The organism is uncultured Abiotrophia sp. (assembly GCF_938010525.1).
Classification (GTDB): Bacteria; Bacillota; Bacilli; order Lactobacillales; family Aerococcaceae; genus Abiotrophia.
Genome location: NZ_CALLVK010000021.1, coordinates 1 through 115,343, shown reverse-complemented (window position 1 = coordinate 115,343; position 115,343 = coordinate 1). Strand labels below are relative to the sequence as shown.

The window sequence follows — 115,343 nt, the reverse complement described above, 5'->3', positions numbered from 1 at the left end:
ATCGAGACCCTCTTCGTGGTCGATGCTAAGACCCTGCTCAAAGGGACAGTCGATATCCGCGATATTTTCACCAAATCCGATCAACAAAAACTCAGTGAAATTCTCAATCCTAACGTTATTTCGGTGACGCCGACGACGGACCAGGAAGAAGTTTCCCTGATTGTTACCAAGTATAACCTGTCAGTTGTACCGGTCGTTAATAACAAGAACCGGATTCTGGGGATTATCACCAACGACGATATCATCCACGTCATCAATGAAGAGTACACCGAAGATATGTACTTGATGGGTGGGGTGGACTCGGAAGAAACGCTAGATAGCCCAGTCTTCGAGTCCGTAAAACGCCGTCTGCCTTGGTTGGTTATCAACCTCTTCACAGCCTTTCTGGCCTCATCCGTTATCAACCTTTTCTCCGATACCATCAGCCAAATGGTGGCCCTAGCGGCTGCCATGCCGATTGTAGCCGGAATGGGGGGGAATGCCGGCACCCAGACTGTGACCATTGTGGTCCGTGCCCTAGCCTTGGGCGAGGTGGACTGGGGTGACTGGCGCGGAATGCTTAAGGAAATCGGGGCTGGTTTCGCCAACGGTCTCATTACTGGGGTCGTGGCCGCTATCGCCCTTATGCTTATGTATGGGAATGTCTACCTAGGGGTGGTTATCATCCTAGCCATGATTGTAGATATGGTCATTGCCGGGATTTTTGGCTACTTCATCCCCTTGGCGGTTAAGAAATTCCGTGGGGACCCTGCCTTGGTATCTACCGTTTTCCTGACCACGGCTACTGACGTGTGTGGTTTCTTCAGCTTCTTAGGCTTGGCCACTCTCTTCATGCCTTTACTTGTATAAGGATTAGATTGCCTACTCCCTTGGGGGTAGGCTTTTTGCTTGCTTAAGTGCCCTAAAAAGCCAATCCCGTAAGCTAATGATAAGGTCAGCTGAGTGTCACTTTTGGCTTTTTAGGCCTTCGGACAAAATGGCATTACAGCGCCCTTAAATTATGGTAGAATAAGAAGGAAAAGTCTGTGACCCTAGGGTCCGAAAGGTGTGGTATTCATGCAACGTTTAGATGGGAAAATTCTCTCACAATCAATTTTCGCCCGGCTATCCCAGGCTACAGCGGCCTTCCGTTCCCAAACCGGGACCCAGCCCAAATTGACCGTTATCTCAGTAGGGGAAGATCCTGCTAGCAAGGTCTATGTTGGCCAGAAGCAAAAACGTGCCTTGGAAATTGGCTATGCCTTCGAATGGGTACTCTTGCCAGCAGATATTAGCCAAGAAGAATTGGAGCGGACCATTAAGGTTCACAACCAGGATCTTCAAACCCATGGGCTCTTATTACAATTGCCTCTGCCAGAGCATTTAGATCCATTGTCAGCTATGCACTTAATTGACCCAGAGAAAGATGTGGATGGTTTCCACCCCTTGACCATGGGACGGGTCGTTGAAGACAATACAGACCTCTATCCTTGTACGCCAAAAGGCATCGTGCGGCTCTTAGAAAATGCTCAGATTCCTTTGCAAGGTCAGAATGTGGTCGTCGTAGGCCGTAGCCAAATTGTGGGCTTGCCTATTTCTATCATGTTGATTAACCGCGGGGCCACTGTGACAGTCTGCAATTCCAAGACCCAGGACCTAGGACACTATACGCGTTATGCGGATATCTTGATTGTCGCGACTGGCCAAGCGCATTTAATTGGACCAGACCATCTTAAGGAAGGCGCAGTAGTAGTCGACGTTGGGATTAACCGGCTCATGTCTGGTAAGCTAGTAGGGGATGTGGATTTTGAAGCTGTAGCTCATAAGGTTAGCTACATCACACCAGTTCCTGGTGGAGTTGGCCCTATGACGGTAGCTATGTTGATGGAACAGACCTTTACTTGTGCCTGCCAACAACAAAACTTAGATCCCTTGACCTTCTTGAGCCAGGAGGAGGCCTAGTCAGTGACCGATACACAAAAGGACTATCTCAGTGTCAAGGCCCTGACCCGCTATCTCAAGCGCAAATTCGACGTGGACCCTTACCTGCAGAAAGTCTATGTAGTAGGAGAGGTTTCTAACTTCCGCTTGCGGCCAGGCCACCAGTACTTCAGCCTCAAGGAAGACAATGTTAAAATCAACGTTACCATGTTCAAACAGGCCTTTAGTAAGCTACCTTTCAAGTTAGAAGAAGGTATGAAGGTCTTAGCGGTGGGGCGGGTTTCTATCTATGAACCCAGTGGTTCCTACCAATTAACGCTTGAGTCGCTTCAACCGGACGGCCTAGGGTCGCTCTATCTGGCCCTAGAACAACTTAAGGCCAAACTTAAGCAAGCAGGTCTCTTGGATTTGCCTAAGAAGCAACCGCGCCGTTTTCCACGCCGGATTGCAGTCATTACCAGTCCAAGTGGGGCCGTCATCCGGGATATTGTGACCACCCTCAAGCGACGCTATCCCATTGCCCAGGTGGTGGTTTTCCCCACCCGAGTTCAGGGTAAGGAAGCCAGTGGCGAAATTGTGGCCGCTTTTGAACGGCTCAAGGCCAAGCAAGCAGCCTTTGACACGGTGATTCTAGCACGTGGGGGCGGGGCCATTGAAGACCTCTGGCCTTTTAACGAGGAAATCGTGGCTCAGGCAATTCTAGCCTGTCCCTTGCCAGTGATTACGGCCATCGGCCACGAGACTGACACTACCCTTGCTGATCTAGTAGGGGACCTACGCGCTCCGACACCAACCGCAGCAGCTGAAATGGCAGCTGAGGAATTAAGTCAAGTCTATCTCAAGTTGGAAGAAAGTCGAACCCGTTTGGCTCAAGCCATGCTAAGCCGGATTCAACATAAGCAAACCCAACTCCGTCGTTATCAGGAAGTCTATATTTTCCGGGAACCCGAGCGGCTTTACCAAGCCTATATGCAGCAAGTGGACCTCATCAAGGAGCGTTTGTTACGTGCTCAGTCCTCCTATCTGCAGGGGCAGGCTCAAGGCCTGGCTCTTCTATCCACTCGTCTTAAAGCCCAGGGGCCAAGCGGTCGTTTGCGTCTGGAAGGAGAGCGGCTAGTCCGTCTCCGTCATCAGTTGAAACGGGCTATGGCTCAGATCAGTCAACATTATCAAGGAGAGTTGGCTCGTTATAGCCAGCTCCTAGAGGCCTATAGCCCGCTCAAGATTCTGGCGCGGGGTTATGCCATTATCGAAGATAAGCAAGAAGCGGTGAAGTCAGTCCAGCAACTTCAAGTGGGTCAGGTCATCGATTTAACCTTACAAGATGGCCAAGCCACCGCTCAAGTTCAAACTATTAGCGCTCAGAAAGGAAAAAACCATGGCAACAAAAAAGAAAAAGCCTGAGAGTTTCGAAGCAGCTCTAGCTGAATTAGATACCATTGTACAACAACTTGAACGAGGCGAATTGCCTCTAACCCAAGCTCTGGATGCCTTTAAGCAGGGGGTAGAATTAACCCAATACTGCCAAAAGACCCTCCATGATGCCCAAGAAACAGTCGCCAACATGATGGCAGAAGAGGGCGATTTTGTCCTAGATGAGGATGTCCAATGAACTTCTTAGAACTCGATACCCTGCGACAGCTCTTCGAGCGGAGCTTGGACCAACAGACACGTTATCACTTAACTCCTCCTCGTCTGATTGAAGCCATGCGCTACTCCCTCAAAAATGGGGGCAAGCGCCTGCGTCCAGTCATGCTCTTGGCGGTTTTGGCTATTCAATCAGAAGACCTAGTCAAATGTGGCCTTAAGACAGCCATCGCCTTAGAGTATATTCACACCTATTCCCTGATTCACGACGATTTACCGGCCATGGATAACGATGACCTACGTCGAGGGCAAGCCACCAACCATAAGCGCTTTGGCGAGGGCCTGGCTATTTTGGCTGGGGATGCCCTCTTAACAGATGCCTTCCAAGTTCTGGTTTCAGATGACCTCTTGGATGATCGGATTAAGGTAGCCTTGATTGACCAACTCAGTCAAGCAGCTGGTTCTTGGGGCATGGTAGCGGGCCAAGTCGGGGATATTGAAGCCGAACAGACGCCGGTTGACTACCAGGGCTTGAAGCAGATTCATGACCAGAAGACAGGTGCCTTATTCCACTTTGCCTTAGAGGCAGGGGCTATTATCGGTGGAGCGGATGCGAGAACTTGCCAAGCCCTGCGTCAGTTTGGTCGTCATTTTGGTTTAGCCTATCAGATTCACAATGACCTAATGGATGTATTAGGCAGTCAAGAAGTGACAGGTAAAGTCACTCAGGCGGATCAAGCCCTAACCAAATCTACCTATCCAAGTCTTTTGGGTCTCCAAGGAGCCAAGGATGCCTTGGCAGTAGAGGTTAGCGCAGCTAGCCAAATTTTAGAGGATTTAGCTAAAGAGAGCGGCCGCCCTTATCAGATTCTGGGAGGAATCTTGGATTATTTAACCCTACCCTCTGCTAAGTAAAAGGAGCAGCTATGAAAAAGGAACGCATTGATAAACTGGTTGTTCAGAGTGGCCTGACCGAATCGCGCGAACAAGCACGTCGCTTGATTATGGCCGGGCAAATCTATGACAGCCAGAACCAACGTTATGACAAGCCCGGTGAAAAAGTGGATGCCTCCAAAGTATTCCACATTAAGGGCAAGACGCTACCTTATGTCAGTCGTGGTGGTCTTAAGTTAGAAAAAGCCATTAAGGTCTTTGACATTGATATGACTGACCAAATCCTCCTAGATATTGGAGCTTCGACAGGTGGCTTCACGGACGCGGCCCTCCAATTCGGCGCAGCCAAGTCCTATGCCTTGGACGTTGGCTACAACCAGCTAGCCTATTCCCTACGCCAAGATCCTCGGGTCATTGTCATGGAGCGGGAGAACTTCCGCTATGCCCAGCCTGACCAATTTCAAGAAGGTCAACCAAGCGTGGCTTCTATCGACGTCTCCTTTATCTCCCTACGTTTAATTTTGCCACCTTTGGTGCCCATTCTAGCGCCAGGAGGCACCGTCCTCATGTTAATTAAGCCACAATTTGAGGCTGGTAAGGAACGCGTGGGTAAGAAGGGAATCGTGAAGGATCCAGCGGTACACTTAGATGTCCTCAAGGAAATCCTGTCTTATGCCTGTGGCTTAGGCTATCGTCTACGTGATTTGACCTTCTCGCCTATTACCGGTGGCGAAGGCAATATCGAATTTTTGGCCTATCTGACTAACGACCAAGACCTAGCTAATGACTCTTGGCAGCAGGTGGATTTAGCCGGTGTGGTGGAAGCCGCACATACAACCTTTGAATAAAAGAGTTTAGACAAGAAAGGAGGCCCGATTATGTTGCGGAGTCTCAACATTGAAAATTTTGCCATTATCGACCATGTGACCCTGGATTTAGAGATGGGAATGACCGTTCTAGCAGGGGAGACTGGGGCTGGGAAATCAATTATAATTGATGCCCTTAGCTTGCTTATGGGCAGTCGTGGGACCAACGATTTAATCCGGCAAGGTGCCGATAAACTGGTAGTGGAGGGTCTCTTTTCTATGTCACCTGCTCCCGCACCACTGTTAGCACAATTAGCAGATTTTGGTTTGGAGCTTGAGGACCAGGAAGACCTGATTATACGTCGAGAGCTTAACCGCCAAGGCAAGAATACCGTTCGGGTTAATGGTCAGTTGGCAAACGTATCCTTGCTTAAGCAAATTGGCTATTACCTAGTCGATATTCATGGCCAAAATGAGCATCAGGCCTTGCTTAATAAGCAATTTCACCTCAGCCAGTTGGACCAATTTGCGGGCGAGCGCCTAAATCAGCTAAAACAAACTTATCAAGCTGCCTTCGAGCGCTATGACCAGCTACGTAAGGACTGGCTGGCCAGTCAGCAGGAAGGAAGTGACAAACGCCAACGCTTAAGCTTCTTAGAATTTCAGTTGCAAGAATTAGAAGCCGCTAACTTAGTCGCTGGGGAAATGGCCCAGTTAGAACAGGAAAGTCGGCGTCTACAAAACAGTCAGAAGATTGGCCAAGCATTGGCGACGGTTAACCATTTGCTATCGGAAGCTGACACCAGCGCCTTGACGCAACTGACCCAAGCCCAAGCAGCCTTAGAGGAAGTAGCCAGCTACGACTCTAGCTATCCGGCCTTGGCGGCCCAACTGCAAGATCTCTACTACCAACTAGAAGAAGTGGCCCACCAACTAGCAGTCAGCAACCAGGAGGTAGACAATGATCAAGCCATTGATGAATTGGAAGCGCGTCTCAGCCAATTAGGCCAACTGACCCGTAAATATGGCATGGATGAAGCTCAGCTATTGGCCTATTATGATACCATTAGCGAAGAAATTTACCAGCTCACACACCAGGAACAGTATACAGAGCGTCTAGTTAAGGACTTGACGGTCGCTTATCATGACTGTCTGGCGGCTGGTCAGGCCCTAGATCAAGGCCGACGCCAGGAAGCTCAGGACTTAGTGGCAGCTATTGAAGCAGAACTAGCCGATTTGTATATGGCCAATGCGCGATTCCAAGTTGACTTTACGAGCTTGGGTAGTGACTCTAGCCTGGCTAGCCTGTTCCCGGATGCGCAGCGCTTAAGTGCCGAAGGTTTAAGCCAGGTAGAATTTTATGCAACCACCAACCTTGGTGAAGCCATGAAGCCCCTGGTTAAGATTGCTTCAGGCGGTGAGTTATCGCGCTTTATGTTGGCCCTCAAACGGGTCTTCAGCCAAGGTATGACGGATATGACCTTGGTTTTTGATGAGATTGATACAGGGGTATCAGGCCGGGTAGCCCAGGCCATTGCGGAGAAGATGCAAGGCATTGCCCAGCATCACCAACTGCTTTGTATTACCCATTTAGCTCAAGTAGCTGCAAGTGCCGACCAACATCTTTACATTGAGAAAGTTGTTGAGAATGAACGTACGCGCACCCGCGTGCAGGCATTGAATGAAGAAGGCCGTATTGAAGCTATCGCTAGCATGATGTCTGGTAAGGTCTTAACGCCAGCTTCCTTGCAAATGGCCCAAGATTTACGCCGTCAGTTGCAGACCCATCGTGACAAACTAGGCGAGGAGGACTAAGGAATGTTGAAGATTTATGCCCATCGTGGCAATCAAGCTCAGGCTGTTGAAAACAGCTTAACCGCCTTCCAAGACGCCGTGATTGCGGGTGCAGATGGTATTGAATGCGACCTGCACTTGACGGCAGATGGGGCCCTCGTCGTTATCCATGATGAGCAATTAGACCGAACCACGGATAGCCAAGGTGAGGTCAGTGATTTAAGTCTGGCCCAGATTCAAGCTGCACGTCTGCGCTTTCCAGATGGTCGTGTGACCCCAGATCGAGTGCCCAGTCTACCGGAATTATTGAACTTATTGCGAGATTTAGATTTTAAGGGAAGGCTGAATCTAGAACTTAAAACTGACCAAAAGGACTATCCAGGTATTGAAGCAGCTGTTTTAGCAACCGTGGAGGAATTAGCTCCAGATTTTGACATTATCTACTCTAGTTTTAATTGGTACACGCTCCAACGCCTTAAAGCGTTAGCCCCTGGGGCAAAGATTGCTGCCTTGGTGGAAGAAGCTCTCTTGCCTTATTTATCGCATTTGCCAGCCCTAGATCCGACGGCTATTCATTTGGATCGACAACTCTACCAAGATGAGGCTTTACGAGAGCAGTTCAAGCAGTGGCCTATCCGTCTCTGGACAGTGAATGATCCGACGGATTGGGCCCACTATACTAGCTTAGCCCAGGACGGCCAGCTAGAAGCCATTATGACCGATACGCCAGCTGCTGCGCTTGAGGTGCGAGGACAGGGGGAGGCTCGTCATGACTAAACTAGCAGGTCCTTTGCTAGTAATTGGAGGTCCTACCGCTGTGGGCAAAACTCAACTCAGTATTGACTTAGCCAAGCGTTTTGGGGGTGAAGTTATTAATGGCGACCGTCTGCAATTTTATCGAGGCTTGGATATTGGAACGGGGAAGGTGACGCTAGAAGAGATGCAGGGTGTGCCCCATCATGCCTTGGACTTTCTGGATGTTGACCAGGATTATGATGCCAGCCAGTTTCAAGCTTTAGCCCAGAGCCTGATTAGTGATTGTCATGCACGTGGTATCCTGCCGATTTTAGTTGGTGGCTCTGGTCTTTATCTAGAAGGTCTACTTTATGATTTAGAGTTCGGTGGCAAGGCTAGCCATGACCCGCTCATCCGTCAAGCCCTCGAGCAACGGCTAGAGACGGAAGGAGCTCAAGTCCTCTATGCTGAGTTGTTGGCACAAGACCCACTCGCAGCGTCTAAGATCCCAATTCAAAATCATCGTCGCCTCTTGCGAGCTTTAGAGGTCATGCAGGTGACGGGGCAAAAATTCTCTGACCAGAGCCAGCATGAGACCGCCCAAGCACGCTATGAGACATGTATTCTGGCCTTAGACCGGCCCCGTGACCAGCTCTATGAGCGAATTAATGCGCGAGTCCAAGCCATGGTGACGCAGGGATTGGAAGCAGAAGTTCGTCAACTCTACCAAGTAGCGCAGGGCCAGTTGTTGCCAAGCGTACAAGGTATTGGTTACAAGGAATGGTGGCCATATTTGGCAGGGGAAATGACCGACCGTGAGGCAGTTATTGCCGCTATTCAGCAAAATTCTAGGCGCTATGCCAAGCGTCAACTGACCTGGTTCCGCAATCGTATCCAGGGCACCCACTGGCTAGATGCTAGTGAGTATGAGGTGGCTTTGGCCCAGGCGACTAGCCTCGTACAAGACTTATTAGATAGCCAAGCAAAGAAAGGAGGGACCCTATGATTGACTTACAAGTTGGCCCTGAACGTGTCCTAGTAATGGCTGTTCAGACAGAACAATATAGTCCGGAGCAATTCCAAGTTATTTTAGATGAAATGACCTCCTTAACAGAGACCGCAGGTGGCCAGGTCATTGAAGTGGTAACCCAGAAGTTGCCTAAGCTAGATGGACGTACGGCTGTCGGGAGCGGTAAATTAGAAGATATTGCCGCCCTAGTGGAAGCACGTGAGATTGACCTAGTCATTAGTCTTAATGCCCTGACACCTAGCATGAACCGCCAACTGGAAGCCACCCTCAAGGTTCAAGTCATCGACCGAGTTCAGCTAATCTTGGATATCTTTGCTATGAGGGCTCGAAGTCGTGAAGGCAAACTCCAGGTGGCGCTAGCCCAGTATAACTATCTCCTGCCACGGCTCTATGGACAAGGTAAGCATCTGTCTCGCCAAGGTGGGGGGATTGGGACCCGCGGGCCTGGTGAAACCAAGTTGGAAAGTGATCGTCGCCATATTCGCAGCGTCATTCACCACGTTAAGGAAGAGTTGGCTGATATTGCCGCCCATCGTGAGCGAACCCGTTCGCGGCGTGCTCAGGGCGGTCACTGGCAAGTCGGTTTGGTGGGTTATACCAACGCTGGCAAGTCTACCTTGCTAACCCAGTTGACACAGTCAGAGACCTACGTTCAAGACCAACTTTTTGCAACCTTGGACCCCTTAACTCGGCGTATGCCCCTTAAGGGTGAGGACCGCTTTACCTTGACGGATACGGTTGGTTTCATTGAAGAGTTGCCGACAGAACTCATTCATGCATTTAAGTCAACCCTGGAAGAAATCGGGGGCATGGACTTACTACTGCACGTAGTAGATGCCTCAGACCCTGCTCAGACGCTGCATGAGCAGACAGTTCTGCGAATCATTAAGGAGCTGGGATATGGGCACTTGCCGGTCCTAACAGTCTACAATAAGATTGATTGTTTGGCTCCAGGTCATTCAGTTCAACCGACGGCCTTTCCAAGTATCGCCATCTCTGCCTATGAACCTAGTCATATTGATCGTTTGAAGCAGGAAATCTGGAAGCTGTTGATGGCAGATGCTGACTGGGTTGACCAACGCATTCCTGCCCATGAAGCCTATAAGGTGGCGGGCATGCGACAAGAACTCCTGGTGACTAAATTCGACTATGATGAAAATACTGGCGACTATCACCTGCAGGGTTATCGTCGTCGTCAGCAAGACCGAGAGGAGGAGACGCATTGATTACAATGCAAGATATTATTGAAGAAGGACATCCTACCCTCCGCCAAGCTGCGGAAGCCGTAGAATTTCCTTTGACCGAAGAGCTCAAGGCGACGGCCTTAGCTATGCATGAATTTTTAGTTAATAGCCAAAATCCTGAGATTGCCGAGAAATACGGCCTTCGTGCTGGTGTGGGCTTAGCTGCTCCGCAGATTAACCTACCTAAGCAAATTTTTGCAGTTCATATTATGAGCTATGATGAAGAAGGCAATGAGGCGAAACCGCTCTTGAGTGAGATTCTCTTCAATCCTAAGATTATCAGCCATTCTGTTCAGGAAGTGGCCCTGCGTGATGGGGAAGGTTGCCTATCTGTTAATCGTGAAGTGCCAGGTCTAGTGCCACGACCTCGCCGTATACGACTGCGCTACCAAGATATGGAGGGCAAGGAACATGAGCTCCGTCTACGCGACTATGAAGCCATTGTGGTCCAACACGAACTAGACCATCTCAAAGGCATCATGTTCTATGACCATATTAACCAACAACAGCCGTGGTATGAAAAACCAGGTTTAGAACTATTGTAAGATCGAGTGACTGGGTAATAATCTCAGTCCTCTTTTTTTATGGGGTGGGGATCTATTTTTACCTATCTGATTTAGATTGCTTGGCTCTATCTTGTCATAGGAAAGAAATGCGGTTAAAATAAGAAAGAAAGAGTTTGCAAATGCTGGGTGAGTTCCGGCTAAAAGGAGATATTTATGTCAGCAACACACAAGCCAATTATTCCTCATGGCCCAGTCCCAAGTCCCGCTCAATGGGCCTATCATCAAGATGAATTAGCAGCCTTTATTCACTTCGGTCCCAATACTTTCAATGACCGAGAGTGGGGGACCGGGACAGAGTCACCAGAAGACTTTAATCCTAGTGACTTTGATGCTGACCAATGGGTTCGCGTGCTTAAGGAAACAGGCTTCAAACGTCTTATTCTAGTGCTCAAACATCACGATGGTTTTGTCCTCTATCCTTCAGCCTATACAGATCACAGTGTCAAAGCTAGTCCCTGGCGACTAGGGCAGGGGGATGTCTTGGCAGAGGTATCGGCTGCAGCCAATCGCTATGATTTTCCACTTGGCTTCTATCTATCGCCTTGGGATGCCCACCATCCTGACTATCATGTTGATCGCCAGGAGGCCTATAACGACTATTACTTTAAGCAATTGCAAGAGTTGTTTGAGAATCCAGCCTACGGCTATCAAGGACGATTCGTCGAAGTCTGGTTAGATGGCGCGCGTGGCGAAGGGGCCCAAGCCGTGACTTATGATTTTAAACGTTGGTTCGACTATATTGATTCGCAAGGTTATCCTATCGCAATCTTCTCAACAGAACCGACCGCTTTGCGCTGGGTAGGCAATGAACGTGGCTACGGAGGCGACCCACTCTGGCAGAAAGTTAAGGCTGACCGTCTACGGCAGGGGGATATTGATTATCTCAACCATGGGGACCCTGAAGGGGACCTCTACTCCTTAGCTGAGGTGGATGTTTCCATCCGCCCAGGCTGGTTCTATCATGATAATCAGCAACCAAAGTCAGTGGCTGAACTGATGGATATTTACCTTCATTCGGTTGGCAAAGGGAGCCCACTTCTGCTTAATATCCCGCCTGATCGGCGAGGCCAGTTTGCTGAGGCAGATATTGAGGTTCTACGAGACTTCCAGCTTGCGCGGCAAGCCCTCTATGAGACCAATTATTTAGCAGGTGGCCAAGTCCTAGATAGCAATGGGCAGTCGCAGAATCAATTACTAGATCAATCGGGCGTCTGGCAGGCTTCTGTTTGCCATGATAACGTGCTAGAGTTAGTCCTAGCTCAAGTTGCTAGCTTGGACCTAGTCCAAATTCAAGAAGCCATTCAGTATGGTCAACGGGTGTCAGCTTTTCATATCGATTACTTAGATCAAGCAGGCCAGTGGCAACCATTTGCCCAAGGTCAGACCCTGGGCTATCGCCGACTAGTCAAGGGGCCGCTAGTTCAGACTCAGCGCCTGCGACTGGTGCTCGATCAGGCGCAAGCTGCACCAATCCTGAGTGGCCTAGCAGTCTACCGTTGGCCAGATCAAGCCAAGGCTCAGCAAACATCAAATGAAGTGACTTTTGGGCAAGCTTGCTATAAGGGGACCAAAGGTCAACCTTTGGCCGTTACTTTGCTTCGACAAGGGGATTTGAGCCAGGTACTTAAGATTAAACTTGCGACTGAGCCTGGGACTGGCGTACATGGACGCGTTTATGAGGACGCCCAATACCAGGTAAGCTTTGAAGCAGGACAGGAAGTGGCTCAAATCCAAGTGCCTAGTCTCTATTATGCTCAAAATCAATCACATGATTTCTACCTAAAAATCCTGCCGGAGGGGCCTAAAACCAGACTGCTAGTCCAGTAACAAGGGATTAGGGTTTAATTCTAGTTCAAAATTCTTTATAATAAGAGTAGACATTAGCAAAGTAGGTGAAACATCGAATGAATATTGGCTTTTTTACGGATACCTATTTTCCGCAAGTGAGTGGGGTATCGACTTCAGTTAAGCTCCTAAGGGATGAGTTGGTTCGCCAAGGACATGAGGTCATTATCTTCACTACAACTGATCCCAATGCGAGGCCAGAACCAGGCGTTGTGCGTCTGCCTAGCGTGCCTTTTGTAAGTTTTGAGGATCGGCGGGTGGCCTATTCAGGTTTTGAGCGCTGCCTTAAGATTGCCCGTAATTATCAATTGGACTTGGTCCATACCCATACGGAATTCAGCCTGGGTTTAGCTGGCCGTTATGTGGCAAGCCGTCTCAAAATTCCGACTATCCATACCTACCATACCATGTATGAAAACTATACCCACTATATTCTCAACGGCAAGTTAATCCGCCCTGGCACAGTTAAGGTCTTATCCAAGGTCTTCTGTGACCAAGGAAATGGGGTGATTGCCCCTAGCCTCATGACCAAGGACACCCTGATGTCTTATGGCATTAAGGCGCCTATCCGAGTCATTCCAACAGGGGTTGAGATTCCAGATTACAATCCGGAAGGCCGTCAAAGCTTGCGCCAGAAATTAGGTTTGAGCCAAGATGATATCGTGCTTCTCTCTCTCTCTCGTTTGTCCAAGGAAAAAAATATCGCGGCAGTCTTGGAGGTCTATCCGAGAGTCCTGGATAAGTTACCGCAAGCCAAATTAGTCATTGTTGGTGAGGGACCAGAACGCCCAGTCTTGGAGCAACAGGCAAAGGATTTAGGTATTAAGCCTATCTTTGTCGGTGAGGTAGAACACAGTCAAGTCTCTGCTTATTACCAAATGGCGGACCTCTATATCAATGCCAGCATGTCAGAGTCACAAGGTTTGACCTATTTAGAGGCTTTTGCCAACCGTCTACCGATTATAGCCAAGCGCAATGATTACTTGGCTGGCATTATGACTAACGAGAATTTTGGTGCCTTGTTCGAAGATTTTGAAGATTTCGACCGTGCCATCTTAGATTATTTGGCTAAGATGGAGGCCGGTTTCCGGCCAAATATTGACCGCCAATTACTTTATCCGCTGTCACTCGAGCATTTTGAGCAGCAAGTGGCGGATTTCTATCAGGAAGTGATTAAGCAAAACAAACGTCGTAAGCGGAGTAGTGGCCTAAACAAAGTTGTGGCCGGCGTTAAGTATCGCTACAAGCAGCTGATGGGAGGTTAAGCAGATGGCAAGCGTTGGATTTATTGGCTTAGGTGTTATGGGGGCTGCGATGGCGCGTCACTTGATGGGCGCGGGTTATCAGCTAGTCCTATATACACGGACAAAAGCTAAGGCGGAGCCCTTGTTGCAGGCGGGTGCCCGATGGGCGGATACGCCCAAAGAGCTAGCCCAGGCTTGTGACCTAGTTTTTACGATTGTAGGCTATCCTCAGGATGTTGAGAGCACCTATTTTGGTCCAGAGGGCCTCTTTGCCGGTGCTCATCCGGGTAGTTGTTTCGTGGATATGACCACCTCTACCCCTCAATTAGCAGTTAAAATTGCTGAGAAAGCCCAAGAGCTGGGTGTTGAAACCTTAGATGCGCCAGTATCAGGTGGCGATTTGGGAGCTAGAGAGGCGCGCTTGACCATTATGGTAGGCGGAGCTAAGGCGAGCTATGAGCGTGTTTTACCTTACTTGGAAGTAATGGGTAAGACCATTAAGCGCCAGGGTGGTCCCGGTGCTGGTCAACACACTAAGATGGCCAATCAGATCATGATTGCTGGGACCATGACGGGGCTGACTGAGATGCTGGTCTATGCTAAGGCGGCGGGCTTAAGCCTTGATTCCGTCTTAGAGACTGTTGGGGCCGGCAGTGCATCCAACTGGTCCATGGCCAACTATGCACCTCGCATCTTGCGACAAGACTATTCGCCAGGCTTCTTCGCTAAGCATTTCAAGAAAGATTTAGGAATAGCCTTAGCTGAAGCAGAAGCTATGGGCTTGGATTTACCAGCTACCAGTCTGGCTTGGCAACTCTATGATAAACTCTGTGCAGCGGGTCATGAGGATGATGGTACCCAAGCACTCATCAAATTATGGTGGCAATCTGAGTGAGAAACTTGCGTCTAGCTTGAAAGTAAGATATGATAACATTGTAGTTTGAGGAATGTTGTCCAGACTTTGCCTCATGGCGAGAAATCGTAGCGCAATGGGCAGCAGAGTTAAGAATGGAGTGAAACTATGAAAAGTTCAGTATTAAATGGGATTATCCAACGTTTAGAAGCTATGACTCATACCGAAAGTGACGTAGAAGTACGCCGCTTCGAGATTGAAGGCGTGGAAAAATGCCAAGTGGCTTATGTAAAAGAAAGCGACACCTTTGAACTGACTGACCACCAATCTGGGTCTGTCTTCCAATACGATGACATCGACCTAGTAGCAATCGAAATTTTCGAGATGTTAGGTTAATAAATGAGACAAAGAGGTTAGGGCCATGGCTCCTAGCCTCTTTTAATTTGCTGCTAGGCTTAAGCAGAAGCTTAAGGTTTGATTAAAGCCGACGAAATCAAGGACGAGCGGGTTTTCTTATGCTATAATGGAAGTGATATACTTTAAAGGAGCAATGTGTGAATGAAACGCTACATAACGCCAAGTTGGACCATTAACTCGGTCTATGATATCCAGCCCCAAGACCTGCTCAAGCGGGGCTATGAGGCGGCCATTATTGACCTAGATAATACCGTCATTGCTTGGAATAATATGAACTATACAGAAGAAATGGCAGATTGGATTAGCCGTATGACGCAAGCCGGTGTTAAGATTTATATCTTATCTAACAATAAGGTGGAGCGAGTTGCCAAGGTGGCTGAGCCGCTAGGCATTCCCTACAAGGCCGGCGCACTCAAACCTCGCCGTAAGAATTTCCAGCTGGCTTTGGATGCCTTGGGAACTAGTCAGGCTAATACTATCATGATTGGCGACCAAATCATGACCGATATTATCGGGGCTAACCGAGCTAAAATGGCTAGCATCTTGGTCAAACCAATCGCTCGCAACGATAACTTCTATACTTGGGCAAACCGGGCTATTGAACGACTTGCGCTTAAGTTAGTAGGCATTAAACGAAAAGGGGACTGGGGGGATCAACTTGACTGAGGAACACTACCAATGTATTGGCTGCGGTGCAACCATTCAAAGTCAGGATCCTGGGCAAGCTGGTTATTTACCAGCGTCTGCCTTAGCTAAGGGCTTAGAAAAAGGGCAGTTTTACTGTCAACGTTGCTTTAAGTTGCGCCACTACAATGAATTACAAGACCTGCAAATTCCTGACCAAGTCTTCCTAGACAAGCTCAGCGAAATTGCCCATGATGATGCCTTGATTATCAATGTCTTAGATATCTTCGATGTCGAAGGCAGTCTAATCCATGGCTTGGCTCGTTTTATTGGCAACCAACCTTTCGTGGTTTTCGGGAATAAATTCGACTTACTACCTAAGGTGACCCGTCAGAATCGCGTTAAGCATTGGCTCAAAGGCATTCTGGCTGACAATGGGCTCTTTCCGCAAGATATCATTCTTGGGAGCGCCCATAAGGGCCATACCCTAACCGAACTGCTGGAATTGATTGAAGACAATATCCATGACCGTAATATTTATATCGTAGGGGTTACCAATGTGGGTAAGTCTACGCTGATTAATCAGCTTCTAGCCCATTATGGTGGGGAGGGGCAGATTATTACGACCTCCAATCATCCAGGTACGACTTTGGATATGATTCATATCCCACTGACCCCTGAACATGCTATTATTGATACGCCAGGGATTATCCACCGAACCCAACTAGCCCATTATCTGTCTCGGGAGGCCATGCGTAAGCTCTTGCCAAGTAAGCCTTTCAAGCCTATGACTTTCCAGCTTAATGCGGGTCAGACAATTTTCTTAGCGGGTGTTGGACGAGTTGATTTTGAAAAAGGGGAGCGGACCTCCTTTACCTATTATGTCTCTAAGGATTGCTACCTACACCGCACCAAGTTGGACAAGGCGGATGCCTTCTATGCCCAACACAAAGGTGGCTTACTAAGCCCACCTAGTGAGGATGAAGCTACTGATTTCCCTGACCTAGTGGCTAAGGAATTAACCCTCAGTCAAGACCAAGATGTGGCCATCTCAGGTCTAGGGTGGTTCAGTGTGAATCGGCCTGTCCGTGTGACGGTTTGGGTACCCAAAGGGGTAGCAGTGACCGTTCGAGACGCTATTATTTAAGAAAGACAAGAGGAACAAGCAAGTGACATCACTTAACAAGAAACAAGTTAACCATCTTAAAAAGATTGCTCATCACGAAAAACCAATTTTTCAGATGGGCAAGGAAGGTCTAGGCCAATCTTTCCTTGATCAGGTGGATCAGGCCTTGACAAAGCGGGAACTAATTAAGTTTAAGGTCCTGCAGAATAGCGAAGAAGAAATTCGGGAAGTAACGGCAGAGATTGCCTATGCCCTCGATGCCCATGTGGTTCAGGTTATCGGCCACACAGGCGTGCTCTACCGACCTTCTCATATTGCCAAATATCAGAAATTATCTGCTGATCTTAAGAAAATCAAGTAAGACCATGCCCATACTTGGGCTGACTTAAGCCAATCATTCAAAGAGGTGATCGCATGATGACACAAACGGAAACCCTAGGCAAGACCTTGACTAGCCTGGCTCAAGAAGTGCAGGTTCAGGGGCCTAAACGCATTGGCATACTGGGTGGGGCCTTTAACCCACCGCATTTAGGCCATTTGCTACTAGCCGAGCAGGTGGGGAAGGAATTGGAATTAGACGAAGTCTGGTTCATGCCGGTAGCCAAGCGTCACTACGAGCAAGAGGGGACAGATGTGCCCGTCATTCATCGGCTCAAGATGGTACAGCTGGCCATTCAAGATAATCCCTTCTTCAAAATTCAGCCTTATGAACTTTTGCACGGGGATAAGTTATTTACGGTCGATACCATGCGTTATTTCCGTCGCCTCTTCCCAGACGCTCAGTTCTATTACCTGATGGGAGCAGACCGAGCTCAGAAATTACATAAATGGCATCAGATTGAGCAATTGGCTGAGCTAGTCCAATTTGTGGCGCAAAAGCCAGTCGGGACGCCTATGCCCGAGACCGAGTGGCCGGTTGATTGGGTAGAAGCCCCAACCTTGCCAGTCAGTTCAACCGATATTCGTTTGCGGGTCTTCTGTGATCAAAGCATTCGCTATCAGGTGCCTGAGGCGGTGGCTGCTTACATTGATGCGCAAGGGCTCTACAAAACGGCCTTTGGTCGAGCATAGGGGGAGGCAGACATGACTTATTGGAATACCAATCGTCAGGCCTTCTTGGATGATTTGGCTCAACGTATCAAGCCTAAACGTTATCAGCACGTTCTGAGGGTGGAGCAGACGGCTATTGAATTGGCTGAAAGCTATGGAGCGGATGTCGAAGCGGTCAGCATTGCAGCTTTAGCTCATGACTATGCCAAAGACTTGGACGTGGAGCAGGCGCGTGTTCTGGCTCAGACTTTTTGGCCGCAAGTGGATTTAAGTCAAGAGGGCAGCAACATTCTACATGGCCCTGCCGCAGCTCAAATCCTTATGGACCGCTATGGTGTGACTGACCGTCGCATCCTAGAAGCGGTGGCTGGCCACACTGTGGGCTGGTATCAATTTGATTTAATCGGCAAGATTCTTTATCTAGCTGACTACATGGAACCAGGCCGCGATTTTCCAGGAGTTGAAGTAGCTCGGGAACTTGCTGCAACTGATTTGAACGCGGCATGCTGGTACAAAATCAAGCGCACTTTAACTTATTTAATTGACAAGGAAAAACCTCTCTTTGATGGGGCGGTAGAAATTTACAACCGCTGGTGCCAAGAGGGGATTTAGGAGGAACCTATGACAAAAACAGCTTTAGAAATTTTAGAATTAGCCGTTCGGGCAGCCGATGACCGTTTGGCTCAAGACATCGTAGCCTTAGATGTACGCAATGTGACCCCTATTGCTGACTACTTTGTAGTTACACATGCACGCAACGATAAACAATTGGATGCCATTGTGGACTCTATCGTAGAGGCGGCCCACAAGGAAGGCCTAGAAGTCAAGAATGTCGAAGGTAAAGATGGTGGTAAGTGGGTTCTAATTGACTTAGTGGAAGTCATTATCCATGTCTTCCATTACACTGAACGCGACCACTACAATTTAGAGAAATTATGGCGCGATGCACCCTTAGTGGATCTAAGCGCCTGGGTCAGTGCCCAATGACCACCGGCAACTTCAGTCAAATAGCCCATGTCTACGACCACTTCAATGATTTAGAAATCTATGAACGCTGGTTAGACTTTACCTTGACTAGCCGGGATCAAGCGCCAGGCAAGGTTTTAGATGCTGCCTGTGGGACGGGCTGGTTCACTCAGCTTTTGGCGCCTTTCTGTGGCCAAATCTTAGGCTTTGACTACGACCCGGCCATGATTAAGGTAGCCCAGGAAGAGCCAGGCAACAGTGAGAATTCAGCCTATCTGGTAGCAGATCTTTTGGACTTAAGTGCCTTAGACCAAGATTATGATCTCATCACCTGTTATGCGGACTCTCTTTGTTTCTTGGCCGGTCCTGACCAGGTGGTCAAAGCCTTGAATGAGTTATTTGGGCGATTGGCTCCAGGGGGGCAACTTTTGTTTGACGTTTGGACACCGCAACAAATTGAGGATTTTGATGGTTTTTCTTACTTTGATAGTGACGACCGCTATGCCTTGTTGTGGGATAGTGAGTCGGACTTGGATCAATTAAGTGTCCAACACTACCTGACGGTCTTTGAACAAGTCGGGCGCCATTATCAAAGGACAGACGTCAGCTTAGAAGAAAGAACCTATCCGCTAGCTTGGTACCAGTCAGCGCTGAAAGAAGCGGGGTTTAGACAAGTAGAAGTACTAGTGGACTTCGGCCAGGCCTATTATCAGGAAGGGCAGACGGCTGACCGTTGGTTCTTCCGCGCTAGTAAGTAAGGAGTCAGGAAAGGAGGCTAGGCCATGGCCCTAATAGGAATTTTGGCGGAGTATAATCCTCTACATCGGGGTCATGCCTACCAACTGGACTGGGTCAAGCGGCACTTTCCCCAGGACCAGATTCTGGTTTTGATGAGCGGCAATGTAGTCCAACGCGGCGAATTTGCCATCATAGACAAATGGCATCGGGCTCAGGCTGCAGTAGCCGCAGGGGCTGATTTAGTGATTGAATTACCAACCCTAGCTAGTTTACAGTCAGCGGATTACTTTGGTCGACATGGGATGGCTATCCTGGCCAAGTTAGGTGTGGAGCGGATTGTCTTTGGAACGGAAAGTGCCCAAATTGCCCAGCTTAAGGACTTCCTGGCTTGGGAAGCTCAGCATCAGGCTCATATCGACAAGGGCATCCAAGATGCCCTCAAGACCGGGTTAGCCTACCCGGCAGCCTATCAAGTGGCTATTCAGTCTCTGGCTGATTGGTCGAATCTAGCGCCTTGGCAGGCCAATCACCAGCTGGGACTTCAGTATCTTAAGACACTCGCTCAGCTAGCCCCTGATTGTCAGGTCTTAGGCCTACCTCGCTTGCAAGAAACTGAGGATGGCCAACCTATACTGAGTGGGTCAGCTATTCGCCAAGCCTTTCGCCAGGGCCAGGAAGTGACGGCAGATTTAGCACCTAGCCTCCAGGGCCAGCTTAGTCCTGAACTGGATGCGGCTTGGTCGGCCTACTGGCCTTACCTGCGCTATCAGTTACTGACCCAACCTCTGGCTTCTCTAGAGCAAATAGCCGGTATCAAAGAAGGCTTAGCCAATCGCCTTAAGGCTCAAGCTGAGATTAAGGAGAAATGGGAGGACTGGCGTCAAGCCATGATTTCCAAACGTTGGACTCAAGCTGCCATTCAGCGAGTTGCCATGGCCATTCTCTTGCAAATTCCTCAGACGGCGGTGACTGCCTTTAACCAGGAAACGACACCCCAAGCCTTCAGATTGTTAGATGCCTCTCAAGCGGGGCGGCCTTGGCTGGGGGCCTGGCGTAAGCGAGAGGATTTAAGCGTCTTTAGCCAATATAAACCTGCTTATGAAAAGGATTATGGTTGGAACTTAGTTGCGGACGCCATCTACCAGTTACGCCCGGGAGGACAGATTCAGTCACAAGTCCAACCTAAACAAGTTCTCAGCTTTCTTTGACCAAAAATTTCTTTGGCAAAAAAATTAGAAAGCTAGGCTGAAAAGGGGCCAGAAACGATTGACAGGACCCTAAAATTTAAGTATAATACAAGAGTCGTTTTAGAGGTGATATTAGATGAAATGGACCTTACGTAAAATTCGCGACCACAAGGAAGAGCTACTCCACTTCGACGTCGAATTGGATGTGGCGGCCAAGGTGCAAGCGATGGAACCGTCAATTCTCCATTTAACTCCCGTTCAAGTAACTGGTTATTTCGTTGCTCATGGACAGGAAATATTCTTGCATTGTACCGCAAGTACAGTGATGACATTGCCATCAACTCGCAGCTTAGAACCTGTACCGGTTCATTTACAAGTTCCGATTGACGAACGCTATGTGATGCCGGAATATGATGCGAATGCCGATGAGTACGAGGAGACGACAATTGTGCTCGAACACGATTATATCGACCTCGAGTTAGCAGTCATCGATGCCTTACTGTTGAATCTCCCAATGCGTGTCGTTGGTGAAGAGGAAGAGACGGCTGCATTACCAAGTGGCAAGGATTGGGCTGTGTTGACGGAGACGGATTATCTAGCAAGTCTAGAACGTCAGTCATCGGAAGCAGGGGACCCACGCTTTGCTAATCTAAGAGCTCTATTAAACGAAGCCAATGCGGATGAGTAATCTTATTCATTCCACAAATTTTTCAGGAGGTGTAAACCATGGCAGTACCAAAGAGAAGAACTTCAAAAGCACGTAAAAACAGACGTCGTACCCATTTCAAATTAGTTGTTCCAGGAATGAACCCTTGTCCTGAGTGTGGTGAATTACGTTTAAGTCACCGTGTATGCTCAAACTGTGGTTACTACGACGGCAAACAAGTCGTAGCCAAGGAAGCTTAATTATAGTAATGATGAGGAAGTCATCCAATCGGATGGCTTTTTTCTTTTGCCCTTGGCGCTTACCTAGCAGAGCTAATGCAGGAGCATCCTGCTTGACCTTTATTGACCAAAAGGGTATACTGAGACAGTAGTAATCGGCTCAGAGCCGAATCCGAAGGAGGAAAGGGAATGAACTTAATTCCTACAGTCATTGAACAATCGTCACGTGGCGAACGCGCCTACGATATTTATTCACGACTCTTAAAAGACCGTATTGTCATGTTATCCGGTCCTATTGATGATGCGGTGGCTAACAGTGTAATTGCCCAACTCTTATTCTTGGATGCCCAAGATCCTGACAAGGACATTTATCTCTATATTAATTCACCAGGTGGGAGTGTCTCTGCCGGTTTAGCTATCTTCGATACTATGAACTTCATCAATGCCGATGTACAAACTATCGTAATTGGGATGGCGGCTTCTATGGGGGCTTTCCTTCTAGCGGCAGGGGAAAAGGGCAAACGCTATGCCTTACCTAACGCAGAAGTGATGATTCACCAACCTTTGGGTGGAGCCCAAGGTCAAGCGACCGAAATTGAAATTGCCGCAAAGCATATTTTGAAGACTCGCGATACGCTTAACAAGATTTTGGCCGAACGTACTGGTCAAACCCTTAAGGTTATTGCCCGCGATACAGATCGCGACAACTACATGTCAGCTGAAGAGGCGGTTAAATATGGCCTGGTTGATGCCATCATGACCAATTCTAAGAATCTCAAAAAATAATTTTAAGTAGCGCGCTTGCCCATTAGGGCAGGCGCTATTTTGTATCTAGGTAGCTGCGTATAGGTTAGGGAAAAGCTAGAGAATTTTTTCGTATTTTCTTGACTTTAGGACTTGAAATTTGCTGAAAACAGGTGTAAGATAATGAAGTAAGCTATTTAAGCTTTACGGGGGTATAGCTCAGTTGGTAGAGCAAATGACTCTTAATCATTGGGTCTAGGGTTCGAGTCCCTATACCCCCATTGCACTCGCCTTTTGATAGGCGAGTTTTTTCTTTTTTCGGGCTGAGTTTAGTCTCAGTTTTTTACATTGTAATTCCCTACCATAACTGCTATAATCAAACTCAGTGAGGGGTCCCCTCATGGCAAAAAAACTACCCAAAAGGAGTCAATAATTGTCGAAAAAATAACCCCTATGGGGGCAACAGGAGCAATGTAATGAATAAAACGCAACACAGCGTGGTTCTCAAAGGCGTTACTAAGTCTTATGATGACCAGCAAGTCTTAAAGTCGATTGATATGGAGCTTGAAAAAGGCAAGTTCTATACCTTATTAGGTCCCTCTGGCTGCGGTAAGACAACTATCTTACGAATTATCGCAGGCTTTTCTTCGGCCACTAGTGGTCAGGTTTATTTGGATGGTGAGCCGGTCACAGACGTGCCTGCCAATCAACGGAAGGTCAATACAGTCTTTCAAGACTATGCCCTCTTCCCTCATATGAATGTTTACGACAATATTGCCTTCGGTCTATCTGTTAAAAAGGTAGATAAGGCAACAATTAAGGAAAAGGTAACGGAAGCCCTCAAGATGGTCCGACTCTCAGGTTATGAGAATCGTGCAATCTCTGAAATGTCTGGGGGTCAGCGCCAACGTGTGGCTATCGCCCGTGCCTTGGTAAATGAGCCAGAAGTGCTCTTGCTAGATGAGCCTCTATCAGCTCTGGACTTGAAGTTACGTACCGATATGCAGTACGAATTGCGTGAACTGCAACGTCGACTAGGCATTACCTTCGTCTTCGTCACTCATGACCAGGAAGAAGCGCTTGCCATGTCCGACTGGATTTTTGTCATGAATAACGGGGAAATTATCCAATCAGGGACCCCAGTAGACATTTACGATGAACCAATTAACCACTATGTTGCCGACTTTATCGGTGAATCTAACATTGTGGATGCCCGCATGATTGAAGATTACCGCGTAGAATTTGTTGGTAAGGTCTTTGACTGTGAGGATGCTGGTATTCCAGCTGGTGAAATGGTTGAGATTGTTATCCGTCCCGAAGATATCGACGTAACCACGCCTGAAAAGGGCAAGCTGATTGCGACCGTCGATACCATGCTTTTCCGTGGCGTCTTCAACGAAGTCATCGCCTATGACGAAGATGGCAACGAGTGGATGATTCATACCACTAAGAAGGTGACCGCTGGGGCCAAAGTAGGTCTCTTCTTTGAACCAGATGCCATCCACGTAATGCGCTTCAATGAGTCGGAAGAAGATTTCGATGCCCGTCTAGAACAGTACGAAGACTAGGAGGGGGCCTATGAACCGCAAGTATAACCATCTCTATGCTATTCCTTATTATCTCTGGCTAGGTCTCTTCGTTATTTTACCCTTGGTCTTAGTTTTGGGTTCTTCCTTCTTTGATATTCATGGGAACTTTACCTTGGCCAACTATGCTGAGTATTTTTCTTCTATTAACTATATCAAGATGACTATGAACTCCTTTATCTATGCTGGGCTCTTGACCATCATTACGCTAGCTCTTAGCTATCCTATGGCCTATCTGCTTAGCAAAACAAAGCACCGTCAGCTCTGGATGCTTTTGGTCTTGCTGCCAACCTGGATTAACCTCTTGCTTAAGGCTTATGCCTTCATCGGCCTCTTGAGTCAGACTGGCTCAGTCAACCAATTCCTGACCTTTATGGGGATTGGACCTAAGCAGTTACTCTTTACCGATGCGGCCTTTCTCTTGGTAGCTGGTTATATCGAATTGCCATTTATGATTATGCCAATTTATAACTCTATTACGGAGATTCCGCATTCCTTGATGGAAGCATCTTCAGACTTAGGCGCTTCAAAATGGGCGACCCTTCGTCGCGTTGTCTTCCCACTGTCTATGCCCGGCGTGCGTTCAGGGATCCAGGCGGTCTTTATTCCGTCCTTGTCCCTCTTCATGTTGACTCGTCTCATCGGTGGGAACCGGGTCATTACCTTGGGGACAGCCGTTGAACAACACTTCATGGTCACTCAGAACCGAGGCATGGGTTCCACCATTGGGGTCGTTCTCATGGTGCTCATGGTGCTAGTCATGTACTTAACCCGCGACCGTAAGGATAAGGGGGCCATGACTCATGAATAAGATTTTTAAGTTTTCTAACCTATATCTCTGGTTTATGTTCGCTGTTCTCTACTTACCAATTTTCTATTTGATTTTCTACTCCTTTAATGCAGGAGGGGATATGAATAGTTTTACTGGCTTTACTTTAGACCACTATACCAAGGTCTTTGGTGATACCCGTCTTATGATTTTCATTCTCAACACCTTCATTTTAGCCCTCTTATCAGCTCTGTTGGCAACAGCCATTGGGACCTTAGGGGCCATTATGATTTATTATTTGAGACAAAAATCTAAGCGCCAGTTAGTACTGAACCTTAACAATATTCTGATGGTAACGCCTGACGTTATGATTGGGGCAAGTTTCCTCATTCTCTTCAGTCTCTTGGCCATTCAATTAGGTTTCTTCAGTGTTCTTTTGGCTCACATTGCCTTCAACGTCCCAATTGTAGTCCTAATGGTACTACCGCGTCTCTATGAAATGAATGATACCATGGTGACGGCTGCTCAGGACTTAGGGGCTAACTACTTCCAAGTCTTGACTCGAGTAGTCTTGCCAAGCATCGCGTCAGGGATTATGGCCGGCTTCTTTATGGCCTTTACCTATTCTCTCGATGACTTTGCAGTCACCTTCTTCTTGGCAGGGAATGGTTTCTCAACCTTATCAGTTGAAATCTACTCGCGTGCACGTCGCGGTATTAGCCTTGAAATCAACGCTATCTCTACTTTGATGTTTATCATGAGTTTGATTTTGGTAATCGGTTATTACTTCATCCAAACAGGGGAACAACGCCGACTCAATCGTATGGCTAAGGCACAGAAGGGAGGCCGTCGCCGTGCGTAAGATTGTTCAAGGGATTCTAGCGATTCTGGCTATTAGTGCTGTCCTCTTCGGTGTTCGCTATCAGTTGGAACATGCAGAGGGCTATACCGGTGACAAGGTCATTAACTTCTATAACTGGGGCGATTATATCGACCCAGAACTACTCAAGGAATTTGAGGCCGAGACAGGCTACAAGGTCATCTATGAGACCTTCGATTCTAACGAGGCCATGATGGCTAAAATCCGTCAAGGTGGGACTCCTTATGATATCACGGTTCCTAGTGAGTACATGATTCAGGAAATGATGAAGGACGGCATGGTCTTGCCTTTGGATCACAGTAAGCTAAGCAACCTACAGCACTTGGATCAACGTTTCTTGAACCTAGACTTCGACCCGGATAACAAGTATTCTGTTCCTTACTTCTGGGGCACCCTTGGGATTGTGTATGACACCAGCAAATACAGCGAAGAAGACTTCCAGTCATGGAATGATCTCTGGCGACCAGAATTGCGTAATGACATTCTGATTTATGATGGCGCGCGTGAGGTAATGGGGATAGGCCTCCAATCCTTGGGCTACTCCCTCAATGAAACGGATGATTTAGCGCTTGAGTTGGCGACAGTTAAGCTCAAGCAATTAATGCCAAACATCCGGGCTATGGTGTCGGATGAGATTAAGATGTACCTATCTCAAGGTGAAGCGGGCGTCGGTATTACCTTTTCGGGAGAAGCCAAGACTGCCTTGGAACGTAATCCTAAGCTAGCCTATACAGTACCTAAAGAAGGTTCCAACATCTGGTTTGATAACATTGTCATTCCTAAAACAGCGCGCAATGTAGAAGGTGCCTATGCCTTGATTAACTTCCTCTTGCGTCCAGATGTGGCTGCGCGGAATGCCGAGTATATTGGTTATGCAACTCCAAACAAGACTGCGATGGAACAGTTACCTGAAGATGTAACGCAAGACACGGCTTTTTACCCTGACGATGAGCTCATTGCTCGCTTAGAAGTATACAAGGGCTTGGGACAAGCCAAGCTCGTTGAATACAATGACCATTTCTTAGAAGTCAAGATTGAGGCTAAATAGTGAAAAACAAATTATCGACTCAAATTTTGAGCTTTTTGGTGGTCGGTGGCCTCTCGACACTAATTGACTTTGCTATCGTCTATGGCCTCAATGGTATCCTAGGCTGGCATTATCAGCTGGCAGTCCTTATCGCCTTTGTCCTAGCTACCGTCTTCAATTACTGGGCAAGTATGCGTTTTACCTTCGAAAGCAAGTTTAGCCCGGAACAAAAACATCAAGAGTTTTTGCTTTTTCTAATCTTAAGCTTACTGGGTTTGGCTCTTACTGCTGGACTCATGTGGGTGGCAGTCGATGCCATGCATTGGCCGGTCATGCCAGCCAAGGTGGCGGTGACAGCTATTGTCATGGTCTTCAACTTCCTGACTCGCAAACTCTTGCTAGAAAAATAAAGTATCAAGCTGACATCCTAGGATGTCAGTTTTTTTGTGAGGGGAAGGCTAGGTATTAAGCCTACTAAGTTATAAATTACCTTAGCTAATAAGTAAAGTGATTTTACAGCTCTCTATATAATGAAATACTAATCTCAATTATCACATTAATTAGCTTCAAATCCCTATAATATAGGATATCTAGCGTATAAGTACGGTAAGGAATATGAGTTTTATATTGTTTTCATTATAGAGTTGATGGTATACTATAGGAATAATAAGTCAGACCCTCCTCTAATTTTGAAAGAAGATTGGCAAGCCAAGACTTAGTCAGCTCAGACTAGCTTGCTAGCTCTTTCAAGGGGGAAGAGGTCTAAGTAGCGAATGCGGAGGCTGGGGGGACCTAGCTTCTTTTTGTATATCGCTCCTTATCTTCTCCTCAAGGAGACGGACGACTAGCTGCTTTTCATGCGGCCAGTTTGGTTCTTATATTAGTTCAAAGGAATGACGCAGCATGTCCATGATTCTCTCTCTCTATCTGACCCTTATGCCAGTCATATTGGCAGGTATTGCCAATATGATATTTTGTAAATCTTCCCTATTAGACTCAGTTAACCAGCCTATTGATGCTGGACGCCTACTAGGGGACGGTCGTCGTCTTTTTGGGGCCAATAAGACTTGGAAGGGATTCTGGGGGATGGTAGTCTGGGGCTTACTTGCTCAATTAGTTTGGTCCTATGTTCTGGCGAGTCAGCCGGATTTAGAGAAACTTCATTTGATTTATGCTCATTATCCGAATAATCTAGTGACTAACTTTCCGCTAGGTATCCTCTTGGGCTTGGCCTATGTGATTTTTGAATTACCTAATTCTTATCTCAAGCGTCGCCTAGATATTTTACCAGGTAAGACCTCTAAGGATGCTTGGAAGTATCCTTTTATTTTGCTGGATCAGATTGATTCCTTAATCGGGATTCTCTTGGTCTTACACCTTTATATTTCCTTAAATTGGGCACAAGTCATTGGCCTATTGCTTGTAGGGACATTGACCCACTTAGGAGTTAATCGTCTACTATATCTAGCGAAATTAAGGCAAAATCGATTGTAGGAGTAATAAGATGGATACACTCTATCAAGCCAAACAGACCCCAAGCTATGGGGGGAAAATTAATCATCTTTTGGATCTGAGGCAGCTCAATCTCCCAGTACCAAATGGACTTATTCTATCAGCCGAGCAAGTTATGACCTGGCTAGCTGATTGCTGGCCGGAATTAGCTAGCCCAGGACTAGATTGGGAAAAGTGGCTCAAGTTAGATCGAAAAGTGGTACAAGAACGGTTAGAAAGTCAGAATCTTCCGGCTAAACTAGAGGTAGCTCTGGAGAATTTTATAGAGGACGGTAAGACCTATATTGTTCGCAGTAGTGCCCTCTTGGAGGACCAGGCGACGACTTCTTTTGCCGGTCAATATGACTCGATAGCAGATTGCCAGACTATGTCATCAATTGCATCCGGGATTAAAGCTTGCATCTTGTCATTACTTAAACCTCAAGCCCTTGCTTATTGGCATCGCCAAGAGCAATCCTGGCAGGACTTTGGCTTAGCCATTTTAATCCAGGAGCAATGTCAGCCTGATTATAGTGGGGTCTACTTCACCTTGAACCCTGAATCTAACCAAGACCAAGAGATGCTGATCGAATATGTAGCTGGAGCGGGAGAGCAGTTAGTCAGTGGACGCGTGAATCCAAAGCGATTAAGCTTATCTTGGTATGAACCGGATTTGAAGCTAGCTGTAGCCAGTGGTCTATCCCAAGCCCTACTGGCCAGACTTCATGAACAAGCCATGCTTATTAGCGCCCACTTTGGTCGCCCAATGGATGTCGAGTGGTGTGCCTGCGGTGACCAAGTCTATCTAGTTCAGGCTCGCCCTATGACGACTCTGCCTACTCGAGTCAGCCAAGGACGTTGGACGACAGCTAATTTTCGCGATGGCGGTGTGGCAGCCCAATCCTGCCCTAATCTCATGTGGAGTCTCTACTTTGATGCTTGGCAAGAGTCCTTGTCGAGCTTCTTGGATGCCATTGACTTAGCCCCTAGTGGCCCTATGCCGGACTTGATGCGTCGGCATCATGCTCGTCCCTACTGGAATTTAGGGGTAGTAAAAGCAGCCATGCAGCAAATTCCTGGTTACATTGAACGGGATTTCGATGATGAGCTAGGGGTTAATAAGGATTACGAGGGTAGAGGACACCTAAGTCAGTTAAGTTTGGGTCTTCTGACACGCTTCATCAAGGTGGCTTGGAAGACACAAGGGCTTACCAAAAAGTTTATGAAAGCAGCCCCTGAAAACTTAACTAACTTACAGGACAATTTTAAGCAGCTAGAGACTGAGATTGCAGGGTTAAGTTACGAGACGCCCTTGGAACAAGTTGAGGCCCTCTGGCGTCAAGTTATCTTAGACTGCTACAGAAAAACGGAGCAGACTTATTTCTGGCAAGCCTACATCAATACGGTTCAACTCTCCATGCAAAAGACGCGGTTACTCAAATGGTTAAGCCAAGACCAGTTCTTTCAATTGATTGCAGACCTAGGTAATATTTCCCATACCCAGCCCTTAGAAGAAATGCTAGCCTTAGCTAGTATGATTCGAAGTCGGCCTCTGATAAAAAACGATTGGATGCAGCAAACAGTGCCAGGTTTATTAGAGCTTGCCCAGCAAGAAGGGCAGCGGGATGATTTTAAGGCCTTAGCTGGTTTTATGGCTAAGTTTGGTCATCATTCAAGGCGAGAATTAGACTTGAGGGTACCAAGTTACATGGAAGAACCTGAACAAATTTTAGCGCTAATCCAACGCCTAGTGCTTGACGATGCTTATTATGATAAGGCGCAAAAGTCTCTGGTCAGACAGCACAAGAATCAAGAGCTACCTAGTGGCTTGACAGGACGTCAAAGCCGCAAGATTAAGAAGATTGCGAACTCCTTACGTCACTTATTGTGGTGGCGAGAGGAGTTTAAGGATTGCTCAACTCATGCCTACCACCTGATTCGGCAAGTCAGTCTGGCTTTGGGTCGAGCCTATCTTAAACAAGGATACTTAGAGCAAGTGGAAGATATCTTCTATCTAACCAAATGGGATCTCTTAGCCTTCATGAATGACAAAGATAGAAGTATTGACCTACAGCAACTAGTCAAACAGGATCGCCATTATTGCCAGTCCTATGATAAAAGTCAGGCTCTAGGAGACTTAACAGAAGGTAATTTCCAACCGCTCCCACAAGGCAGTCGGGAAGCTTACTTGAGTGGCATGCCTGCTAGCAGTGGTCAGGTCACGGGGCGAGTGCGCGTGATTTTAGACTTGGCAGATATAGCTAGCATTCAACCGGGTGAGATTTTAGTGACAGCTTATACCGATACGGGTTGGAGCTATGTCTTTGGCATCTTAGGAGGCCTGATTACGGAGACGGGTGGGGTACTCTGTCATGCCTCGATTGTAGCCCGTGAATGTGGTATTCCGGCACTGGTTTGTGTCCAAGAAGCAAGCAAGAGGCTCAAAACGGGCATGCTAGTCACGCTAGACGCAGAGAAAGGAAAGATTCATCTACATGAAGATTAAAAACTATTTGATTGGAGAGTATGATAAGTCGGTCATACTTACTTACTTGGGAGCGGCCTTTGCCTTAGTAGCTATCTATTGGACCTTACAAGGGCAGGTCCGGCTAGCCATGATGGCCTTTATCCTTAGTGGAATTTGTGATCTCTTCGACGGTGTAGTGGCTAGACGCTTACCACGGACACCAGAACAGGAACGTTTTGGCATTGAAATTGATTCACTCTGCGATATGATTAGCTTTGCTGCCTTGCCAGCTTTTCTACTCATGTCACAGCTAGCTCTTGGACCTGCCAATCTCTTGCCTGCTATTATCTATGTGCTAGCAGCTGTGACGCGCTTGGGGCACTTTAATCGCTTGGCCAAGCATGATGAGGGGAGCGGGCAATATTTTGTCGGGGTTCCCGTCACTTATGGCGCCTTGTGCTTTCCCTTAAGCTATCTGTTAGGTCAATGGTTGGCTCCTGGATTCTATACTTGGCTTTGGTTGGGATTAGCCATACTCTTAAGCGGCCTATTCGTCTGGAACCAGCCCGTTCCTAAGCCGAACAAGAAGGCTTATCTGGCTTTTGCCTTATTAGCGATTCTTAGCTTAATCGGGCTTTGGGTCTTGCCTTATGGTTAAGGTTTACCAGCGTCAAAGTGGTCAGGTCATAGAGCCTGCTGTCTATCAAGAAGGCTTGGTTAATCGCCTCTATCAGACTAGATGGGGGCGATGGCTTCTCCCTCTCTTGACACGGCCTAGCATCTCCTATTTGCTGACCCTAAGTGATTACTTGCCCTGGTCAAAAGCTAAGGTAAGAAAGTTCCTAGAGACCTATGACCTGTCTCTGGCTGACTACCAAGAGGGGACCTATCCCCACTTTGCAGCCTTTTTCCAGCGAAAAATTCAGCCAGACTTACGCCCTGTCTGTCCAGAAGGGCAAGTATTGGCCGTAGCCGACGCCAAATTACAAGTTTTTGATATTCATGAAGACTTAAGTTTGGTCTTAAAGGGCCAAAGCTATGATTTGGCAGAGTTATTGGAAGATGACCAACTAGCGCAGGCCTTTCAAGGTGGGCTAGCCTTAGTATTTCGTCTAGGGGTCGAAGACGTGCATCGCTATTTAGCCATTGAATCTGGGGTGATTACCCATCAAAAAAGCATCAAGGGCAAGTTGCATAGTGTGCGGGAAGTAGCCCAAGCCCAGCGATTGATTTATCGTGAGAATAGCCGGCATTACTGTCTGATTGAGACAGAAGAGGGGCCAGTTCTCCAGATGGAAATTGGTGCACTGCTAGTCGGTCGAATTTATAACCATCATCAATCTTACCTAGTCAGAGGCCAGGAGAAGGGCTATTTTGGCTTAGGTGGATCCACTATCGTCGTACTATATCCAGCCAATCGTATTGAGCTGGACCAAGATATTAGATATTACTCAGACTTAGGTATCGAAAGCCAGGTCAGAATGGGTGAAAGGATAGGTGTTAAACATGTTTAAGCGTTTAGCGATTTATTATAAGGAAATGTTTCCGCTGGGGTCGCGTTTTATCGTGGCAGCCATTATGTTTTTCGAGATTTACTTTGTCCTCTTGTTAAATGACGGGGTGACCAACTTTAATTTCAACCATCAAGAATTGATTGGGATTTTCACCATTTTTGTATTCTTAATGATTTTACGTATTGCAGATGACTTCAAGGACTATGAGACCGATCAACGACTCTTCCCCCATCGGGCTTTGCCGTCAGGACGGGTCAAGAAAAAGGACTTGGCTATCGCTTTAGCCTTTATCGTCACGGTCTCTGTTATTTTGAATATCTTCTTCATGAATAATATCTTTTGGTTCCTCTTCCTCTATATCTACGGAACCTTGATGTCTTTCTGGTTCTTTAAGCGAGATAAAATTCAAAACTCATTGCCTTTAGCCTTGGTGACCCATAATCCGGTCATGATGATTCTGAATCTCTATACTATTTCCTTCGTATGCTATAAGTATAATCTGCCCCTAATATCAGTCCCGACCGTTCTCTTGGCCTTCACTATGTACTTCCCAAGCTTGATTTGGGAAGTCTGTCGTAAGATTCGAGCACCAAAAGATGAGACAGAATATGTAACTTATTCCAAGCTCTTCGGTTATAAGAAGGCTACCCGTTTCATCGAAGTAGTCACCATTCTAGATATTATGACCAACTTCCTTCTGCTCTGGAATATTTCCCATGTAGGGGTCGTGGTCTTGGTGCTTAATGTTATCTGGATGACGGTGCAGTTTGAGCAGTTCATTAAGGACCCAACCCTCTTCAATATCCGGGAAAGAGTTGAGCGTTATACCTATATTACTGAGACCACCATGGTCGTCTCAGTAGCTGTCTACCTCTTGATGGGAGTCTTCTAATGAAACAAGTCTATGATCTCCAGAAAGTGGGAGGGAAAGCCTACCACCTCATGGAAATGACCAAAGCGGGGCTACCAGTACCTAGTTTTGCGGTCTTTGCCTTTGACTGTTTTGATCGAGCGGACAGCATGGATTTTCTGGCTAGTCAAGAAGCAGCCTATCAGGCGGGTAATCTGAGTTTGGATCAGCTGAGTCAAGAACTATTGGCTTGGGCCACAGAGATTTTTGCTAAGGAAGATTTAAGTCCTGTGCTGAGCTGGGTCAAGCAAACTTTTCCATCTGGTCAGGTGCGTTTGGCAGTTCGTTCATCTGCTAGCATTGAAGATGGTGCCGTCTCATCTTTTGCCGGACAATTTGAAAGCCAACTAGATGTCCCAATCGACCACTTACCCCAGTCTCTAGAGCGTACTTTCTTGTCCCTCTATCAGGTATCCGCTCTGGCCTATCTCTTCAAGCAAGGGATTAGCCTGCCAGAAGCTCAGATGAACTGTCTGGTTCAAGTCATGATTAAGGGGGATTTATCAGGTGTTTATTTTACAGCCAACCCTAAGGGAATTCTTAATGAACACATTGTGGTTGTGGGCCAGGGATTAGGTGATCAAATTGTAGAAGATAAGGTGCCTACTAGTATGGTGACCTATCATCCGGCAGATCAGCTATCCTATACGGAACAAGAGCCAGGGGCCCCAAGTTTAACAACTAGTCAATTAGGGGACCTAGAATCCTTAGCCCAGCAAGCCATGGCGCTTTTTGGCCCCTATTTGGATTTGGAGTTTACCTTCCAAGGAGACCGGCTCTACATCTTACAAGCACGTCCTATTACTACTTTGCCACAAGGCAAGCAAATCATTCTGGATAATAGTAATATTGTGGAGAGCTATCCAGGTCTCTCTACACCCTTAACTATCAGTTTTATTCAAGAAGCCTATGCCAGTATATTCCGTGGTTTGGCTCAAAGGTTGGTGGGCAAGGGGGCAGCTGAACTGGCTGCCTATGAGCCGACCTTCCAGAATATGCTCTGTCCAGTCAATAGTCGAGTCTACTATCAAATTCAAAGTTGGTACCAGCTTCTGCAATTGTTGCCTTTCTCTAAAAAGATTATTCCTATCTGGCAAGATATGCTGGGCGTGAGGGAGACGGAAGTGCCGGCCATGCCGGTCCATCTCTCGCCTTGGAAGCGACTTAAGATTATGGGCCGAATTATGCGCGAGTTTTTCACCTCGCCTAAGCAAATGGCCCAGCTAGAACAGGGATTCATCCGGATTCAAGCAGTCTTTCAAGAGCGCTTCTCGCCAGATGCTGATTTGGAGCAGCTGACAGCTCTAGTTGTACAGCTTAAGGATGAGATTCTAGCACATTGGGATATTACCTTGATTAATGATCTTTATGCCTTCGTCTATACGGGTTTATTGAAAAAGTCGCGTCAAGGGCAAGATATTCAGGCAGAAATCGCCGGTATTGAACAGATTGAAAGTATGCGGCCGGCTCTAGCCCTTCAGGACTTAGTTGGGGAGCTCAAGGATCCCAAGAACCAAGCTCTTCGCCAGGCACTAGAAAAAGAAGATGCAGCAGACTTTTTAAGTCGACAAGATCCCTTAGTAACCAAGATTCGGGATTTTATCCAAGAATTTGGTGACCGGGCACCCGAAGAACTGAAGCTAGAAACACCGACCTTCCGTACCCATCCACAAGGCCTCTTATCCTTGCTGGTTCAAATGTGCCAGCAAGAAGCTCCTGACCTAAAAGCCTCAAATGCCGCAAGCAATCAACCAAGAAGTTGGTGGACGGGCTTTTTACGCCGTCGCGCTATGACTGGCGTAAAGTACCGAGAAAGCTCAAGGCTAAATCGGACACGGATTTATGGGATGATGCGGATGATTTTCCGAGCCATTGGGGCGCAACTTGCCAAGCAAGGCTATTTAGAGACAGAAGAAGACATCTTCTATCTGACCAAGGAAGAAATCTTTGAATTGGCCAGCCAGCCACACTCAGTATCGGACCTGATTGCAGAAAGACGCGCTAAGTTAGCGGGTGACAGGACCTTACCAAACTTCAGCCGCTATGTCTTCTTGGGTCAAGTATTTGAGAAGTTTGTGCGATTTTCAGGGCAGGCACGTAGCCAATTGAGTCGGGCAGAACACCTTCAAGGAATTGGTTGCTCGCCTGGTCGCGTTAAGGGCCAAGTGCTAGTAGTGGACGATGTTCAAGCCATTGAATCTGCTCAGGGTAAGATTATGGTGACCAGAATGACAGATCCAGGGTGGGTCTATCTCTTAACTCAAGCCCAAGGGGTCATCGCTGAGCAGGGATCCCTCCTGTCTCATACAGCCATTATTTCGCGTGAGCTAGGCATTCCATCAGTTGTGAATGTGCGGGGTGCTACGCAATTGATGAAAAGTGGGGATTGGATTGAGATGGATGGCTTAAGCGGCCAAGTGACCATTTTAGAGGAGGCGGGCCATGCTGACCATTAAAGCTGTGCAGCCTCATTCGCCGGAACTAGTCGACTTTCTAGCCTTGCCGCAGAAACTTTACGGCAAGGGGCACTTAATGCAGTCACCTGAAGAGGAAGCAAGTCTGATTAGTGGGACCCATCCACTTAGCCCGGAAATAGAAGTGAGAGCCTTTGTCGGTTACCAAGACCAGCAAGTTCAGATTCGAGGCTTGCTGACTTATTATCCAGTCGATGGCACTTGCTTCTTAGGCTATTTTGAGTCCTTAGATGATGTGGGCATGGCCAAGCAGTTTATAGCTTACATAGCTGAACAGGCCCGCAACTTAGGGGCTGAAAAACTCATTGGCCCCGTTCAGGCTAGTTTTTGGTTGGGCTATCGCATGCAGCTATCTGGCCATGAGGACTTACCTTTTACTGGCGAGCCCCATCAGCCGGCTTATTACCCCAAGCTCTGGGAGGCAGCGGGATTCAAACTAACCGAAAGCTACCTGTCTAATTTCTATCCTAAGGTAAGTCCCACTACCCAGGAAGCCAAACTAGCTAAGCGTTATGAGGCTGCCTTAGCAGCAGGGATTAAGATTCGATCCCCCCACAAGTCGGATTGGACTAAGGTGTCCTTACAAGTCTTTGAACTCTTGAATCGACTTTACCGAGATTTTCCTATTTACCGTTCCTTGCAAGGGGCACAATTTAGTGCTATTTTCGAGAAGTATCGTTATATTTTGGATTTTTCTATGGTTAAGTTGGCCTATCAGGAGGATAAGCTAGTGGGTTTTTTGATTACCATGCCAGACTATGGAGCCTTGGTTTATCAAAAGTTAGATTTATTTACTTTAGCCAAATTATTTTGGATTAAGCATCGAGCCAAACGCTACATCATACTCTACCTAGGAGTGGATCCGCAGTATTTGGGTTTGGGGTCAGCGCTGAGCTACCCAATTTTTAAGGAGGCTCAAGCCAGAGGAGCTTCTGCTGTTGGAGCCTTAATACATCAGCATACACTGACACGTCACTATGCTGCTGACTTACAGGGAACTAGCCATACTTATGGACTCTATCAACTCTTACTATAAAAAAGCTCGCACTTGCGATAAGTGCGAGCTTTTTATATGGTCTTAAATAGGGGACTAGGCTTTCTGAGATTTAATGGTTTTCGTCACTAACCGCATCAATTTATGGGCAAAAGCCAGATTGACTACCATCAGAATCACACATAGCAAAGTCGAGATAAGTAGACTAGTCAGGCTGTATGAAGTCATGGCAATGGCTCGTTTGATAATCAGGATACTTGGGGGGAGCAGCACTAGGCTGCTAGCCAGGGCAGGGATGTATTTCCTAATGAGGATACTTTGGATAAGGTGGATAATCAAGTGGAGGCAGAAGGCTATGAGGGCCCCTAGCCAGACTAGATAGTTAGCAAAATACAGGCTAGCGCCGGTGATGATAATGACTAGTAGATACTCCTCTAATACTGCCAGAGCAAAGCCTGAGGGGGAAAAGTGTTCGTAGCTAGCTGCAATTCTCGGGTACTTATTTATAATCGCTTGATTTTTGTCCAACCATGGACCAAAGCCGATGATTTCTTCCATCTCGTGTAGCATAAAAATGACAGGAAATAACCATAAGAGATTTTCCATAATTTGCTTCCTCTCCTTGTTTTTTACTTTTGTATTGTAGCGCTTTAAGACCTGCATTTCAATCATACTGCATGTATAAAATAGACAGCTAGATGAGACTTTGGGTCATAAGATGAGAATCCTATAAGATTAGTTGTTTTCTCACTGTATTTAAGCTAAAATGTAAGGCTAAAGACTTGTTTCTGAGCACCGTTTACGGTACACTATGCGTGAGAATACGTATACATAGAAAGAGAGAGAAATACTGTGACAGATTTAAATCCAAATCAGGCGGTGGGATTGGCTACCAAAGCAGTCAGAACGGTTGATTTTGATCAAGAATTTGCCTATGACGGACCTTTAGGTGCCTTTTATACACCTCAATCAACTCGTTTTATCGTTTGGGCACCAACGGCTAAGAGCGTGACCGTTGAACTTTATGAATCCAACCAACCGGATAGTGACTTGGCTAGCGTCCATGTTATGCAACGTGGTGAACGCGGTACTTGGGTCACTGAAATTTTAGGGGACTTGCATCTAACAGCCTATACTTATCTATTAGACCATGGTTCATTAGGCCTTAAGCGTAGCCAGGATCCTTATGCCATTGCGGCGGTAGTCAATGGTGACCGCAGTGTGGTAGTTAACCCAGCTGCTACTCAATTAGAAGGCTTTGATCGTATGCCTGCTTTTGGCAAGGCGACCGACGCCATTATCTATGAGCTCAACGTCCGCGACTTCTCAGTAGCGGAAGATTCTGGGATTTCGGCCAAAGGTAAGTTTTTAGGACTTGTCGAAGAAGGCACTCATACCTCTAAAGGCCAAGTAACTGGTTTAGACTACCTTAAGTCGCTGGGCTTTACCCATTTGCAATTATTACCAATTTATGATTATGCGACAGTAGATGAGACAGAAGCCAAGCCATCAGCCTACAACTGGGGCTATGATCCTAAGAACTACAATGTGCCAGAAGGCTCTTATGCGACGGATCCTTATGATCCACTTAGCCGGATTTTAGAACTCAAGCAAACCATTAAGACCCTTCACGACAATGGTCTGCGCGTCATTATGGACGTGGTCTATAACCACGTTTATCAGTTTGACTTGCAGGCTTTCCAGAAGATTGTGCCAGGTTATTTCTTCCGTTATGATCAGGCAGGTAACTTGTCTAATGGGACTGGGGTCGGCAACGATACTGCTTCTGAACGCTATATGATGCGCCGCTATATCTTGGATTCCATCCTTTACTGGACACGAGAATTCAAATTAGATGGCTTCCGCTTCGACTTAATGGGGATTCATGACGTTGAAACCATGTTGGCTGTACGTCAAGCCCTGAATGAAATTGATCCTTCCATTATCGTTTTAGGCGAGGGTTGGAACCTGGGTACTATGTTGCCTTATGAAGATAAGGCTGCCCAACACAATGCCTACCGTATGCCAGGAGTGGCTCATTTCAACGATTCTATTCGTAATGCCCTCAAAGGTGGTAACTTCAACAAGCAAGAAGGCGGCTATGTCAATGGACGTCCTGACTTAGAAAAGTTAGTGGCTCAGAACCTCTTAGTAGGGATTCCTAACTCGGCTTATGCTAGTCCGGACCAAGTCGTCCACTATGTTGAGGCCCACGATGACTTAACTCTCTATGACAAGTTGTGTTATACTCATCCGCATGATTCTGAAGAAGTTCGTGTTCGCCGGGCCTTAATGGCGACCAGTCTGGTCCTCTTGGCGCAAGGGATTCCCTTTATTCATGCTGGTCAAGAGTTCTTAAGAACCAAAAGACTGATAGAGAATACCTATAATGCACCGGATGAAATCAACCAATTTGACTGGAACCGAGTAGCGGAGCATCAAGATACGGTGGATTATGTCCGTGGCTTAATCAAGTTACGTAAGAGCTCGCCCCTCTTCCGCCAAAACTCTTATGATGAAATCCTCAACTCTCTGGCTGTCTATCAGTTACATGATGGCGTCATTGCCTACCAATTGGAAGATGAGAATTCTGCTTATTTCGTTATGATTAATGCTAATGATTGGCGCATGCCGATCACCTATCTGCCACATGGTCTCTACCGCAAGGTAATCGTTGATTATACGGCACCATTGGAAGAAGGCCAAGTCTTCGACCTTAATGGCCACTACGAAATGCCTGGTCTGTCTGTAACCGTCTTGGAACGTGTAGAAAAAGCATAATAAGCAAGCAAATCAATCCGACCACATGAGTGGTCGGATTTTTGTCTTTCAGCATGCAAAAAAGAGCCGCCAGAGCGACTCCTTGACTTCTCGATTCTCCTTAGCCTTCTACAGGGAAGAGGTCTAGAATTTGACCAGTGTAAATATCGCAGACGAATTGGTAGTGAACCAGTTGTTCCCCTTCATAGCGACTAATGCCCCCAATATAAACTTGAGGTTGGCTCTCCAATTCAGGGTACTCAACCGGAACATAGTGGATCCAAGAGCCTTCAATTGGTCCTTGTTTAGCAAATTCAGCCTTGACTTCGGCTAGGACCCGACTAGGGCGTTTAGGTTGGGATTCCAAGTAGAAGAGAGTCCCGGCAGCGCCGACGATGGCGCCGGTTAAGAGCAAGAGGCCACCGACAAGGCCTTTACGTGGAGTAGATGACATAGTATTTTTCCTTCTTTCATAGGCATGGTGCGCGCTCCATCAGAGAGCGGTAGGTGGGGGCGCACAGGCTTGTGCTCCGTACTCTTAGTGTAACACAAATTCGAGTACAATTCATTGATTTTACTAAGCGCACGTGAGATAATAAAAAGAGTAAAATCTACCTATTTATAATGGTGAAGGAGGTAGCGGTGCGACCGCGACAGGCATGACATTACAAGGCTTTGACTTAATCAAACATCTGACCGAATTACAAGGGATTTCGGGCAATGAAGGGCAGGTTCGTCGCTTCTTGCAGGAAGAGTTGACCCCCCTAGTTGATAAAATCGAAGTGTTTGGGATTGGCAACCTCTATGGGATTAAGTATGCTAAGAATCCAGAAGCACCACGTCTCATGCTAGCAGCTCATATGGACGAAGTCGGCTTTATGGTTCGTCAGATTACCTCGAATGGTCTCTTCACTGTGACACCTATTGGGGGCTGGAATCCTTATAGTATCTCAGCTCAACGCTATACCCTTCAAACCCGTAAGGGGGACTATGTCTGCATTTCGTCATCTGTGGCCCCTCACTTATTACGGGGCAAGGATGGGGCGGCTAAGTCAGTGGCGCCTGAAGATATCCTCTTTGATGCTGGCTTTACTTCCCGTGACGAAGCCTTGGAATATGGCGTGCGTCCTGGCGATTCCATTGTGCCTGAGACAGAAACCGTCTGGACGGCTAACAAGCAAGCTCTAATCGGCAAGGCTTGGGATAACCGCTATGGCTGTGCCGTGATGTTAGAAGCCATGCGGGCTGTTAAAGACAAGGAGCTAGCGGCAACCATTATTGCGGGGGCCAATGCTCAAGAAGAAGTCGGTTTGCGTGGGGCCAAGGGGGCAGTCCATCGCTACCAACCAGATGCCTTTATTGCCGTAGACTGTTCGCCAGCCGATGACACGGATGACAGCAAGGATAAGTTTGGACAACTTGGCGGTGGTTTTCTCTTGCGGGTGCAGGATCCAGGCCATATTACCCATCGCGGTATGCGTGAGTTCTTGTTAGATACAGCAGAAACTCACAAGATTCCATACCAATACTTCTTTTCCAAAGGTGGAACCGACGCGGGTGCCGCCCATGTCAGCAATGATGGGGTGCCTTCGGCAGTCATTGGGGTCTGCGCCCGTTACATTCACGGTCACCAAACCCTTTTCCGCATGGATGATTATGAGGCAGCCAAGGAAATGGTCATCAAAGTCCTAGAGACTTTCGACAAGACAACCTTAGCGACCATTCGCGCAAATGTCTAAGGACAGCTTACATAAAATTGATATTTCAGATAAGTAGACGAAAGGAAGAAAAGATATAATATGTGGTTAGCATTCTATAATCCTGGAGGCGTCGGTGACGTGCTCCTTCTCACTAGTGGTCCAGTTTCTTCACACGAGATTGACCCAGATAGCAAAGGTCAGGTAACCGCCCTGCGCCATCATCAATCTCAAGCCATTGTGGGCTATAACCTCTTCGGAGTGGCGGACTTGAACTTAACTGGAGAGGGTCATGTGACCTTGACTGCCGAGCAAGTGGCTCAAGTCAATGCCCGTATTCAAGCTGCAGGCTTCGACCAAGCGGTTAGTTTTGATGCTTCACCTCGCTTAGTAGTTGGTTATGTGGAAGAGTGTGTTGACCATCCAGATAGTGACCACTTGCATATTACGCAAACACGTGTAGCGGCTGACACCGTTCTACAAATCGTCTGTGGGGCAGCCAATATTGAAGCCGGCCAAAAGGTCCTAGTGGCCCAACCAGGTGCCGTTATGCCAGATGGCTTAATTATTTGGCCAGGCCAATTACGTGGCGTTGACAGCAATGGTATGATTTGTTCTACACGCGAACTAGGTTTAGATGCCATTGAAAATAAACCAGGTATCTGGGTATTGAAAGATGACTTAGCAGTCGGCACACCACTTGAGCAAGTCGTCGCCCACTACCAAGGCTAGTTTCGTCATTTAAGTGATAAAGACTAGCAGCTAGTGTGTTAAGCAAGACCAGGAAATGAAAGGACGGGGGCTTATGAAGGACTACCAAGGACCCGCTTACCAGAAGCGGAATGTAAATTACGACAACCGACGTTTTAACCGGGAATCCCAATCGCCTTCAAGTAAGGGCACCCCTTACAAGTTCAAGTCTGCGCTAGAAGAAAAGCAAGAGACCAGCCGGGGCCATCGACCTGTCTATCATCACGAGCAACCTTGGCGGGATCAACCGCAAAAGATGATTGACGCCAGTCAGACACCACCGCCAGCTACGACACAGGAGCCATTGGAAGAGGCTGACTATCGGGTAGCCTACCGTGAGCGCCGCAATAGTAGCCCAAATCAGCGCTTTAATTCGGATTTGGTGCGGGAACGCATGATGTCAGAGCCAATCGAAGAGGAAAGTCCCGCGCCTAGCTATCGACCGGGTGAGGAGCTAAGACTGCCACAAACCCATTCTGACCGTTTGGATCGAGCCTATGTGGCACCAGCCGAGCGGCGACCTCAAAATGACTGGCCCAAGCCTGGTCAAGCCGACAGTCGACGTCAAGACCGCCAGTCCCTAGATGATTTTCTTGAAGCTCCGACTTCTCAGCGCCCACGCCAGGCTTGGCAGGCTAGCGCCCAAAGAGAGCGGGAGCATCATGAGGCCAGCAGCCAACGGCAGGTTTCAGATGCCCAGGCTAAGTTTCAGTCTATTTTAGAGAATGGGCGAGATAGCCAGGAAGTGGCAAAACAGGCGCGGGCAGAACGTTTCCAACCTAAGGAACTACCTAAGCCTTATCAGCCACCGCAATCTCAAGCTGTGACGGAAGTCGGGGTCTCGCGTGAGATTTTGTCCCGTATGCGTAAGGACAAGGACAGCTATTTATTATTTGAAGACTAGAAATTAATTGAGTGAAAGGACGTGTGTAGGTTGATTATGGACAAAGCAACAACCTATCATTTTGTGGGAATCAAAGGCTCAGGCATGAGTGCTCTCGCGCTTATCCTGGTAGGAGAAGGCTATAAGGTACAGGGGAGTGACGTAGGGAAGTACTTTTTCACCCAGCAAGGCTTAGAAGCTGCGGGTGTGCTTATGATGGAATTCTCGGCTGACAATATTCAACCTGGCCTGACCATTATTGCAGGCAATGCCTTCGGGGATGACCATGAAGAATTGGTGCGGGCGCGCGAATTGGGCTTACCAATCTACCGCTACCATCATTTCTTAGGTAAATTGATTAAGGGCTATACCAGTATTGCCGTTTCAGGCTGCCACGGTAAGACCTCTACCACAGGTCTCTTGGCGCATACCCTCAAGCACTTAGCCCCACTGTCTTACTTGATTGGGGATGGAACCGGTTATGGGCAGGAGTCTGCCAAGTACTTTGGTCTAGAAGCCTGCGAGTATCGTCGCCACTTCCTGTCCTATGAACCAGATTATGCCATTATTACTAACGTGGATTTTGACCATCCAGATTATTTCACTTCTATTGACGATGTCTTCTCAGCCTTCACTAGTTTTGCCGGTCAAACCACGAAAGCCGTGATTGCCTGTGGGGAGGATGCTTATTTACGCCAATTAAAAGCGCCAGTCCCTGTCTACTACTATGGCTTTGACAGCAATTCAACCGTCTATGCAACCAATGTTGAACGGGCTCAAGATGGGTCTTCCTTCGATGTGACCTTTGAAGGCAAGTTCTTAGGACGTTTCCATGTGCCGACCTATGGTAAGCACAATATCTTGAACGCTTTGGCGGTCATTACGGTCTTAACCTTGGAAGGTTTTCCGGCAGATGCCATTGCCCAAAACCTAGCGACCTTCACTGGTGTCAAACGTCGTTTCAGCGTTAAGACAGTGGGTGATTTAACCATCATTGACGACTATGCCCACCATCCAAGCGAAATCAAGGCGACCATTGATGCGACCAAGCAACGCTATCCAGACAAACGCTGTATCGCAGTCTTCCAACCCCATACCTTTAGCCGGACAGTGGCCCTGCTTAACGAGTTTGCTGAGTCACTTAACCTAGCAGACCAAGTCTATCTCTGCGACATCTTCAACTCTGCCCGTGAGCAAAGTGGGGAAGTTACTATTCAAGACTTGGCGGCCTTAATTGACCAAGAGGTGGAGATTATTTCGAGCGAGCACTTGTCTCCACTTATGCAGTATAAGGACGATGTCATTGTCTTTATGGGCGCGGGTGATGTGGATAAGATTGCCCAACGCTTTGAAAAAGAATATGCCCGCCTACATCCAAATGTCCTCTAAGACTCACTTGGCGGCTAAGACCTAACACTCAACACAAGTCATCACGATCAGCCATTCTTAGCGGCTTGTCCTAAGGGATGCTGCTGGATTGGCTGATTTACTTTGCTTCAGGCTATTAGAGTCTAGGAGCTTATCATTAACACTTAAGGAGGCGCCCCATGACCCAGCGCAAAATTTTACTGATTGATGGAAGCAGTTTGGCCTATCGGGCCTTCTTCTCCATTTTGGATATTGAACGATTCAAGAATAAGGCAGGTTTACATACCAATGCCTTGTTTAGCTTTAACCGCATGCTGGACGGGGTTTTAGACCAATTTAAGCCTAGCCATGTCTTGGTGGCTTTCGATAAATCTGGTCATACCTTCCGGACGGAACAGTACCCAGAATATAAGGCAGGACGCCAAAAAACACCGGGCGAGTTCCGCGAGCAACTGCCTTATTTTCGTGTGCTCTTGGATGCCTATGGCATCAAGTACTACGAATTACTCCACTATGAAGCGGACGATATCCTAGGCACCCTGGCTAAGGCGGCAGATCCAGATGACCAGGTCATGATTGTGTCGGGGGATAAGGACTTGACCCAATTAGCCAGCGACCAAGTGACAGTCTATATTACCAAAAAAGGCGTAAGTGAGCTAGAGCCTTACACGCCTGCCAGCATTTGGGACAAGTACCAGCTGACGCCCCAACAGATTATCGACCTCAAGGGACTGATGGGCGATAGCTCGGACAACTATCCGGGTATTGAACGGGTAGGGGAGAAGACCGCCCTTAAGTTGCTCCATCAATTTGGGACGGTCGAAGGCCTCTATCAAGGCCTGGATCAACTCAAGCCTTCCAAGATGAAGGAAAACATTATCCGGGACGAAGCCAATGCCCGTCTCAGCAAGTCCCTAGCCCGCATTGTCCAAGATGCACCACTAGAAATCACTCTCGATGATTGCCAACTGGGACAGCGTGACCTAGCTCAGTTAAGTGAGTTCTATGTCCAAATGGATTTCCGTAGCTTTCTCGCCCAACTCCACCAGGGGACGGAAGTCGTCGCTAGTCAAGAGACCAGTAGCTATCCTGTTACCTGGTTGGAGGCCATTGAAGAAGACCATGTCAAGGTAGCCGGCGCCTTCTATCTGGAGACGCTTAGCGAGAATTATCACTTTGCACCAGTCCTGGCGGTAGCATGGACCCAAGGTGACCAGGCTTATGCCGCAAGTGGCCAAGTCGCCTTTGCTAGCTCAGCCTTCAAAAAATGGCTAGAAGATGAATCTCTTCCTAAAATCAGCGCAGACCTTAAGCGAGACAGTATCTTGCTGGACCATCAAGGCCTGACGCTGGCGGGTGTGACCTTCGACGTGGGCTTGGCGGCTTATCTGGTTGATGTCGAGAAGATTAAGGATTTAGCTAGCTTGGCAACCTATCTAGACTTGGGAATCCAAGTTCAGCTGGATGAAGTAGTCTATGGCAAGGGCGCCAAGCAGGCCCTGCCAGAAAATGAGCGCTTAGCCCAACACTTGGCGGACAAGGTTTCACTTTTGGAGCAAGCCGTAGCCCCCTTGACCCAACAACTGGATGACCTGGGCATGACGCAGCTCTACCAAGATATGGAATTCCCGCTGGCACAAGTCTTGACTGATATGGAGAAAAGAGGGGTAGCGGTCGATGTGGCCACTCTGGATCAGATGAATGACTTGCTCTTAGCACGTTTAGAAGAATTAGAGGCGGAAATCCAAGCACTAGCAGGACAAGCCTTCAATCCTAATTCGCCTAAACAATTGGGTGAAATCCTCTTCGAACGCCTAGGCTTGCCGGTCATTAAGAAGACCAAGACTGGCTACTCGACGGCAGCCGATGTCCTAGAAAAACTCAAGGATGCCCATCCCATTGTAGCATCCCTCTTGACCTATCGTCAGCTGGCTAAGCTTCAGGGAACCTATTTGGCCGGTTTACCTAAGTTTATTCAAGCTGATGGCAAGATTCACACCCGCTTCGTCCAAACCCTGACCCAGACCGGTCGCTTATCCAGTGCGGATCCTAACTTGCAGAATATTCCCATTCGGATGGAGGAAGGCCGCAAGATTCGTCAGGCCTTTGTGCCGTCTGAACCAGGCTGGCAACTCTTTGGTGCTGACTATTCGCAAATCGAGTTGCGGGTGCTGGCCCATATTTCAGGTGATCCGCACATGAAGCAGGCCTTCTTGGAGGGGCAGGACATCCATGCAGCCACGGCACGACGGGTCTTTGGCCTTTCGGATGATGCGGTGGTGGACAGTGATATGCGGCGCCAGGCTAAGGCGGTTAACTTTGGGATTGTCTATGGCATTAGTGACTACGGCCTGTCCCAAAATTTGGACATGCCGCGTAAGGAAGCCAAGGCATTTATCGACCGTTACTTGGCCGAATATCCAGGTATCTCGACCTTTATGCAGGAGATTGTGGCTCAAGCTAAGAAAGACGGCTATGTCAGCACCTTGTGGGGCCGGCGACGCGCCTTGCCGGATATCTATTCCAGCAACTTTAACCTGCGTTCCTTTGCAGAGCGGACGGCTATGAATACGCCAATTCAAGGGACGGCCGCCGATATTATTAAGGTAGCCATGGTGGCCTTAGATCAAGCCATTCGTCAACGCGGTCTCCAGGCTCGTCTGCTCTTACAGGTGCACGATGAGTTGATTTTAGAAGCGCCTCAAGAGGAAATCGCCATTTTAGAAGACTTGGTACCGGAAGTCATGGAGGGCGCTGTTAGCCTATCGGTACCGCTCAAGGTAGAAGCAGCCAGTGGTAGCAACTGGTATCAACTAAAATAAGGCCTCGGCTCCTTGACGAGCCTGGTCTAGAAAGGAAGTGACTTATGCCGGAATTACCCGAAGTTGAAACTGTACGGCGTGGCCTGACCAGTCTGATTGAGGGCAAGACTATTGCGGAGGTCCAAGTTTTCTGGCCCAAGCTAATTGACTTAAGGCCTCAAGAGACACTGGCCCAGTGGCAAGACTACTTGCGAGGCCAGACCATCCAAGCAGTGGGGCGGCGGGGCAAGTACTTATGGCTGGATTTTGGCCCTCAGGTCCTAGTCTTTCATTTGCGAATGGAAGGTAAATGTCATGTCTACCCATCAGGTCAGGAGCCTAAGACTAAGCCCAAACATGTGCATCTGATCATGACTTTTAAGGACGGCAGCCACTTCCATTATGAGGATGTCCGCAAGTTTGGACGTTTCTCTTATATGGCCAAGGACCAATTAGAAACCTATTTTGCCAGCAAGAAGTTAGGACCTGAGCCAACCCAAGAAGCCTTTGACTTGGCTCATTTTCGAGCTCAGTTAGCGGCTTCTAAACGGGCGCTTAAGCCCCTTTTGCTGGACCAGACCCTGGTGGCTGGTTTAGGCAATATTTATGTGGACGAAGTCTGTTTTAAGGCGCGGATTCATCCGCAAAGACCGGCCTGCGACCTTACCGTCCATGAGGTTAAACGTCTGCATGCCGCCATTATAGAGATTTTGGCTGCGGCTGTGCAGGCAGGGGGTTCTACCATTCGGACCTATCGCAATTCCTTGGGGGCAGCGGGAACCTACCAGGAAGCCTTGGCTGTCTATGGCCGAGTAGATGAGCCCTGTGTACGTTGTGGTCGCCCGATCCATAAGGTTCAATTAGGTGGGCGAGGGACCCATTTCTGTCCGCATTGTCAATCCTCTCGCCTCAAGCATCCGCTAGGAGGGAAAGGCCATGCTTAGAATTGGTTTAACAGGGGGGATTGCCACAGGTAAATCCACCGTATCTAATTACTTGAAGGAACTTGACTATCCATTGATTGATGCGGATGTCATTGCCCGTCAGCTAGTGGAACCAGGTCAGGAGGGCCTCAAACGCTTGGTAGCAAAATTTGGAGCAGAGATTCTGAATGAATCGGGTGCACTTGATCGCCAGGCGCTAGGTCAGCGTCTCTTCGGGGACGCCCAACTGCGCCAGGAGGTGGATCAACTCTTACATCCACTCATTTATGAGGCCTTGGAGGCGGAGAGTCAGCGTGTGGCCCAGGCGGGAGCAAAGCTGGCCTTTTTCGATATTCCCTTACTCTATGAGACAGGCTATGACCGAAAAATGGATCAGGTCTGGGTGGTCTATCTGCCCCATGACTTGCAAGTTGAACGGCTAATTGCCCGTAACAGCTGGAGCCAGGCTCAAGCGGAGGCAGCCATTGCTAGTCAGGCATCTATTGAAGCCAAGCGCCAGCGGGCAGATTTAGTCATTGATAACCAGGGATCTTTAGCGGTGACCTTTGCCCAGGTGGATCAGGCTTTAAGCCGTCTCTAGCTTGTTCCTCTGACAAGAATTCGTTATAATAGAAGGGAAAAGCGCCATCTGGCGCCAGAAGATAAGGAGGGAACCCTATGGAATGTCCAAAATGTCATCATCAAAACTCCAAAGTTAATGACTCCCGGCCAGCTGATGGTGGGGCGGCAATCCGGCGGCGGCGGGAATGCCTCAACTGCAAACATCGTTTCTCTACCTATGAACGTATTGAACAGATTCCTTTGCTAGTCATTAAGCGTGACGGTACCCGAGAAGAATTTAGCCAAGAGAAGCTACTGCGCGGGATTGTGCGTTCAGCTGAAAAGCGTCCTATTACCATGGAACAAATGCAGGCTTTGGCCCAACAAGTAGAAAATAAGATTCGTGAAATCACTGACCAGGAAATTGAATCAGAACAAATTGGGGAATTTGTGATTCCGCTCTTGATGGAATTAGATGAAGTGGCCTATATTCGCTTTGCCAGTGTCTATCGCCAGTTTCACTCGCGTGAGAGTTTCTTAAAAGAACTCCAAGCCCTACAAGATCGTTTAAGTGAGAAAAACGATAAAAAATAAAGCGATTAAGTCAAGTCAAATTTAGAAAGGAGGTCCCACTATGTTAAGTCCCTTACAGCCCTTTCGGGTTCGGCAGCAAGCGCCCTTGTCCCAGCTACAGCAGGTGACCCTGCGCCAATGCTATCAGCCTGTCATCGGCACGGTGGGGCTAGCTTTCTATCTGTCTTTAACGGATTACGTGGGCGCGGATGGAACCTGGAGCCCAGCGGTCATGCATGCTAGCCTGATTGATCAACTTCAAGTTTCGCCGGCTGACTTAAATCAAGCCCGCGGTTACTTGGAGGCCTTGGGCTTACTCAAGTCCTATCAACCTAAAAAGGTCCAGGGCAATGTTCAGACCCAGTTAGTGTCTTATGAAGTCATGGCGCCACTTGAGGTAGGGAGTTTCTTGCAGCACCCCCTTTATGCGGCTTTGCTGATGAATAAGATTGGGGATCAAGCCTTCTATCGCTTGATGCGCCGCTTTGAATGGGAAGAACTGGATGCCAGCGAATATGTGGAAGTAACCCAGTCCTTCAGTCAGGTCTTCGACTATCCATCAGATCAAGCTATCAAGGACGCTCAGAACCAGGATGCTTTATCTGGTTCCTACCGTCAGCAGACGGCCACTAACCTAGCAGAAGCCAACCTGGACCAAGCCAGTCATGATAACTTTGGCTATGGTCAAGTCTTAGATATACTAGAAGCGGCTCAAGTCAATAGCCGACTCTTCACGCGGGAACTGCGCCAGCAAATGGCCAGTCTCCATCAAGTCTATGGCTTTAACGAGGAGCAAGTGGCGACAGTCATTAAATTGGCCTACCAAGACCAGACGGAACAAATTGCCATGGATCAATTACCGAGTTTGGCTAAACGTTATAAGGCTAGCCTAAGCAGCAAGGAATCGGTTTCTAGCCAGGCGGGTCAGCTCAAAGACCAGATTCAAGCCCGCGCCCAAACCTTGCGGGAACAAGGCCAATATAGCAAGAACCAGGCACAGATTATTGCCACGGCGGAGATTTTGCCACCGCTGGCCTTTCTTAAGCAAGTCAAACAGGCCAAGGGTGGCATCCGGAGTGACCAAGAGGGCTACAACCTAGAAGTTGCCTTGGAAAAGATCAAACTATCGCCTGCCATTGTTAACCTAGCAGTCTATTACCTCTTAGTCATGGAAGGGCGCGACCACCTTTACAAGTCTAATTTTGAAAAATTACTGGATGAGTGGCAGCAAAAGGGGATTAAAGAAGTCCACCAAGTCTTCCGCTATATCGAAGACAAGCGCCAGGCCCAAGCCAAGAAGGCTAGCCAGGAGTCGGGACGTCCGTATGCTCGATCCCACAAGGGGACTGGCGCCCATCAGCGCCAAGAAGTGGTGCCTTCATGGTTAGCCAAGCAACGCCAAGAAGGTCAGGATTCAGGTCAGGCATCAAGCCAATCCAAGCCTGAGGCTAGCCCAGCTGCTAGTCAAGCCACCCAGACCTTCGTCAATCCATTTAAGAAAGGGTCAGCCCAGGAGCTAGACCACTAGAGGAGGAATCTTATGGAGACAATCCAAGACGTCATGCGTCAGATTATGAACCAGCCCCATCTGCAAGAAATTTATGAGCAGGCAGTGGCCTTGGTCCGCCAGGATGAAGCCATTCAAGCCTTCCTCCGAGAACATCAAGCAGAATTAAGCGGGGAGATGATTCAAAATTCCCTGTCCAAACTCAATGAGTTTCGTCTAGAACGTCGGGCTATTGAATCAGGCCAGCCAGGCACTAATCCAGGCTATCAGCCGGAATTATTCATTAACCATAATTTTATTGATGTCCGCTACAAGCCAACCACTGATTACTTGGCTAGCCTCAAGGCTCGTCGCCAAGCGGCCAATCTGGATAACCGCATGATGGCGGATGATGTCCGCCAGGCTCATTTGGCTGATTACATTATTGATTCGCCAGAACGTCAGGCCTTAATTAATGCGGTGACGCAATTTATGCAGACCTATCACCAAGATCCTAAATCAGCGCAAGGTCTCTATATTACGGGCCCTTACGGGGTAGGCAAGACCTATTTATTGGGGGCTTTGGCCAATTATTTGGTCGAAGAAGAGGGAGCGACGGTAACCTTCTTACACTTCCCAACCTTTGCTTCTGATATGCGGGCTTCTATTCGGGACAATAGTACCCAAGCCAACTTGGATAAGGTCAAGCAGGTGGATGTCTTAATGCTAGATGACATGGGCGCCGAGTCCGATCCATCGGGCTGGGTTCGAGACGAAGTCTTGGCCATTATTCTAGAATATCGTATGCGGGAATCGTTACCGACTTTCTTCACTTCCAATTTTTCTCTGAAAGAATATGAAGACGTCCTGACTTACAACCAAAAAGGTATTAGCCTAGCCAAAGCAGGCCGAATCATGGAGCGGGTTCGTTACCTGGCTCGTGAGATCACCCTCGATGGGCCAAACCGCCGCCAACTCAAACGGCAAGGATAAGGAGTAATAGAATGAATCAACCAGAACCTAATGAACTGATCAAGCGTTATCGGATGACTCGTTTTCTCATGGTCATCGTCTTGGCTGTCCAACTATTCGTCTTAGCAGCTTACTACTTCAAGGAAAAGCAAACGGTCTTAGCCTTTCCTATGATTGTCAACAGCCTTTTCTTGGCTTTGGCCCTGACCCATTTGCGACATATTAAACCTCGCGAATAAACCAATCAATCCTATTAGCCTCGTTCTATTGGAACTAGGCTTTTTCTTATGATTAGGGGCTTGTCGGATGGGCGCTTGTTACATACAATAGAAGTAAGAAAAAAGCAAGGAGTGGATGTCAGATGAAGGTCTTGGTGACAGGACATGGGGGATTCGCCTTAGGCATGGCGGAAGCCAGTAGGATGATTGTAGGTGATCAGGAGCTAATCGATTGGTTACCTTTTGAGGAAGGGGCCAATCTCAGTGACTACCAAGCTCAAATCGTCGCTAGAGTCGAGACGCATGGGGAAGAAGGCTTGATGATTTTAACGGATTTTAAAGGCGGCACCCCCTTTAATGTCAGCATGCTGCTGTCTCAGGGGCATCCACAAGTCGCTGTTCTGGCAGGAACGAATTTGGCCATGATTTTAGAAGTCATTGATCAGGCCCCCACAGCGAGTTCAGTGACTGACCTGGCGGATCACTTAGTGGTCATAGGCCGTCAAGGTCTGCTTAAGGGAGTTATGCAGGCGCGGAACTAGGCTTTCTTATCATGCTCGGCCTCTAGCTTCTAAATCTATTTCCTAGTAAATTCAAAGTAATTTCCTAAAAAAATACCTGCTTTTAGTCGCAAGAGCAGGTTATTTTAGTGTATAATAGGGAGGAATATACTGGCAAATCGATGGAGAGGAGTGGACATTATCGCAACGCTGAAAGACGTGGCAAAGAAGGCCAATGTCTCTAAAATGACGGTCTCTCGAGTAATCAATCACCCCCAACTGGTGACGGATGAACTCAAGCAATTGGTCTATCAGGCCATGGAAGAACTCAATTATCGACCTAATATGGCGGCCAAGGCTCTAGCTCAGAACCGGACCCTGATTGTTAAGGTCTTGATTCTGGAAGAAATGGACGCGACAGAGCCTTATTATATGAACCTCTTATCTGGGATTGCCAAAGGTTTAGATAAGTACCAATACTCCCTCCAACTCATGACGGAGAACACCATTGATACGGGGAATAGTGATGGTTATATTATCACCGGCATGCGAGAGTCCGATTATGAATGGATTCGCAAAATCGACAAGCCACTTATTCTCTACGGGGAGAATACCTACGGGGTGCCTTTTGTTGATTCTGATAACCGGCAGGCTGAATTTAAGGCCACCGAGTATGCCTTTAAAAAAGGTTATGACCACATTATCTTTGTCGGGATTGACGTGCCGGAATACTTCGAGCGCCAGCGGGAGCAAGGCTATCAAGACGCTCTGGCGCAACATCCAGATCACACGGCACAAATTCACCGCATTCGGAATTCCTCGACGGCGGCAGCAGAATTGGTTGAGCGTCTGGACGCACATTTGGAACCTAACACATGCTTCGTCTGTGCCTCAGATCGCATTGCCTTAGGCATTCAGCGGGGGCTCAAGTCATTGGGCAGAACCATGCCGGACGATGTTGGGGTTATTGGTTTTGATGGGGTCTTTTTAGACCAGATTGCTAGCCCGCAGCTGACGACTGTGAAGCAGAAAGTCTTGGACATGGGGATTGCCTGTGTGGAACAGCTCATGCGCTTAATTGAGGGAGAAAGCCTCAAGGAAAGGGCCTGCTACTTTGAAGCAGATTTGGTGGAAAGAGGGTCTACTAGATTGTAGGATACTTTACTTCCTATTTAGCTAGTGACATGATAAACTTAGAACCATAAGTAGATAGAGGGGGATATATAGACTATGACTGAGAAAAGAATGACGCGAACTGAGCGTATGCGTCAAGGAAATAAAAGTGCTAAGAAGCCTGATAAGGCGACAAAGGCAAGTAAGAAAAAACAAGGGAAGAAAAGAAAAGGGGGCTTCTCTTGGCGGATTTTTCTGGCAATCTTGCTTTTCTTAGCGGCGGCAGTGCTATTCTTGCTAGATCCAATCAAGAACTACTTAGTCCGTCAAGGTCAGGAGGCGAATGCAGTCACTGAGTTAGACCGTAATAAGCGGGCTGAGATTGAAGCGAATGAGAAGAAGGATGTGAACTATGACTTTGGTGTCATCAAACCACTTAATCCTTATGATGTCATCGCAAATGGTATTAATGCCAAGGATCTTCCGACTGTAGGTGGCGTGGCCATGCCAGATGTTGGCATGAACTTGCCAATTTATAAAGGAGTAACCAATGAAGGGATGTTCTTAGGAGCAGGGACTTTGACTCCTAACCAGAAGATGGGGGAATCTAACTATTCCATTGCTAGCCATCACTCCATTCATAAGGGCTTGCTTTTTGAACCTTTGATGCACGCCAAGGTAGGCCAAGCTGTCTATCTGACAGATTTAGACAAGGTCTATAAATATGAAGTGAATTACATTGATCAAGTGGATCCAAGTCGTGTGGATTTGATTGAACCTACAACAAATCCAATCCTAACCATGATTACCTGTGACTCAACTCTTACCATGCGTGTCGTTGTTCAAGCTAAGCTAGTGGAAACTAAACCTATTGAAGAAGCATCCAAAGATATGGTCAATGCTTTCAAAGCCAAACAGACAGTTCCTACCAATAACTAAAGAAATTAAAAACCCCAGACACAGAGTCTGGGGTTTTGTTTATATAGTTTAGTTGAGAATCAAGCTAGGCTTTGCCATGGCGTGTAGAATGATGACATTGGCAAGCTCCAGGAGGACACTGACAGGGGATGGTCTCTGGGGCAGTCTTGGCTTGTTCTTCTAGTTGCGTTATGATAGCTTGGCAATCAGCTTGGCTTAATGGGGTGCTGGCTAATAGCCGGGCCAGAAAATGGGCGCGGTCTTTTCGACAAACAGGATCAAGGGCTGCTTGTAGGCGAAGAAGAGTGGCCTCTTCCTGGCTAATCGTTGCATAAAAATGATAGGGGCTAATCCCTTCGGATTTGTCTAAATAACCCTTTTGAATTAGTCGCGAGAGCAGGGATTTAATGGTCCCAACCTTCCAATCACTTGAGGCGGATAGCGTGTCAATGAGTTGACGACTGGTGATACCGGGCATAGTCCAAACCAGTCTCATAAGCCGCCACTCAGCCTCGCTAATATGAAGCACACTGGGTTTATTTTGGCTTAGGGGGGCAGTCATGGGCGGGCTCCTTTCTGTAAAAATTACATTTGTCATCTCTTAGTCTAGTAGGCTCAGAAGTCCTTGTCAAGTCAGGAGCACAAGATATAGGGGGAGCCCTAGTTAAAAGGCTCGATTGGACCGGGTTTGAAGCGAGTGATTTCTTTTCGAACCACTACATCTTGTGTTGTCTAGATGAATTATGCACTAAATATTGGGGCTTAAGGCTTGTTTTTCGCCCCAAATATGGTAAGATAGTACATGTTGAAAAATCTATTCAGGGAGGTGTTGAAATTGCTAGTGGTCTACTTATCCATCACAGGACAAACCCGCAAGTTTGTCCATAAATTAGACTATCCCTTGTTGGAGATTACTCCAGACTCTGTCTTCACTGAAGTCCAGGAACCCTATATTGTGGTCGTGCCGACTTATGAGAAGGAAGCAACTGAGATCGTCAATGAATTTATTGAAGTAGGCAATAACCGCCATTATTTTAAGGGCGTTGCCGGTGGCGGTAACCGCAATTTTAATACCTTATTTGGTTTTACAGCCAAGGATTTGGCCCGAGATTATCAAGTGCCCCTCTTGCACTTGTTCGAATTTCAGGGATCCGAAAATGATGTTAATAAATTGAAAGAGCAGGTGGAACAACTTGGATAAACCAGTCTTAAAGAGTCGTCCGACTGAAGTCACTTACTTCAAACTCAATAATGAATTAAACCGTCCCGTTGATGGTAAAATCCCTCTCAACAAGGACCGGGAAGCAGTGCGTGCTTATTTCCTAGAGCACGTTAACCCTAACACGGTCTTCTTCTATTCTTTGGAAGAGAAGATTAACTACTTGGTAGATAACGACTTTATTGAACGGGAATTCATTGAGAAATACCCAATGGAGTTCATTAAGGAGCTGATTTCCAGCACCTATAAGATGAAGTTCCGCTTCAAGTCCTTCATGTCTGCCTTCAAATTCTATACCCAATATGCCTTACGGACCAACGATGGAGCCCGCTACTTAGAGCGCTATGAAGACCGTATTGCTTTTTGTGCCCTCTTCTTAGCGGACGGGGATCAGGAATTAGCAATACGTTTGCGGGATGAAATGATTAGCCAACGCTATCAACCCGCAACCCCAACCTTCCTCAACTCAGGGCGTAAGCGCCGTGGGGAGTTGGTTTCTTGCTTCTTAATTCAAATTTCTGACGATATGAACTCCATCGGTCGGGCTATCAACTCTGCCCTACAACTGTCTCGAATTGGTGGTGGAGTAGGGGTTAACCTGTCCAACCTGCGAGCTGCTGGTGACCCGATTAAGAAGATTGAGAACGCCTCTAGTGGTGTGGTGCCAGTGATGAAGCTCTTGGAAGATAGTTTTAGCTATTCCAACCAATTAGGCCAACGTAACGGAGCCGGGGCAGTCTACCTCAATGTCTTCCATCCAGATATTGTCTCCTTCCTATCAACCAAGAAGGAAAATGCGGATGAGAAGGTGCGGGTTAAGACCCTGTCTTTAGGGGTCGTGGTACCAGATAAATTCTACGAATTAGCTGCCAAAGATGAGCCTATGTATCTCTTCAGTCCATACGATGTGGAACGCATATATGGTCGTCCATTTGCCTATGTAGATATTACAGAAGAATACGACAACTTGGTTAACAACCCTGAAATCCGCAAATCTAAGATTTCAGCACGTGACTTGGAAAATGAGATTTCTAAGCTCCAACAAGAATCAGGCTACCCATATATCGTCAACATCGACACGGCTAACCGGGCTAACCCAATTGATGGGACCATTACCATGTCCAACCTCTGTTCTGAAATCCTTCAAGTTCAACGGCCAAGCCACATTAACAACCGACAAGAGTTTGAAGTCTTAGGGACCGACATTAGCTGTAACTTGGGTTCAACCAACATTCCAAACATGATTGAATCGCCTGATTTTGCTTCATCTGTGGAGACTGCGGTCCGTGCCTTGACCTATGTCACTGACCACTCTAACATTGAAGCAGTGCCAACCGTTAAGCACGGCAATGATTTGGCCCATACCATTGGTTTGGGCGGCATGGGCTTGCATACCCTCTTCGCCATCAACCAAATGGAGTACGGCTCACCAGAATCTGTTGAGTTAACGGAAGCCTACTTCTATGCCCTCAACTACTATACCTTAGTAGCCAGCAACAAGATTGCGAAGGAACGTGGCAAGAGCTTCGATAACTTCGAGAATTCTAAGTACGCGACAGGTGAATACTTTGATGCTTATATCCAAGCACCTTTCCAAGTGACTTCTGAGAAGGTGGCAGCGATCATGAGCAAGGTGGCCCTGCCAACAGCAGATGACTGGCGTGACCTTAAGGAGCAAGTAGCGGCTCATGGCCTCTACCACCAAAACCGTCTGGCCATTGCGCCAACCGGCTCTATCTCCTATGTCAACGAGACCAGTGCCAGCTTGCACCCAATTACACGTCTGATTGAAGAACGTCAAGAGAAGAAGACAGGGAAAACCTATTACCCAGCGCCAATGCTGTCTAACGAGACCCTGCCTTACTATAAATCAGCCTATGATACCGATATGCGTAAGGTTATCGACGTCTATGCGGCGGCCCAAAAACATATCGACCAAGGTATGTCCTTAACCCTCTTCATGCGTTCAGAATTGCCAGAAGGCATGTATGAGTGGAAAGAAGGCCGGACCAACAAGATGACTACACGTGATCTCAACATCTTACGTCACTATGCTTGGAAGAAGGGCATCAAGTCCATCTACTATGTGCGGACCTTTACGGAAAATAACGACGAAGTCGGCAGCAACGAATGCGAAAGCTGCTCGATTTAGGAGGCGTCAGACATGACAGACAAACAATACTTTAACCAAATTCTTTCCCAGAAGAACAACATGCCAGTAGCCTACTATAAGGCAATCGACTGGAACAAGGTCGAAGACATGATTGATAAGTTAACCTGGGAAAAGCTGACCGAGCAATTCTGGTTGGATACCCGGATTCCGGTTTCTAATGACTTGGATGACTGGCGGACCTTATCCATGGCCGAGCGCGACGTAGTGGCCAAAGCCTTCGGCGGCTTGACCCTACTCGATACCCTTCAATCAGAAGAAGGGGCGGCGCTCATGAAGGACTTTGTCCGGACCCAACACGAAGAAGCGGTCTGGAACAATATCCAGTTCATGGAATCTGTTCACGCCAAGTCCTACTCTACTATCTTCTCCACTTTAAACACCAAGGCTGAAATCGAAGAAATCTTCGAATGGACCAACACTAACGAGCAACTCCAGTATAAGGCTAAGAAGATTAATGAGATCTACCAATCAGGCCATGGCCTCAAGATTAAGGCAGCCTCTACTATGTTAGAGACCTTCCTCTTCTACTCAGGTTTCTTCACGCCACTTTATTACTTAGGTAACAACAAGTTGGCCAACGTAGCAGAAATCATCAAGCTCATTATCCGTGACGAGTCAGTCCACGGGACCTATACAGGTTATAAATTCCAATTGGGCTACAATGAATTGCCAGAAGATCAGCAGGCTGAGCTCAAGATGTGGGTCTATGAACTCTGTATGGACCTCTACCAGAATGAAGCCAAATACACCCAGTCCCTCTATGATCAAGTAGGTTGGACTGAAAAAGTTAAAGTCTTCATTCGCTATAATGCCAATAAGGCGCTTCAAAACTTAGGCTTTGATCCACTCTTCCCGGATACAGCAGAAGATGTTGATCCAATCGTCATGAATGGGATTTCGACCGGAACATCCAACCATGACTTCTTCTCACAAGTAGGTAACGGCTACCTCTTGGGTGAAGTGGAAGCAATGGATGACGAAGACTATTCTAAATGGCTATAAAAAGAAAGCTAGGACTGCGGTCCTAGCTTTTTCTTTGGTTTATCTTGTTTAGAAATTCTCCCTTACGTAAGCGTCTAAGGCTAAGAGGGCATCTGCCACATCACTAGGCGTGAATTTTTGGGCCATTTGATGAATGGTTTCGCCATCTTGGGTGGCCAGGGCGCCGACTTTGACTAGGTCTTCATAGGCCACGCCAGCTAATCTCACTTCTTCCAAGGTAGTTGGGAGACCCAAGGCTTGATAGAAGCGGATGTAGCGATCTAATTCTTCTTTAGGACGATTTTCTAATACCAATTGGGTCAGGGTCCCATAGGCGACCTTTTCCCCGTGGGTTAGACTGTGAATATCGCCGTGTAAGGCAGTAAAGCCATTGTGGATGGCGTGAGCAGCAGCCAGCCCACAAGATTCAAAACCAATCCCACTCAGTAAGGTGTTAGCTTCTACCACTGCTTCTAGGGCTGGCGTCACGACCTTAGCATGGGCTGCAGCCAACGCTTGGAGGCCATTTTCAAAGAGGGTGGATTCGCAGGCACGGGCAATGGCTTCGGCTGCGATACTTGGACTACCACCGGCCATGGTAGCACCATGCGCTTCAATGACAGCGCGACCTTCAACCCAGGTAGCTAAGGCATCCGCGATACCAGAAGCTAAGAGACGCACAGGAGCTTGAGCAATGACTTGGGTGTCTACGAGGACTAGTTCAGGGTTTTTGCTGTAGAAGAGGTAACGTTCGAAGACGCCTTCTTCTGAGTAGATAACAGAGAGGGCAGAAGTAGGAGCATCAGTCGAGGCGACAGTCGGCAAGATAGCCACCGGTACCTGCAGTTTGTCAGCAATGGCTTTGGCGGTATCAATGGTCTTACCACCACCCAAACCAAGGATGACTTGAATGTCTAGGTCACGACCTACTTGGCTAACGCGGTCAATTTCCACGTCTGAAGCTTCCCCATGGAAGGCCTCGTAGTGAACAAAGGCACTGCGTGCTTTTAGGTCTTCTTCTAACTGACGTCCGGCAATTTCATAAACAGTCGAGTCGGCTAGTAGGAGTGCGCGCTTACCTAGAGCGAGAATATGGTCTAAGCCAGACTTGAGCACGCCTTTACCTTGGACATAACGAGAAGGACTTGCAAATACTTTTTCCATCAAACATCACCTTTTCTTTCTAGATTTGTGGCTAGGCCACTATAACCTCAGTCTAGCACTGGTAGACTTGTGAAGCAAGTGAAAGGCCTTCCAAAATTCTGTTGTGATTAGGATTCACAAATTTTCTAATTTTTGTCGGGGAAAGGTCCTTTTATGACTGAGGTATAGGCAATCTCTATCTAAGTATAAACTATATTCTTAAATTCAATAAAATACCATATTTTATATAATCGGCTTTCAATCTGATGACAGGAGTGCTATACTTAAAGCATAGAATTCTATGACAAACCTAGAAAGAAGGATCTGATAACATGGACTTTACAGGTAAAAGAGCCATTGTCACAGGTGGTGCCAATGGGATCGGGAAAGAAGTCGTTCGCGGTATTGTCGAAGGCGGTGGTTCCGTCATTATCGCCGATATCAATGAGGTAGCAGCTCGGGCAACCATTGCAGAATTTGGTCCAGCCGTTGATTTTGTCCACATGGATTTAGGTGACCATGAGGCCATTGAGACCGCTATGCAAGGTATTCTGTCTAGACCTGAACGAGTGGATATTCTAGTCAACTGTGCTGGGGTCATTTCTGCTAAACCATTTGATCAATTAAGCTATGAAGAATGGGAACGTACCATCCGGATTAACCTGACCGGTTGCTTCTCTACCATCAGCCAGATTTTCCCTTACTTCAAGGAAGCGGGCGGGGGTCGTATTGTCAACGTCTCCTCAGTAGCAGCGAAATTAGGGGGTGGCCTCTTAGGGACGGCTGCCTATGCCTCTTCTAAGGCGGGCTTGAATGGGCTGACCAAAGCCATTGCCAAGGAAGGTGGTAAATACGGTATCTACTGTAATGCGGTTTGCCCATCCTTCACCCGGACTGAAATGACGACCGTCCTATCTGAAGACGCTGAAAAGAGCCAACGTGTCATCAGCATGATTCCGCTAGGCAAGCGCGCCGAACCGGTTGAAATTGCCCAAATGATTCTCTTCTTCGCCAGCGATTTAGCTAGCTTCATCACGGGGGAAATTGGCGACTGCGACGGTGGCATCACCTTAGATGGTTGATGTCTAGAAGTCGATCTATCTGAAGGGAGCCTAGTAAGATGCAAAAAGCCAAAAAATTCAAAATCCCTGGGGACATTATTATTATCCCTATGTTTATCGGCTGTGCCATTAACAGCCTGCTACCACAGGTCCTAGAAATTGGGGGCTTCACCACCCCAATTGTTAAGGGGGCCGGGCCTCTAGTCGGGGCCTTCCTCTTCTTCATTGGGGGGACCATTTCCTTAAAAAATACGCCTAAAGCGGTAGGCCGCGGGGCAGCTATCATCCTATCCAAGATTGCTGTCTCCGTTGTCCTAGGGCTCTTAGTAGCCAAACTCCTAGGCGATAATTTCTTGGGTCTGTCAGCCCTCGCCATCATCGGGGCCATGTCTGTGGCCAATAATGCCATGTATGCTGGCATTGTCGATGTCTACGGTAATGAAATTGACGCCGGCGCAGTGGGCATTACTACCCTTAGTGTAGGGCCGATGGTGACCATGGCGGCCTTAGCTTCAGCGGGCTTGGCTAATATTTCCATTTGGAACTTGGTCGGGACGGTCTTGCCCCTAGTTTTAGGGATTGCCCTTGGGAATGCCTTTCCTTTTATGAAGAAAGCCCTCTCCAATGGGGTGCCTGCCATTATTATGATTGTGGGTTTCTGCTTGGGGGCCAACATGAGCTTCGGCCAAATTCTTGAAGGTGGCCTGCCTGGTATCCTCTTAGGGATTCTGACCACCGCGCTTGGCGGGGCAGTCGCTATCTGGGTGGACCGGTCTACAGGTGGCTCTGGGATTGCTGGTGCAGCCATTTCTAGTACGGCAGCCAGTGCCATTGCGACCCCAGCAGCCTTGGCAGCTGTGGATGCTAGCTTTAAGGGGCTGGAATCAATCGCTACAACTCAAATTACGGCCTCCGTTATCGTAACGGCTATTTTAACGCCACTCTTGACCGCTTGGGTAGCCAAGCGTAATCAGGAAAAAGGCATTGACAGCAAAGCAATCTAAAAAAAGAGCCGGCAGAAGATGCTGGCCTTTTTGTATGGAGAAAACCACCAGCAAAGCTGGTGGTTCCGAAAAGCTTACAGCGAGGTAAGCAAAAAGACCTCCCAAGTGGTAAACTTAGTGTAGGTTTCCCGACCACACAAAATGAACCAGGGAGGTATCCTTATGAAAAAGGACAATGATAGTTTAGCACACATCAGTTGGAATTGTAAGTACCATATCGTGTTCGCCCCCAAGTATTGACGTCAAATCATATATGGAAAGTACAAGGCAACGATTGGCAGAATTATTCGTGAATTATGCGAGCGCAAGGGCGTCATTATCCATGAAGCAAATGCCTGCAAAGACCACATTCATATGTTGGTCAGTATCCCACCCAAATTAAGTGTTTCAAGCTTTATGGGGTATCTGAAAGGGAAAAGTAAGCGAAGCTCTTTGAGAGCTAGCGAGGGAAAGTGGTGCAGGAGGGAAACCGATTCAGCAGGCCTTTAGGCCGTGGCCGGTAGCAGAGGCTTCTGGCCGCAGAGCAAACTGCCCGTGACAAGCGTCGGTTTTGATTGTGGTTAACCCGAAGTGCTATAAGAATATTGTGACTTTGAGTGGAGCTAAAACTAAATTAAGCATTGGCTTTAGTCTCTATATCTTGATGAACTGTCTCCCAGCTAGTAGAATGAAGGTAACAATTTTGTCTGTCAATCATCCTAGGGATTACAAAAGGCAGATTAACATAAGAAGGAGAATCAACATGACTCAGAATATTGAATTAGTCACTTTTGATGAAAACAAATTGCGAGCCGTTTGGGAGTTGGGATTTCGTGATGCGGAACCTGAGTGGGCGCGTTGGGATGCACCTTACTTTCAAGATTATCAAGCATATGAGAGTTTTGAAGATTTTGCCTCTAGTGGCGTGGCAGCTTTTCTCTTAAGCGAACAGGTGCATTGTATCCAAGTAGAAGGCCAACCAGTGGGAATGGTCTCCCGAACTTGGGAAGATCGACGAACTCGTTGGATGGAAGTAGGGATTGTCATTTATGATGCAAATTGCTGGAACACGGGTGTGGGGCGGAAGGCTTTGGAGAAGTGGACGACTGACACTTTCGCTCGCTTTCCTGAATTAGAACATCTGGGCCTAACAACTTGGAGCGGAAATGTCCGTATGATGAGTTGCGCCCACGGTCTCGGTTGGCAACAAGAAGCCTGTATTCGTCGAGTCCGCTACTGGCAAGGGGTATACTATGATAGCGTCAAGTATGGAGTCCTCAGAGAAGAATGGGGAAAATAATAGATGAGAACTCACTAAGCTCTTGGCTTGGTGGGTTTTCTTTTTTTAGGTATTGAAGGTCTATGAAGACATGTTCGTATTCCTTGTTCCCCAATTGCATGGGTAGTAAAATTAGATTATCCACTCTCGCATATGAAACTTATTTTAGTAGTGAATAAAGGATGGCTCTCTCCCAAAATAAAAAGAAAGCAGAAAGGTAGATAAAATATGAAAATTAAAGACATTGTACGTGACTACGACTTGGACAAAGAGGCCTTTGAGGCCTTCCTCCAAGACCAAGGAATCGCAGTGAAATTTTCTCTGACCGGTGCCTATCTAGAAGACAGTGTAGACCTAGTTCATTTGCTAGACCAATTTCAGAACTATTTAGCTGACCAAGATGAGGAATTTGCTGAACAACTTGCCCAACAAAAAGAACGGGAGCAAGGAATTGCTAATATTGTAGTGACTACGGGACAGGGATTTGATGGCTATAGTATCACGCATTATGGTGGGCCTGTGGCTAGTGATTTGGCACATTCTATCGCGCGTGGTGTGGATGGAGGTCGTGGAGACAATGCATTAGGTGACCCGGCCCAAAGTTTGGTAGATGTTATGGAAGAAGGGCGTATTCTGACCTTAGCCCATCTCAAGGAACAAGCCTATGATCTTGGCTGTAATGCCATTATCAACCTTAAATTTGATTATGTGACCTTAGAACCTGAAACAGTCAATACTCAAGGAGCTACAAGCTATCTTCCTTATGTATTCTGTGTTACCGCTCTAGGTACAGCAGTCTACGCGGATGAAGTCTAATTAGTTAAGACCATCATTTCTGAAGCTAAATCAACCCACTGAACCTTTTGGTTTGGTGGGTGTTTTACTTTGAGCTAGTAAATTTAGGTTAGCCTCAAAGAATAGGACCTAAGTCCTATTCGCTGAGCCCTGTCATATGGTATAATCATCTTGTCCTCGAAATAAGAACTTGATTCAGAGGACAGGAGGATTATAATATGAAAAAAACTTGGTTATTTGTGATAGCTGTTCTGGCAGTCATCGCCTTTGCCTTAGGTGGTACCTATAATGGCCTAGTATCATCGCAAAATGCAGTTACTCAAGCCCAGGCAGACGTGCAAGTTGATTTGCAACGTCGCTATGACTTAATTCCTAATGTAGTCAACAGTGTGAAGGGTTATATGAGTCATGAATCAGAAATCTTCGAGAAAATAGCGGAAGCCCGTGCTAAGATTGGTTCTGGTAATGCGTCAGAAGCCGAGCAAGGCCAGTCTGACTTATCATCAGCTGTGTCCCGTTTATTGGTTTTAACAGAGAATTATCCAGATTTGAAGGCTAATCAACAGGTAGAAAATCTTATTACTGAATTGGAAGGCACTGAGAACCGTATCAAGACCTCTCGTGGCGTTTTCAACGAAGTAGCGACCAAGTACAATACTAAGGTTCGATCCTTCCCAACTAACTTAGTAGCGGGCATCTTCGGTTTCCAACCAGTGAACTTGTATCAAGCAAGCAGTGATGCGCAAGTAGCACCAACAGTAGATTTGAATTCTTCTAGCCGTTAAGGCGACAGTAAGTCCTATGAGGAGGCATGACCATGAAAACTAAAAAATGGCGAGGATTCCTACTCTTACTAGGCTTTGTCTTCTTGTTTATGGTGGGTTGTGGCGCTAAGACTAACAACTTACCTGATAAACCAGAGCGGTCGGTTGTGGACGAGGCTAAGGTTTTGTCTCAGGATACTTTAGCCTATATTGATCAGGTCAATCGACAACTGGCTCAGACCTCGGAGCAATATCAAATTGGGGTTTATCTGCCAGCTGATCTCAAAGGTCTCAGTATTGAAGAGCTAGCTAACAAGGTAGCTAAAAAATGGCAAGTGGGCTTCTCTGGTACTAACAATGGCATATTGTTGGTGGTCGCGCCTAATGACCGCAAAATGCGGATTGAGACCTCAAATAAGGCAGCTGAAACCTTACCCGATGTGGCGGCCAAACGGATCTTGGATTCTGCCAAGAGTGAACTCAAAGCTAAAGATTATGACCGAGCAGTGCGTCTGCAGATACAGGGGATTATCCAGTATCTAGGCTTGTCAGATAGCCAACTGACCCAACTAGGGGTGACCAACTCAGCGCGTGCTGAGCACGAGACAGCCTTGCGCTGGTCTAAGAGCCCTTGGCGTTTTGTAGCCAGTGCTTGGCCAGTCTTCCTAATTTTACCTTTTGGCATACCACTTGGTATTCGTCTCTTACGGCGACGCCGTGGCGCCTTCCGCTGGTCTGATGACGATGATGATTTCTTCGACGGATTCTGGGGTAGTGGCGGTAGTGGCGGTATCCTAGGCGGTTGGTGGAGCTCTGGTAGTTCCGGCTCTGACTCCGGTTCAAGTGGTAGTTCAAGTGGCAGTTCCGGCGGTTGGGGCGGTGGCGGCTTCGGCGGCGGCGGTGCTTCCAGTGGCTGGTAAAGTAATCAAATAGCTAAGGCTAGGACTGAGTCCTGGCTTTTTTCGTTTGGCTAGATTGATCCTATCTTCTGTGATATAGTAGGAAAGAAGAGATAAGGAGGATAAGCATGAAATTTCTTATACCGAGTGCCAAGCAGATGTCAGACTTGTCTGATGGCAAGTTCGTTGAGTTAGCGCCAGCTAGCCAGGCTGTATTGGAGCAATTAGTTGATTTATCAACTGAAGAATTGGCTAAGTTTTATGATATTTCTGACGCTCAAGCAGTAAGCGAGACGGAACGATGGCAGGCTTTGGCGACAGGGGAAGCTGAGTCTTACCCTGCCATGGACCTCTATGATGGTCTCATGTATCGTCAATTCAAGCCGGTGCTTAAGTCAGATAAGGCTCGAGCCTTCGCTAGTCAGCATGTCTTGATTGCCACCGCGCTCTATGGCTTAATTGCGGCTAATGCCCCGATTGCGCCGCATAGATTAGATTTCATGAAATCTCTCAAGGTTAATGGCAAGCCTCTAAAATCCTATTGGAAGGTACAGTATGATACATCTATAAGAGCCAATCAAGATGAAGTCCTGGTTTCCCTTCTGTCATCTGAGTTTGAACAAGTATTCAGTCCAGCCCTGCGGCGACTTTTCTTACGAATTCAGTTTCTAGAAGAAGTGGATGGCCGACTCAAACGCCATTCAACCATTTCTAAGAAAGGGCGCGGGCAGCTACTAGCTTATTGTATAGAACATCAAGTCCAGACCCTAGAAGCACTCCGAGCTGCTAAGTTTGATGGCTACAGCTACCGGTCAGATTTATCTGGTGAACTAGACTGGGTCTACGTTAAAAAAATAGAGAAATAAAGGAATAAGCCAGCCCCTTAGGGACTGGCTTATTTAGTTAGCATATGCTATTTTTCATTGTCACTAGCTGGCTGGCTTTCAGGCTTCTTCCCTTCTAGCAAATCTAGCGCCCAGCGGTAGCCAATATAGTGGAAGTCGCCGCGTAAGTCCTCTTCCAAGATTTTGCGGTATTTGCCTTTGACGAAGTCAATGAGCTTCTGGTGTAAGTCGACTAGAATTTGATCTTGGTCCGTTACATAGAGGATGCGCTCAGCACCTTTGCTCGGATAGTAGTAGCGCGCCTTAACCGGTGTATCAGGCTTCTCGGTTGCAAAGAGCCCATCCGTCAGGATTTTGACTGCTTCAATGATGCGGTCATCATGGCCGGATTCCAGAATTTGGATCTTCTCTAGTAATTCAGGAACGCTTGTCACCAAGCGCAGTTGGTAGTGGTCTAAGGAGAAGTTGAGGCCTTCCAAGATTTGCTCCAAATCGTCTTCTAGACGATCTTTTTCTTCCAGATAATGGGGCAGGAGAAAAATCATATAGGCAGCTTGCGGATTATGATAGAGGAATTGATAAGTTAGTTGACGCTCAGCACCGCAAGTAGGGCACTCGAAGCGGAAGAGTTGACCTTCGAAGAGATCACGCGCTAAAGGCGCTTGGGTCTTGCTATTAAGGTGAGTAGGGTAGTCTTTATCTACTTGGGTCTGACAGACAGGGCAAGTCAGGTGGAGTTCAGGCATGGTGAAGCCTCCTTCATCAATCTTTCTTTTATTATATCAAAAAAAAATGCGAAATCTATCTCAAGCTACTTAGAATAAGAAAAATGTGGTACAATAGGAATGTAAGGGTGCCCGTAAGTCAGTCGCGAGTAACCCGTAATGTATGCAGAAAGGGATGGAAGTAATGAACTGTTTAGTGGTCTATATGTCACGTTATGGCTCGACCAAACGCTATGCTGAGCAAATCGCCAAAGTACTTAATTGCCGTGTCTGTGCTCATAATGAGGTCACCGATACACTCCTGGCAGAGAGTCAGATTATGATTCTTGGAACCTGTATTTTGGAAGGGCGTTTAGAAGGTGCTCCTGTTTATCAAGAATGGATAGAGGCCTGGCCTGACAAGTCTTGGATTCTCTACACGGTTGGTCTCTCCAATCCAGACTTAACCAACTTTGATCCTCTCATGGCGGCGGCCTTCAAGCCAGAAGTCTTAGAGCGTATCACTGAATTCCATTTTCGTGGGACAATCGTCTATAAGCGCCTCGACTTTATGCAACGCTTAGCTAAGCAACTAGAAGATACCAAAGAGCATTCCCTAGATACAGTTAGTTTGGGTGACGTAGAGCGCTCCATGCTAGAGACATATGGGACCACTTATGATGCAACCGAAGAATCTTCTCTGGAGCCTTTGGTGGCTCGGGTTCGTGCTATTCAGAAAGGAGCAAAATAAATGGTAGATACCAAGGAACTAGTCGGTCGTTACGCTGCTAACTATGTCAAAGATGGTATGGTGGTTGGTTTAGGAACCGGATCAACGGCTTATTGGTTTGTTGAAGAATTAGGTGCTCGTATTGCGGATGGCCGCCTCAAACAAATTGTAGGCGTAGCTACTTCTCGTCGGGCAGCGGAACAAGCCCTTAAGTTAGGCATTACCATCATGGATTTAGATCGGGTCAACCATATTGATTTGGTCGTTGACGGGGCGGATGAAGTGACCCGTGATTTCTATGGCATCAAAGGGGGCGGTGGTGCCCTCTTGCATGAAAAGATTGTGGCTAAGAATGCCAAGCGTTCTATATGGGTTGTAGGCGAAGACAAGGTTGTCGATACTTTAGGAGCTTTCCCCTTGCCTGTTGAGGTGGTGCAGTTTGGGTCCTGGAATCTTTTCCGTCAATTGATGGCGGCAGGCCTAGAACCAAGCTTCCGTAAAGTTGGGTCTGATTCGCTCTATATGACAGATTCTGGCAACTACATTATCGACTTAAAACTAGGCCAAATTCCTTATCCTCACCAACTAGCCCATGAATTGAAGAATACGGTAGGGGTAGTCGAACATGGCCTCTTCCTAGACGTATGTGATACTTTCTTGGTGGGACGTGCTGACGGTAGCATCCTCCTTTATCAGAAAGATCAAGCCGAGCCAATGACAATTGAGGTGAATTAAATGCGGGTAGTAGACCTAATCGAGAAAAAACAAGCAGGCCTGGCCTTGAGTCAGGAAGAAATCAATTTCCTGATTGCCGGTTATACAGATGGCACGATACCTGATTATCAGATGAGCGCTTTAGCAATGGCTATCTATTTCAAGGGAATGACGGAAGAAGAAGCCAGCTATTTAACCATGGCCATGGTCAAGTCAGGGGATGAGATTGATTTATCCGCTATTCATGGTGTCAAAGTCGATAAACACTCAACGGGTGGCGTGGGCGATACAACTACCCTGGTGCTAGCACCTCTAGTAGCTGCCTGTGGTGTGCCAGTTGCTAAAATGAGTGGTCGTGGCTTGGGCCATACGGGCGGGACAACTGATAAATTAGAAGCCATCCCTGGCTTCTCCGTAACCCTATCACCTCAAGACTTTATTGATCATGTCAATCGCTACAAGATTGCGGTCGTTGGGCAAAGTGGGAACCTGACCCCTGCTGATAAAAAACTTTATGCCTTGCGGGATGTGACGGGGACCGTCCAATCCATTCCCTTGATCGCTAGCTCGATTATGAGTAAGAAAATTGCGGCTGGGGCGGATGCCATTGTCCTAGACGTTAAGACTGGTGAAGGAGCCTTTATGAAGACCTTGGCAGATGCTGAAGCTCTGGCTCATACCATGGTGAAGATTGGGCGCCAAGTGGGCCGTAAGACCCTGGCTGTTATTTCTGATATGAGCCAGCCTTTAGGCTATATGATTGGGAATGCCTTAGAGGTCAAGGAAGCCATCCAGACCCTTCAAGGCCAAGGACCAGAAGATTTAACAGAGCTTTGCTTGGTTTTAGGCGGTCAAATGTTGCTAGCAGCAAATCGAGTAACTAGTCTAGAAGAAGGCAAAGCCCTCCTGCAAGAACAAATTGACTCAGGACGTGCCTTGGAAGTCTTCAAGACTTTCCTTGCTAACCAAGGCGGGGATACGAGAATTGTGGATAATCTAGACTTGTTGCCTCAAGCTCGCTATCACATTCCATTCCTAGCCCAATGTTCGGGTGTAGTCAGCCAATGGGTGGCTGATGAAGTTGGGGTAGCCGCTATGATTTTAGGCGCTGGACGTGAGACCAAGGAAGATATTATCGACCCAGCTGTAGGGATTGAACTCTGTGTTAAGGTTGGGGATTCGATCCAGGCAGGCCAGCCACTTGCGATTTTACACAGTAACCGAGAAGATGTGAGTGAGGTCTTGGCTCGCTTGTCTGCTGCCGTTTCGATTGCCGACTCCGCTCAGGTGCCAGAATTAATTCGCAAAGTTATTGTGGAATAAGCCCATAAGCTAATAAAACAGCCCCCATTACTTGGAAAATCATCCAACTAGTGGAGGGCTGTTGAATTATGCTTGGCTTTTCTAAGAAAGTCTTAACTAGGGTGATTTTAGTTTACTTTTGCCCCTTAGAGTGTTAAACTGACTGATGAATTTGTATGATTTTCGGAAACGGAATGAGGTGACAAAATGTCAATCAAACCAAGAGCAATTAAGCCTTTTTCTTATGGAGTTTTGGCCTTAGGCTTAGCGCTTATATTAGGGGGCGCAGAGGCAGTAGGTGCCCAATCAGATTCTGAGCAAGTAGACTCAACAAGCCAAGTAGAAAGCCTAGCCACCGCGTCTGAGAGTGCTAGTTCTGTAGCTGAATCCGAAATGGTCTCCACTTCTGCTGAGAGTTCGGCTGAACCGCAACTATCCAAACCAGAACTATTGCAGGCCGCTCTTGATGCTATGCATGAGTTAAAAATCTACCAGGTACGTTATGGTTTTACCTACGTCAAGGATCGAGCGTATACGGCCCAAGTACAAGCGGTGGGGGACCGTAGTCGTGGTATTGCTAAGATACAATTAACCTATTATGGCGATAAAGGCGAAGGTCTTAAGTATCAACTCGATTTGATGACTTATGATAATCTCTCTCATGTCTATATTAAGCATAGTCAATTATTAGCAAGCATGACTTTCTTCCCTGAATTGTCTTTGACAACGGAGCAGCTCAAGGCCTTAGAAGCCTATGATAACTATTATATCGAACTTAGCAAGGAACAGCTCAAGCAAGTTGGCTTAGATCAAGAAGCTTTCCAGTTGCTTTTCTTAGAGCCCAACCGCAAGAAGTTGAGCCAGTTGCCGGAAGCTAAGATTCATGAGTTCAAAGGGACCGTGATGACCAGTGCAGAGTTGACTGAAATTCCGGAGTTTCTCTTTGACCAGACACGTAACTTACATCTGGATTATCGTCTTAAGATGGAGTGGGAAGCAAGTGACAAAGGCCCTAGTCTAAAACTCAATCCCCATCTAGATTTGGTAGGTAAGGGGGTCGGTTTGGACCTCCAAGGGGAGGTGTCGGCTAAGATTCGCAAAGGCGAGTTTGGCCTCAACCGCATTGCCGACATCGCGACTGGTAAGGTAGATTTTCTAAAAGCTATGCAATTAAAGACCAGTCCTGTGCTCCAAAAGCTCAAGCGGTTTAGCTTGCGAGTGAATCCTAAGGAACAAAGCTATCGTATGACTCTTTTGGGGGTGGTGGAAGATACCAACCTTAACCTTTTCAATAATAATCCTGCCTATACACGCTCTTATGACTATGTAGTGGATTATGAGTTGAGCCCTAGCCAAGAGCACTTACCAGATATTACGGAGCTCAAACGCCTTTCTGCCCAGGAATACCAATCTCTACTAAATAAAATCTTAAGTCAGACACCACAAGAATAGTCTTTCGTTGACTACAGTAAGGTTGTTTAATAAGTGCACTTCACCCCATAAGTTAGATTTTCTAATCTAACTTATGGGGTGAAGTTTATTCCTGGCTTTTTCAGTTTCCAGAATGCAAAAACACAATTTACTTATTTTTTGAAGGGCTAGTTCTGTTATAAGGTGACTAGCCTTAGCCAGGGATCTTATGCTAGAATACAAGAAAGGAGTGTGACAGGGAATGGATTTAGGAATCATTGAAGCTTTTGCGCGTCAACGTATGGCACAAGATAAGACAGGACACGATGTTCAGCACCTTGAACGTGTGGTTGCCAATGCTCAGCGTTTGATGGTAGCTGAATCACAGCCCATTAAAACCTCCATTGTGCTAGCTGCAGCTTGGTTGCATGATGTCATTGATGATAAGGTGACATCGAATCCAGCTCAAGCGCGCAGAGAAGTAGCAGAGCTTCTAATACAAGCAGGAGCAACTTTACCAGAGAGAGATACTATTTTAGAAATTATGGACCGCCAGTCTTTTAGCAAAAATCTGCAAGAAAAACAATCTCTATCACTTGAAGGGCAAATTGTACAGGATGCAGACCGACTAGATGCCTTAGGGGCAATTGGCATAGCTCGTACCTTTTATTATGGAGGTTCACGAGGACATGATCTCTATAATGACTTGCCTCCTCGTGATTTGTCCCAATTAAGTCAAGAAGATTATCGTCAAAATCAGAGTAGCCTGGCCCATTTTGATGAGAAATTATTAAAGTTGGCTGACTTGATGAATACCGCATCTGGCCGTGCTCTAGCCCAAGAGAGAACTGCTTTTATGCGCCAATATCTGGCACAATTCTGGGCTGAAATCAAAGGAGAATGTTAGATGAATACACTAATCATGAAGAAGAAAGCCAGTCAAGGGCTGAAAAAGGGCAAGGCGCTGATTCAGTTAGCTGATGTCATGGAGCCAGAAGTAGCTGAGCGGCTAGCCGAAGGAAGCGTAGTAGGCTTAAAGTCGGTGACGGGGCAGTGGCTGGGACTCATGCTAGTCGGGCGCCAACAGAAGGGCTTAGGTTGGTTGCTAACTCAGAATAGTCAGTTAGACGCTAACTGGTTAGAGCAACGGGTTCAAGAGGCCTTGTCTCAGCGTCAGTCCTATTTTAAGCGTTCAGACTTAACTGCCTTTCGCCTTATCAATGGAGAAGGAGATGGCTTGGGCGGAGTAACAGTGGATTGGTATGCAGGATTTATCCAACTTAATTGGTATTCTCAAGGGATTTATCATTACCGCGATGAGCTAGTATCAGCTCTTAAAGCTAATATTGTCAATATCTTAGGAATCTATGAAACTCAGCGTTTTGACCAGCAGGTGGCTGAACAAGCTATTAGCCACCTTGAAGGTCAGCTAGCACCCTCACCAGTCACTATTCGCGAAAATGGTATTCACTATGCCATCCATCTAGGACAAGAATGGATGACTGGACTCTTCTTAGATCAACGTCAGGTGAGAGACTATATCATGCAAGGAGCTGCCGGCAAAAGTCTCTTAAACCTCTTCAGTTATACAGGTGGCTTCTCAGTAGCGGCTGCAATGGGGGGCGCAAGCCAAACCGTTAGCGTAGATGTGGCTAATCGTAGCCTAGCTAAGACGCAAGAAAACTTCGCGCTTAATGGGATAGAGTCACCTAGCCAAGCACATGAAATTCGCGTTATGGATGTCTTCGACTATATCCGTTATGCTAAGCGTAAAGGACTGACCTTTGATCGAGTTGTATGTGACCCACCTAGTTTTGCGCGAACGAAGAAATATACCTTCTCTGCCCTAAAAAATTATGGCCATCTTGCGGCAGATCTTTGGTGTTTGGTGGCCCCAGGTGGTCAATTAGTCTTGTCTACCAATCACTCGGCCTATTCGTTAGAACGCTTTAAAGCAGATTGCTTGGCAGCGTGTCCGGGTGCTGAACTGAAGGCTCATTTTGGCTTAGGAGAGGATTTCCCGCGGTCAGAAGATGAGCGCAGTGATTACTTGAAAGTATTAGTCTTGGTCAAGGGGAGCAAGGGCTAATTATTGTGATAAGGCGCTTTAATTTTTAGCTATTCTATGATAGAATTGTAGGGAATAGGTAGCAACCTAATTAGAGGAGGGATTTAAGATATGCAATGTCCAAACTGTGGCAAGCCAGTCAGAAGTAAGACACACTGTGCCCGTTGTGGTTATTCATTTGCGGATAAAAAAGTGGTGAGGGAACCACATTATGAGAATGATGAAGCATTCGATTCGAACACAGTTCTGCCTCATGATGATTTACACCAGACAACGGAGTATGAAGCGTGGCGTAATACCCAAGAAATTCAGAATTTTGATTTTTCATCCCAAGATGATGAGGAAGAATTAGTTCCTGAATTTAAACCAAAACGTCGTCGTGGTTTTATGCGAGTTATTTTTAGTATTCTACAGATGGTGCTTGTTTTAATTCTTTTATTCTTGGCTTTCCTATATGGTCCGGAGTTGCCTAAGTACTTACCACAAGCCTTGAATGCCGTAGGGATTAAATGGGGAAATCAAAATACTGAAACACCAACATCATCAAGCTCTAGCCAAGTAGCGCAGGAGTCCAGCAAGGAAGAATCAAGTAGTACACCAAGCCTTCAAGCCAAAAGTAAACAAGCAGATCTTTCTGCCTATCCTTTTGTGACGGTCACTCTGACTTTTGAGCAACCACTAGAGAATTTGACCCGTGATACATTCAAATTTTCCGTAGATGGTAGCGACTTAACAGACTACTCTTTAGTCAAGGAAGCTAACAATTTAGTCTTACGTTATGTGGACCCAAGCTATCAAATTACTAAAGCAGCTGGTAGTAAGGTGTCCTTGGCCATCAAGGCGGACAGCCTTAACTACGCCGAACAACTTGAATATCAAACACCGGATTTAGGTCTGAGTCAAGATCAAGTGAAAGCTTTAGAGGCAGTGTTCAAGTCCGATGGTAAACAAGTCGTGGCTCTTCAAGAAGTCGGTAGCAAAGCTCCTTACTTATCAAGTACTAAGTCTAGTGACGCATCTAACCTTTTTGCATGGTTTGTATTAGCGCGGACCTATCAATTGATTGATGAGAAAAAGTTCGAACTAACAACTGAAGTTGAAATTCAAGAAGCTCTCCGTGTAGGGACGGGAGAGACAGCTATGGCAACGCACGCTATTGGCTCGAAGATTACTATCCAAGAATTAATTGATGCAGTAGTGGTAGCCCAAGATGCAACAGCCATGAACTACTTAATTCAACAAGTAGGTGGCGCAAATGAATTGAATCTCTGGCTTAATAGCCAAGGCTACTATTCAACAAAGATTAGTGCTAATCTAGCCTTGAATGAGGCAGGTGATATTACAGGTGTGACCACAAGTGCCTATGACTTGGCTAATTTGTTGAATCAGCTTGCCCAAGATAAGTTAGTTAATGATAAGGTGAGTGCAGCGCTTAAAGAAGCCGTTCTTAAGACTCCGGTTTCCACCAAGTTCCCAACAGACCTGAAAGATGTGACACGTCGTTATGAAATGACGACACCTGATCAAGTGGGGAGTATGCACCATTATGCGGCAATTATTGAGATGAACGGGAAATCCGTGATTGTTGTAGTTCTCGGTGCACCTGGCGATGGAGAAACTGCGAATACTAATGTGGCTTCAATCGTGAAGACCTTAGTGGAGTTTGCCCAAGGCCAAACTAACGCAACTGAATCAAGTGCTTCAAGTAGTGAATCATCAGCAGCGAGCAACTCATCTACTCCTGAGTTGCCTTCTCAGTCTGAACTTAACAACCCTAACGTAGAACCTGCACCTGTTTTCGATTACTTCGATGATGATGGTGACGGTGTCCTCGATTCTACTCCACGTCAAGGACGATGGTATTGGGACACTAACCGTGGAACCTGGCTATATTATTAATATAAAAGAAAGAGCTGAGACGAATATTCCTGTCTCAGCTTTTTTTATATATTGACTCGACAAACTACTAACCCTGTTTCTTAGCTTGAGGATTTGGTAGTAAACGATTAACTAGAATGGCAATGGCAGAACCAATGATAGCATCCAAAATACGATTGGCACCATAATCTAGGAGGTGCTCTTTAGGTGTATTAAGGAAAACGACAAAGAATGTTGCACTAGAATTGATGACGCTAGCTGGGTGGTTGAAGGCATTGCAGAAGACGATGATTAAGAGAATTCCCAAACTTGCACCTAATACACGATAGATAGGTAAGGGGAGATTCATCCAAAGGGCAATCTGGGTCAATAAGATGGCGATGATGACGCCGAGGGTATTGCCAAAAAGTCTAATACGGCCAAATTTAACAGAGGTCTCGTGTTCAGTTCTCAGGGTAAAAACGGCAGCGATTGCCGCTAAGACAGCAGGTTGGCGGTGTAAAAGTTCGAAGAGGGTAATAGTTAAGCCGACCGCAATCATGGTCTTAAAGGTCCTCATTCCAACTTTAAAGGCTTTGAGGTCGAAATTTAGTTTCATACAGCTTATATTCCTTTGTAGGCGTTCTTAGGCTTAAGTGTACCAAAAAAAGAACTTGGGGACAAACCATTTGATAGTTCACCTAAAAGGTGTATAATGGAAGAAAGTAATCTATCAATGAGGTGATATAAATGAACCAAGCCCTTATCAGTATTGTACTTAATGCTGTCAAAGAAAAATATGTAACTGAAAAGGCCTTTTATACAGATAAACTCGGTATCAGTCCCCAGAGCTGGGACCGCTTCAAAAAAGGGGAGCAAGGTCTTAAATATGAGAATGTCAAAATCCTGTCGACTCTCTTCACTGATTACGAATGGATGCTCGTTCAAAAAGTCGTTCGTAATGCAGAACGTCTGAGTGATGTGATGGCCAATCCAGTTAAAGAATATCAGTACCTCAAGTATCAGATTGCCCGCCGTTGGATTCATCAAGGTATGGCCCGTATGGAGTGGCACCACAGCGAACCTAATGAGGAAAGCTCAAATCGCAAATCTAATATGATGATTTTACAAGTAATTACCGATTATCATATCTGGGGTTATAGTGATGTCTTAGAATTACGGTTACCAGGCATTATTCGCCAACAAATTGAAGGCGATGAGATTAAACTCTTGGAATGGTTTGATAACCAATTGAATGGTGAGCTCTAAGAGATATCAAAATAAGAAATAGAACAAGGAGGTGACCCATGGCCAAAAAAGGTAAAAGCTACTATGCCAGGAAGAAAAAAGCAAGTAGTGGCTGGAACTGGAAAAAACTCAAAACTCGCTGGCGGAAGTTTCGTTTAGCCCTTTATCAGAAATTGGGCAAGGGGACTCTACTAGCTATTGGACTTACTTTGATTTTATTTTTAACTTACCAAGTAATCCAAGACCGTGGTGGTCAGCCGGAGAATAATCATCAAGTGCAACACCTTAATCGGGAATCATTTGTTCAGAAATTAGTTCCTACTGCGCAACGTTTGCAGAAGCAGTATGGCGTTCTGGCTAGTGTTTCCTTGGCCCAAGCTATGGTTGAGTCGGATTTTGGTCAGAGCCAACTGGCCGCTAATTACTATAATCTATTCGGTGTTAAAGCTGAAGCTGGAGATCCAGATGGGGTGGATTTGGAGACCAAGGAATTTGTTAATAATGAGTGGGTGACCATCGTCGATCGTTTTAAGGTCTACAAATCTTGGGAAGACTCTCTAATTAAACACGCGGAACTAATTTTTTACGGTACAACTTGGAATTCTAAGCAGTATCAAGCGGTCTTAGAGGCCAAGGACTATCAATCTCAGGCTCGCGGTTTACAGTCGTCAGGTTATGCGACGGACCCAGATTATGCTGATAAATTAATTGCAATGATTGAAGAATGGCAACTAACTCAATATGATCAATAATTTTAAAATTGTGTAGGTTTCAGTAATAAAGTATGGTACACTAGTAAGGTGTGAATGAGATAAAGGAGGTGGCACTGTGCCAGAAAAACACTATCCAGGTGAAACAGTAGGGATAATTGGTTCTAGCATTCATGCTGCCCTTCTGGCTCAGGCGGCAGGGAAATTAGGCTACCGTGTAGCAAGCCTAGTTCTAAATCCAGATAATTTGGTGCGTCAATTTGCTAGTTGGCAGACAGTGGCCGAAGCCTATGATGAAGCAACTTTACGATTTTTCGCTGGGCGGATTGACACTGTCATTGTAGAGCCGGGGCTCTTGTCTAACTTAGCTTTCAAGGTTTTAGCGGACATTACAGATGTTACGCTATCGGAAGACTTGCGAGCTATTGCCACAGATCGTCTGATTGAGAAGGCCTATCTAGATGAGAAACGTTGCTTGGTGGCGCCTTTTGCTATGGTGACTTCGCTAGAAGATGTCAAGGAAGCAGTGGAGTTTATCGGCTTCCCTTGCTATCTCAAATATACCCAACGGCACATTGAAGCTGTGAGCAGCCATCTCATTCTTTACAGCGAGGCTGACTATGAAGCTGCTCAAGACAAAATTGCCTTGGGAACCTGTATACTAGAGGCTTGGATTCCTAGCGAAAAAGTAGTCTCCTTGTCGGTGGTTCGGAACGAACGAGGGGAACTCCTGGTATATCCACCATTTGAACAAGTTCAATCTAGTGCAGTGAGTGGTACACAGGTCCGTTACCCTGTCAAGCTCCATGAAGAAGTTGAGCGAGAAATCCGACGTTTGGGGCGCTATTTAGTCGAGACTTTAGCCTTAGTGGGCTGTATGACCATTGATTTTCTGGTGACTTCTGCTGGCGTGGTCTATATTAATAGTGTTGAGATAGGCGCTAAGGACGCTGCTATGTTTACCCTAGGTGCCATGTCCTTGTCATGTTATGAAGCCATGGTGCGCTCAGTAGTCGGATTACCTCTGCCTAGTCTAGTACCTTTAGCTGATGCGGCCATCGCCTTACCTCTTGAAGCCTTAAATGCTGACCAGGTCATGACCCAATACATGTTACGGACTGACTGGGGTTTTGCTCTCTTTAATCCAATGGGACGTAATCCTCTGGATTTAGAAGGGCAAGTCATTGTCACAGGGGAAAGTTTGGCTCATTGTCAACGTCAGATTGAGTTGACAGATATCTTGAAAAAATAAGAAATAGGTAGCTTTATGGCTACCTACTTTTTGTTTATAAGTGTCAAGAAGTCATTTCTAGCCTTAAGAAAATATCCGATAAACTTAGCCCCAGCCTTGCATTCTGAGACAATTAACGCTAGACTAGAGAACAGGGGTTTCAGGCCCAGGCCTGAAATGACAGATTGTATAAGGAGGGTTTCCATTTGGTGGAACATCAAGAAGAAAAACAACAACCTTTTCTCTATCGCTTTTTGGTAGGGATACTGATTGGCTCTGGCTTTATTGTGCCAGGGGTTAGTGGCGGGGCCTTAGCTGCTATTTTTGGGATTTATGAACGCATTATTGGGTTCTTGGCCAACCTAACTAAGAACTTCAAAGAAAATATCCTCTATTTTATTCCGGTAGGATTGGGGGCGCTTTTCGGGATTGTCCTCTTCTCCTTTGGGGTCAGCTACCTATTAGCTAACTATGCTACCATCGTTTCTTGGTTCTTTGTCGGCTGTATCCTAGGATCCGCACCTGCTTTATGGCGGGAAGCTGGTAAAGAAGGGCGTAGCCATAAGGACTTGTGGGTGCTAGCTGGATCTTTTATCTTTGGGATTGTGCTTTTACAGTTTGGTAGCCATCTCTTTAATGGCCAAGTCGAGGCTAACTTCATTTCTTGGTTTATCTCGGGGGCGCTGATTGCTTTAGGGATTCTAGTGCCTGGCCTTAGCCCATCTAACTTTATACTTTATATGGGACTCTATGAAAAAATGGCGACAGGATTTAAGCAGTTAGATTTAGCCGTTCTGATTCCAATTGGCTTGGGTGGCTTGGCGACCATTATCTTGCTTTCTAAGCTGATTGAGCGTATTTTCCGCAGTCATTACAGTGTCTTCTTTCATTTTATTTTTGGGATTGTCCTTGCTTCAACGATTGAGATTATTCCAAGAGACTACACTGGCTTTGGCTTGCTCCAATACCTGCTCTGTTTCCTCACCCTGCTTTTGGGGACAGGAATGGGTTGGTGGATGGCTCAGCTTGAAGAAAAATATAAGTAAAACAAAAGCCCGGGAAACCGGGCTTTTTTCTTTAGGCATAGAGCTTGCGCCAATCGTAGGGAGCCAAACTTTTGACTCGTTTAAAGGCAGCAGAAAAGTTGAATTGGTTGGCATAACCGACTTGTTGGGCAATAGATTGGATGGATAGTTCACGATTAGTCAGGAGTTGGCAGGCAATATTCATGCGGTAGTTAAGAATGAATTGAGAAGGAGTTAAACCCATTTCCTGTTTGAATAATTTGCTGAAGTAATTGCGATTCAGATTGCAATGCTGAGCGATGTCATCGATTGAAATGGACTCAGCAAAATGATCTTGAATAAAGCGAATGGCCTCGCGAATATAAAAGTTGTGAACATCATTTTGGGGTATGAGTTGGGTGTGGTTAGAATAACGAATCAGGGCATCCATGACTAGGTAGAGTTGGCCAATTAAGAAAGACTCATGTTGCTTAGGGTTATTAATCAGTTGCATGAGGGGTGCCATGATGTTATCTTGCACAGACTGCTGCTTAGGTTTAAAGAGATAATTAGAAGTATTAAAGCCCGCTTCCTGTAAGAAGTGCTTAGCTTTTAGCCCATTAAACTCAATCCAACAATAGGTCCAAGGGTCGGATTCATCCGCTTCATAGGCACAAATGCAGTCAGGTGTCATTAAAAAACCCTGCCCCGCAGAGAGCGTTTGTGCCTTCTGGCCTACCAGTGAAAAGCGCCCTTGGCCAGATAAAATGTAGTGGAAGAGATAGTTATGGGTTTGCGTGGGCCCCATGCGATGCAAGGGGGCGCAAGCCTCGCGACCAAATTGAATAGGATAAAGTTCAATAGACGTTTTGTTGTGGAAGACATAGAATTCTGCTTGGCTCATAGGGATCCTCCTTTTCTCAATTATAGTAAACGCTTTAATGATTAGTCAAACTTTATATTCGCCAAAGCGCTATTATATACTCAAAAATTATCGTATGTCTTAAAAACGAATAAAGAAAGTGACATATGACTATTCGATGGCTTGGAATGACATGTTATAGTTAGCTTAAACAAAGTTCATTATGACAAGGACTTACTTATCAATTATTCTTGGGATTAGGCAACTGTAGAAACTCATTTTTTGAAAGGAGCACATATACAATGGAAGTTATTTTCGATAGCAGTCAACAAGTCTTCCACTTACGCAACCAGAAGGTGTCATATCTAATTAAGTTGGAAGGTTTTGGTTATGTTACTCATCTCTATTTTGGGCCACGCTTGGAACAATACAGTGGCATAGCGACTTATCCACGGATTCATCGCGATTTTGAAGTGGAGTCGGTCGAATTTGGAGCAGATGTACGTGATTTCTCGGTTGGGAATTTGCTTTATGAGTATAGTCAATATAATCGTGGGGATTTCCGGCACCCGGCCTTAGTCTTACGTCATGCTGATGGCTCCACAGTCAGTGATTTTCGGTATGACCGTCATGAAATTGTGGCGGGCAGTCCAACCTTGGAAGGCCTCCCTCATGCGAAAGTAGATGAGGGGCAAGAGGCGGTTACTCTCAAACTCTATCTAAAAGATGCACTTAAATCGCTAGAACTGGTCTTGTTCTATACGATTTTTGAGGGGCAGGCAGTAGTGGTGAGGTCAGCTATTCTTCACAATAAGGGAAGTGAGACAAGTCGGATTGAGAAAATTTCCAGTTTTCAATTGGATTTGTCGCCACGGCAAGCAGAACTTATTCACTTAAACGGTACCTGGGCTCGGGAGCGATTCGTGGAGCGTGAAGCCATCCACCATGGTATTAAAGTTCTAGATAGTAAACGAGGAACGAGCAGCCACCACCAGAGTCCTTATATGGCTATCGTAGCGCCTGAGACGACTGAACACTTAGGTCAGGCTTTGGGTGCCCAACTCATTTACAGTGGTAGCTTTGAAATGTCTGTTCAGATGGACTCCTATGATCAAATTCGACTTCAGGCAGGCATACAATCGCTAGGATTGGATTGGGAGTTGGCTCCTGGGGAAAGCTTCCAAACTCCACAGGTTGTCTTGGCTTATAGTAATCGTGGCTTGAATGGCTTATCCCAAGCTTACCATGATTTTGTCAGTCAGCATTTGATTCCGAGCCGCTTCCGAGGTGTAGAAAGGCCGATTCTCATAAATAACTGGGAGGCAACCTATTTTGATTTTGATCAACCTAGATTGCATGCCTTGATTGACCAAGCAGCTAATCTTGGGATTGAGCTCTTCGTCCTAGATGATGGTTGGTTTGGGCAACGCAACCATGATAATAGTTCGCTGGGTGATTGGTTTGAACAGAAAAGTAAATTGCCACAGGGTTTGGTAGGTCTATCGGATTATGTCCATGGAAAAGGGATGAAGTTTGGACTCTGGTTTGAACCTGAGATGATTTCAGAAAATAGTAATCTCTTTCGAGAGCATCCTGAGTGGGCCATCCAGACACCCGGTCGAAGTTTGACACCTGGTCGTCAGCAGTTAGTCTTGAATATGGCCAATCCAGATGTCCGAGATAACCTCTTCCAACAGATTAGCAAAATCCTGGATCAAGTACCGATTGACTATATCAAGTGGGATATGAACCGTCATCTTACTGAAGTCTATGCTCTACATTTACCGGGTCAAGCTCAGGGACAGGTAGCTCATCGTTATACTTTGGGTGTCTATGATCTCATGGAACGGTTGACTAAGACCTATCCTCACATTCTATTCGAAAGTTGTTCAGGTGGGGGAGGTCGTTTTGACTTAGGTATTCTCGCCTATATGCCACAAACCTGGACTTCGGATAACACGGATGCTGTAGAGCGCCTGAAGATTCAGTATGGGACCTCCATGATGGTGCCGCAGCACACCATGGGAGCTCATGTATCCGCAGTGCCTAACCATCAAACACACCGTGTGACGCCTCTCGCGACTCGAGCTCAGGTCGCCTACTTTGGTGACTTTGGTTATGAGCTCGATTTAGCCAAACTGCCAAAAGAAGAACTTGAAAGCATTCGACAACAAGTGAACTTCTACAAGCGACATCGTGCTCTCTTTCAGTTTGGTCGCTTTAGTCGCCTGCTAAGTCCTTTCCAGGATAACCTGACAGCCTGGATGGTGGTTAGTCCAGAGCAAGATCAGGCAATGGTCTTGTTAGCTCAGACTCTAACTCAAGCTGCCATGCCTTTGCAGGTGCTTAAGTTACAGGACTTGCGCCCAGAAAGGCGCTATCAAGTGAAGTCAGAGGAGCAGGAATTTGTCGCTACTGGGGCAGAACTGATGCAAGTAGGATTCTATGTCTTTCCGCAATTGGAGGGTGACTATGCAAGTCGACTCTACCACATCAAGGCAATGGTAGATTAAGAATTAGATATTCAGCACCTGGTTTCAGGTGCTGTTTTTTTATTAGCCGTTTTCTAAGAAATACTTAAATTTTCACGCTTAGCAGTCAAAATTCATAAGAAATTCGTAATTTTCCAGTATAATAAGGGTCATGAATGAAGTAATGAGGTGATCATAATGGCCAGTCAAGCAAGTTTTAGAAGCCGTCTTTGGCATGGTTTCAAAGGCATCTGGCGGTATTACCGTGGCTGGAAATGGTTAATCCTTATCGGCATGTCAATCACGCTAGTTATGTCGACCTACCTGGTTTTTATCGCTAAGACGACCAATGTGGCTATGCTACAAGATGCACTCAAGACGGTTACAACCATTTATGATAAGAATGACCAAGAAGCTGGGACACTGAGTGCCCAGAAGGGAACCTATATAAATCTAGACCAGATGTCTACTACTATACGTGAAGCGGTGGTGGCAACGGAAGACAAGCGATTCTATCAGCATAGCGGTTTTGATGCCCAAGGGATAGGGCGGGCCCTAGTGCGATTTGTAATCAATCGCAATACTTCTGGCGGGGGCGGCTCAACCTTGACCCAGCAACTGGTTAAGAATGCCTTCTTGACCTTAGACCAGACGCTACAACGTAAGCTCAAGGAATTTTTCCTGGCCCTTGAAGTCGAAAAACAATTTAGTAAGGACCAGATTCTAGAGATGTATCTCAATCATGCCTACTTTGGTAATGGAGTCTGGGGTGTCGAAGATGCCTCGCAACGTTATTTTGGTCACTCGGCAGCTACCCTGTCTTGGAATGAGGCAGCGGTTCTGACAGGTATTCTCAAAGGGCCATCGCTTTTTAACCCTATTGATGACTACGAGGCGGCAATCGAACGTCGTAACGTAGTAATTGGTCTCTTGGAACAGGAGTCAGTGATTGATAGTCAAACGGCACAGTCAATTAAATCTTCAGGTATTGAACTTCATGATGCCTATGTGGCTAAGGAGCAGGACCAATATCCGGCCTATTTCGATGCGGTGTTAGATGAGGCGGTAGCTGAAACAGGAATTCCTGAAGCGGACTTGCTGGCTAAGGGCTATAAGATTTATACCTACCTGAATCCTGAATATCAAAATGCCTTGGATTCAGCCTATCAAGTGCAGGGGATTTTCCCAGATGATAATACGGGAACTCCATTAGTACAGAGTGCTTCAGTTGTGGTAGAGCCTTCCACAGGTGGTGTGATGGCCATCTACGGTGGTCGAGGTGATTACGTTCACCGTGGTTTTAACCGGGCAACTGACATGAGACGCTCGCCGGGTTCTACAATCAAGCCACTGGCGGTCTATGAACCTGCTCTGGAAGCGGGTTATAAAATTAATAGTCAGGTGCCTGACCAGGTAAGATCCTATGGTAACAACCATTACGCACCGGAGAACTATGATCGTCAGACTGATCCATCTGGTCAAGTCTCACTCTATTATGCCTTGGCCCAAAGTAAAAACACTTCAGCTGTCTACTTGATGGATCAGTTAGGAGTAGGCAAGTCAGTGCAAAAGTTAGATCAATTTGGTCTCAAGATTCAAGCTCAAGACCAACAACTCACCTTGGCCTTAGGCGCCCTCAGCCAAGGGGTATCGCCTTTGCAGATGGCTAGTGCCTATGCAGCCTTTGCCAACAAAGGGATTCGTAATGATAGCTACTTAATTCGTCAAATTAAAGACGCCAGTGGCCATATTATCTATCAAAATACTCGCCCAACTAAATATATGGTCATGACACCACGAGTAGCAGCCGACATGACCAGCATGATGTTGGAAACTTATGGCGGTAATGGGACCGGTTATGGTGCCGGACCTAGTTTTGGTCAAATCGCGGGTAAAACAGGGTCAACGGAAGTATCGGACGGCAACATGGCAACTCGTGATAAATGGATGATTGGCTATACACCAGATTTTGTTATTGCTTCTTGGGTAGGCTTAGATAAGTCTGGGGAGCAATCACTGGATGATTTAATGCCTAATGGTATGCGCCAGCTCTTCTCTATTCAGACTACTAATCTCATGTCGGCATCGCCACAGACCTCTTTTGGTTTGGAAATGGCTTCGCAAATGACGACCGACACCAATCCAGTTGCTGATGCGCTTCAGCACTATAACGTTGGAGAAACAATTGATCAGGGCGCTAAATGGGTTAACCAAAATGCGGGTAACCTATGGGACGACATTGTCTTCACCACCAAGGAAGCTGTGCGTGGTGTGGGTGATTGGTGGCGCTCGATTGACTGGCCATTTTAAGCTAGATAGTTAGATAAAGCAGGGGCCTCAGTCCTTGCTTTTTGCTGGCTAGGGGGATAAAATAGAAAATGAGTTTTGCGTCTCAAATTCTATGATGCGCTTGTCTTATTAGGTCCCTCTGCAGGCCTATTTATTATCTTAATGAAGCCAAAATTTTGAAGTTGAAGGAGTCTCTTTATGACCTTACGAAGTAAACTAGCGACTGGTATTGGTCGCTTAACCCGCTGGGCCTTAACGACCTTTACCAGTGGAGGTTCTAGCCTACCTGGTAAATTAGCTCTAGCCCTAGATCCAAATCTTCTAGCCGATTTAGCTAAGAACTATGATGTCGTCATTATTACTGGTACTAATGGTAAGACCTTAACGACAGCACTAACGGTGCACGCCTTAGCTCAGTCTTACGACCACATCCTGACTAATCCAACAGGTTCTAACATGAAGCAAGGAATTGTATCTACCTTCCTGTCTGCACCTGCCTTACCTAAAGGGCAACGAGGTGTAGCTGTTCTGGAAGTCGATGAGGGCTCTCTTAAACACGTGGTTAAGGCACTGGCTCCTAAGGCTTTTGTCCACACTAACGTTTTCCGGGACCAAATGGACCGTTATGGTGAAATCTATACTATCTATAAACTTATGGCAGACGCTGCTAAGCAGGTGCCAGAAGCAACTGTGATTGCCAATGGGGATTCACCACTCTTTAATTCAGTGGCTTTGCCTAATCCTCGAGTATACTTCGGTTTTGATCATGAAGAGGACCATGAGGTAACGCCTCACTATAATACGGATGGTATTCTCTGCCCAGAATGTCAGCATATCCTTCGCTATCACAGCAATACCTATGCTAATTTAGGGAAATATTATTGCCCGCATTGTGGCTTCAAACGTCCGGATTTAAGTTATCGCGTGACGGCTCTGGAAGAATTAGCGCTGACTCATTCGCGTTTTGCTATTGAAGGACATGAATACGCTATTCCAGTAGCAGGGCTCTATAATATCTATAATGCCTTAGCAGCCTATAGTGTGGCTCGTGAATTTGGTGTATCTCCTGAGGCCATTGAAGCTGGCTTTAAGCAAGCAGAGCGGGTATTCGGCCGGCAAGAGTTTTTCCAAGTAGGGGATAAGAAAGTCCTTCTTAACTTGGTTAAGAATCCAGTCGGCTTGGATCAGGTCTTAGCGCTTATTAAATTAGATCCTGAACCTTATAATTTAGTGGCCATTCTCAATAACCGCTATGCGGATGGGACAGACGTCAGCTGGATTTGGGATGGTCATTATGAACAGATGGTTGATTTTCCAATCCAAGAAGTCTATACGGCAGGGATGCGGGTTAAGGATATGACCAAGCGTCTTGAGGTAGCAGGACTTGATTCAGAACGCATCCATGAGTTAGATAGTCTTGAGGCGGTTGTTGCGGCTATTGAAGCGAGCTCGACACCACATATTCATATCTTGGCTACCTATACCGCCATGTTAGATTTACGAAAATTACTAGTAGCCAAAGGCTATTTGAAGCAGTAGGAAAGGGAGGGCTAGATTGAATGAAAACTTTACGAATCTGCCATCTCTATGGCAATCTCTTGAATACCTATGGAGATAATGGGAATCTCCTCATGCTGCAATACCATGCCAAACAAGCCGGTTACCAAGTAGAAACCGATTTGGTTAGTTTAGGTGATGACTTTAAGGCGGATGACTATGATATTGTCTTTATTGGTGGTGGGCAGGATTACGAGCAAGGCATTATTGCGCGCGATATTGGTCGTCTAAAGACTGAACTAGAACGTTACATTGAATCGGATGGCGTCTTACTCGCCATTTGTGGTGGCTTCCAATTTTTGGGTCAATACTATATGACAGCAGAAGGGCAGAAAATTGAATGCCTAGGTATTTTTCCACATAAGACAGAACGCCAAGAAGGCACTCGCTTCATCGGGGATATTGAAATCTATGATGAAGTCAATCAAGTGACTTATTATGGCTTTGAAAATCATAATGGGGTGACCACACTAGGTCCCAATCAAGCACCGCTTGGTCGCGTAGTGACCGGTCATGGGAACAATGGCCAAGACAAAACCGAGGGTATGCACTATCGCAATACTTATGGTAGCTATTTCCACGGCCCGCTTCTAGTACGGAATGAAGGTCTAGCAAAACATTTGGTGACATTGGCTATTGCTAATCATGAAGCTAAGAAGGCTTCAAAAGTCTAAGCCAGCTATAAAGGATTAAAGAGAGACTAGTTGCCTAGTCTCTTTTCTTGTGCCTTAAGTAAGAGGTGATGGCGGACCTCTGAAGAAATTTCACAAACATAATCTCAGGATGTAGGTAATTAAATGAGAAGTTCGTGATAACTATTTACTAGCTTTGACTTCTGTGTTTGTGCATCTAAGGATTATTTTCAGAAAAATGAAAAACTACCTTGCAATAAGATTAGAAATACGTTAAAATTATGGCATCCTAAAAAGAAAAGAGGTATCTCTATGACGAATGAAAAGACCAAATCGTCTGCCTATAATTTTATAAACAATGTATTGAATGGGACAGCCATTGCTATCGTAGTAGCTTTGATTCCTAATGCAGTCTTGAAGGCGGCGCTCACAGCCCTTCAGAGCAATTACCCTGCTATTAAGCCATATTTAGTGGACTACTTAAATATTATTACCATCTTCCAGTTCTTCATTCCTGTTATGGCCGGGTTCTTGATTGCACATCAATTCAATATGAAGCCAATGCAGATGATTGCGGTCGGTGGGGCTACCTTTATCGGGTCTGGCGCTTGGAAAGCGGTTGAAGCAACCATCGGTGACAAGACAGGCCAAATCTTCCAACTTGCCGGGACAGGAGATTTGATTAATGCTATGGTAACGGCAGCTCTTGCGGTAGCTGTCATCCAGTTAGTGGGCCACCATTTTGGTGCCTTAGAAATTATCCTCTTACCAATTGTGGTAGGTTCCGGAGTCGGTTTACTTGGTTACAAGCTCCTTCCATATGTTAAACAAGTGACAGATACGATTGGTCACGTAATTGAAACCTTCGTACAATATCAACCATTCGTAATGAGTATCTTAATTTGTATGTCTTTTGCTATCTTAATCTTAACCCCAATTTCAACCGTCGCAATCGGCTTAGCCATTTCATTATCCGGCCTATCAGCTGGGGCGGCCTCTATGGGGGTCGGGACTACGGCTCTATACTTAGTCTGGGCAACTCATAAGAAGAATAAGCCAGGTGTTCCAACAGCAATTGCTTTAGGTGCTATGAAAATGATGATGCCTAACTATCTGACTCACCCTATTATGTCAGCCGGGCTTCTCTTATCTTCAGCTATTACAGCTGTTTTGGTTCCGGTCTTTAACTTGACAGGGACGCCACAAACCTCTGGTTTTGGTTTAGTTGGTTTGGTTGGTCCGATCGCTTCCTTACCAAGTTTAGGAAATAACTTCTTGCTCATGCTCCTCATCTGGGTGGCTGTGCCAGCAGCGGTAACTTTCCTAGTTCACTTCCTCTTCACCAAAGTCTTGAAACTCTATGATGAAGAAATTTTCGTATTCAAAGGTTCTAACTAATCTCATTATTATATTGGAGGAATAGACAATGACAACACCAGAACAAATGGACTGGAATAATCTTGGTTTCGGCTATACCGATACCGGCAAACGTTACCGTGCATACTACCGTAATGGTGCTTGGGAAAAGGGCGGCATTACAGAAGATGCCACCATTACCATGAGTGAAGCGGCTAACGTTTTACACTATGGTCAAACATGTTTTGAAGGTTTGAAGGCTTATCGCACTAAATCTGGTGAAATTAACCTTTTCCGTGTTGATCAAAATGCGGCGCGTATGCGCCGTTCTGCTGAGCGTCTCTTGATGCCAGCCTACCCAGAGGATTGGTTTGTTGAAGCAGTTAAAGAAGTGGTAGCAGCTAATGCGGATTGGGTACCACCTTATGAATCAGGTGCGACACTTTATATCCGGCCTTTCCTCATCGGCTTGGGTGCATCAATTGGGGTTTCACCTGCAGATGAATACCTCTTCGGAATTTATGTATCTCCTGTAGGTGCCTACTTCAAGGGTGGCTTAACTCCAAGTAAATTCGTGGTCTCTGACTATGACCGGGCAGCACCTCAAGGGACTGGTGCTGCTAAGGTGGCAGGTAACTACGCGGCTAGTCTATATCCTGGCAAAAAGGCAAAATTAGAAGGTTATGCTGATGCTATTTATTTAGACCCAGCAACCAAGACTAAGATTGAGGAAGTCGGGGCAGCTAACTTCTTCGGGATTACCAAGGATAACAAATTTGTTACGCCATTATCTCCTTCTATTTTGCCATCTATTACCAAGTATTCACTCTTATACTTAGCCAAAGAACGCTTGGGCTTGGAAGTAGAAGAAGGCGATGTTTATGTTGATCAGTTAGATCAATACGTAGAAGCTGGTGCTTGTGGGACGGCTGCTGTTATCAGCCCAGTTGGCTCAATCACAGTAGGTGATAAGAAGTATGTCTTCCATTCTGAGACAGAAGTGGGGCCAATCACTAAACGTCTTTATGATGAACTGGTGGGTATACAATACGGGGATGTAGAAGCTCCAGAAGGTTGGATTCAAAAAGTACCGGTTAAATAGTCAAGCTTGAAGAGGCAGGAACTCAAGTTCCTGCCCTTTTGTTATGGAAAAATCACAGGTTCAGAAAGCTAGAATTTCAGCTTGGCTGAGCTAGCTAGATTTGCTGATTCTTTGATTGACTATTAGGCGCTTTTCCCTTATCATTACTAGTTGGGACAGTGAAATTTGCGCTTAAAAATACCCAAGAAAGGATGCTTAGTGTGGCACAGTTTTATTTTAAGTATGGCGCCATGAATAGTGGGAAATCGATTGAGATTATTAAGGTTGCCCATAACTACGAAGAACAAAATAAACCGGTTGAACTCTTTACCAGTGCCATTGATACGCGTGTTGAGGTAGGAATTGTCAATAGTCGGGCAGGTTTCCAACGCCAAGCTACGCCTATTACGGAGGACATGGACCTATTCGAAACCATTAAGGCCTTGACACCTAAGCGTTATTGCATCTTAATTGACGAATCGCAATTTCTCAGCAAAGAACACATTTTGCAGCTAGCGCGAGTAGTGGATGAACTCGATATTCCAGTCATGTGCTTTGGCCTCAAAAATGACTTCACCAATGAACTTTTTGAAGGATCAAAATACCTCTTGCTCTATGCTGATAAGATTGAAGAAATCAAAACCATCTGTTGGTTCTGCCACCGCAAGGCCATAATGAATTTGCGGATTTCAGATGGTAAGCCTGTATATCAAGGTGAACAAATTCAAATCGGGGGCAACGAGTCCTACTATCCCGTTTGTCGTCGCTGTTACAAGAATCCTGGAATAATTAAGTAAAGGAGACCACTATGTTTGAACAATTGGATGCCCTCATTTTTCGATTTGAGGAATTACACGAATTACTCAGTGACCCCGAAGTCATCTCAGACTCCAAACGTTTGCGGGAACTGACCATTGAAGAAGCCGATCTGAGTCCTAAGGTAGCAAAAATTAAACGCTACAAGCAGGTCCAACAAGAAATTAAGGATACTGAAGAGATGCTAGGCGAAGGCCTAGACGCTGATATGGCTGAATTGGCTAAAATGGAATTGGCTGAATTGAAGGCTGAAAAACCTCGTTTGGAAGAAGAAATTAAGGTTATGATGTTACCTGAAGATCCAAATGATGGTAAAAACATTATCATGGAAATCCGTGGTGCAGCGGGTGGGGACGAAGCCCAGCTCTTTGCTGGTGACCTTCTCAATATGTATACGCGATACGCTGACAGCCAAGGTTGGAAGGTAGAAGTATTAGACGCTAATATTACTGGTATCGGAGGGTATAAGGAAGTCAGTCTCATGATTACCGGGCATAAGGTTTATAGCAAGCTTAAGTTTGAGAACGGAGCTCATCGTGTGCAACGGGTGCCGGAAACAGAATCTCAAGGCCGTGTGCATACCTCTACCGCAACTGTAGTCGTGATGCCTGAAGCTGAAGAGGTCGACTTAGATCTCAAGGATGCTGATATCCGGGTAGATATCTATCATGCTAGTGGGGCCGGCGGTCAGCACGTCAACAAAACTGCCTCAGCGGTTCGTTTGACTCACTTGCCAACTGGGGTGGTCGTTGCGATGCAAGATGAGCGGAGCCAACTTAAGAACCGGGAAAAGGCTATGAAGGTCTTGCGTGCCCGTGTCTATGATATGCTCCAATCAGAAGCCCAGGCAGAATATGATTCTAACCGTAAATTAGCTGTCGGTACCGGTGACCGTTCAGAGCGTATTCGGACCTATAACTACCCTCAAAACCGGGTAACTGATCACCGCATTGGTTTAACCATTCAACAACTCGATGCCATTATGTCGGGGAAATTAGATGAAATTATCGACGGGTTAGTCCTCTTCGACCAAACCCAAAAATTGGAGGAGCTCAATGGCCCTCAAATCTAATGCAAGCCTGGCTGAAGTACTCAAGAGTGCTTCAGTTTTTTTGGAAGAAAGAGGTTTTGATGGAAGTCTGGCCCAGTCATATTGGCTGCGAGTCTTTGATTGGACTCTAACTGATTTGGTCAGACAGCTTCAACAGACTCCTAACCAGGAGGTCTATGAGACCTTTCAAGAGGTTTTAGAACGCCTAGTGAGGCATGAGCCCTTGCAGTATATTTTAGGTTATGAAGACTTTGATGGTCGCCGTTTTAAGGTGACACCTGCTGTCTTAATTCCACGGGAAGATACAGCTGGCATCTTAGATTTAGCGGCTTCCTGGTTAGAAAAGCATCCAGAAGCTAGTCAAGCTCTGGATTTAGGGACGGGATCTGGTATTCTAGCCATTAGTTTGGCTTTGCGTTATCCGCAACTTCAATTGACCGCGGGTGATTTATCGCCTGAAGCCTTAGCTATTGCCAAAGAAAATGGCATAAGCCTTCAAGCCGCTGTGGATTGGCTGGTGACGGATGTCTGTCAAGGTTTGCCTCAAGATAGAGCTTATGATTTAGTAGTATCAAATCCACCTTATATTAGTGAGGCAGAATTAGATTTAATGGATGAGTCAGTTAAACGCTATGAGCCGTCTATGGCTTTGTTTGCTGAGCAAGAGGGCTTGGCTTTTTATCGCCAACTGGCTAATCAAATTAGGGCCTATCTCAAGCCATGTGCTTGCTTGATTCTAGAGATTGGTTTCCGGCAAGGGCAGGAGGTTGCGGCTATTTTCAGTCAAGCCTTCCCCCAAGCCAAGGTTAGCTGTCATAAGGATTTGAATGGGCATGATCGCTATGTCCAAGTAGAGATTAATGAATGAAAGGAGATGACCGCCTAAAATGTTAACCCAGAAATTTCGTTTGGGAGAATTGGATGAAGCGGCCGCTCTCTTAAGAAGAGGTGAGCTAGTCGCCTTTCCTACCGAGACAGTTTATGGTTTAGGCGCCATCGCGACTAAGGAACAAGCAGTTGCTAAGGTCTTTCAAGCTAAAGGTCGTCCTAGTGATAACCCACTCATTGTTCATGTCAAGGATGCCCAACAAGTCTTGGACTATGCGGCAGAGGTGCCTAAATTGGCTAAGGATTTAATGGAGCGCTTTTGGCCGGGGCCTTTGACCATTATTTTGCCTGTCAAAGCAGGTGTCTTTCCGGCAAACGTTAATAATGGCCAAGAAACGGTTGCCTTTCGTATGCCTAACCAGCATTCAGCCTTACGTCTAATCGACTTAGTGGGGGCGCCGCTAGTTGGGCCAAGCGCTAACTTATCGGGCAAACCTAGTCCAACAAGCGTCGACCATGTCATGCAGGATTTTGATGGAGTCATCGCTGGCGTAGTGGCTGGGGATACGGATCAAGCCCAGATCGGAGTGGAGTCGACGGTGGTCCGCCCTATGTCAGACCGTTTAATCATTTTACGGCCAGGTGCTATCACCCAGTCCATGCTGAAGCAAGTATGTCCAAAGGTTCAAGAATTTTCAGTAGCAGAGCAATTAGCTGCTCCTCAGCTCCAATCACCAGGCGTTAAGTATCGCCATTATAGCCCTAAACAAGCTGTGTTTTTGTTTGAGTCTTCTGAAGGTCTCGCCAACCTTCATGCAAAGCTAGTTGCTAAGGGAGGAAGCGTCGGTTTGTTGGCAGATGATGCTATTATCCAAGCCTTAGGTCAGCAAAGTCCAGTTGTAGCGACCTACTCTTTAGGTCAGCCTAATGATGCGGCCAGTGCTACCCGTCAACTATATGCCGGCCTGCGGGCTTTGGAAGCGAGTGATTGTGATTGGATTTTAGCTCAAGCAGTGCTAGAATCAGAAAAATATCATGCCTACATGAATCGTTTGAACAAAGCGGCTACAAGTATGTTATAATAGAAGGCAGAACATAGGTTGGCAGGAGCCAACCACAAGGAGGTTACCTATGACTGAAAGTTTACATGATGCCTTGGTCTTTGAGACCATCGAGCGTGAAGAACGGCGACAATTAGAAGGAATCGAGTTGATTGCCTCAGAGAACTTTGTTTCACCTGCAGTCCTTAAGGCACAAGGAAGTGTCTTAACCAACAAGTATGCTGAAGGCTATCCTGGCCGACGCTATTATGGTGGCTGTGAATACATTGATGTCATTGAACAAGCAGCGATTGATCGAGCGAAAGAACTTTTTGGTGCGGAATATGCCAACGTACAACCCCACTCTGGTTCATCTGCCAACCTTGCTGTTTACCGAGCTTTCCTCAATGTTGGCGACCGTGTCTTGGGCATGGATTTGTCACAAGGTGGTCACTTAACTCATGGTTCGCCTGTTAATTTCTCTGGCCAGTCTTATGAGATGCATGCTTATGGTGTAGACCCTGTTACTGAATTGATTGATTATCAAGCGCTAGAAGCTCAGGCTGAGGCTGTAAAACCTAAGATGATTATTGCAGGGGCATCTGCTTATTCCCGGACCATTGACTTTGAACGTATTGGTCAAATTGCTAAGAAAGTAGGGGCTATCTACTTTGTGGATATGGCCCATATTGCTGGCTTAGTTGCGGCAGGTCTCCATCCTAACCCAGTGCCTTATGCGGATGTGGTAACAACGACGACCCATAAAACCTTACGGGGCCCTCGTGGCGGCTTGATTTTAGCTAAGGCACAGTATGCTAAACAACTCAATATGGCTATTTTCCCAGGCATTCAAGGGGGGCCACTGGAGCATGTAGTAGCCGCTAAGGCGGTTGCCCTCTTGGAAGCCTTGCAACCAAGTTTCAAGACTTATGCAGCGCAGGTGATTAAGAACGCTCAAGCCATGGTGGAGGTTTTCTTAGAAAGTCCTCTGCGTGTCGTATCTGGTGGGACGGATAACCACCTCTTCAATCTTGATGTGACACCACTGGGTGTGACAGGGAAAGAGGCCCAAGAGCGTCTGGATCAAGTAGGGATTACCGTTAACAAGAATTCGATTCCTAACGACAGTCGTTCCTTCATCGATCCAAGTGGTATTCGGATTGGGACATCTGCTATTACGACGCGCGGCATGAAAGAAGCGCAAGCTCAGACTGTTGCCCGTCTGATTCTCAAAACCTTAACAGCTTCTGACGACCAATTGGCGGCTATCCGTCAAGAAGTCAAAGAACTCGTTGCTGGCTTACCACTTTATCAAGCTTAAATTGATTGACTCAGAAAAGGAGAGACTAAGATGGCAAAATGCGTAGTAATTAACCACCCACTGATTCAGCACAAACTAACCATTATTCGTGATAAAAACACCTCTACCAAGGCTTTTCGCGAAGTAACCAATGAAATCTCTATGCTTATGGCTTATGAGATTACACGTGATTTGCCAGTAGAAGATGTGGTCATCGAAACTCCCTTAGTTGAGACCACTCAAAAGCGGATTGCCGGGAAGAAAATGGCGATTATTCCAATCCTAAGAGCTGGCTTGGGCATGGTCGATGGGATCTTGGATTTAGTGCCTGCTGCACGTGTGGGGCATATTGGTCTCTATCGTGACCACGAAACCTTAGAGCCAATTGAATACTTTGCTAAATTACCACAAGATATCGAAGAGCGTCATGTCTTTGTGGTGGATCCAATGTTAGCGACAGGAGGCTCTGCGATTGCAGCCTTAGACCTTCTGATGAAAAAGTATGGCGTCAAGCCAGAAAATATCACCTTTTCTTGTTTGGTTGCTGCACCAGAAGGGGTAGCAGCTTTACAAGCGGCGCATCCAGATGTGGATATCTATATGGCGGCGCTAGATGAGCGACTCAATGAACACGGCTATATCTTGCCAGGGCTTGGGGATGCGGGTGACCGTATTTTTGGTACTAAATAAGGAAGAAAGGCTAGGAAGAGATTTCCTGGCCTTTTTATTATGCCATTTGTTACGCGTTCCGAACATTTGGATCAAGAAATTGGCCTTTTCTTACTTTAATACTTGTATTCATTCAAAATACATGATATTCTAATTTATATTTAATAATTATGTTGAGGTGAAACTATGAATTACTTGATGATGTCCCCCCATTTCCCTAAAAACCTCCAGAATTTCGCAATTCGACTTAAAGAACGTGGTGTGAATGTATTGGGGATTGGCACAGAGCCCTATGACTGGCTCTCACCAGAGTTACGTGAAAGCCTCACTGAATACTACCGTGTCGATGATATGGAAAACCTTGATGAAGTGAAGCGTGCTGTAGCTTTCTTAATTTATAAGCATGGGCCAATCGATCGTCTGGAATCTAATAACGAATACTGGCTAGAGTTAGATGCTGCTTTGCGTGAGCAATTCAACGTACCTGGGGTCAAACCTCGTGACTTAGAAAAAACCAAGTATAAGTCAAAAATGAAGAAGTTATTTGAGAAAGCTGGCGTTCCAGTGGTGCCAGGTTATCTAATCAAGAATGAAAGTCAACTCAATAAAGCTTTGAAGGAAGCTGGCCTCCCTGCAGTAGCAAAACCTGACCGTGGAGTAGGGACTGCAGCAACCTATCGACTTGAGACAAAAGAAGATGTTGCAACCTTCTTGTCCGAGTGGGACCAATCCATTCCCTATTTTGTGGAGCCTTATGTCTTGGATGCGGAACTCTGCACATTTGACGGTTTAGTTGATGAAAAAGGACAGATTGTCTTCTCAACAAGTTTTGTTTATTCCTTGCCAACCTTAGAACTGATTGAGGGACAGTGCGATTACACCAACATTGTCCAAAAGGATGTAGAGCCTAAGTTGGCTGAATACGGCCAGGCAGCAGTTAAGGCCTTTGGGATGAAGGAACGCTTCTTCCATATCGAATTCTTCCGTCGTAAGAAGGGAGACTACGTGGCCATCGAGTATAATAACCGACTGGCTGGCGGTTACACAATCGATCTCTATAACTATGCTTATGGTTGTGATCTCTATGCTATCTACGCCGATATCGTAACTGGGAGGCTAGAAGAAACGCCAAGCTATGATCGACATTACGGGGTAGGTATCTCACGTCGTGACGAGTTGGCTTACGCACATAATATTGATGAGATCCGAGCAAAATACGGTGACCGTGTGAAAATGGTCGACCGCTTGCCAGATGCTTTTTCGGCTATTATGGGGAATGAGTTCTTAGTCATTCTAGCGGATACGCAAGAAGAAGTTGAAGAAGTAGGTCATTATGTACACAAGAAACAAGGAGGACAATAATAAATGCACGTAGAATGGTTAAGTCACTGGAGTGGTCAACTCAATCGCGAAATGCCTCTCAACCGCTATGGTCACGCGGGTTTACCGATTGTGGTCTTTCCTTCATCAGGTGGAACCCACAATGAATATGCCGACTTCGGCATGATTGATGCCTGTCGCGATTCCATTGAGGCAGGACGGGTTCAATTTTTCACCTTGGCTAGTGTGGATAGTGAGAGCTGGTTGGCTGATTGGAAATACCCTCACGATCGGGCTGAAATGCATCGGGCATATGAGCGTTATGTCATTAGCGAGGCGATTCCTTTTATTAAGCATAAAACGGGCTGGTTTGATCCAATGATGACGACAGGTTGCAGCATGGGGGCATACCATGCGCTCAACTTCTTCTTGCAGCATCCAGATGTTTTCCGCGGGGTGATTGCCTTGAGCGGGGTCTATGATGCACGTTTCTTTGTAGGGGAATATGGCGATGATGTGGCAATCTATTCTAATTCGCCAAGTGACTATGTCTTCAACCAACACGATCCTTGGTTCCTGGATCAATATCGCCAATCCAATATTATTGTCTGTACCGGGCACGGGCCTTGGGAACACGATGGTCTGCCATCCTTCTATAAGGTAAAGGAAGCCCTAGAAATGAAGGGAGTGCCTGCTTGGTTTGACGAGTGGGGCGGCGATGTAGCCCATGACTGGCCATGGTGGCGCGTGCAGATGCCATATTTCTTGAGTCGTTTAGGTTTATAAGATAAATGAGGCTAGGAGTCTTTCCTAGCCTTTTTAGTTTGCCTCTTAAATCTAAAAATAGGGTAGTTAATCTGCTGATTTTGGAAAAGGAAGATAAAAACAGCTAGAAGAACGGATGTAAATCAATGAAAAATAGGTGGTAATTTCATGTAAATGCCATGGCTACAATATCTAAAAATGGAGCTGTCAGAAAATCAGCTATGAAAATAATTTTCTTAATAAAAACACTTGAAAAATATTTTCTTTAGTGTATAATGAAAGCGTAATCAGTTGAAAGACAGAAAGAGAGGTGACAAATTGGATGAATTACTTGTGCTTTGATATTGGCGGGACCTTCATTAAATATGGTCTTTTCAATGAAAAGGGGGAAGCGCTAGGCCAGACTCAGAAGGTCAAAACTAGCGTTGACCAGTATTCTAACCAGATATTGCAACAAGTTCTTTCGATTACCAAGCAGGTTCAATCCCAGGAGAGCCTATCGGGCGTGGCGATTTCAACTGCTGGAGTGGTTGATTCTCGTGACGGGTCTATACGATTTGCAGGGCCCACTATCCCAGGTTATACGGGGACGCCACTGAAAGCTGAAGTGGAAGCACTCACTGGTCTGCCTTGCTATGTGGTAAACGATGTGAACGCAGCTTGTTTGGGTGAATACTGGCAAGCCAGTCGAACAGGCCAGCCACCTAAGTCCATGATATGCTTTACGATTGGTACAGGTGTAGGGGGAGCCATTGTTTTAGATGGACAACTGCTAACCGGTGTGAGCGACATGGCCGGAGAGGTGGGCTACTTGCCTATTGGCAAAGCAGCCTTTCAGGAATTAGCTTCAACAACCGCTTTGTTAGAACAGGCGGCTCAAGCGACAGGCGAAAATCTCAGTGGGGAAGCCTTCTTTGACCGCTTGGAAGCAACAGGAGATCCAGTCTTAAGCCAAGTACTCGACCAATTTCTAAATCATTTAGCCACCGGACTTTTATCAGCGATTTATCTGCTGAATCCAGAAGTCCTTGTCCTAGGGGGAGGAATTCTAGCGCGTGCTGATCTCATTATGCCACGTCTAATGGCAATCTTGGAGCAACGTGTGATTGATCCTCGCTTCCTCACAACAGAGATTCGACCAGCCCAGTCAGGTAATGATGCTGGAATGTTAGGTGCGCTATCTCAACTCATTAAGCTAACTCAATAAGGATGTGATCCCATGGGAGTATTAGAGCGAATTGAAGCCAACTTCGTTCATCTATCACCAAAGGAACAGCTCCTTGCAACCTATATTATGCAAGAAAGTCCCTATTTTACTAACATTACCATTAGCGAGATGGCCAAAGAAACAGGTGTTTCAGCCGCAACCATTACACGCTTTTGCCGTAAAGTAGGGTGTGAGAGCTTTGTCGATTTGAAAATTCAACTGCAAGCCAGTGAAGGGGAGTCGGCAAGTAATCACCAGAAACATGATATGTTCGATACGGTTAGTGAATTCTATAACCGTATCATTCAACGAACGTCAGAATTACAATCAGAATATCAGCTCCGTCAGTTAATTCAAGTTCTCTCTCAGGCCAACCGAATCATGGTTTATGGGATGGGATCCTCGGGGTTAACGGCTCGGGAATTGGCTATTCGCCTTTCGCGTATGGGACTACCAGCCACGAGCGAGACGGACTCACATATGATGATTATCTCCAGTACGGTGACACGTTCTAGTGACGTGGTAATTGCCATTAGTAATTCTGGTGAAACAAAGGATGTGATTGATGCTTTAGGCAATGCCAAGCAAAATGGCGCCATTTTGGTGGCCATAACTAGCATGAAGGGAAGTAGTTTAGCTAAGCTAGCTGATGAGACCCTTCTGGTACATAACAGTCGTTTTGTCAATAGTGAGTTTTTTGTCAACACTCAACTACCAATTTTTTTCCTTATCGACATCATTACCCTGATGATGTTGGAAGAACCAGTCTTCAATCAGAATATGCAGAAGACCATTCAAGAAATTACTTCTATCAATCAAAAATTACAAATGGGGGAACCATCATGAAATTATCAAAAGTTTTTGCAGCTGCTTTATCTTGCGGGATTTTATTAAACACAGTTGTGACAGCGGTACCAGCCGATGTGCGTGCTGAAGAGACAGTAACCATCAAATACTGGAACTTCCCTAACTTTACCAGCGACTCAGAATTCAAGACTTCTGAAGAATACGATGCAGCCTTGATTAAAGCTTTTGAAGCTAAGAACCCAGGCATCAAAGTTGAATACCAAAAAATCGACTTCACAGACGGTCCAGCTAAAATTGAAACAGCAATCCAATCTAAGACCAACCCTGACGTAATCTATGATGCACCAGGTCGTGTCATCGACTGGGCAAGCAAGGGTTACTTGGCACCATTCAAAGACGTTGACACTTCAAAATTAAATGAATCAGCTGTTAAGGCTAGCTCCTTCGAAAACGAATTATACCTCTATCCACAAGGGATTGCACCATTCTTGATGGCAGTTAACACTAAGTTGACTGATAAATTAGGTGTGACAGATCTCTTGCCATTCGAAAAAGAAGGTCGTAACTGGACTCCTGAAGAATTCCAAAAATTCTTAGAAGCAGTTCAAGAAAAAGACAAAGACCTAATTCCAACCGTTGTATATGCTAAATCTGCAGCTGGTGACCAAGGTCCTCGTGCCTTTGTTTCAAACTTATACGGTTCTTGGATTACTAACGATGAAGTGAATAAATACATCATCAATGACGAAAACGGGGTAAAAGCCCTTCAATGGATTCGCGAACAAGCACCTAAAGGCATTATCGGTCAAGGGGCTGCTTTAGAAGCAAAAGATGCTTTGGAATACTTCAAGTCTGGTAAGTCTCCATTAAGCATCTTGGCAAGTCCAGGTCTCTACGCACAATGGAAATCAGTAGAAGACTTAAACGTTCGCTTCTTACCATTCCCTAATGCTAACAAATCACCTAAGTATGAATACTTAGTAGCAGGGCCTGCAGTCTTCGATAACGGTGACGACAAGAAGATTGAAGCCGCTCAAAAATTTGTAGACTTCATGATTAACGATCCAGAATGGGGTACTCGTACTTTGAAAGCAACTGGTAACTTCTCTGCTCAAAAAGGCGTGAAAGGCCTCTACGACAACGAAGAGTTGAAGTTTGCTGAAGGCTTATCAGATCACTTCGGTGCATACTACAACACCATTCCAGGTTACGCTAAAATGCGTCCACTTTGGTTCCCAATGCTCCAAGGGGTATTGTCTGGCCAAGGTGATGTAAAAGAATTAGTGGACAGCTACGTAGAACAAGCGCAAGCTACCTACGAAGAAGCAAAATAAGCCACACTATAATCTGAATTCAGAGAGTGCTTGATTTACTGGGACAAATCTAGCGCTACCCGGACCAGGTTCTCGCGTGCGACTAATATAAACATCCTACTCCCAAGCGCCCAATATTTTGGACTAGCGGGAGTTTGGGAGTAGTCGTTTATAGTGATCGCGACCTAGGGTAGCCGATTTGTCCCTTTTATTATGAATTATTCTCTCGAAAGGAGATCTCTATGTTAGCCAAATTAAGAAGAAAGTACGACTTTAGCGCCTATCTCTTCATTGCACCTGCTATGGCCTTCTTCCTGACTTTCGTACTCTATCCAATGTTACGCGGGATTTACATGTCCTTGCTCAAGTATAGAGGGCGGAGAGTTAGCTTTGTAGGCTTAGACAACTACACTAAGCTCTTAGGCGACCAGACTTTTATCAAGTCCTTAAGTAACACGATTTTTATCGTAGCAATTGCAGTGCCAATTGTAGTAGTCTTATCACTCTTTATCGCCATTAACATCTATAACAAATCAGCTCATGTACGGAGCTTCTTCCGTGGCGTCTTCTACTTGCCAGCTGTATCCTCAGTTGTGTCGATTACAGTGGTATGGTTGTGGATTTACAACCCAGACTTTGGGATTCTCAATTATATTCTCAAATCCATGAATGTCATTGAAGGTAATGTCCAATGGTTAGGGAACGCCTCTACTGCTATTTACGCAGTCATTGCCGTTCTAATTACGACCAGTATTGGTCAGCCGATTATTCTCTATATTGCAGCTTTAGGGAACGTTCCAGTGGAACTGCTCGAGTCTGCTAAGATTGACGGTGCCAACAACTGGACCATCTTCAAAAACATTATTTGGCCATTGATTATGCCAACGACCCTTTATATTGTGGTGACAACCACCATCAACAGCTTCCAAATCTTTGCCTTAATCCAATTGATGACTTCTGGTGGTCCTAACTATGCGACAAGCACCATCATGTACCAAGTCTATGAAATGGGGATTAAGCAGCAATCCTTTGGCCAAGCCTCTGCATGGGGTGTTGTGCTAGCCTTGATTATTGCTTTAATCTCGGCTGTTCAATACAAATACTTCAACCGCGATATTGATTAGGAAGAGGTGACGATTTAACATGGAATTCAAAAAATTCGGTCTCTACAACATTATTTCTTTCACATTGTTGGCATTCTTGACCATTTTCTTCATCTTCCCATTCTATTGGATTGCAACAGGTGCCTTTAAGGTTCAAGACGTCGCCATTGCCATCCCACCAGAATGGTTCCCGATGAGCCCAACTTTAGATAACTTCAAATCACTCCTAGTGCCACTGACTGCACGTTGGTTCTTCAACTCTGTATTCGTTTCAGTGGTAACAACCATCTTGGTCTGCACGACGGCTTCCTTAGCTGGTTATGCCTTAGCTAAGAAACGTTTCCCAGGCGCTGGCTTACTCTTTGCCGTATTTATCGCGGCCATGGCCTTGCCAAAACAAGTTATCTTGATTCCTTTGCTTCAATTGATTACGGATCTCAAACTCATGGATACCTACCGTGCCTTGATTTTACCTGCTGTCGGTTGGCCATTCGGGATCTTCCTCATGAAGCAATTCTCCCACTCTGTACCTGATTCTCTCCTAGAATCTGCAGACATTGACGGATGTGGCGAAATCAAGAAATTTGTCAATATCGTCTTACCAATTGTTAAACCAGGTATTGGTGCCTTGGCTATCTTCACCTTCATTTCCTCTTGGAACGACTATTTCTCTCAATTGGTATTCACTAACTCAGAAACAATGAAGACTTTGCCTTTAGGTTTGGCATCTATGGCTCAATCTGCTGAGTTCTCTCTTAACTATGGGGTCCTCATGGCTGGTGCGCTCTTGGCTTCCTTGCCAATGATTATTGTCTTCCTGATGTTCCAAAGCTTCTTTGCCCAAGGTATTACAGTCGGGGCGGTGAAAGGATAGTGAGCACAATGCATCCAACGATTGAACGATTAAAAGGAAAACTGATTATTTCCTGTCAGGCTTTACCTGGCGAACCGCTCTACCGAGAAGAAGGTGGGGTCATGGTTCTTATGGCCAAAGCAGCTATTGAAGCTGGAGCCGTCGGTATCCGTGCCCAAGGGATCACCGATATTGCCCAGATTAAGGAAGCTTTTGATGTACCAGTGATTGGAATTATTAAGCGAGCTTATCCAGGCTATGGTTCCTACATTACCGCCACCATGAAAGAAGTGGATGAGTTAGTAGCAGTTGGTTCCGATATCATTGCCTTAGATGCTACCTTACGTGAGCGTGCTGGGGAGACCTTGGACGAGTTCATCGCTCAAATCAAGGCAAAATACCCTAATCAATTGCTGATGGCCGATATTTCCACTTTGGAAGAGGGACTGAATGCTGAACGTCTAGGTTTTGACTTGATTGGGACCACCATGAATGGTTATACACCGTATACGGAAGGCCAAACTACGGGTCCTAACTTCGAACTAATGAAGGCCTTAGTGGAACAAACCCATACTCCAATTGTGGCTGAAGGTAAAATTCATTCGCCAGAGGACCTAGCAACAGCTTTCGCCCAAGGGATTCACACAGCTGTTGTAGGTGGCGCTATTACGCGACCACTAGAAATTGCTAAACGCTTCGTTAGCGTAGTAAACTAAAGAAATGTAAGAAAGAGAAAGGAGTGCCTGATATGACCCTGGAGCAACTGATTATTGGTTGGTTCTTCTATGGAATCTTCTTCATGGGCTTGTCGGTTTTGGCAACCTACCTGATTAACCGAGTAGCCAAGCGTTACTATACGGCGCCACTCATTATCAATGCGGTAGCCATTATTATTCTCATGGGGATGGTCGCCTTAAAACAATTTACGGCAGACATGTTCCTACAGAATTATCTCTTTACCTATATGCCAATTGTGGCGGCTAGTGTCACCTATAATTTGGTACTCTTTCTCATTCGACGCGGGCGACCCTTGCACGATCCTCGCGAAGAAGCCTTAGATACAGATAAATAAGCAATTTTCGGCAAAGAGGAGGTGAAAAGATGATTGTAGATCATTTACAAGGTCTTCAAGAATATAGCGACCGAATTCCCCATATTAAAGCAGCACTCGATACATTTAATGGTCTAGCTCAACAAGCTATTGGGCGTTACGACTTTGAAGGTGGCTACTTCTTCATCCAAGATGGAGAGCTAGGTGCAGTTGATGAATCGCATTATGAAGCCCATCAGAAATGGTTAGACATCCATGTCCCGCTTGAAGGCCATGAATATCTCATTGTGGCCCCTACATGTCAGCTGAATGAAGTCACTGCCTATGATGCCGATAAGGACATTGCCTTTTTGGATGGTCCCATCCATACTATTGTCAAACTCTATCCTGGACAAGCTTGTGTAGTTTTTCCAGAAGATGCACATAAGCCTGCCCGCCATTTGGGCCAGGTTAGTGCTTATAAAAAGTTAGTTATTAAATTACCGGTTGCATAACCAAAGGAGTCTTAAACGTGTCAAAATTCGATAAGTACAAAGGAATTATCCCAGCCTTCTATGCCTGCTATGACGATGAAGGCAATATCAGTCCAGAACGCACCCAAGCCCTAGCTAAGCATTACTTGGAAGTAGGGGTCAAGGGTCTCTACGTTGGCGGTTCGTCTGGAGAGTGTATCTACCAAAATGTGGAAGAGCGCAAGTTGGTCTTAGAAAATGTCATGAAGGCAGTTGGTGGCAAGATGACCATCATTGCCCATGTAGCGGCTGCCTCTACGCGCGATTCTGTTGAGTTAGCTAAGCATGCGGAAAGTCTAGGAGTAGATGCCTTAGCAGCCATCCCACCAATTTACTTCCGCCTACCAGAACATTCCATTAAGGATTACTGGAATGCCATGATTGATGCAACAGAACTTGACTTCATCATTTACAACATTCCGCAACTGTCAGGCTATGCCTTGACTCCTAGCATGTTTAAGTCCATGTTGGAAAATCCTAAAGTGATTGGAGTTAAGAACTCTTCCATGCCAGTCCAAGACTTAATCACTTGGAAGTTGACAGCTGGTGACCGCGAAGTCGTCGTTTTCAATGGTCCAGATGAGCAATTCATCGGCGGTCGTGTTATGGGGGCTGACGGCGGGATTGGTGGTACCTATGGGGTAATGCCAGAACTCTTCTTAGCCGCTAATGCAGCTCTAGAAGCAGGCGATTTAGCTCTGGCCTTTACCATTCAAGGCCGCATTGATGAAATCATCTTCACCTTGGTAAGTGGTAAAGCTAACCTCTACGCCGTACAGAAAGAAATCCTCAAGCGCGAAGGTCTCAACTGTGGTTCTGTCCGCCCACCATTAACAGGTGTTGGCCCAGAAGACCTAGCCGTTGTTGACAAGGCGCACGCTATGATCCAAGCCGCTCGGGCGGAATTTGTTAAATAAGCACTCACACTATGCAAGACCTGACTACTAGGGTGCTAGCTTTATGCTAGATACCCTGGTAGCCAGATTTTGTCGTATCAGCAACCCAAAATCCCTATAATTTGGAGGCTTAGCATGAGTAAACAAGCAAAAAATCTTTTCAATCGTCGGTCTCGCTTCGCTATTCGTAAATTAGCGACAGGAGTCTTCTCAGTTGTTATTGGACATGTCCTATTTTTATCACCTCAAACGAGTGTCTCAGCCCAAGAAATCCCTCAAACAAGCCCAACAGAGGCTATTAGCCAACCTGAAAATGTAAACGTTTCCGAAAACGCAAATAAGATTTCTGAAACTAGCAATCCTGAAGAAGTCCCAACGACTGCCGCAAGCTCCGCCAAAGCAGAGGAAGAAAGCTCAGTTTCAAGTTCAGAAAAAACTGAAGAGTCCAGCCAACCTCAACGGGATGAAATCGTTCGAGAAGTGGGACGTGAAAACCAAGTGTTAGACCAAAATGATGTCGCAACCAATCAAGAAAATAATCAACGGGTGGATTTATCTCAGCATCTTGATAGTCTGAAAAAGTTGACTAATGCCACTATCCATATGGAATTCAAACCGAGTGAGCGGGCGCCACAATTCTATAATCTATTTTCTGCTTCAAGTAATAAATTTGTAAATGAATATTTCACCCTTGCCGTTCATAATGGGACTGCATTGGTGGAAGCTCGTGGTCGCCAAGGTGAGCAGTTTTATGGAAGTTATAGTGATGCTCCCCTAAAAGTAACGCCAGGCCAATGGAATTCAGTGACTTTCACAGTGGAACGTCCAGATCCTAACAAAGAAACAGGACAAGTTCGCCTCTATGTCAATGGGGTCTTGTCCCGGACTAGCCCTGTTTCAGGTAAATTTTTAAGTGATATGCCTGATTTAACAGATCTTCAAATTGGTAATACACGTAGAGGATCCGACTTACGTTGGGGTAGTGATTTAACAGTACGTAACTTATCTATTTACAATCGCGCCTTATCACAAGAAGAAGTGGGGGAACGTAGCCAACTATTCAAGCGTCAACCTTTACAGTTAGAGCCTGCTCCGGGAGCAGAGATTTCTGATAAAAAGGACGTTTTCGAGAGCGGACATAGTGGTAAACCGAATGCTGACGAAATTGCCAGCTATCGTATTCCTGCTTTACTTAAGACTGATAAGGGTACTTTGATTGCTGCCGCTGACGAACGACGTCTTCACGCTTCTGACTGGGGCGATATCGGGATGGTGGTACGGCGTAGTGAGGATGGCGGTAAGACTTGGGGTGACCGTATTCATATTGCTAACCTACGCGATAATCCTAACCCTGAACGAGCAGACCAAGCCTCTCCTGTGACAATCGACCAAGTGCTGGTTCAAGATCCAAAAACTAAACGTATTTTCTCAATTTATGATATGTTCCCAGAAGGCCGAGGCATATTCGGTATGTCTGAGCAAAAGGAAACCATGTATCAAACCATTGATGGAAAGACTTATCAAGTGCTTTACCGTGAAGGTGAGCAGGGACACTACACTATTCGCGAACAAGGTTATGTCTATGCTCCTGATGGAACTAAGACAGACTATCGAGTAGTGGTGGATCCGGTAAAACCAAAATACGAGGATAAAGGGGACCTCTACCAAGGTGAGAATCTCTTAGGTAATGTCTACTTCACTAGCAATAAGACCTCACCTTTCCGAGTAGCGAAAGACAACTATCTCTGGTTATCATACAGTGATGACGATGGCAAGACCTGGTCAGCGCCTCGTGATATTACCCCAATGGTAAAAGCCGATTGGATGAAATTCTTAGGAGTAGGACCAGGGACGGGAACAGTACTTCGGACTGGGCCACATGCTGGTCGCATTATCGTGCCAACCTATTCGACTAACTTTGTCTCTCACCTTAGTGGTTCCCAATCAGCTCGTGTCATCTATTCTGATGACCATGGAGAAACCTGGCAAATGGGAGAGGCGGTCAATGATAATTTGCCAATTGAAGACGGCACCTTACACTCAAGTACTATGAATGATTACTGGTATCAAAATACAGAGGCTTCAGCCGTTCAACTTGATAATGGACAGGTGAAACTCTTCATGCGTGGCTTATTTGGCCAGTTGCAAGTGGCTACCAGTTATGATGGCGGTCAGACCTGGGCCAAACAATTGGATTACTATCCAGATGTCCATGATTCATATGTCCAATTAGCGGCCATTTCAACCCACCATCAAGGACAAGAGTATATCGTGCTTTCTAATGCTAACGGGGAAGGTAATTCTAGAAGTGAAGGGACCATTCGTTTGGCTCGAGTAGAATCGGATGGAAGCCTAACTTGGCTTCATCATCGCTTGATTCAGCCAGGATCCTATGCCTACAACTCACTTCAAGAGGTATCGCCAGGTGTTTATGGGATTCTCTATGAACACAAGGAAGGGACTCAAAATGACTTTACCCTATCCTACAAGACAGTCAATTGGGACTTTATTACCAAAGACCCAGTACAAGCCAATGAAGTCAAGGCTTTGAATACTGAGCACTATGACAGCAAGATTTTTGCAGTGAATTTTGACCACGAAGTGCTAGTGAATGATTCGCCTGTATTGACCTTATCAAATGGTAAGACGGCGCGATTCTATACACAGCTTTCTAACAAAACCCTACTCTTTAGTGCTGAATCGGTGCATGACAAGGTAAGTGTAACGGGGTTAGAGTCAGGCCATATTGAAAGTCTTCATGGTCTACCAGTCAATGTTGAAGGTCTTACCTTGCCGATTAGTCCTGCAGACCCCGTGACGCCAGAACCTGATCATCCAACTAATCCTGTGGCGCCTGAGCCGGATAAACCAACTAATCCGACAGACTCTGATGTGACAGTACCGCTCTATCGTAGCCAAGGAGTCAATGTTACCTACAACCCAGATGGTACTGTGACCTTTGAAGATAATGACAAGGATACGGGTGTTAGTGTCACCATCCCACCAGAAGGTTTAGGCAAGCAAGTAGTGTCTTTACATGTGGGACGGGTTAAGGTGCCTGGGTTAGCTGACAATGTCTTGGTCTACGAGATTCATTTCCAAGATAAGAAGGGCCAAGGTGTTCAAATCGAACGACCAGCCCAAGTATCCATTCCAGTAGATGGGACGGTAGCCAAGGCCTATCATTTAGATGATCAAGGTAAGCCAGGGCAAGCAGTGGATTTCCGTATGTCAGAAGATGGACGCAAGGTTATCTTGACTGCGCCTCACTTCTCACTTTATGCGGTTGAGCTTGGATCAAACCAAGCAGATACAACTCACTCAAGTCAATCTCAGCAAACGCCAGCTGAACCTGGCCTTACATCTGCTAGTCAGAGCCCTACAGGCAATGCTAATGAGGCTAAACAGGGGCAATTACCAGCTGCTGGGGAAGAGAGTAATTTCTTCTTTAGTGCTGCAGCACTCAGCTTCTTAGCTGGTTTAGGGCTTGCAAGCTATAAGCCAAAAGAAACAGAATAATCTTGATAGCTCGGGGGTAGGCTCACCCTTTGGAGCATAACGAATTAAAGACACGACCTTTTCTCCTTTGGTCGTGTCTTTTGTAATTTTGAAGCGCCAAGCTAGGGGGGGAAGTCATAATTTGATATAATAGGGTAAAAGGGGGAGTGAGATGATGAAGTGGGAACAGTCGCTGACAGACTATCTGGCCTATCAAAATCAGCACTATCGTAATCCGGCTAAACTAGATAATCCAGTAGAAATTGAGGGCATGGAAAACCTTAAAAGATGCGGCCAAGCAGCTCGGCAGGCTTTTTCAAAATTGGCGACTGCCTTCGGGCAAGCTTTTCCAGATTGGACTCAGGGGCGAGTAAGTGCCTGGATGAATCAAGCTCAAGTGGCTAGACCTCATTTTTGGGTCTATTATTTTCCACCAGAAAATCGGCCGGCTAGTCCAAGCTTCGCCTTGAGACTAGTATCGGATCAAGGGTCGCTCACCGTCTGCTTGGAGTTAAGTTTCATTGAACGAAGTCGCCAAGAGGAGACGCTAGCCCAACAGGCGCGAATCTTAGAAGTGCCAGCACCACAAGAAGCCTATTACTGGGTTCAGGATTCAGATAAGCAAACGCGACGCATGACCACAAGTGAAAGTCACCGGCAAGAGCTGGTAGAATCCTATGAGGCGGGGCAGGTACGCAAGGTGCTATTGCGTCAAGATATGCAGCCATTGGCGGACTATAGCGACTTAGGAGCTTTGGTTCAGGACTTAGTTAAGGCAGTAGCTGGCTTTTGGCCCCTTTATCAAGTGACCCAAAGCTAGGGAAGGAGACATGAAAATGGATTATCAGCATATAAAGGGACCTGACTACGACTACTACACGGTGCCGGCTTTGCTTGAAGCGGGCTTGGAGCATCGTTTTATTGGTAAACCGCTTAATTTCAAACCTGATTTTAAGGAGGCATCCGTAGAAGGTGTCAATCGAACTTTTCTAAAAGCCGATATGCCTCTAGTTGAGGTGCACCAGGTTCACGGAGCTGACATCTGCCAAGTAAGGGCCGGCCAATTGGGGACAGGATGGGGCTTACGCTCTCTTGGCGACTACGATGGCTTGGTAACAGAGGCAAGCGATTTGGCCCTAATGGTCAAGATTGCGGACTGTATTCCCATTATTCTCTTTGACCCGGTTAAAAAGGTGTTTGCCCTAGTTCATTCTGGCTGGCCGGGCACACTCCAATCGATTGGACAAAAAGCCTTAGAAGTTATGATGAGCCAATATGATGTGACGCCATCTAATCTGCTGATTGCCTACGGGCCCGCCCTTAGCATGGAAGATTTTCAAGTTCAGGAAGATGTCTATTGTCGCTTCCAACCCTTAGAAGCAAGTCATCCCCAGGCCTTCAAGCAGGAGGATGAGCATCATTGGTTGATAGATACCAAACGGATTAATAAGGAGCGCTTCCTAGCTATGGGGGTGCCTTTAGAGCAACAGTATGATGTGGCTGTGTCGACTAAACAAGCTTTAGGCTGTCATTCTTACCGACGTGATGGGTGGGATGGCTATGGCCTGAATGCGGTCGTAGCCTATTTGAAATCTTAAGAGGAGGGAATTAGATGCCAGAGGATTATTTGGCGATTCGTCAAGCTATCATGCAGGCACCAGAAAACCAGGTTTATAGCCAGGCAGGGATTGAGCCACTTTTTACGGCGCCAAAAACCGCACGATTAGTAATTGTTGGGCAAGCACCGGGTTTGGCTACCCAAGAAGCTGGACGCCCGTGGGATGACCGGTCAGGTGACCGCTTGCGGGACTGGCTAGGGATGGATCGCTCGACCTTCTATGATTCAGACACCTTGGCTATTCTCCCCATGGATTTCTATTATCCTGGTAAAGGAAAATCGGGTGACTTGCCACCGCGCAAGGATTTCGCTGCTAAGTGGCATCCACGAATTCTAGCTCAATTGCCAGATGTTCGATTGACGCTATTAATTGGTCGCTATGCTCAAGATTATTATTTGGCTAAGCGCAAAAGGGCCAACCTGACGGAAACAGTTGCCCATTATGAGGACTATTTGCCGGACTATTTTCCCTTAGTTCACCCCTCGCCACTCAACCAGCGGTGGCTGAAGCAACATCCCTGGTTTGAGCAAGAAGTGGTACCGGATTTACAAAAATTAGTCCATAACATTCTCAAGTAAGCAAATAAGGACTGGAGATTCTCCAGTCCTTATTTTGGTAAAACTAATTCTTCTTCTTGGCTTGAACTAGCGTTACTTGATTGACTAGCGTCAGTGCGACCACCGGTTGAACGTTGGCCGTGAATCTCGATAATGAGTCCATGTGGCAGGCAGATGGAAACCTGACCTGGTCGACCCACCCAACTGGTTTTAACCGCAATTTGGTCTGGGCTATTGTCTTCGCGTACGCGAATTCGTTTGCCATCACGCTCAATAATGTTATATTGACCCGGATGCGGGTAGTAGGTTTTCTCTTCATGAGGAGCATCCTCAGAGAGGTCGAATCGGTCCACTTCCTTGCCGTCAATTTTAATGAGGGCATAGGTAGAGGAAGATGCGGGTGCTTCCTTAGTGCTAGACCATTCAGTAGCTTGGCTGACTACATCCGATTTATTCAAGCCTTGGTAGTGGTAGAAGGTCAGGATATTGGGCAAGAAGGATAGGCCAATGACTCCCAAAATGATCAGGTAATCAAAAGGTTTTAATAAGCTAAATAGCCGTTTCATTGAGGAATCACCACCTTTTCTGAGCACAAAACTAGTATTATTGTATAAAAAAAGGGTAGAATAAGCTAGCAATTTGTGCCGTTTTTTGGTAAGATACCATTATGCCAATAAAAAGCGCTAGTCGCTTTATAAAAAATGCAAGCAAAAGGAGTTTTAAATACCATGTCATTAAAAGCAGAATTACGCGAAAAAGTGGGCACTGGCTCAGCTAAAAAAGTACGTGAAGCTGGTTTAGTTCCAGCAACTTTATACGGGAAAGGTTCAGAAGCTGTTTCTTTAACAGTTAACTGTCGTGAACTCGACGTTGTCTTAAAAACTCAAGGTTTGAGCCAAGCTTTTGAATTAGAATTCGACGGCAAGAAAGAAAACGTTGTTGTTAAAGCTGTTAACAAGGCTGCTTTGGCAGACGAAATCTATAGCGTAGACTTCAAACTCGCTTAATTTAAATGATCACTCCCGCTAGTCAGTTCTTGGCAGCGGGATTTTTTGTGGCGACCGCTAGAGGCGCCACCTAAGAAGGAGAGCCTATGAAAAATCATATTGCCTTATATCAACCGCTAATGCCGGCTAACACGGGAAATATTTCCAGAACCTGTGCAGCTACCAATACGCCGCTCCATCTAATTAAGCCCTTGGGTTTTTCGACCGACGATAAAATGCTCAAGCGTGCCGGCTTAGATTACTGGGAGCATGTAGAAGTTCACTACCATGAAAGTCTGGAGGATTTCTTAGCTTATGTGGGTGAGCGTCCACTTTACTTGATTACCAAGTTTGCGCCCCGCATTTACTGTCAAGCAGACCTAGCTCAAAATAGTGCTGGCGAGCAATTCTTCCTCTTTGGTAAGGAAACAACCGGCTTGCCCGCTGACTTAATGGAAGAGCGCAAGGCAGACTGCTTACGTATCCCGATGAATGACCAGCATGTACGGAGTTTAAATTTGTCCAATACAGCTAATATCGTCATTTATGAAGCTTTAAGACAACAAGCTTTTGAGGGATTGGATGTTACCCATCACTATCGTGACACGGACAAGGCGCGCAATCTCAACTGGTAGACTTGCGCCAGTTACGGATTCGTGATAGTATAGAAGCAGATAAATGATGCGACGGTTTTGACTAGTACAGGATAGGACGTCTTCAGAGAGATGATGGCTGGTGTGAATCATCACGGACTAGCCCTGGAATCCACCAGAACCCTGCAGCCTATGACTCAAGTAGTGCCGGTTGCCCCCGTTACAGGCCTTAAGTGCAGGAATCATGTCCTGAAATCGGGTGGTACCGCGAAACCAAGAAGAGCCTTTCGTCCCAATAAGACGAGGGCTCTTTTTGTTATTTGACCAAAAGGAGGAAATGGAATGTTAGATCGTAAATTATTGCGTGAACAATTTGAATGGGTGGTAGAGAAATTAGCTACTCGTGGTGTAGACCGGGAGGTATTGGAGAATTATCGCCGCCTAGATAGTGAGCGTCGTGAACTTTTGATTGACGTTGAAGGGGCTAAACAATACCGTAACCAAGTGTCTGGAGAAATCGCCCAACTCAAACGCAACAAGGAAAATGCGGATGATAAGATTGCTGAAATGAAAGAAATCGGTGATCGTATTAAGCGTGATGACGAGCGCTTGGCTCAAATCGAAGCAGATTTAGAAGCCATCGAGCATCGTTTGCCTAACCTTCCAGCTGAAGGGGTACCAGTGGGGGCTGACGAAGAAGATAACGTGGAAGTACGTCGCTGGGGCACGCCACGCGACTTCGACTTTACACCACTTAATCACTGGGAAATCGCTGAAAAATTAGATATTATCGACTTTGAACGTGGGGCTAAGGTGTCAGGTAGTCGCTTTGTCTTCTACAAGGGCTTGGGGGCGCGCTTGGAGCGGGCCATCTATAACTTTATGTTGGATACTCATACCCAACACAATGGCTACCAAGAAATCATCCCGCCATACATGGTAAATGATCAATCTATGTTCGGGACCGGACAATATCCAAAATTTGTGGAAGACACCTTCCGGGTTAATGACGAACGTGGTTTGACCCTGATTCCAACAGCAGAAGTACCATTAACTAATTATTACGCTAATGAAATCTTACCACTTGAGAACTTGCCAATTAAATTCACTGCCTTGAGCCCATCATTCCGTTCTGAAGCGGGGAGTGCGGGTCGTGATACACGTGGTCTCATTCGTTTGCACCAATTTAATAAAGTGGAAATGGTTAAATATGCACATCCAGATCATTCCTTCGAAGAATTAGAGAGCATGACCCAAAATGCTGAAGGTATCTTACAAGCCTTAGGGTTGCCATACCGTGTCATTACTTTGTGTACTGGCGATATGGGCTTCTCAGCAACTAAGACTTATGACTTAGAAGTTTGGATTCCAGGTCAAGATACTTATCGTGAAATTTCTTCTTGCTCAAACTGTGGCGACTTCCAAGCACGACGCGCTAAAATTCGCTTCCGCAATGCTGATGATAAGGTAGAATATGTTCACACCTTGAATGGCTCAGGTTTGGCGGTAGGGCGGACCTTCGTAGCTATCCTAGAAAACTACCAACAAGCGGATGGCTCTGTTAAGATTCCTGAAGCCTTGGTACCATACATGAATGGCATTACCGAAATTCCAGCTAAATAATAAATAGTAAGAGGCTAAAACTTTTGTTTTAGCCTCTTTTCTGATGCTTAACAATTAAAAAAGCTAGGGATTATCCCTAGCTCTTAATAGCTTGCGCTTATTTTAAGATTAATCTACCAATTTCTTGGCCACGGCTTACTTGACCTGAAGCAGTGAGTTCGAAGCTTTCTACTAAATCATTACCATTAGTGAAAATCACGATCATGGCATTGTCTTTGCCTTCAGCTGCTAATTGATCTAAGTCAACGCTAGATACTAGGGTGTTAGCATCAACGTGTTGAGCGTCAGAAACCTTAGTGTCGAATGGGCCACCGTTAAGCGCCACAGTATCAATCCCCATGTGGAGTAAAACTTCTAAGGCACCAGACTTGAAGCCAACTGCGTGTTTAGTAGGGAAGACATTGACCACTTCACCTGCAACAGGCGCAGAAATTTCACCATTAGAAGGGACGATTGCGAAGCCATCACCCATCATTTTTTGCGCGAAGACGATGTCGTTAACTTCTTCGATGTTGATCAATTGACCATCAGCGACAGCGTAGAGTGTTACTTCTTTTGAAACGGGAGCCGCTTCTTCTTTTTTCTTTTTGAAAAATCCAAACATGATCCTATCTCCTTTGTGTTTGAAATTTATTTCTTGTCCTTATCATACCACATTCTTTGCGATAAGTTCAATGCATTTAATGCCAAGATGGTGTATAATGGATGATAGCTTATAGAGAAAGGACCTAAAATATGAATGGAATTATAGAATTAGTGAAGGTAATCATCCTTGGGATTGTCGAGGGGATTACCGAATGGCTACCGATTTCTTCGACTGGCCATATGCGTTTAGTGGACGCTTTTATGCCACTACAACTGGAAAAAGCCTTTACCGATATGTTCTTCGTGGTCATTCAGCTGGGGGCTATCTTGGCAGTGATGGTGGTCTTCTTCCACAAACTTAATCCGCTGTCGCCAAGCAAGTCAGCAGCAGAAAAGAAAAACACCTGGATTTTATGGTCTAAGGTCATTGTGGCGACTATGCCAGCCTTTGTCCTGGGATTCCTCTTGGATGACTTAATGGACCAATACTTCGACAAGCCATGGGTTTATGCAATTACTTTTACCGTCTACGGTCTAGCCTTCATCTGGGTGGAATCAGGCAAGCGTAAATCTAAAGCAAGCCGTATTAATAGTTTAGAAGCTATTAGTTATAAAGATGCTGCCCTCATGGGGCTATGGCAATGCTTGGCCTTGGTGCCAGGGACTTCTCGTTCTGGGGCTACTATTATCGGGGCGCTCTTAATGGGGACCAAACGCTATGTAGCGACTGAATTCTCCTTCTTCATGAGTATCCCAGTCATGTTCGGGGCAAGTTTCCTCAAGTTAGTGAAGTTTGGCTTCCACTATACAGCAGCTGAAGCGACTTATCTAATCTTAGGGATGTTGATTGCCTTCGGGGTATCACTCTTAGTCATTAACTTCCTCTTGGGTTATATTAAGAAACATGACTTCAAGGTTTTTGGTTACTACCGTGTAGCCTTGGGGATCTTAGTAGCGGTACTTTACTTCTTAGGAGTATTTAAAGGCAAATAAAAAATGTCTGGGACCTATTAAGGGTTCCAGACATTTTTTTAATTTAAACAAAGTATAAATTTCTAATTATCTTTTTATATTTTCTTAAATGCTCGTAAAG

The 115,343-nt window shown here is 46.2% G+C and carries 114 protein-coding genes, 1 tRNA gene and 1 pseudogene (1 of these 116 running past the window's edge); 107 read left to right on the top strand and 9 right to left on the bottom strand.

The genetic code is table 11. From position 1 onward, the window contains the following. From mgtE to Q0339_RS05050, 39 genes are all read left to right on the top strand, one after another. Positions 1-849 carry the 3' portion of a magnesium transporter gene (gene mgtE / locus Q0339_RS05240; RefSeq protein WP_298077760.1) on the top strand. 486 nt of this gene lie to the left of the window's left edge, so only the last 849 of its 1,335 coding nucleotides appear in the window; the start codon falls outside the window, past its left edge; the stop codon is at positions 847-849. Between the two features lie 207 nt (positions 850-1,056). Beyond that, complete coding sequence (locus Q0339_RS05235) at positions 1,057-1,941, top strand: bifunctional 5,10-methylenetetrahydrofolate dehydrogenase/5,10-methenyltetrahydrofolate cyclohydrolase (protein WP_298077759.1); 885 nt, start codon at positions 1,057-1,059, stop codon at positions 1,939-1,941. A gap of 3 nt (positions 1,942-1,944) precedes the next feature. Beyond that, complete coding sequence (xseA, locus tag Q0339_RS05230; RefSeq protein WP_298077758.1) at positions 1,945-3,324, top strand: exodeoxyribonuclease VII large subunit; 1,380 nt, start codon at positions 1,945-1,947, stop codon at positions 3,322-3,324. After that, complete coding sequence (gene xseB / locus Q0339_RS05225; protein ID WP_070756538.1) at positions 3,299-3,532, top strand: exodeoxyribonuclease VII small subunit; 234 nt, start codon at positions 3,299-3,301, stop codon at positions 3,530-3,532. The genes xseA and xseB overlap by 26 nt, the downstream gene beginning before the upstream one ends. After that, the gene (locus tag Q0339_RS05220; protein WP_298077757.1) at positions 3,529-4,422 is read left to right on the top strand and encodes a polyprenyl synthetase family protein; all 894 of its coding nucleotides are present in this window, start codon (positions 3,529-3,531) and stop codon (positions 4,420-4,422) included. The genes xseB and Q0339_RS05220 overlap by 4 nt, the downstream gene beginning before the upstream one ends. A gap of 11 nt (positions 4,423-4,433) precedes the next feature. Next, complete coding sequence (locus tag Q0339_RS05215; protein WP_298077756.1) at positions 4,434-5,249, top strand: TlyA family RNA methyltransferase; 816 nt, start codon at positions 4,434-4,436, stop codon at positions 5,247-5,249. A gap of 30 nt (positions 5,250-5,279) precedes the next feature. Beyond that, a complete protein-coding gene (gene recN, locus Q0339_RS05210; protein ID WP_298077755.1) occupies positions 5,280-7,022 on the top strand; it encodes a DNA repair protein RecN in 1,743 nt (580 codons plus the stop codon). Positions 7,023-7,025: 3 nt separating this feature from the next. After that, entirely contained in the window at positions 7,026-7,778 is a 753-nt protein-coding gene (locus tag Q0339_RS05205; RefSeq protein WP_298077754.1) for a glycerophosphodiester phosphodiesterase, read from the top strand. Beyond that, positions 7,771-8,742, top strand: coding sequence for a tRNA (adenosine(37)-N6)-dimethylallyltransferase MiaA (gene miaA / locus Q0339_RS05200; protein WP_298077753.1), 972 nt, complete (start codon positions 7,771-7,773; stop codon positions 8,740-8,742). Before Q0339_RS05205 ends, miaA begins: the two co-directional genes overlap by 8 nt. Beyond that, on the top strand, positions 8,739-9,992 hold the full coding sequence (hflX, locus tag Q0339_RS05195; RefSeq protein WP_298077752.1) for a GTPase HflX: 1,254 nt from the start codon (positions 8,739-8,741) through the stop codon (positions 9,990-9,992). The genes miaA and hflX overlap by 4 nt, the downstream gene beginning before the upstream one ends. Next, the gene (gene def / locus Q0339_RS05190; protein ID WP_298077751.1) at positions 9,989-10,555 is read left to right on the top strand and encodes a peptide deformylase; all 567 of its coding nucleotides are present in this window, start codon (positions 9,989-9,991) and stop codon (positions 10,553-10,555) included. The genes hflX and def overlap by 4 nt, the downstream gene beginning before the upstream one ends. A 174-nt stretch (positions 10,556-10,729) precedes the next feature. Continuing rightward, complete coding sequence (locus Q0339_RS05185; protein ID WP_298077750.1) at positions 10,730-12,403, top strand: alpha-L-fucosidase; 1,674 nt, start codon at positions 10,730-10,732, stop codon at positions 12,401-12,403. A 77-nt stretch (positions 12,404-12,480) separates the two neighbouring features. Next, a complete protein-coding gene (locus tag Q0339_RS05180; protein ID WP_298077749.1) occupies positions 12,481-13,686 on the top strand; it encodes a glycosyltransferase family 4 protein in 1,206 nt (401 codons plus the stop codon). A gap of 4 nt (positions 13,687-13,690) precedes the next feature. After that, positions 13,691-14,560: an NAD(P)-dependent oxidoreductase gene (locus Q0339_RS05175; protein WP_298077748.1), complete on the top strand. Its 870-nt coding sequence runs from the start codon at positions 13,691-13,693 to the stop codon at positions 14,558-14,560. Between the two features lie 126 nt (positions 14,561-14,686). Next, positions 14,687-14,914: a YkuJ family protein gene (locus Q0339_RS05170; RefSeq protein WP_023391144.1), complete on the top strand. Its 228-nt coding sequence runs from the start codon at positions 14,687-14,689 to the stop codon at positions 14,912-14,914. A gap of 162 nt (positions 14,915-15,076) precedes the next feature. Beyond that, complete coding sequence (locus Q0339_RS05165) at positions 15,077-15,601, top strand: YqeG family HAD IIIA-type phosphatase (RefSeq protein ID WP_291429209.1); 525 nt, start codon at positions 15,077-15,079, stop codon at positions 15,599-15,601. Then, entirely contained in the window at positions 15,594-16,706 is a 1,113-nt protein-coding gene (gene yqeH / locus Q0339_RS05160) for a ribosome biogenesis GTPase YqeH (protein WP_298077747.1), read from the top strand. Before Q0339_RS05165 ends, yqeH begins: the two co-directional genes overlap by 8 nt. 22 nt (positions 16,707-16,728) lie before the next feature. Next, the gene (yhbY, locus tag Q0339_RS05155; protein WP_035363935.1) at positions 16,729-17,046 is read left to right on the top strand and encodes a ribosome assembly RNA-binding protein YhbY; all 318 of its coding nucleotides are present in this window, start codon (positions 16,729-16,731) and stop codon (positions 17,044-17,046) included. A 53-nt stretch (positions 17,047-17,099) separates the two neighbouring features. Next, positions 17,100-17,756: a nicotinate-nucleotide adenylyltransferase gene (gene nadD / locus Q0339_RS05150; RefSeq protein ID WP_291453852.1), complete on the top strand. Its 657-nt coding sequence runs from the start codon at positions 17,100-17,102 to the stop codon at positions 17,754-17,756. 12 nt (positions 17,757-17,768) lie between these two features. Beyond that, positions 17,769-18,347 carry a bis(5'-nucleosyl)-tetraphosphatase (symmetrical) YqeK gene (gene yqeK, locus Q0339_RS05145; RefSeq protein WP_298077746.1) on the top strand — a complete coding sequence of 193 codons (579 nt, stop codon included), beginning with the start codon at positions 17,769-17,771 and terminating at the stop codon, positions 18,345-18,347. A gap of 9 nt (positions 18,348-18,356) precedes the next feature. Further along, entirely contained in the window at positions 18,357-18,722 is a 366-nt protein-coding gene (gene rsfS, locus Q0339_RS05140) for a ribosome silencing factor (protein ID WP_298077745.1), read from the top strand. Next, positions 18,671-19,459 (top strand): class I SAM-dependent methyltransferase, encoded by a 789-nt coding sequence (locus Q0339_RS05135; RefSeq protein WP_298077743.1) that lies wholly within the window; start codon positions 18,671-18,673, stop codon positions 19,457-19,459. Before rsfS ends, Q0339_RS05135 begins: the two co-directional genes overlap by 52 nt. A gap of 24 nt (positions 19,460-19,483) precedes the next feature. Further along, positions 19,484-20,647, top strand: a complete 1,164-nt coding sequence (locus Q0339_RS05130) for a nucleotidyltransferase family protein (RefSeq protein WP_298077741.1) — start codon at positions 19,484-19,486, stop codon at positions 20,645-20,647. Positions 20,648-20,762: 115 nt separating this feature from the next. Beyond that, complete coding sequence (locus Q0339_RS05125; RefSeq protein ID WP_070756555.1) at positions 20,763-21,314, top strand: YceD family protein; 552 nt, start codon at positions 20,763-20,765, stop codon at positions 21,312-21,314. A 38-nt stretch (positions 21,315-21,352) separates the two neighbouring features. Next, positions 21,353-21,532, top strand: a complete 180-nt coding sequence (gene rpmF / locus Q0339_RS05120; protein ID WP_083316332.1) for a 50S ribosomal protein L32 — start codon at positions 21,353-21,355, stop codon at positions 21,530-21,532. A 168-nt stretch (positions 21,533-21,700) separates the two neighbouring features. Further along, positions 21,701-22,297 (top strand): ATP-dependent Clp endopeptidase proteolytic subunit ClpP, encoded by a 597-nt coding sequence (gene clpP, locus Q0339_RS05115; protein ID WP_023391133.1) that lies wholly within the window; start codon positions 21,701-21,703, stop codon positions 22,295-22,297. A 166-nt stretch (positions 22,298-22,463) separates the two neighbouring features. Beyond that, a tRNA-Lys gene (locus Q0339_RS05110) sits at positions 22,464-22,536 on the top strand. 195 nt (positions 22,537-22,731) lie between these two features. Continuing rightward, the gene (locus Q0339_RS05105; RefSeq protein WP_298077740.1) at positions 22,732-23,823 is read left to right on the top strand and encodes an ABC transporter ATP-binding protein; all 1,092 of its coding nucleotides are present in this window, start codon (positions 22,732-22,734) and stop codon (positions 23,821-23,823) included. A 10-nt stretch (positions 23,824-23,833) separates the two neighbouring features. Next, entirely contained in the window at positions 23,834-24,652 is an 819-nt protein-coding gene (locus Q0339_RS05100; protein ID WP_023391131.1) for an ABC transporter permease, read from the top strand. Continuing rightward, complete coding sequence (locus Q0339_RS05095; protein ID WP_298077739.1) at positions 24,645-25,472, top strand: ABC transporter permease; 828 nt, start codon at positions 24,645-24,647, stop codon at positions 25,470-25,472. Before Q0339_RS05100 ends, Q0339_RS05095 begins: the two co-directional genes overlap by 8 nt. Further along, positions 25,465-26,538 (top strand): ABC transporter substrate-binding protein, encoded by a 1,074-nt coding sequence (locus Q0339_RS05090; protein ID WP_070756558.1) that lies wholly within the window; start codon positions 25,465-25,467, stop codon positions 26,536-26,538. The genes Q0339_RS05095 and Q0339_RS05090 overlap by 8 nt, the downstream gene beginning before the upstream one ends. After that, positions 26,538-26,927 carry a GtrA family protein gene (locus Q0339_RS05085; protein WP_298077738.1) on the top strand — a complete coding sequence of 130 codons (390 nt, stop codon included), beginning with the start codon at positions 26,538-26,540 and terminating at the stop codon, positions 26,925-26,927. Before Q0339_RS05090 ends, Q0339_RS05085 begins: the two co-directional genes overlap by 1 nt. Positions 26,928-27,420: 493 nt before the next feature. Further along, the gene (locus tag Q0339_RS05080; protein ID WP_298077737.1) at positions 27,421-28,011 is read left to right on the top strand and encodes a CDP-archaeol synthase; all 591 of its coding nucleotides are present in this window, start codon (positions 27,421-27,423) and stop codon (positions 28,009-28,011) included. A gap of 10 nt (positions 28,012-28,021) precedes the next feature. Beyond that, entirely contained in the window at positions 28,022-30,514 is a 2,493-nt protein-coding gene (locus Q0339_RS05075) for a PEP/pyruvate-binding domain-containing protein (protein ID WP_298077736.1), read from the top strand. Beyond that, positions 30,504-31,133, top strand: a complete 630-nt coding sequence (locus Q0339_RS05070; RefSeq protein ID WP_298077735.1) for a CDP-alcohol phosphatidyltransferase family protein — start codon at positions 30,504-30,506, stop codon at positions 31,131-31,133. Before Q0339_RS05075 ends, Q0339_RS05070 begins: the two co-directional genes overlap by 11 nt. Further along, positions 31,126-31,989, top strand: coding sequence for a phosphatidylserine decarboxylase (locus tag Q0339_RS05065; protein WP_298077734.1), 864 nt, complete (start codon positions 31,126-31,128; stop codon positions 31,987-31,989). The genes Q0339_RS05070 and Q0339_RS05065 overlap by 8 nt, the downstream gene beginning before the upstream one ends. Then, entirely contained in the window at positions 31,982-32,881 is a 900-nt protein-coding gene (locus tag Q0339_RS05060) for a UbiA family prenyltransferase (RefSeq protein WP_298077733.1), read from the top strand. Before Q0339_RS05065 ends, Q0339_RS05060 begins: the two co-directional genes overlap by 8 nt. Then, a complete protein-coding gene (locus Q0339_RS05055; protein WP_298077732.1) occupies positions 32,881-35,355 on the top strand; it encodes a phosphoenolpyruvate synthase in 2,475 nt (824 codons plus the stop codon). Before Q0339_RS05060 ends, Q0339_RS05055 begins: the two co-directional genes overlap by 1 nt. Beyond that, positions 35,342-36,409 carry a hypothetical protein gene (locus Q0339_RS05050; protein WP_298077731.1) on the top strand — a complete coding sequence of 356 codons (1,068 nt, stop codon included), beginning with the start codon at positions 35,342-35,344 and terminating at the stop codon, positions 36,407-36,409. Before Q0339_RS05055 ends, Q0339_RS05050 begins: the two co-directional genes overlap by 14 nt. Before the next feature lie 54 nt (positions 36,410-36,463). Here the strand turns inward: Q0339_RS05050 and Q0339_RS05045 are convergent, their stop codons facing one another. After that, positions 36,464-36,973 (bottom strand): HXXEE domain-containing protein, encoded by a 510-nt coding sequence (locus tag Q0339_RS05045; protein WP_298077730.1) that lies wholly within the window; start codon positions 36,971-36,973, stop codon positions 36,464-36,466. Positions 36,974-37,219: 246 nt separating this feature from the next. Between Q0339_RS05045 and pulA the strand changes: the two genes are divergently transcribed. Then, positions 37,220-39,148 (top strand): type I pullulanase, encoded by a 1,929-nt coding sequence (gene pulA / locus Q0339_RS05040; RefSeq protein ID WP_298077729.1) that lies wholly within the window; start codon positions 37,220-37,222, stop codon positions 39,146-39,148. A 100-nt stretch (positions 39,149-39,248) separates the two neighbouring features. Here pulA and Q0339_RS05035 read toward each other — a convergent pair whose 3' ends face one another. After that, entirely contained in the window at positions 39,249-39,581 is a 333-nt protein-coding gene (locus Q0339_RS05035) for a hypothetical protein (RefSeq protein WP_298077728.1), read from the bottom strand. A gap of 205 nt (positions 39,582-39,786) precedes the next feature. Between Q0339_RS05035 and pepA the strand changes: the two genes are divergently transcribed. The 14 genes from pepA (at position 39,787) to Q0339_RS04965 (ending at position 53,911) form a co-directional block, all read left to right on the top strand. Beyond that, positions 39,787-40,866, top strand: a complete 1,080-nt coding sequence (gene pepA / locus Q0339_RS05030) for a glutamyl aminopeptidase (RefSeq protein ID WP_298077727.1) — start codon at positions 39,787-39,789, stop codon at positions 40,864-40,866. A gap of 60 nt (positions 40,867-40,926) precedes the next feature. Beyond that, entirely contained in the window at positions 40,927-41,556 is a 630-nt protein-coding gene (ytpR, locus tag Q0339_RS05025) for a YtpR family tRNA-binding protein (RefSeq protein ID WP_298077726.1), read from the top strand. A gap of 73 nt (positions 41,557-41,629) precedes the next feature. Then, positions 41,630-42,478 carry a hypothetical protein gene (locus Q0339_RS05020; RefSeq protein WP_298077724.1) on the top strand — a complete coding sequence of 283 codons (849 nt, stop codon included), beginning with the start codon at positions 41,630-41,632 and terminating at the stop codon, positions 42,476-42,478. A 36-nt stretch (positions 42,479-42,514) separates the two neighbouring features. After that, positions 42,515-43,846, top strand: a complete 1,332-nt coding sequence (murC, locus tag Q0339_RS05015) for a UDP-N-acetylmuramate--L-alanine ligase (protein WP_298077723.1) — start codon at positions 42,515-42,517, stop codon at positions 43,844-43,846. Between the two features lie 158 nt (positions 43,847-44,004). After that, positions 44,005-46,647: a DNA polymerase I gene (polA, locus tag Q0339_RS05010; protein ID WP_298077722.1), complete on the top strand. Its 2,643-nt coding sequence runs from the start codon at positions 44,005-44,007 to the stop codon at positions 46,645-46,647. A gap of 44 nt (positions 46,648-46,691) precedes the next feature. Further along, entirely contained in the window at positions 46,692-47,570 is an 879-nt protein-coding gene (gene mutM / locus Q0339_RS05005) for a DNA-formamidopyrimidine glycosylase (protein ID WP_298077721.1), read from the top strand. Then, complete coding sequence (gene coaE, locus Q0339_RS05000) at positions 47,563-48,150, top strand: dephospho-CoA kinase (RefSeq protein ID WP_298077720.1); 588 nt, start codon at positions 47,563-47,565, stop codon at positions 48,148-48,150. The genes mutM and coaE overlap by 8 nt, the downstream gene beginning before the upstream one ends. A gap of 77 nt (positions 48,151-48,227) precedes the next feature. Then, positions 48,228-48,704 carry a transcriptional regulator NrdR gene (nrdR, locus tag Q0339_RS04995; protein WP_023390995.1) on the top strand — a complete coding sequence of 159 codons (477 nt, stop codon included), beginning with the start codon at positions 48,228-48,230 and terminating at the stop codon, positions 48,702-48,704. Positions 48,705-48,744: 40 nt separating this feature from the next. Beyond that, positions 48,745-50,211, top strand: coding sequence for a DnaD domain protein (locus Q0339_RS04990; RefSeq protein WP_298077719.1), 1,467 nt, complete (start codon positions 48,745-48,747; stop codon positions 50,209-50,211). Positions 50,212-50,223: 12 nt separating this feature from the next. Beyond that, complete coding sequence (gene dnaI, locus Q0339_RS04985) at positions 50,224-51,162, top strand: primosomal protein DnaI (RefSeq protein ID WP_298077718.1); 939 nt, start codon at positions 50,224-50,226, stop codon at positions 51,160-51,162. Between the two features lie 11 nt (positions 51,163-51,173). Next, complete coding sequence (locus Q0339_RS04980; protein ID WP_298077717.1) at positions 51,174-51,380, top strand: hypothetical protein; 207 nt, start codon at positions 51,174-51,176, stop codon at positions 51,378-51,380. Between the two features lie 122 nt (positions 51,381-51,502). Then, entirely contained in the window at positions 51,503-51,901 is a 399-nt protein-coding gene (locus Q0339_RS04975) for a PTS sugar transporter subunit IIA (RefSeq protein WP_298077716.1), read from the top strand. Positions 51,902-52,060: 159 nt separating this feature from the next. Then, complete coding sequence (locus Q0339_RS04970) at positions 52,061-53,014, top strand: LacI family DNA-binding transcriptional regulator (protein WP_291427889.1); 954 nt, start codon at positions 52,061-52,063, stop codon at positions 53,012-53,014. Positions 53,015-53,089: 75 nt separating this feature from the next. Next, positions 53,090-53,911 (top strand): class A sortase, encoded by an 822-nt coding sequence (locus Q0339_RS04965; protein ID WP_298077715.1) that lies wholly within the window; start codon positions 53,090-53,092, stop codon positions 53,909-53,911. 64 nt (positions 53,912-53,975) lie between these two features. Here Q0339_RS04965 and Q0339_RS04960 read toward each other — a convergent pair whose 3' ends face one another. Further along, on the bottom strand, positions 53,976-54,452 hold the full coding sequence (locus Q0339_RS04960; protein WP_298077714.1) for a BlaI/MecI/CopY family transcriptional regulator: 477 nt from the start codon (positions 54,450-54,452) through the stop codon (positions 53,976-53,978). A gap of 273 nt (positions 54,453-54,725) precedes the next feature. On the opposite strand from Q0339_RS04960, the gene nrdI reads away from it, so the two are divergent. From nrdI to nrdF, 3 genes are read left to right on the top strand one after another with little or no spacing between them, the layout of a single operon-like run. Next, positions 54,726-55,091 carry a class Ib ribonucleoside-diphosphate reductase assembly flavoprotein NrdI gene (nrdI, locus tag Q0339_RS04955; RefSeq protein ID WP_035363895.1) on the top strand — a complete coding sequence of 122 codons (366 nt, stop codon included), beginning with the start codon at positions 54,726-54,728 and terminating at the stop codon, positions 55,089-55,091. Next, complete coding sequence (nrdE, locus tag Q0339_RS04950) at positions 55,084-57,261, top strand: class 1b ribonucleoside-diphosphate reductase subunit alpha (protein ID WP_298077713.1); 2,178 nt, start codon at positions 55,084-55,086, stop codon at positions 57,259-57,261. Before nrdI ends, nrdE begins: the two co-directional genes overlap by 8 nt. Before the next feature lie 12 nt (positions 57,262-57,273). Then, entirely contained in the window at positions 57,274-58,284 is a 1,011-nt protein-coding gene (gene nrdF / locus Q0339_RS04945) for a class 1b ribonucleoside-diphosphate reductase subunit beta (RefSeq protein ID WP_180363301.1), read from the top strand. Positions 58,285-58,332: 48 nt separating this feature from the next. Here nrdF and Q0339_RS04940 read toward each other — a convergent pair whose 3' ends face one another. Then, positions 58,333-59,427 carry a glycerol dehydrogenase gene (locus Q0339_RS04940; RefSeq protein ID WP_298077712.1) on the bottom strand — a complete coding sequence of 365 codons (1,095 nt, stop codon included), beginning with the start codon at positions 59,425-59,427 and terminating at the stop codon, positions 58,333-58,335. 311 nt (positions 59,428-59,738) lie between these two features. On the opposite strand from Q0339_RS04940, the gene Q0339_RS04935 reads away from it, so the two are divergent. The 8 genes and pseudogenes from Q0339_RS04935 (at position 59,739) to yaaA (ending at position 66,053) form a co-directional block, all read left to right on the top strand. Continuing rightward, positions 59,739-60,488, top strand: a complete 750-nt coding sequence (locus Q0339_RS04935; protein ID WP_298077711.1) for an SDR family NAD(P)-dependent oxidoreductase — start codon at positions 59,739-59,741, stop codon at positions 60,486-60,488. Between the two features lie 38 nt (positions 60,489-60,526). Continuing rightward, positions 60,527-61,471 (top strand): 2-keto-3-deoxygluconate permease, encoded by a 945-nt coding sequence (locus Q0339_RS04930; protein ID WP_291427822.1) that lies wholly within the window; start codon positions 60,527-60,529, stop codon positions 61,469-61,471. A 162-nt stretch (positions 61,472-61,633) separates the two neighbouring features. Continuing rightward, positions 61,634-61,909, top strand: a pseudogene (gene tnpA, locus Q0339_RS04925) (IS200/IS605 family transposase); the annotation flags it as partial. A 304-nt stretch (positions 61,910-62,213) separates the two neighbouring features. Beyond that, the gene (locus Q0339_RS04920; protein WP_298077710.1) at positions 62,214-62,750 is read left to right on the top strand and encodes a GNAT family protein; all 537 of its coding nucleotides are present in this window, start codon (positions 62,214-62,216) and stop codon (positions 62,748-62,750) included. 207 nt (positions 62,751-62,957) lie between these two features. Continuing rightward, positions 62,958-63,545 (top strand): heavy metal-binding domain-containing protein, encoded by a 588-nt coding sequence (locus tag Q0339_RS04915; protein ID WP_298077709.1) that lies wholly within the window; start codon positions 62,958-62,960, stop codon positions 63,543-63,545. A gap of 197 nt (positions 63,546-63,742) precedes the next feature. Then, positions 63,743-64,309, top strand: coding sequence for a LemA family protein (locus Q0339_RS04910; protein ID WP_291427817.1), 567 nt, complete (start codon positions 63,743-63,745; stop codon positions 64,307-64,309). Between the two features lie 32 nt (positions 64,310-64,341). Then, entirely contained in the window at positions 64,342-65,208 is an 867-nt protein-coding gene (locus tag Q0339_RS04905; RefSeq protein WP_298077708.1) for a YgcG family protein, read from the top strand. A gap of 107 nt (positions 65,209-65,315) precedes the next feature. After that, the gene (gene yaaA / locus Q0339_RS04900; protein ID WP_298077707.1) at positions 65,316-66,053 is read left to right on the top strand and encodes a peroxide stress protein YaaA; all 738 of its coding nucleotides are present in this window, start codon (positions 65,316-65,318) and stop codon (positions 66,051-66,053) included. Positions 66,054-66,100: 47 nt separating this feature from the next. On the opposite strand, the gene Q0339_RS04895 is transcribed toward yaaA, so the two are convergent. Continuing rightward, entirely contained in the window at positions 66,101-66,778 is a 678-nt protein-coding gene (locus Q0339_RS04895) for a CpXC domain-containing protein (RefSeq protein WP_298077706.1), read from the bottom strand. Positions 66,779-66,941: 163 nt separating this feature from the next. Between Q0339_RS04895 and Q0339_RS04890 the strand changes: the two genes are divergently transcribed. The 7 genes from Q0339_RS04890 (at position 66,942) to Q0339_RS04860 (ending at position 74,859) form a co-directional block, all read left to right on the top strand. Continuing rightward, complete coding sequence (locus tag Q0339_RS04890; protein WP_298077705.1) at positions 66,942-67,487, top strand: flavodoxin domain-containing protein; 546 nt, start codon at positions 66,942-66,944, stop codon at positions 67,485-67,487. Further along, positions 67,488-68,201 (top strand): ribose-5-phosphate isomerase RpiA, encoded by a 714-nt coding sequence (rpiA, locus tag Q0339_RS04885; RefSeq protein ID WP_298077704.1) that lies wholly within the window; start codon positions 67,488-67,490, stop codon positions 68,199-68,201. Continuing rightward, entirely contained in the window at positions 68,202-69,503 is a 1,302-nt protein-coding gene (locus Q0339_RS04880; protein WP_298077703.1) for a pyrimidine-nucleoside phosphorylase, read from the top strand. A 186-nt stretch (positions 69,504-69,689) separates the two neighbouring features. Further along, positions 69,690-70,934, top strand: a complete 1,245-nt coding sequence (locus Q0339_RS04875) for a hypothetical protein (RefSeq protein ID WP_298077702.1) — start codon at positions 69,690-69,692, stop codon at positions 70,932-70,934. Between the two features lie 220 nt (positions 70,935-71,154). Beyond that, a complete protein-coding gene (locus Q0339_RS04870; protein WP_298077701.1) occupies positions 71,155-71,799 on the top strand; it encodes an HD domain-containing protein in 645 nt (214 codons plus the stop codon). After that, a complete protein-coding gene (locus Q0339_RS04865) occupies positions 71,800-72,981 on the top strand; it encodes a class I SAM-dependent rRNA methyltransferase (protein WP_298077700.1) in 1,182 nt (393 codons plus the stop codon). 90 nt (positions 72,982-73,071) lie between these two features. Then, entirely contained in the window at positions 73,072-74,859 is a 1,788-nt protein-coding gene (locus Q0339_RS04860; RefSeq protein WP_298077699.1) for a serine hydrolase, read from the top strand. Positions 74,860-74,926: 67 nt separating this feature from the next. Here the strand turns inward: Q0339_RS04860 and Q0339_RS04855 are convergent, their stop codons facing one another. After that, positions 74,927-75,397: an aromatic acid exporter family protein gene (locus Q0339_RS04855; protein WP_298077698.1), complete on the bottom strand. Its 471-nt coding sequence runs from the start codon at positions 75,395-75,397 to the stop codon at positions 74,927-74,929. Between the two features lie 170 nt (positions 75,398-75,567). Here Q0339_RS04855 and Q0339_RS04850 point away from each other — a divergent pair, with 170 nt between their 5' ends. The 4 genes from Q0339_RS04850 (at position 75,568) to Q0339_RS04835 (ending at position 79,052) form a co-directional block, all read left to right on the top strand. After that, positions 75,568-76,086: a hypothetical protein gene (locus Q0339_RS04850; RefSeq protein ID WP_298077697.1), complete on the top strand. Its 519-nt coding sequence runs from the start codon at positions 75,568-75,570 to the stop codon at positions 76,084-76,086. Positions 76,087-76,124: 38 nt separating this feature from the next. Then, on the top strand, positions 76,125-76,817 hold the full coding sequence (locus Q0339_RS04845; protein WP_298077695.1) for a glycoside hydrolase family 73 protein: 693 nt from the start codon (positions 76,125-76,127) through the stop codon (positions 76,815-76,817). A 76-nt stretch (positions 76,818-76,893) separates the two neighbouring features. Continuing rightward, positions 76,894-78,027, top strand: coding sequence for an ATP-grasp domain-containing protein (locus tag Q0339_RS04840; RefSeq protein ID WP_298077694.1), 1,134 nt, complete (start codon positions 76,894-76,896; stop codon positions 78,025-78,027). 188 nt (positions 78,028-78,215) lie between these two features. After that, positions 78,216-79,052, top strand: a complete 837-nt coding sequence (locus Q0339_RS04835; protein ID WP_298077927.1) for a DUF368 domain-containing protein — start codon at positions 78,216-78,218, stop codon at positions 79,050-79,052. A gap of 31 nt (positions 79,053-79,083) precedes the next feature. Here the strand turns inward: Q0339_RS04835 and Q0339_RS04830 are convergent, their stop codons facing one another. Beyond that, the gene (locus Q0339_RS04830) at positions 79,084-79,914 is read right to left on the bottom strand and encodes an AraC family transcriptional regulator (protein WP_298077692.1); all 831 of its coding nucleotides are present in this window, start codon (positions 79,912-79,914) and stop codon (positions 79,084-79,086) included. A 260-nt stretch (positions 79,915-80,174) separates the two neighbouring features. Here Q0339_RS04830 and Q0339_RS04825 point away from each other — a divergent pair, with 260 nt between their 5' ends. From Q0339_RS04825 to Q0339_RS04695, 27 genes are all read left to right on the top strand, one after another. Then, positions 80,175-82,385, top strand: coding sequence for an alpha-galactosidase (locus Q0339_RS04825; protein ID WP_298077691.1), 2,211 nt, complete (start codon positions 80,175-80,177; stop codon positions 82,383-82,385). Between the two features lie 156 nt (positions 82,386-82,541). Then, positions 82,542-84,653 (top strand): PBP1A family penicillin-binding protein, encoded by a 2,112-nt coding sequence (locus Q0339_RS04820; RefSeq protein ID WP_298077690.1) that lies wholly within the window; start codon positions 82,542-82,544, stop codon positions 84,651-84,653. A gap of 177 nt (positions 84,654-84,830) precedes the next feature. Continuing rightward, complete coding sequence (locus Q0339_RS04815; RefSeq protein ID WP_298077688.1) at positions 84,831-86,171, top strand: Mur ligase family protein; 1,341 nt, start codon at positions 84,831-84,833, stop codon at positions 86,169-86,171. A gap of 20 nt (positions 86,172-86,191) precedes the next feature. Beyond that, entirely contained in the window at positions 86,192-86,863 is a 672-nt protein-coding gene (locus Q0339_RS04810; RefSeq protein WP_298077687.1) for an adenosylcobyric acid synthase, read from the top strand. A gap of 264 nt (positions 86,864-87,127) precedes the next feature. Further along, a complete protein-coding gene (locus tag Q0339_RS04805; protein ID WP_298077926.1) occupies positions 87,128-88,219 on the top strand; it encodes a PTS sugar transporter subunit IIC in 1,092 nt (363 codons plus the stop codon). 28 nt (positions 88,220-88,247) lie between these two features. Further along, positions 88,248-89,279 (top strand): branched-chain amino acid aminotransferase, encoded by a 1,032-nt coding sequence (locus Q0339_RS04800; RefSeq protein WP_298077686.1) that lies wholly within the window; start codon positions 88,248-88,250, stop codon positions 89,277-89,279. A 200-nt stretch (positions 89,280-89,479) separates the two neighbouring features. Next, complete coding sequence (locus Q0339_RS04795; protein WP_298077685.1) at positions 89,480-90,055, top strand: thymidine kinase; 576 nt, start codon at positions 89,480-89,482, stop codon at positions 90,053-90,055. 11 nt (positions 90,056-90,066) lie between these two features. After that, complete coding sequence (gene prfA / locus Q0339_RS04790; protein ID WP_023391099.1) at positions 90,067-91,146, top strand: peptide chain release factor 1; 1,080 nt, start codon at positions 90,067-90,069, stop codon at positions 91,144-91,146. After that, on the top strand, positions 91,130-91,993 hold the full coding sequence (gene prmC / locus Q0339_RS04785; RefSeq protein ID WP_298077683.1) for a peptide chain release factor N(5)-glutamine methyltransferase: 864 nt from the start codon (positions 91,130-91,132) through the stop codon (positions 91,991-91,993). The genes prfA and prmC overlap by 17 nt, the downstream gene beginning before the upstream one ends. 19 nt (positions 91,994-92,012) lie before the next feature. Next, positions 92,013-93,035 (top strand): L-threonylcarbamoyladenylate synthase, encoded by a 1,023-nt coding sequence (locus Q0339_RS04780; RefSeq protein ID WP_298077682.1) that lies wholly within the window; start codon positions 92,013-92,015, stop codon positions 93,033-93,035. 49 nt (positions 93,036-93,084) lie between these two features. Continuing rightward, on the top strand, positions 93,085-94,314 hold the full coding sequence (gene glyA, locus Q0339_RS04775; RefSeq protein ID WP_298077680.1) for a serine hydroxymethyltransferase: 1,230 nt from the start codon (positions 93,085-93,087) through the stop codon (positions 94,312-94,314). A 30-nt stretch (positions 94,315-94,344) separates the two neighbouring features. Then, entirely contained in the window at positions 94,345-94,983 is a 639-nt protein-coding gene (upp, locus tag Q0339_RS04770) for a uracil phosphoribosyltransferase (RefSeq protein WP_070755235.1), read from the top strand. Between the two features lie 165 nt (positions 94,984-95,148). After that, complete coding sequence (locus tag Q0339_RS04765) at positions 95,149-96,324, top strand: carbamoyl phosphate synthase large subunit (RefSeq protein WP_298077678.1); 1,176 nt, start codon at positions 95,149-95,151, stop codon at positions 96,322-96,324. Positions 96,325-96,327: 3 nt separating this feature from the next. Next, positions 96,328-97,068 carry an alpha/beta hydrolase-fold protein gene (locus Q0339_RS04760; protein WP_070755237.1) on the top strand — a complete coding sequence of 247 codons (741 nt, stop codon included), beginning with the start codon at positions 96,328-96,330 and terminating at the stop codon, positions 97,066-97,068. Between the two features lie 301 nt (positions 97,069-97,369). Further along, a complete protein-coding gene (locus tag Q0339_RS04755; RefSeq protein WP_291431121.1) occupies positions 97,370-98,254 on the top strand; it encodes an ROK family protein in 885 nt (294 codons plus the stop codon). Between the two features lie 12 nt (positions 98,255-98,266). After that, positions 98,267-99,100: a MurR/RpiR family transcriptional regulator gene (locus Q0339_RS04750; RefSeq protein ID WP_070755239.1), complete on the top strand. Its 834-nt coding sequence runs from the start codon at positions 98,267-98,269 to the stop codon at positions 99,098-99,100. Next, positions 99,097-100,395, top strand: coding sequence for an ABC transporter substrate-binding protein (locus Q0339_RS04745; protein ID WP_298077675.1), 1,299 nt, complete (start codon positions 99,097-99,099; stop codon positions 100,393-100,395). The genes Q0339_RS04750 and Q0339_RS04745 overlap by 4 nt, the downstream gene beginning before the upstream one ends. Positions 100,396-100,616: 221 nt before the next feature. Then, a complete protein-coding gene (locus tag Q0339_RS04740; protein WP_070755241.1) occupies positions 100,617-101,498 on the top strand; it encodes a sugar ABC transporter permease in 882 nt (293 codons plus the stop codon). A 19-nt stretch (positions 101,499-101,517) separates the two neighbouring features. Further along, a complete protein-coding gene (locus Q0339_RS04735) occupies positions 101,518-102,351 on the top strand; it encodes a carbohydrate ABC transporter permease (protein ID WP_023391088.1) in 834 nt (277 codons plus the stop codon). Between the two features lie 8 nt (positions 102,352-102,359). Beyond that, on the top strand, positions 102,360-103,046 hold the full coding sequence (locus Q0339_RS04730) for an N-acetylmannosamine-6-phosphate 2-epimerase (protein ID WP_298077674.1): 687 nt from the start codon (positions 102,360-102,362) through the stop codon (positions 103,044-103,046). A gap of 32 nt (positions 103,047-103,078) precedes the next feature. After that, a complete protein-coding gene (locus Q0339_RS04725; RefSeq protein WP_023391086.1) occupies positions 103,079-103,402 on the top strand; it encodes a hypothetical protein in 324 nt (107 codons plus the stop codon). 29 nt (positions 103,403-103,431) lie between these two features. After that, positions 103,432-103,875, top strand: a complete 444-nt coding sequence (locus Q0339_RS04720; RefSeq protein WP_298077673.1) for a YhcH/YjgK/YiaL family protein — start codon at positions 103,432-103,434, stop codon at positions 103,873-103,875. Positions 103,876-103,892: 17 nt separating this feature from the next. Beyond that, on the top strand, positions 103,893-104,810 hold the full coding sequence (locus tag Q0339_RS04715) for a dihydrodipicolinate synthase family protein (protein WP_298077672.1): 918 nt from the start codon (positions 103,893-103,895) through the stop codon (positions 104,808-104,810). A gap of 114 nt (positions 104,811-104,924) precedes the next feature. Then, entirely contained in the window at positions 104,925-108,308 is a 3,384-nt protein-coding gene (locus tag Q0339_RS04710; protein ID WP_298077671.1) for a sialidase domain-containing protein, read from the top strand. A 151-nt stretch (positions 108,309-108,459) separates the two neighbouring features. Continuing rightward, positions 108,460-109,107 (top strand): hypothetical protein, encoded by a 648-nt coding sequence (locus Q0339_RS04705; RefSeq protein ID WP_298077669.1) that lies wholly within the window; start codon positions 108,460-108,462, stop codon positions 109,105-109,107. Between the two features lie 16 nt (positions 109,108-109,123). Next, on the top strand, positions 109,124-109,885 hold the full coding sequence (locus tag Q0339_RS04700; RefSeq protein ID WP_298077668.1) for a polyphenol oxidase family protein: 762 nt from the start codon (positions 109,124-109,126) through the stop codon (positions 109,883-109,885). 14 nt (positions 109,886-109,899) lie between these two features. Next, entirely contained in the window at positions 109,900-110,484 is a 585-nt protein-coding gene (locus Q0339_RS04695) for a uracil-DNA glycosylase family protein (RefSeq protein WP_298077667.1), read from the top strand. A 29-nt stretch (positions 110,485-110,513) separates the two neighbouring features. Here Q0339_RS04695 and Q0339_RS04690 read toward each other — a convergent pair whose 3' ends face one another. After that, positions 110,514-111,029, bottom strand: a complete 516-nt coding sequence (locus Q0339_RS04690; protein ID WP_298077666.1) for a NusG domain II-containing protein — start codon at positions 111,027-111,029, stop codon at positions 110,514-110,516. Positions 111,030-111,191: 162 nt separating this feature from the next. Here Q0339_RS04690 and Q0339_RS04685 point away from each other — a divergent pair, with 162 nt between their 5' ends. The 3 genes from Q0339_RS04685 to serS all read left to right on the top strand — a co-directional run bounded on the left by Q0339_RS04685 (position 111,192) and on the right by serS (position 113,665). Continuing rightward, positions 111,192-111,470, top strand: coding sequence for a hypothetical protein (locus tag Q0339_RS04685; protein ID WP_298077665.1), 279 nt, complete (start codon positions 111,192-111,194; stop codon positions 111,468-111,470). Between the two features lie 86 nt (positions 111,471-111,556). Next, positions 111,557-112,084 carry a tRNA (uridine(34)/cytosine(34)/5-carboxymethylaminomethyluridine(34)-2'-O)-methyltransferase TrmL gene (trmL, locus tag Q0339_RS04680; protein WP_298077664.1) on the top strand — a complete coding sequence of 176 codons (528 nt, stop codon included), beginning with the start codon at positions 111,557-111,559 and terminating at the stop codon, positions 112,082-112,084. Between the two features lie 300 nt (positions 112,085-112,384). Further along, positions 112,385-113,665: a serine--tRNA ligase gene (gene serS / locus Q0339_RS04675; protein WP_298077663.1), complete on the top strand. Its 1,281-nt coding sequence runs from the start codon at positions 112,385-112,387 to the stop codon at positions 113,663-113,665. Positions 113,666-113,762: 97 nt separating this feature from the next. Here the strand turns inward: serS and Q0339_RS04670 are convergent, their stop codons facing one another. Then, on the bottom strand, positions 113,763-114,269 hold the full coding sequence (locus Q0339_RS04670) for a PTS glucose transporter subunit IIA (RefSeq protein WP_298077662.1): 507 nt from the start codon (positions 114,267-114,269) through the stop codon (positions 113,763-113,765). 131 nt (positions 114,270-114,400) lie between these two features. On the opposite strand from Q0339_RS04670, the gene Q0339_RS04665 reads away from it, so the two are divergent. Next, on the top strand, positions 114,401-115,243 hold the full coding sequence (locus tag Q0339_RS04665; RefSeq protein WP_298077661.1) for an undecaprenyl-diphosphate phosphatase: 843 nt from the start codon (positions 114,401-114,403) through the stop codon (positions 115,241-115,243). Positions 115,244-115,343: the final 100 nt, after the last annotated feature.

What these genes read in the sequence shown, in the direction of transcription:
- Q0339_RS05235 (WP_298077759.1), top strand. Translation starts at nt 1,057, where the DNA reads ATGCAACGTTTAGATGGGAAAATTCTCTCACAATCAATTTTCGCCCGG.
- xseB (WP_070756538.1), top strand. Translation starts at nt 3,299, where the DNA reads ATGGCAACAAAAAAGAAAAAGCCTGAGAGTTTCGAAGCAGCTCTAGCT.
- Q0339_RS05220 (WP_298077757.1), top strand. Translation starts at nt 3,529, where the DNA reads ATGAACTTCTTAGAACTCGATACCCTGCGACAGCTCTTCGAGCGGAGC.
- Q0339_RS05215 (WP_298077756.1), top strand. Translation starts at nt 4,434, where the DNA reads ATGAAAAAGGAACGCATTGATAAACTGGTTGTTCAGAGTGGCCTGACC.
- recN (WP_298077755.1), top strand. Translation starts at nt 5,280, where the DNA reads ATGTTGCGGAGTCTCAACATTGAAAATTTTGCCATTATCGACCATGTG.
- Q0339_RS05205 (WP_298077754.1), top strand. Translation starts at nt 7,026, where the DNA reads ATGTTGAAGATTTATGCCCATCGTGGCAATCAAGCTCAGGCTGTTGAA.
- miaA (WP_298077753.1), top strand. Translation starts at nt 7,771, where the DNA reads ATGACTAAACTAGCAGGTCCTTTGCTAGTAATTGGAGGTCCTACCGCT.
- hflX (WP_298077752.1), top strand. Translation starts at nt 8,739, where the DNA reads ATGATTGACTTACAAGTTGGCCCTGAACGTGTCCTAGTAATGGCTGTT.
- Q0339_RS05185 (WP_298077750.1), top strand. Translation starts at nt 10,730, where the DNA reads ATGTCAGCAACACACAAGCCAATTATTCCTCATGGCCCAGTCCCAAGT.
- Q0339_RS05180 (WP_298077749.1), top strand. Translation starts at nt 12,481, where the DNA reads ATGAATATTGGCTTTTTTACGGATACCTATTTTCCGCAAGTGAGTGGG.
- Q0339_RS05175 (WP_298077748.1), top strand. Translation starts at nt 13,691, where the DNA reads ATGGCAAGCGTTGGATTTATTGGCTTAGGTGTTATGGGGGCTGCGATG.
- Q0339_RS05170 (WP_023391144.1), top strand. Translation starts at nt 14,687, where the DNA reads ATGAAAAGTTCAGTATTAAATGGGATTATCCAACGTTTAGAAGCTATG.
- Q0339_RS05165 (WP_291429209.1), top strand. Translation starts at nt 15,077, where the DNA reads ATGAAACGCTACATAACGCCAAGTTGGACCATTAACTCGGTCTATGAT.
- nadD (WP_291453852.1), top strand. Translation starts at nt 17,100, where the DNA reads ATGATGACACAAACGGAAACCCTAGGCAAGACCTTGACTAGCCTGGCT.
- yqeK (WP_298077746.1), top strand. Translation starts at nt 17,769, where the DNA reads ATGACTTATTGGAATACCAATCGTCAGGCCTTCTTGGATGATTTGGCT.
- rsfS (WP_298077745.1), top strand. Translation starts at nt 18,357, where the DNA reads ATGACAAAAACAGCTTTAGAAATTTTAGAATTAGCCGTTCGGGCAGCC.
- Q0339_RS05135 (WP_298077743.1), top strand. Translation starts at nt 18,671, where the DNA reads ATGGCGCGATGCACCCTTAGTGGATCTAAGCGCCTGGGTCAGTGCCCA.
- Q0339_RS05130 (WP_298077741.1), top strand. Translation starts at nt 19,484, where the DNA reads ATGGCCCTAATAGGAATTTTGGCGGAGTATAATCCTCTACATCGGGGT.
- Q0339_RS05125 (WP_070756555.1), top strand. Translation starts at nt 20,763, where the DNA reads ATGAAATGGACCTTACGTAAAATTCGCGACCACAAGGAAGAGCTACTC.
- rpmF (WP_083316332.1), top strand. Translation starts at nt 21,353, where the DNA reads ATGGCAGTACCAAAGAGAAGAACTTCAAAAGCACGTAAAAACAGACGT.
- clpP (WP_023391133.1), top strand. Translation starts at nt 21,701, where the DNA reads ATGAACTTAATTCCTACAGTCATTGAACAATCGTCACGTGGCGAACGC.
- Q0339_RS05105 (WP_298077740.1), top strand. Translation starts at nt 22,732, where the DNA reads ATGAATAAAACGCAACACAGCGTGGTTCTCAAAGGCGTTACTAAGTCT.
- Q0339_RS05100 (WP_023391131.1), top strand. Translation starts at nt 23,834, where the DNA reads ATGAACCGCAAGTATAACCATCTCTATGCTATTCCTTATTATCTCTGG.
- Q0339_RS05095 (WP_298077739.1), top strand. Translation starts at nt 24,645, where the DNA reads ATGAATAAGATTTTTAAGTTTTCTAACCTATATCTCTGGTTTATGTTC.
- Q0339_RS05080 (WP_298077737.1), top strand. Translation starts at nt 27,421, where the DNA reads ATGTCCATGATTCTCTCTCTCTATCTGACCCTTATGCCAGTCATATTG.
- Q0339_RS05075 (WP_298077736.1), top strand. Translation starts at nt 28,022, where the DNA reads ATGGATACACTCTATCAAGCCAAACAGACCCCAAGCTATGGGGGGAAA.
- Q0339_RS05070 (WP_298077735.1), top strand. Translation starts at nt 30,504, where the DNA reads ATGAAGATTAAAAACTATTTGATTGGAGAGTATGATAAGTCGGTCATA.
- Q0339_RS05065 (WP_298077734.1), top strand. Translation starts at nt 31,126, where the DNA reads ATGGTTAAGGTTTACCAGCGTCAAAGTGGTCAGGTCATAGAGCCTGCT.
- Q0339_RS05060 (WP_298077733.1), top strand. Translation starts at nt 31,982, where the DNA reads ATGTTTAAGCGTTTAGCGATTTATTATAAGGAAATGTTTCCGCTGGGG.
- Q0339_RS05055 (WP_298077732.1), top strand. Translation starts at nt 32,881, where the DNA reads ATGAAACAAGTCTATGATCTCCAGAAAGTGGGAGGGAAAGCCTACCAC.
- Q0339_RS05050 (WP_298077731.1), top strand. Translation starts at nt 35,342, where the DNA reads ATGCTGACCATTAAAGCTGTGCAGCCTCATTCGCCGGAACTAGTCGAC.
- Q0339_RS05045 (WP_298077730.1), bottom strand. Translation starts at nt 36,973, where the DNA reads ATGGAAAATCTCTTATGGTTATTTCCTGTCATTTTTATGCTACACGAG.
- Q0339_RS05035 (WP_298077728.1), bottom strand. Translation starts at nt 39,581, where the DNA reads ATGTCATCTACTCCACGTAAAGGCCTTGTCGGTGGCCTCTTGCTCTTA.
- pepA (WP_298077727.1), top strand. Translation starts at nt 39,787, where the DNA reads ATGACATTACAAGGCTTTGACTTAATCAAACATCTGACCGAATTACAA.
- ytpR (WP_298077726.1), top strand. Translation starts at nt 40,927, where the DNA reads ATGTGGTTAGCATTCTATAATCCTGGAGGCGTCGGTGACGTGCTCCTT.
- Q0339_RS05020 (WP_298077724.1), top strand. Translation starts at nt 41,630, where the DNA reads ATGAAGGACTACCAAGGACCCGCTTACCAGAAGCGGAATGTAAATTAC.
- murC (WP_298077723.1), top strand. Translation starts at nt 42,515, where the DNA reads ATGGACAAAGCAACAACCTATCATTTTGTGGGAATCAAAGGCTCAGGC.
- polA (WP_298077722.1), top strand. Translation starts at nt 44,005, where the DNA reads ATGACCCAGCGCAAAATTTTACTGATTGATGGAAGCAGTTTGGCCTAT.
- mutM (WP_298077721.1), top strand. Translation starts at nt 46,692, where the DNA reads ATGCCGGAATTACCCGAAGTTGAAACTGTACGGCGTGGCCTGACCAGT.
- coaE (WP_298077720.1), top strand. Translation starts at nt 47,563, where the DNA reads ATGCTTAGAATTGGTTTAACAGGGGGGATTGCCACAGGTAAATCCACC.
- nrdR (WP_023390995.1), top strand. Translation starts at nt 48,228, where the DNA reads ATGGAATGTCCAAAATGTCATCATCAAAACTCCAAAGTTAATGACTCC.
- Q0339_RS04990 (WP_298077719.1), top strand. Translation starts at nt 48,745, where the DNA reads ATGTTAAGTCCCTTACAGCCCTTTCGGGTTCGGCAGCAAGCGCCCTTG.
- dnaI (WP_298077718.1), top strand. Translation starts at nt 50,224, where the DNA reads ATGGAGACAATCCAAGACGTCATGCGTCAGATTATGAACCAGCCCCAT.
- Q0339_RS04980 (WP_298077717.1), top strand. Translation starts at nt 51,174, where the DNA reads ATGAATCAACCAGAACCTAATGAACTGATCAAGCGTTATCGGATGACT.
- Q0339_RS04975 (WP_298077716.1), top strand. Translation starts at nt 51,503, where the DNA reads ATGAAGGTCTTGGTGACAGGACATGGGGGATTCGCCTTAGGCATGGCG.
- Q0339_RS04965 (WP_298077715.1), top strand. Translation starts at nt 53,090, where the DNA reads ATGACTGAGAAAAGAATGACGCGAACTGAGCGTATGCGTCAAGGAAAT.
- Q0339_RS04960 (WP_298077714.1), bottom strand. Translation starts at nt 54,452, where the DNA reads ATGACTGCCCCCCTAAGCCAAAATAAACCCAGTGTGCTTCATATTAGC.
- nrdF (WP_180363301.1), top strand. Translation starts at nt 57,274, where the DNA reads ATGACAGACAAACAATACTTTAACCAAATTCTTTCCCAGAAGAACAAC.
- Q0339_RS04940 (WP_298077712.1), bottom strand. Translation starts at nt 59,427, where the DNA reads ATGGAAAAAGTATTTGCAAGTCCTTCTCGTTATGTCCAAGGTAAAGGC.
- Q0339_RS04935 (WP_298077711.1), top strand. Translation starts at nt 59,739, where the DNA reads ATGGACTTTACAGGTAAAAGAGCCATTGTCACAGGTGGTGCCAATGGG.
- Q0339_RS04930 (WP_291427822.1), top strand. Translation starts at nt 60,527, where the DNA reads ATGCAAAAAGCCAAAAAATTCAAAATCCCTGGGGACATTATTATTATC.
- Q0339_RS04920 (WP_298077710.1), top strand. Translation starts at nt 62,214, where the DNA reads ATGACTCAGAATATTGAATTAGTCACTTTTGATGAAAACAAATTGCGA.
- Q0339_RS04915 (WP_298077709.1), top strand. Translation starts at nt 62,958, where the DNA reads ATGAAAATTAAAGACATTGTACGTGACTACGACTTGGACAAAGAGGCC.
- Q0339_RS04910 (WP_291427817.1), top strand. Translation starts at nt 63,743, where the DNA reads ATGAAAAAAACTTGGTTATTTGTGATAGCTGTTCTGGCAGTCATCGCC.
- Q0339_RS04905 (WP_298077708.1), top strand. Translation starts at nt 64,342, where the DNA reads ATGAAAACTAAAAAATGGCGAGGATTCCTACTCTTACTAGGCTTTGTC.
- yaaA (WP_298077707.1), top strand. Translation starts at nt 65,316, where the DNA reads ATGAAATTTCTTATACCGAGTGCCAAGCAGATGTCAGACTTGTCTGAT.
- Q0339_RS04895 (WP_298077706.1), bottom strand. Translation starts at nt 66,778, where the DNA reads ATGCCTGAACTCCACCTGACTTGCCCTGTCTGTCAGACCCAAGTAGAT.
- Q0339_RS04890 (WP_298077705.1), top strand. Translation starts at nt 66,942, where the DNA reads ATGAACTGTTTAGTGGTCTATATGTCACGTTATGGCTCGACCAAACGC.
- rpiA (WP_298077704.1), top strand. Translation starts at nt 67,488, where the DNA reads ATGGTAGATACCAAGGAACTAGTCGGTCGTTACGCTGCTAACTATGTC.
- Q0339_RS04880 (WP_298077703.1), top strand. Translation starts at nt 68,202, where the DNA reads ATGCGGGTAGTAGACCTAATCGAGAAAAAACAAGCAGGCCTGGCCTTG.
- Q0339_RS04875 (WP_298077702.1), top strand. Translation starts at nt 69,690, where the DNA reads ATGTCAATCAAACCAAGAGCAATTAAGCCTTTTTCTTATGGAGTTTTG.
- Q0339_RS04870 (WP_298077701.1), top strand. Translation starts at nt 71,155, where the DNA reads ATGGATTTAGGAATCATTGAAGCTTTTGCGCGTCAACGTATGGCACAA.
- Q0339_RS04865 (WP_298077700.1), top strand. Translation starts at nt 71,800, where the DNA reads ATGAATACACTAATCATGAAGAAGAAAGCCAGTCAAGGGCTGAAAAAG.
- Q0339_RS04860 (WP_298077699.1), top strand. Translation starts at nt 73,072, where the DNA reads ATGCAATGTCCAAACTGTGGCAAGCCAGTCAGAAGTAAGACACACTGT.
- Q0339_RS04855 (WP_298077698.1), bottom strand. Translation starts at nt 75,397, where the DNA reads ATGAGGACCTTTAAGACCATGATTGCGGTCGGCTTAACTATTACCCTC.
- Q0339_RS04850 (WP_298077697.1), top strand. Translation starts at nt 75,568, where the DNA reads ATGAACCAAGCCCTTATCAGTATTGTACTTAATGCTGTCAAAGAAAAA.
- Q0339_RS04845 (WP_298077695.1), top strand. Translation starts at nt 76,125, where the DNA reads ATGGCCAAAAAAGGTAAAAGCTACTATGCCAGGAAGAAAAAAGCAAGT.
- Q0339_RS04830 (WP_298077692.1), bottom strand. Translation starts at nt 79,914, where the DNA reads ATGAGCCAAGCAGAATTCTATGTCTTCCACAACAAAACGTCTATTGAA.
- Q0339_RS04825 (WP_298077691.1), top strand. Translation starts at nt 80,175, where the DNA reads ATGGAAGTTATTTTCGATAGCAGTCAACAAGTCTTCCACTTACGCAAC.
- Q0339_RS04820 (WP_298077690.1), top strand. Translation starts at nt 82,542, where the DNA reads ATGGCCAGTCAAGCAAGTTTTAGAAGCCGTCTTTGGCATGGTTTCAAA.
- Q0339_RS04815 (WP_298077688.1), top strand. Translation starts at nt 84,831, where the DNA reads ATGACCTTACGAAGTAAACTAGCGACTGGTATTGGTCGCTTAACCCGC.
- Q0339_RS04810 (WP_298077687.1), top strand. Translation starts at nt 86,192, where the DNA reads ATGAAAACTTTACGAATCTGCCATCTCTATGGCAATCTCTTGAATACC.
- Q0339_RS04800 (WP_298077686.1), top strand. Translation starts at nt 88,248, where the DNA reads ATGACAACACCAGAACAAATGGACTGGAATAATCTTGGTTTCGGCTAT.
- prfA (WP_023391099.1), top strand. Translation starts at nt 90,067, where the DNA reads ATGTTTGAACAATTGGATGCCCTCATTTTTCGATTTGAGGAATTACAC.
- prmC (WP_298077683.1), top strand. Translation starts at nt 91,130, where the DNA reads ATGGCCCTCAAATCTAATGCAAGCCTGGCTGAAGTACTCAAGAGTGCT.
- Q0339_RS04780 (WP_298077682.1), top strand. Translation starts at nt 92,013, where the DNA reads ATGTTAACCCAGAAATTTCGTTTGGGAGAATTGGATGAAGCGGCCGCT.
- glyA (WP_298077680.1), top strand. Translation starts at nt 93,085, where the DNA reads ATGACTGAAAGTTTACATGATGCCTTGGTCTTTGAGACCATCGAGCGT.
- upp (WP_070755235.1), top strand. Translation starts at nt 94,345, where the DNA reads ATGGCAAAATGCGTAGTAATTAACCACCCACTGATTCAGCACAAACTA.
- Q0339_RS04765 (WP_298077678.1), top strand. Translation starts at nt 95,149, where the DNA reads ATGAATTACTTGATGATGTCCCCCCATTTCCCTAAAAACCTCCAGAAT.
- Q0339_RS04760 (WP_070755237.1), top strand. Translation starts at nt 96,328, where the DNA reads ATGCACGTAGAATGGTTAAGTCACTGGAGTGGTCAACTCAATCGCGAA.
- Q0339_RS04755 (WP_291431121.1), top strand. Translation starts at nt 97,370, where the DNA reads ATGAATTACTTGTGCTTTGATATTGGCGGGACCTTCATTAAATATGGT.
- Q0339_RS04750 (WP_070755239.1), top strand. Translation starts at nt 98,267, where the DNA reads ATGGGAGTATTAGAGCGAATTGAAGCCAACTTCGTTCATCTATCACCA.
- Q0339_RS04745 (WP_298077675.1), top strand. Translation starts at nt 99,097, where the DNA reads ATGAAATTATCAAAAGTTTTTGCAGCTGCTTTATCTTGCGGGATTTTA.
- Q0339_RS04740 (WP_070755241.1), top strand. Translation starts at nt 100,617, where the DNA reads ATGTTAGCCAAATTAAGAAGAAAGTACGACTTTAGCGCCTATCTCTTC.
- Q0339_RS04735 (WP_023391088.1), top strand. Translation starts at nt 101,518, where the DNA reads ATGGAATTCAAAAAATTCGGTCTCTACAACATTATTTCTTTCACATTG.
- Q0339_RS04730 (WP_298077674.1), top strand. Translation starts at nt 102,360, where the DNA reads ATGCATCCAACGATTGAACGATTAAAAGGAAAACTGATTATTTCCTGT.
- Q0339_RS04725 (WP_023391086.1), top strand. Translation starts at nt 103,079, where the DNA reads ATGACCCTGGAGCAACTGATTATTGGTTGGTTCTTCTATGGAATCTTC.
- Q0339_RS04720 (WP_298077673.1), top strand. Translation starts at nt 103,432, where the DNA reads ATGATTGTAGATCATTTACAAGGTCTTCAAGAATATAGCGACCGAATT.
- Q0339_RS04710 (WP_298077671.1), top strand. Translation starts at nt 104,925, where the DNA reads ATGAGTAAACAAGCAAAAAATCTTTTCAATCGTCGGTCTCGCTTCGCT.
- Q0339_RS04705 (WP_298077669.1), top strand. Translation starts at nt 108,460, where the DNA reads ATGATGAAGTGGGAACAGTCGCTGACAGACTATCTGGCCTATCAAAAT.
- Q0339_RS04700 (WP_298077668.1), top strand. Translation starts at nt 109,124, where the DNA reads ATGGATTATCAGCATATAAAGGGACCTGACTACGACTACTACACGGTG.
- Q0339_RS04695 (WP_298077667.1), top strand. Translation starts at nt 109,900, where the DNA reads ATGCCAGAGGATTATTTGGCGATTCGTCAAGCTATCATGCAGGCACCA.
- Q0339_RS04690 (WP_298077666.1), bottom strand. Translation starts at nt 111,029, where the DNA reads ATGAAACGGCTATTTAGCTTATTAAAACCTTTTGATTACCTGATCATT.
- Q0339_RS04685 (WP_298077665.1), top strand. Translation starts at nt 111,192, where the DNA reads ATGTCATTAAAAGCAGAATTACGCGAAAAAGTGGGCACTGGCTCAGCT.
- trmL (WP_298077664.1), top strand. Translation starts at nt 111,557, where the DNA reads ATGAAAAATCATATTGCCTTATATCAACCGCTAATGCCGGCTAACACG.
- serS (WP_298077663.1), top strand. Translation starts at nt 112,385, where the DNA reads ATGTTAGATCGTAAATTATTGCGTGAACAATTTGAATGGGTGGTAGAG.
- Q0339_RS04670 (WP_298077662.1), bottom strand. Translation starts at nt 114,269, where the DNA reads ATGTTTGGATTTTTCAAAAAGAAAAAAGAAGAAGCGGCTCCCGTTTCA.
- Q0339_RS04665 (WP_298077661.1), top strand. Translation starts at nt 114,401, where the DNA reads ATGAATGGAATTATAGAATTAGTGAAGGTAATCATCCTTGGGATTGTC.